At 43.1% G+C, this 112,257-nt stretch carries 129 protein-coding genes and 2 pseudogenes (2 of these 131 only partly in view); 57 read left to right on the top strand and 74 right to left on the bottom strand.

Going from position 1 to position 112,257, the window contains the following annotated elements; all coding sequences use genetic code 11:
* Positions 1-518, bottom strand: the 5' portion of a protein-coding gene (rsuA, locus tag ACRQQK_RS08500; protein WP_457510947.1) for a 16S rRNA pseudouridine(516) synthase RsuA. It extends 178 nt beyond the left edge of the window; 518 of the gene's 696 nt are visible here — the first part of the coding sequence; the start codon lies at positions 516-518; its stop codon lies off the left edge, out of view.
* An 86-nt stretch (positions 519-604) separates the two neighbouring features.
* Here rsuA and ACRQQK_RS08495 point away from each other — a divergent pair, with 86 nt between their 5' ends.
* The 5 genes from ACRQQK_RS08495 to rplY all read left to right on the top strand — a co-directional run bounded on the left by ACRQQK_RS08495 (position 605) and on the right by rplY (position 5,338).
* Positions 605-2,341, top strand: a complete 1,737-nt coding sequence (locus tag ACRQQK_RS08495) for a DEAD/DEAH box helicase (RefSeq protein WP_457510946.1) — start codon at positions 605-607, stop codon at positions 2,339-2,341.
* 88 nt (positions 2,342-2,429) lie between these two features.
* Positions 2,430-2,846, top strand: a complete 417-nt coding sequence (locus tag ACRQQK_RS08490) for a PepSY domain-containing protein (RefSeq protein ID WP_102986005.1) — start codon at positions 2,430-2,432, stop codon at positions 2,844-2,846.
* Positions 2,843-3,502, top strand: coding sequence for a response regulator transcription factor (locus ACRQQK_RS08485; protein WP_457510944.1), 660 nt, complete (start codon positions 2,843-2,845; stop codon positions 3,500-3,502). The genes ACRQQK_RS08490 and ACRQQK_RS08485 overlap by 4 nt, the downstream gene beginning before the upstream one ends.
* On the top strand, positions 3,492-4,865 hold the full coding sequence (locus tag ACRQQK_RS08480; RefSeq protein WP_457510942.1) for an ATP-binding protein: 1,374 nt from the start codon (positions 3,492-3,494) through the stop codon (positions 4,863-4,865). The genes ACRQQK_RS08485 and ACRQQK_RS08480 overlap by 11 nt, the downstream gene beginning before the upstream one ends.
* Before the next feature lie 194 nt (positions 4,866-5,059).
* Positions 5,060-5,338 (top strand): 50S ribosomal protein L25, encoded by a 279-nt coding sequence (gene rplY, locus ACRQQK_RS08475; RefSeq protein WP_457510941.1) that lies wholly within the window; start codon positions 5,060-5,062, stop codon positions 5,336-5,338.
* 263 nt (positions 5,339-5,601) lie between these two features.
* Here rplY and ACRQQK_RS08470 read toward each other — a convergent pair whose 3' ends face one another.
* The 40 genes from ACRQQK_RS08470 to ACRQQK_RS08275 form a co-directional block, all read right to left on the bottom strand.
* The gene (locus ACRQQK_RS08470) at positions 5,602-6,114 is read right to left on the bottom strand and encodes a hypothetical protein (RefSeq protein WP_457510939.1); all 513 of its coding nucleotides are present in this window, start codon (positions 6,112-6,114) and stop codon (positions 5,602-5,604) included.
* Positions 6,115-6,153: 39 nt separating this feature from the next.
* Entirely contained in the window at positions 6,154-7,161 is a 1,008-nt protein-coding gene (locus ACRQQK_RS08465) for a contractile injection system protein, VgrG/Pvc8 family (protein ID WP_457510938.1), read from the bottom strand.
* The gene (locus ACRQQK_RS08460) at positions 7,152-7,358 is read right to left on the bottom strand and encodes a tail protein X (RefSeq protein ID WP_102969329.1); all 207 of its coding nucleotides are present in this window, start codon (positions 7,356-7,358) and stop codon (positions 7,152-7,154) included. The genes ACRQQK_RS08465 and ACRQQK_RS08460 overlap by 10 nt, the downstream gene beginning before the upstream one ends.
* Positions 7,333-7,740, bottom strand: coding sequence for a phage tail protein (locus ACRQQK_RS08455; RefSeq protein WP_457510936.1), 408 nt, complete (start codon positions 7,738-7,740; stop codon positions 7,333-7,335). Before ACRQQK_RS08455 ends, ACRQQK_RS08460 begins: the two co-directional genes overlap by 26 nt.
* Position 7,741: 1 nt before the next feature.
* Positions 7,742-9,418: a phage tail protein gene (locus ACRQQK_RS08450; RefSeq protein WP_457510934.1), complete on the bottom strand. Its 1,677-nt coding sequence runs from the start codon at positions 9,416-9,418 to the stop codon at positions 7,742-7,744.
* A gap of 107 nt (positions 9,419-9,525) precedes the next feature.
* Positions 9,526-9,834 carry a phage tail assembly protein gene (locus tag ACRQQK_RS08445; RefSeq protein WP_457510932.1) on the bottom strand — a complete coding sequence of 103 codons (309 nt, stop codon included), beginning with the start codon at positions 9,832-9,834 and terminating at the stop codon, positions 9,526-9,528.
* Between the two features lie 58 nt (positions 9,835-9,892).
* Entirely contained in the window at positions 9,893-10,399 is a 507-nt protein-coding gene (locus ACRQQK_RS08440) for a phage major tail tube protein (RefSeq protein WP_457510931.1), read from the bottom strand.
* On the bottom strand, positions 10,392-11,870 hold the full coding sequence (locus ACRQQK_RS08435) for a phage tail sheath C-terminal domain-containing protein (RefSeq protein WP_457510929.1): 1,479 nt from the start codon (positions 11,868-11,870) through the stop codon (positions 10,392-10,394). The genes ACRQQK_RS08440 and ACRQQK_RS08435 overlap by 8 nt, the downstream gene beginning before the upstream one ends.
* 77 nt (positions 11,871-11,947) lie before the next feature.
* Positions 11,948-12,511: a hypothetical protein gene (locus tag ACRQQK_RS08430; protein WP_457510927.1), complete on the bottom strand. Its 564-nt coding sequence runs from the start codon at positions 12,509-12,511 to the stop codon at positions 11,948-11,950.
* A complete protein-coding gene (locus ACRQQK_RS08425; protein ID WP_457510925.1) occupies positions 12,508-13,389 on the bottom strand; it encodes a hypothetical protein in 882 nt (293 codons plus the stop codon). The genes ACRQQK_RS08430 and ACRQQK_RS08425 overlap by 4 nt, the downstream gene beginning before the upstream one ends.
* Positions 13,390-13,941, bottom strand: a complete 552-nt coding sequence (locus ACRQQK_RS08420) for a phage tail protein I (RefSeq protein ID WP_457510923.1) — start codon at positions 13,939-13,941, stop codon at positions 13,390-13,392.
* On the bottom strand, positions 13,941-14,819 hold the full coding sequence (locus tag ACRQQK_RS08415; RefSeq protein WP_457510921.1) for a baseplate assembly protein: 879 nt from the start codon (positions 14,817-14,819) through the stop codon (positions 13,941-13,943). Before ACRQQK_RS08415 ends, ACRQQK_RS08420 begins: the two co-directional genes overlap by 1 nt.
* The gene (locus ACRQQK_RS08410) at positions 14,816-15,154 is read right to left on the bottom strand and encodes a GPW/gp25 family protein (protein ID WP_457510919.1); all 339 of its coding nucleotides are present in this window, start codon (positions 15,152-15,154) and stop codon (positions 14,816-14,818) included. The genes ACRQQK_RS08415 and ACRQQK_RS08410 overlap by 4 nt, the downstream gene beginning before the upstream one ends.
* Before the next feature lie 11 nt (positions 15,155-15,165).
* Complete coding sequence (locus ACRQQK_RS08405) at positions 15,166-15,816, bottom strand: phage baseplate assembly protein V (RefSeq protein ID WP_457510918.1); 651 nt, start codon at positions 15,814-15,816, stop codon at positions 15,166-15,168.
* Positions 15,816-16,361 (bottom strand): hypothetical protein, encoded by a 546-nt coding sequence (locus ACRQQK_RS08400; protein WP_457510916.1) that lies wholly within the window; start codon positions 16,359-16,361, stop codon positions 15,816-15,818. Before ACRQQK_RS08400 ends, ACRQQK_RS08405 begins: the two co-directional genes overlap by 1 nt.
* A gap of 8 nt (positions 16,362-16,369) precedes the next feature.
* A complete protein-coding gene (locus ACRQQK_RS08395) occupies positions 16,370-16,960 on the bottom strand; it encodes a phage tail protein (protein WP_457510914.1) in 591 nt (196 codons plus the stop codon).
* Entirely contained in the window at positions 16,917-17,273 is a 357-nt protein-coding gene (locus tag ACRQQK_RS08390) for a head-tail joining protein (RefSeq protein ID WP_457510912.1), read from the bottom strand. Before ACRQQK_RS08390 ends, ACRQQK_RS08395 begins: the two co-directional genes overlap by 44 nt.
* 7 nt (positions 17,274-17,280) lie before the next feature.
* A complete protein-coding gene (locus ACRQQK_RS08385; RefSeq protein ID WP_180980005.1) occupies positions 17,281-17,454 on the bottom strand; it encodes a hypothetical protein in 174 nt (57 codons plus the stop codon).
* Positions 17,455-17,522: 68 nt separating this feature from the next.
* Positions 17,523-19,343 carry a phage major capsid protein gene (locus ACRQQK_RS08380; protein WP_457510910.1) on the bottom strand — a complete coding sequence of 607 codons (1,821 nt, stop codon included), beginning with the start codon at positions 19,341-19,343 and terminating at the stop codon, positions 17,523-17,525.
* Positions 19,327-20,769, bottom strand: coding sequence for a phage portal protein (locus tag ACRQQK_RS08375; protein WP_457510909.1), 1,443 nt, complete (start codon positions 20,767-20,769; stop codon positions 19,327-19,329). Before ACRQQK_RS08375 ends, ACRQQK_RS08380 begins: the two co-directional genes overlap by 17 nt.
* 7 nt (positions 20,770-20,776) lie before the next feature.
* Positions 20,777-21,022 (bottom strand): hypothetical protein, encoded by a 246-nt coding sequence (locus ACRQQK_RS08370; protein ID WP_457510907.1) that lies wholly within the window; start codon positions 21,020-21,022, stop codon positions 20,777-20,779.
* On the bottom strand, positions 21,023-22,918 hold the full coding sequence (locus ACRQQK_RS08365; RefSeq protein ID WP_457510906.1) for a phage terminase large subunit family protein: 1,896 nt from the start codon (positions 22,916-22,918) through the stop codon (positions 21,023-21,025). It abuts the gene before it with no gap.
* Positions 22,890-23,402 carry a terminase small subunit gene (locus ACRQQK_RS08360; protein ID WP_457510904.1) on the bottom strand — a complete coding sequence of 171 codons (513 nt, stop codon included), beginning with the start codon at positions 23,400-23,402 and terminating at the stop codon, positions 22,890-22,892. Before ACRQQK_RS08360 ends, ACRQQK_RS08365 begins: the two co-directional genes overlap by 29 nt.
* A gap of 107 nt (positions 23,403-23,509) precedes the next feature.
* Positions 23,510-23,980 (bottom strand): 3TM-type holin, encoded by a 471-nt coding sequence (locus ACRQQK_RS08355; RefSeq protein ID WP_457510903.1) that lies wholly within the window; start codon positions 23,978-23,980, stop codon positions 23,510-23,512.
* Between the two features lie 2 nt (positions 23,981-23,982).
* The gene (locus ACRQQK_RS08350) at positions 23,983-24,324 is read right to left on the bottom strand and encodes a M15 family metallopeptidase (protein ID WP_457510901.1); all 342 of its coding nucleotides are present in this window, start codon (positions 24,322-24,324) and stop codon (positions 23,983-23,985) included.
* Positions 24,324-24,632, bottom strand: a complete 309-nt coding sequence (locus ACRQQK_RS08345; RefSeq protein ID WP_457510899.1) for a phage holin family protein — start codon at positions 24,630-24,632, stop codon at positions 24,324-24,326. Before ACRQQK_RS08345 ends, ACRQQK_RS08350 begins: the two co-directional genes overlap by 1 nt.
* A gap of 122 nt (positions 24,633-24,754) precedes the next feature.
* The gene (locus ACRQQK_RS08340; RefSeq protein WP_457510897.1) at positions 24,755-25,420 is read right to left on the bottom strand and encodes a hypothetical protein; all 666 of its coding nucleotides are present in this window, start codon (positions 25,418-25,420) and stop codon (positions 24,755-24,757) included.
* 521 nt (positions 25,421-25,941) lie between these two features.
* Positions 25,942-27,681, bottom strand: coding sequence for a P-loop NTPase fold protein (locus ACRQQK_RS08335; RefSeq protein ID WP_457510895.1), 1,740 nt, complete (start codon positions 27,679-27,681; stop codon positions 25,942-25,944).
* A gap of 2 nt (positions 27,682-27,683) precedes the next feature.
* Entirely contained in the window at positions 27,684-28,769 is a 1,086-nt protein-coding gene (locus ACRQQK_RS08330) for a DUF6161 domain-containing protein (protein ID WP_457510894.1), read from the bottom strand.
* A gap of 391 nt (positions 28,770-29,160) precedes the next feature.
* Entirely contained in the window at positions 29,161-29,466 is a 306-nt protein-coding gene (locus ACRQQK_RS08325) for a hypothetical protein (RefSeq protein WP_457510892.1), read from the bottom strand.
* A 441-nt stretch (positions 29,467-29,907) separates the two neighbouring features.
* Positions 29,908-30,906, bottom strand: coding sequence for a DUF968 domain-containing protein (locus tag ACRQQK_RS08320; RefSeq protein ID WP_457510890.1), 999 nt, complete (start codon positions 30,904-30,906; stop codon positions 29,908-29,910).
* Positions 30,906-31,340 (bottom strand): hypothetical protein, encoded by a 435-nt coding sequence (locus ACRQQK_RS08315; RefSeq protein WP_457510889.1) that lies wholly within the window; start codon positions 31,338-31,340, stop codon positions 30,906-30,908. The genes ACRQQK_RS08320 and ACRQQK_RS08315 overlap by 1 nt, the downstream gene beginning before the upstream one ends.
* A gap of 327 nt (positions 31,341-31,667) precedes the next feature.
* A complete protein-coding gene (locus ACRQQK_RS08310) occupies positions 31,668-32,366 on the bottom strand; it encodes a phage antirepressor KilAC domain-containing protein (RefSeq protein ID WP_457510887.1) in 699 nt (232 codons plus the stop codon).
* Between the two features lie 2 nt (positions 32,367-32,368).
* Positions 32,369-32,572, bottom strand: coding sequence for a hypothetical protein (locus ACRQQK_RS08305; RefSeq protein ID WP_457510885.1), 204 nt, complete (start codon positions 32,570-32,572; stop codon positions 32,369-32,371).
* Complete coding sequence (locus ACRQQK_RS08300; RefSeq protein ID WP_457510883.1) at positions 32,562-33,560, bottom strand: ATPase; 999 nt, start codon at positions 33,558-33,560, stop codon at positions 32,562-32,564. The genes ACRQQK_RS08305 and ACRQQK_RS08300 overlap by 11 nt, the downstream gene beginning before the upstream one ends.
* On the bottom strand, positions 33,553-34,080 hold the full coding sequence (locus ACRQQK_RS08295) for a DNA methyltransferase (RefSeq protein WP_457510882.1): 528 nt from the start codon (positions 34,078-34,080) through the stop codon (positions 33,553-33,555). Before ACRQQK_RS08295 ends, ACRQQK_RS08300 begins: the two co-directional genes overlap by 8 nt.
* On the bottom strand, positions 34,073-34,237 hold the full coding sequence (locus ACRQQK_RS08290) for a hypothetical protein (RefSeq protein ID WP_457510880.1): 165 nt from the start codon (positions 34,235-34,237) through the stop codon (positions 34,073-34,075). Before ACRQQK_RS08290 ends, ACRQQK_RS08295 begins: the two co-directional genes overlap by 8 nt.
* Positions 34,234-34,485: a hypothetical protein gene (locus ACRQQK_RS08285; protein ID WP_457510879.1), complete on the bottom strand. Its 252-nt coding sequence runs from the start codon at positions 34,483-34,485 to the stop codon at positions 34,234-34,236. Before ACRQQK_RS08285 ends, ACRQQK_RS08290 begins: the two co-directional genes overlap by 4 nt.
* Positions 34,482-34,961 carry a YmfL family putative regulatory protein gene (locus ACRQQK_RS08280; RefSeq protein WP_457510877.1) on the bottom strand — a complete coding sequence of 160 codons (480 nt, stop codon included), beginning with the start codon at positions 34,959-34,961 and terminating at the stop codon, positions 34,482-34,484. Before ACRQQK_RS08280 ends, ACRQQK_RS08285 begins: the two co-directional genes overlap by 4 nt.
* A gap of 55 nt (positions 34,962-35,016) precedes the next feature.
* Entirely contained in the window at positions 35,017-35,220 is a 204-nt protein-coding gene (locus ACRQQK_RS08275; RefSeq protein WP_222793286.1) for a helix-turn-helix domain-containing protein, read from the bottom strand.
* A 35-nt stretch (positions 35,221-35,255) separates the two neighbouring features.
* Between ACRQQK_RS08275 and ACRQQK_RS08270 the strand changes: the two genes are divergently transcribed.
* The 9 genes from ACRQQK_RS08270 to ACRQQK_RS08230 all read left to right on the top strand — a co-directional run bounded on the left by ACRQQK_RS08270 (position 35,256) and on the right by ACRQQK_RS08230 (position 40,334).
* Positions 35,256-36,038 carry a LexA family transcriptional regulator gene (locus tag ACRQQK_RS08270; protein ID WP_457510875.1) on the top strand — a complete coding sequence of 261 codons (783 nt, stop codon included), beginning with the start codon at positions 35,256-35,258 and terminating at the stop codon, positions 36,036-36,038.
* Positions 36,035-36,763: a HipA family kinase gene (locus ACRQQK_RS08265; RefSeq protein ID WP_457510873.1), complete on the top strand. Its 729-nt coding sequence runs from the start codon at positions 36,035-36,037 to the stop codon at positions 36,761-36,763. The genes ACRQQK_RS08270 and ACRQQK_RS08265 overlap by 4 nt, the downstream gene beginning before the upstream one ends.
* The gene (locus tag ACRQQK_RS08260) at positions 36,760-37,605 is read left to right on the top strand and encodes a DUF3037 domain-containing protein (protein ID WP_457510871.1); all 846 of its coding nucleotides are present in this window, start codon (positions 36,760-36,762) and stop codon (positions 37,603-37,605) included. The genes ACRQQK_RS08265 and ACRQQK_RS08260 overlap by 4 nt, the downstream gene beginning before the upstream one ends.
* A gap of 186 nt (positions 37,606-37,791) precedes the next feature.
* On the top strand, positions 37,792-38,040 hold the full coding sequence (locus ACRQQK_RS08255) for a PapB/FocB family fimbrial expression transcriptional regulator (RefSeq protein ID WP_457510869.1): 249 nt from the start codon (positions 37,792-37,794) through the stop codon (positions 38,038-38,040).
* Between the two features lie 17 nt (positions 38,041-38,057).
* Entirely contained in the window at positions 38,058-38,342 is a 285-nt protein-coding gene (locus ACRQQK_RS08250; RefSeq protein ID WP_457510868.1) for a hypothetical protein, read from the top strand.
* 17 nt (positions 38,343-38,359) lie between these two features.
* Entirely contained in the window at positions 38,360-38,572 is a 213-nt protein-coding gene (locus tag ACRQQK_RS08245; protein ID WP_457510866.1) for a hypothetical protein, read from the top strand.
* Positions 38,573-38,583: 11 nt separating this feature from the next.
* Entirely contained in the window at positions 38,584-38,820 is a 237-nt protein-coding gene (locus ACRQQK_RS08240; protein WP_457510864.1) for a hypothetical protein, read from the top strand.
* A gap of 77 nt (positions 38,821-38,897) precedes the next feature.
* Entirely contained in the window at positions 38,898-39,098 is a 201-nt protein-coding gene (locus ACRQQK_RS08235; RefSeq protein ID WP_457510862.1) for a hypothetical protein, read from the top strand.
* A 3-nt stretch (positions 39,099-39,101) separates the two neighbouring features.
* Complete coding sequence (locus tag ACRQQK_RS08230) at positions 39,102-40,334, top strand: integrase (RefSeq protein WP_457510861.1); 1,233 nt, start codon at positions 39,102-39,104, stop codon at positions 40,332-40,334.
* Between the two features lie 24 nt (positions 40,335-40,358).
* Here ACRQQK_RS08230 and ACRQQK_RS08225 read toward each other — a convergent pair whose 3' ends face one another.
* Positions 40,359-40,625: a hypothetical protein gene (locus ACRQQK_RS08225; RefSeq protein ID WP_457510859.1), complete on the bottom strand. Its 267-nt coding sequence runs from the start codon at positions 40,623-40,625 to the stop codon at positions 40,359-40,361.
* 161 nt (positions 40,626-40,786) lie between these two features.
* Here ACRQQK_RS08225 and ACRQQK_RS08220 point away from each other — a divergent pair, with 161 nt between their 5' ends.
* Genes ACRQQK_RS08220 through ACRQQK_RS08210 form a run of 3 tightly spaced genes read left to right on the top strand, consistent with a single transcriptional unit; the run spans position 40,787 to position 42,371 of the window.
* Positions 40,787-41,008 carry a hypothetical protein gene (locus ACRQQK_RS08220; RefSeq protein ID WP_457510857.1) on the top strand — a complete coding sequence of 74 codons (222 nt, stop codon included), beginning with the start codon at positions 40,787-40,789 and terminating at the stop codon, positions 41,006-41,008.
* A gap of 40 nt (positions 41,009-41,048) precedes the next feature.
* Positions 41,049-41,681 carry a hypothetical protein gene (locus ACRQQK_RS08215; protein ID WP_457510856.1) on the top strand — a complete coding sequence of 211 codons (633 nt, stop codon included), beginning with the start codon at positions 41,049-41,051 and terminating at the stop codon, positions 41,679-41,681.
* A 54-nt stretch (positions 41,682-41,735) separates the two neighbouring features.
* Positions 41,736-42,371, top strand: coding sequence for a hypothetical protein (locus tag ACRQQK_RS08210; protein WP_457510854.1), 636 nt, complete (start codon positions 41,736-41,738; stop codon positions 42,369-42,371).
* A gap of 203 nt (positions 42,372-42,574) precedes the next feature.
* Here ACRQQK_RS08210 and ACRQQK_RS08205 read toward each other — a convergent pair whose 3' ends face one another.
* Positions 42,575-42,760, bottom strand: coding sequence for a hypothetical protein (locus ACRQQK_RS08205; RefSeq protein ID WP_457510853.1), 186 nt, complete (start codon positions 42,758-42,760; stop codon positions 42,575-42,577).
* A 353-nt stretch (positions 42,761-43,113) separates the two neighbouring features.
* On the opposite strand from ACRQQK_RS08205, the gene ACRQQK_RS08200 reads away from it, so the two are divergent.
* From ACRQQK_RS08200 to ACRQQK_RS08180, 5 genes are all read left to right on the top strand, one after another.
* A complete protein-coding gene (locus tag ACRQQK_RS08200) occupies positions 43,114-43,446 on the top strand; it encodes a hypothetical protein (protein WP_102963348.1) in 333 nt (110 codons plus the stop codon).
* Entirely contained in the window at positions 43,434-43,784 is a 351-nt protein-coding gene (locus ACRQQK_RS08195) for a hypothetical protein (protein ID WP_457510851.1), read from the top strand. Before ACRQQK_RS08200 ends, ACRQQK_RS08195 begins: the two co-directional genes overlap by 13 nt.
* 58 nt (positions 43,785-43,842) lie before the next feature.
* Positions 43,843-44,073, top strand: a complete 231-nt coding sequence (locus ACRQQK_RS08190) for a cysteine-rich CWC family protein (protein WP_081878664.1) — start codon at positions 43,843-43,845, stop codon at positions 44,071-44,073.
* 653 nt (positions 44,074-44,726) lie between these two features.
* A complete protein-coding gene (locus ACRQQK_RS08185) occupies positions 44,727-46,355 on the top strand; it encodes a methyl-accepting chemotaxis protein (RefSeq protein WP_457510849.1) in 1,629 nt (542 codons plus the stop codon).
* A gap of 152 nt (positions 46,356-46,507) precedes the next feature.
* Positions 46,508-47,185: a hypothetical protein gene (locus tag ACRQQK_RS08180; RefSeq protein WP_457510847.1), complete on the top strand. Its 678-nt coding sequence runs from the start codon at positions 46,508-46,510 to the stop codon at positions 47,183-47,185.
* Positions 47,186-47,218: 33 nt separating this feature from the next.
* On the opposite strand, the gene ACRQQK_RS08175 is transcribed toward ACRQQK_RS08180, so the two are convergent.
* A complete protein-coding gene (locus ACRQQK_RS08175; protein ID WP_457510845.1) occupies positions 47,219-47,383 on the bottom strand; it encodes a hypothetical protein in 165 nt (54 codons plus the stop codon).
* Between the two features lie 194 nt (positions 47,384-47,577).
* Complete coding sequence (locus tag ACRQQK_RS08170; RefSeq protein WP_457510843.1) at positions 47,578-50,463, bottom strand: polysaccharide lyase family 8 super-sandwich domain-containing protein; 2,886 nt, start codon at positions 50,461-50,463, stop codon at positions 47,578-47,580.
* A 319-nt stretch (positions 50,464-50,782) separates the two neighbouring features.
* Between ACRQQK_RS08170 and ACRQQK_RS08165 the strand changes: the two genes are divergently transcribed.
* The 4 genes from ACRQQK_RS08165 (at position 50,783) to ACRQQK_RS08150 (ending at position 54,161) form a co-directional block, all read left to right on the top strand.
* The gene (locus ACRQQK_RS08165) at positions 50,783-51,727 is read left to right on the top strand and encodes an HlyD family secretion protein (protein ID WP_457510841.1); all 945 of its coding nucleotides are present in this window, start codon (positions 50,783-50,785) and stop codon (positions 51,725-51,727) included.
* 8 nt (positions 51,728-51,735) lie between these two features.
* The gene (locus ACRQQK_RS08160; protein ID WP_457510839.1) at positions 51,736-52,662 is read left to right on the top strand and encodes an ATP-binding cassette domain-containing protein; all 927 of its coding nucleotides are present in this window, start codon (positions 51,736-51,738) and stop codon (positions 52,660-52,662) included.
* A complete protein-coding gene (locus tag ACRQQK_RS08155) occupies positions 52,659-53,756 on the top strand; it encodes an ABC transporter permease (protein WP_457510837.1) in 1,098 nt (365 codons plus the stop codon). Before ACRQQK_RS08160 ends, ACRQQK_RS08155 begins: the two co-directional genes overlap by 4 nt.
* 177 nt (positions 53,757-53,933) lie before the next feature.
* Complete coding sequence (locus ACRQQK_RS08150) at positions 53,934-54,161, top strand: hypothetical protein (protein WP_457510835.1); 228 nt, start codon at positions 53,934-53,936, stop codon at positions 54,159-54,161.
* 22 nt (positions 54,162-54,183) lie between these two features.
* Here ACRQQK_RS08150 and ACRQQK_RS08145 read toward each other — a convergent pair whose 3' ends face one another.
* A complete protein-coding gene (locus ACRQQK_RS08145) occupies positions 54,184-54,432 on the bottom strand; it encodes a DUF1289 domain-containing protein (RefSeq protein WP_457510833.1) in 249 nt (82 codons plus the stop codon).
* A 391-nt stretch (positions 54,433-54,823) separates the two neighbouring features.
* On the opposite strand from ACRQQK_RS08145, the gene rbsD reads away from it, so the two are divergent.
* From rbsD to ACRQQK_RS08110, 7 genes are all read left to right on the top strand, one after another.
* Complete coding sequence (rbsD, locus tag ACRQQK_RS08140; protein WP_457510831.1) at positions 54,824-55,243, top strand: D-ribose pyranase; 420 nt, start codon at positions 54,824-54,826, stop codon at positions 55,241-55,243.
* A 33-nt stretch (positions 55,244-55,276) separates the two neighbouring features.
* Positions 55,277-56,782 (top strand): ribose ABC transporter ATP-binding protein RbsA, encoded by a 1,506-nt coding sequence (gene rbsA, locus ACRQQK_RS08135; RefSeq protein WP_457510829.1) that lies wholly within the window; start codon positions 55,277-55,279, stop codon positions 56,780-56,782.
* Positions 56,779-57,762 (top strand): ribose ABC transporter permease, encoded by a 984-nt coding sequence (rbsC, locus tag ACRQQK_RS08130; RefSeq protein ID WP_042482126.1) that lies wholly within the window; start codon positions 56,779-56,781, stop codon positions 57,760-57,762. Before rbsA ends, rbsC begins: the two co-directional genes overlap by 4 nt.
* 57 nt (positions 57,763-57,819) lie before the next feature.
* Positions 57,820-58,698 carry a ribose ABC transporter substrate-binding protein RbsB gene (gene rbsB, locus ACRQQK_RS08125; RefSeq protein WP_102941729.1) on the top strand — a complete coding sequence of 293 codons (879 nt, stop codon included), beginning with the start codon at positions 57,820-57,822 and terminating at the stop codon, positions 58,696-58,698.
* A 150-nt stretch (positions 58,699-58,848) separates the two neighbouring features.
* A complete protein-coding gene (gene rbsK, locus ACRQQK_RS08120) occupies positions 58,849-59,769 on the top strand; it encodes a ribokinase (RefSeq protein WP_457510827.1) in 921 nt (306 codons plus the stop codon).
* 14 nt (positions 59,770-59,783) lie between these two features.
* On the top strand, positions 59,784-60,785 hold the full coding sequence (locus ACRQQK_RS08115; protein ID WP_457510825.1) for a substrate-binding domain-containing protein: 1,002 nt from the start codon (positions 59,784-59,786) through the stop codon (positions 60,783-60,785).
* Between the two features lie 164 nt (positions 60,786-60,949).
* Positions 60,950-61,393, top strand: a complete 444-nt coding sequence (locus tag ACRQQK_RS08110) for an META domain-containing protein (protein ID WP_042482118.1) — start codon at positions 60,950-60,952, stop codon at positions 61,391-61,393.
* A gap of 102 nt (positions 61,394-61,495) precedes the next feature.
* Here the strand turns inward: ACRQQK_RS08110 and ACRQQK_RS08105 are convergent, their stop codons facing one another.
* From ACRQQK_RS08105 to ACRQQK_RS08095, 3 genes are all read right to left on the bottom strand, one after another.
* Complete coding sequence (locus tag ACRQQK_RS08105) at positions 61,496-62,428, bottom strand: class I SAM-dependent methyltransferase (protein WP_457510823.1); 933 nt, start codon at positions 62,426-62,428, stop codon at positions 61,496-61,498.
* Between the two features lie 4 nt (positions 62,429-62,432).
* On the bottom strand, positions 62,433-63,128 hold the full coding sequence (locus ACRQQK_RS08100) for a TIGR01621 family pseudouridine synthase (RefSeq protein ID WP_457510821.1): 696 nt from the start codon (positions 63,126-63,128) through the stop codon (positions 62,433-62,435).
* 161 nt (positions 63,129-63,289) lie between these two features.
* Positions 63,290-64,624 (bottom strand): sodium-dependent transporter, encoded by a 1,335-nt coding sequence (locus ACRQQK_RS08095; RefSeq protein WP_337163589.1) that lies wholly within the window; start codon positions 64,622-64,624, stop codon positions 63,290-63,292.
* Positions 64,625-64,972: 348 nt separating this feature from the next.
* On the opposite strand from ACRQQK_RS08095, the gene cls reads away from it, so the two are divergent.
* A complete protein-coding gene (gene cls / locus ACRQQK_RS08090) occupies positions 64,973-66,427 on the top strand; it encodes a cardiolipin synthase (RefSeq protein ID WP_457510819.1) in 1,455 nt (484 codons plus the stop codon).
* 81 nt (positions 66,428-66,508) lie between these two features.
* Positions 66,509-67,714, top strand: coding sequence for a cystathionine beta-lyase (locus ACRQQK_RS08085; protein ID WP_457510817.1), 1,206 nt, complete (start codon positions 66,509-66,511; stop codon positions 67,712-67,714).
* 101 nt (positions 67,715-67,815) lie between these two features.
* Here ACRQQK_RS08085 and ACRQQK_RS08080 read toward each other — a convergent pair whose 3' ends face one another.
* From ACRQQK_RS08080 to pspA, 4 genes are read right to left on the bottom strand one after another with little or no spacing between them, the layout of a single operon-like run.
* The gene (locus ACRQQK_RS08080) at positions 67,816-68,379 is read right to left on the bottom strand and encodes a DNA-3-methyladenine glycosylase I (protein ID WP_457510815.1); all 564 of its coding nucleotides are present in this window, start codon (positions 68,377-68,379) and stop codon (positions 67,816-67,818) included.
* A 35-nt stretch (positions 68,380-68,414) separates the two neighbouring features.
* A complete protein-coding gene (pspC, locus tag ACRQQK_RS08075) occupies positions 68,415-68,804 on the bottom strand; it encodes an envelope stress response membrane protein PspC (protein ID WP_457510814.1) in 390 nt (129 codons plus the stop codon).
* Positions 68,797-69,030, bottom strand: a complete 234-nt coding sequence (gene pspB / locus ACRQQK_RS08070) for an envelope stress response membrane protein PspB (RefSeq protein WP_102941718.1) — start codon at positions 69,028-69,030, stop codon at positions 68,797-68,799. The genes pspC and pspB overlap by 8 nt, the downstream gene beginning before the upstream one ends.
* Before the next feature lie 30 nt (positions 69,031-69,060).
* Positions 69,061-69,732, bottom strand: a complete 672-nt coding sequence (gene pspA, locus ACRQQK_RS08065) for a phage shock protein PspA (protein ID WP_102953034.1) — start codon at positions 69,730-69,732, stop codon at positions 69,061-69,063.
* A gap of 248 nt (positions 69,733-69,980) precedes the next feature.
* Between pspA and pspF the strand changes: the two genes are divergently transcribed.
* From pspF to ACRQQK_RS08030, 7 genes are all read left to right on the top strand, one after another.
* Complete coding sequence (gene pspF / locus ACRQQK_RS08060) at positions 69,981-70,982, top strand: phage shock protein operon transcriptional activator (RefSeq protein WP_457510812.1); 1,002 nt, start codon at positions 69,981-69,983, stop codon at positions 70,980-70,982.
* Positions 70,983-71,389: 407 nt separating this feature from the next.
* Positions 71,390-73,012: an ABC transporter substrate-binding protein SapA gene (gene sapA, locus ACRQQK_RS08055; RefSeq protein WP_457510810.1), complete on the top strand. Its 1,623-nt coding sequence runs from the start codon at positions 71,390-71,392 to the stop codon at positions 73,010-73,012.
* Complete coding sequence (locus ACRQQK_RS08050) at positions 73,012-73,974, top strand: ABC transporter permease (protein WP_457510809.1); 963 nt, start codon at positions 73,012-73,014, stop codon at positions 73,972-73,974. The genes sapA and ACRQQK_RS08050 overlap by 1 nt, the downstream gene beginning before the upstream one ends.
* On the top strand, positions 73,961-74,848 hold the full coding sequence (locus ACRQQK_RS08045; protein ID WP_457510808.1) for an ABC transporter permease subunit: 888 nt from the start codon (positions 73,961-73,963) through the stop codon (positions 74,846-74,848). Before ACRQQK_RS08050 ends, ACRQQK_RS08045 begins: the two co-directional genes overlap by 14 nt.
* Positions 74,848-75,843 (top strand): peptide ABC transporter ATP-binding protein, encoded by a 996-nt coding sequence (locus ACRQQK_RS08040; protein ID WP_457510806.1) that lies wholly within the window; start codon positions 74,848-74,850, stop codon positions 75,841-75,843. The genes ACRQQK_RS08045 and ACRQQK_RS08040 overlap by 1 nt, the downstream gene beginning before the upstream one ends.
* Positions 75,840-76,628 (top strand): peptide ABC transporter ATP-binding protein, encoded by a 789-nt coding sequence (locus ACRQQK_RS08035; protein ID WP_457510804.1) that lies wholly within the window; start codon positions 75,840-75,842, stop codon positions 76,626-76,628. The genes ACRQQK_RS08040 and ACRQQK_RS08035 overlap by 4 nt, the downstream gene beginning before the upstream one ends.
* Complete coding sequence (locus tag ACRQQK_RS08030) at positions 76,616-77,404, top strand: DUF2927 domain-containing protein (protein ID WP_457510802.1); 789 nt, start codon at positions 76,616-76,618, stop codon at positions 77,402-77,404. Before ACRQQK_RS08035 ends, ACRQQK_RS08030 begins: the two co-directional genes overlap by 13 nt.
* Here the strand turns inward: ACRQQK_RS08030 and ACRQQK_RS08025 are convergent, their stop codons facing one another.
* The gene (locus tag ACRQQK_RS08025) at positions 77,405-77,794 is read right to left on the bottom strand and encodes a DUF2750 domain-containing protein (RefSeq protein ID WP_042482078.1); all 390 of its coding nucleotides are present in this window, start codon (positions 77,792-77,794) and stop codon (positions 77,405-77,407) included.
* Positions 77,795-77,884: 90 nt separating this feature from the next.
* Positions 77,885-78,790: a manganese-dependent inorganic pyrophosphatase gene (locus tag ACRQQK_RS08020; RefSeq protein WP_457510800.1), complete on the bottom strand. Its 906-nt coding sequence runs from the start codon at positions 78,788-78,790 to the stop codon at positions 77,885-77,887.
* A 197-nt stretch (positions 78,791-78,987) separates the two neighbouring features.
* Here ACRQQK_RS08020 and ACRQQK_RS08015 point away from each other — a divergent pair, with 197 nt between their 5' ends.
* On the top strand, positions 78,988-79,776 hold the full coding sequence (locus ACRQQK_RS08015) for an ABC transporter permease (RefSeq protein ID WP_457510799.1): 789 nt from the start codon (positions 78,988-78,990) through the stop codon (positions 79,774-79,776).
* Between the two features lie 261 nt (positions 79,777-80,037).
* On the opposite strand, the gene focA is transcribed toward ACRQQK_RS08015, so the two are convergent.
* Positions 80,038-80,880, bottom strand: a complete 843-nt coding sequence (focA, locus tag ACRQQK_RS08010; protein WP_457510797.1) for a formate transporter FocA — start codon at positions 80,878-80,880, stop codon at positions 80,038-80,040.
* Positions 80,881-81,215: 335 nt separating this feature from the next.
* Here focA and ACRQQK_RS08005 point away from each other — a divergent pair, with 335 nt between their 5' ends.
* Entirely contained in the window at positions 81,216-81,449 is a 234-nt protein-coding gene (locus tag ACRQQK_RS08005; protein ID WP_457510795.1) for a TIGR02647 family protein, read from the top strand.
* A 65-nt stretch (positions 81,450-81,514) separates the two neighbouring features.
* Here the strand turns inward: ACRQQK_RS08005 and ACRQQK_RS08000 are convergent, their stop codons facing one another.
* Positions 81,515-82,834, bottom strand: a complete 1,320-nt coding sequence (locus ACRQQK_RS08000) for a DNA repair protein (protein WP_457510793.1) — start codon at positions 82,832-82,834, stop codon at positions 81,515-81,517.
* A gap of 329 nt (positions 82,835-83,163) precedes the next feature.
* Between ACRQQK_RS08000 and ACRQQK_RS07995 the strand changes: the two genes are divergently transcribed.
* Positions 83,164-83,496, top strand: a complete 333-nt coding sequence (locus tag ACRQQK_RS07995; RefSeq protein WP_457510791.1) for a hypothetical protein — start codon at positions 83,164-83,166, stop codon at positions 83,494-83,496.
* 46 nt (positions 83,497-83,542) lie between these two features.
* Positions 83,543-83,821 carry a hypothetical protein gene (locus ACRQQK_RS07990; RefSeq protein ID WP_457510789.1) on the top strand — a complete coding sequence of 93 codons (279 nt, stop codon included), beginning with the start codon at positions 83,543-83,545 and terminating at the stop codon, positions 83,819-83,821.
* Between the two features lie 78 nt (positions 83,822-83,899).
* On the opposite strand, the gene citG is transcribed toward ACRQQK_RS07990, so the two are convergent.
* The 10 genes from citG to ACRQQK_RS07940 all read right to left on the bottom strand — a co-directional run bounded on the left by citG (position 83,900) and on the right by ACRQQK_RS07940 (position 94,146).
* The gene (citG, locus tag ACRQQK_RS07985; protein ID WP_457510787.1) at positions 83,900-84,832 is read right to left on the bottom strand and encodes a triphosphoribosyl-dephospho-CoA synthase CitG; all 933 of its coding nucleotides are present in this window, start codon (positions 84,830-84,832) and stop codon (positions 83,900-83,902) included.
* Positions 84,819-85,340, bottom strand: coding sequence for a citrate lyase holo-[acyl-carrier protein] synthase (gene citX / locus ACRQQK_RS07980; RefSeq protein ID WP_457510785.1), 522 nt, complete (start codon positions 85,338-85,340; stop codon positions 84,819-84,821). Before citX (ACRQQK_RS07980) ends, citG begins: the two co-directional genes overlap by 14 nt.
* A 3-nt stretch (positions 85,341-85,343) precedes the next feature.
* Positions 85,344-86,813, bottom strand: a complete 1,470-nt coding sequence (citF, locus tag ACRQQK_RS07975; RefSeq protein WP_457511107.1) for a citrate lyase subunit alpha — start codon at positions 86,811-86,813, stop codon at positions 85,344-85,346.
* Positions 86,814-86,885: 72 nt separating this feature from the next.
* Entirely contained in the window at positions 86,886-87,761 is an 876-nt protein-coding gene (gene citE / locus ACRQQK_RS07970) for a citrate (pro-3S)-lyase subunit beta (protein WP_457510783.1), read from the bottom strand.
* Positions 87,758-88,054 (bottom strand): citrate lyase acyl carrier protein, encoded by a 297-nt coding sequence (gene citD / locus ACRQQK_RS07965; RefSeq protein WP_457510781.1) that lies wholly within the window; start codon positions 88,052-88,054, stop codon positions 87,758-87,760. Before citD ends, citE begins: the two co-directional genes overlap by 4 nt.
* A gap of 240 nt (positions 88,055-88,294) precedes the next feature.
* Positions 88,295-88,987, bottom strand: a complete 693-nt coding sequence (locus ACRQQK_RS07960) for a response regulator (RefSeq protein WP_457510779.1) — start codon at positions 88,985-88,987, stop codon at positions 88,295-88,297.
* A complete protein-coding gene (locus ACRQQK_RS07955) occupies positions 88,984-90,603 on the bottom strand; it encodes an ATP-binding protein (RefSeq protein WP_457510777.1) in 1,620 nt (539 codons plus the stop codon). The genes ACRQQK_RS07960 and ACRQQK_RS07955 overlap by 4 nt, the downstream gene beginning before the upstream one ends.
* Before the next feature lie 166 nt (positions 90,604-90,769).
* A complete protein-coding gene (locus tag ACRQQK_RS07950) occupies positions 90,770-92,071 on the bottom strand; it encodes a sodium ion-translocating decarboxylase subunit beta (RefSeq protein WP_102963321.1) in 1,302 nt (433 codons plus the stop codon).
* A gap of 9 nt (positions 92,072-92,080) precedes the next feature.
* Entirely contained in the window at positions 92,081-93,868 is a 1,788-nt protein-coding gene (oadA, locus tag ACRQQK_RS07945) for a sodium-extruding oxaloacetate decarboxylase subunit alpha (RefSeq protein ID WP_457510775.1), read from the bottom strand.
* A gap of 17 nt (positions 93,869-93,885) precedes the next feature.
* Positions 93,886-94,146 (bottom strand): OadG family protein, encoded by a 261-nt coding sequence (locus tag ACRQQK_RS07940; RefSeq protein WP_457510774.1) that lies wholly within the window; start codon positions 94,144-94,146, stop codon positions 93,886-93,888.
* Between the two features lie 302 nt (positions 94,147-94,448).
* Between ACRQQK_RS07940 and citX (ACRQQK_RS07935) the strand changes: the two genes are divergently transcribed.
* Entirely contained in the window at positions 94,449-94,949 is a 501-nt protein-coding gene (gene citX, locus ACRQQK_RS07935; protein WP_457510772.1) for a citrate lyase holo-[acyl-carrier protein] synthase, read from the top strand.
* A 129-nt stretch (positions 94,950-95,078) separates the two neighbouring features.
* On the opposite strand, the gene citC is transcribed toward citX (ACRQQK_RS07935), so the two are convergent.
* From citC to ACRQQK_RS07915, 4 genes are all read right to left on the bottom strand, one after another.
* Positions 95,079-96,173: a [citrate (pro-3S)-lyase] ligase gene (gene citC, locus ACRQQK_RS07930; RefSeq protein WP_457510770.1), complete on the bottom strand. Its 1,095-nt coding sequence runs from the start codon at positions 96,171-96,173 to the stop codon at positions 95,079-95,081.
* A gap of 225 nt (positions 96,174-96,398) precedes the next feature.
* Entirely contained in the window at positions 96,399-97,904 is a 1,506-nt protein-coding gene (locus ACRQQK_RS07925) for a tripartite tricarboxylate transporter permease (RefSeq protein ID WP_081878659.1), read from the bottom strand.
* Positions 97,905-97,915: 11 nt separating this feature from the next.
* The gene (locus ACRQQK_RS07920) at positions 97,916-98,410 is read right to left on the bottom strand and encodes a tripartite tricarboxylate transporter TctB family protein (RefSeq protein ID WP_457510768.1); all 495 of its coding nucleotides are present in this window, start codon (positions 98,408-98,410) and stop codon (positions 97,916-97,918) included.
* Between the two features lie 87 nt (positions 98,411-98,497).
* Positions 98,498-99,490, bottom strand: a complete 993-nt coding sequence (locus tag ACRQQK_RS07915; RefSeq protein ID WP_457510766.1) for a Bug family tripartite tricarboxylate transporter substrate binding protein — start codon at positions 99,488-99,490, stop codon at positions 98,498-98,500.
* Positions 99,491-99,740: 250 nt separating this feature from the next.
* Between ACRQQK_RS07915 and ACRQQK_RS07910 the strand changes: the two genes are divergently transcribed.
* Complete coding sequence (locus tag ACRQQK_RS07910) at positions 99,741-100,559, top strand: NAD(P)H-binding protein (protein WP_457510764.1); 819 nt, start codon at positions 99,741-99,743, stop codon at positions 100,557-100,559.
* 4 nt (positions 100,560-100,563) lie between these two features.
* Positions 100,564-101,196 (top strand): YdcF family protein, encoded by a 633-nt coding sequence (locus tag ACRQQK_RS07905; RefSeq protein WP_457510763.1) that lies wholly within the window; start codon positions 100,564-100,566, stop codon positions 101,194-101,196.
* A gap of 65 nt (positions 101,197-101,261) precedes the next feature.
* Here ACRQQK_RS07905 and ACRQQK_RS07900 read toward each other — a convergent pair whose 3' ends face one another.
* Together ACRQQK_RS07900 and aspS are read right to left on the bottom strand one after the other, a co-directional pair.
* The gene (locus ACRQQK_RS07900) at positions 101,262-101,840 is read right to left on the bottom strand and encodes a thymidine kinase (protein WP_167412674.1); all 579 of its coding nucleotides are present in this window, start codon (positions 101,838-101,840) and stop codon (positions 101,262-101,264) included.
* 154 nt (positions 101,841-101,994) lie between these two features.
* Positions 101,995-103,770 (bottom strand): aspartate--tRNA ligase, encoded by a 1,776-nt coding sequence (aspS, locus tag ACRQQK_RS07895; protein ID WP_457510761.1) that lies wholly within the window; start codon positions 103,768-103,770, stop codon positions 101,995-101,997.
* Positions 103,771-104,110: 340 nt separating this feature from the next.
* Between aspS and ACRQQK_RS07890 the strand changes: the two genes are divergently transcribed.
* The 7 genes and pseudogenes from ACRQQK_RS07890 (at position 104,111) to ACRQQK_RS07860 (ending at position 110,360) form a co-directional block, all read left to right on the top strand.
* A complete protein-coding gene (locus ACRQQK_RS07890; RefSeq protein ID WP_457511106.1) occupies positions 104,111-104,974 on the top strand; it encodes a DUF72 domain-containing protein in 864 nt (287 codons plus the stop codon).
* Between the two features lie 138 nt (positions 104,975-105,112).
* Positions 105,113-105,841, top strand: a complete 729-nt coding sequence (gene cmoA / locus ACRQQK_RS07885; RefSeq protein ID WP_457510759.1) for a carboxy-S-adenosyl-L-methionine synthase CmoA — start codon at positions 105,113-105,115, stop codon at positions 105,839-105,841.
* 84 nt (positions 105,842-105,925) lie between these two features.
* Positions 105,926-106,897 (top strand): tRNA 5-methoxyuridine(34)/uridine 5-oxyacetic acid(34) synthase CmoB, encoded by a 972-nt coding sequence (gene cmoB / locus ACRQQK_RS07880; RefSeq protein ID WP_457510757.1) that lies wholly within the window; start codon positions 105,926-105,928, stop codon positions 106,895-106,897.
* A gap of 216 nt (positions 106,898-107,113) precedes the next feature.
* Positions 107,114-107,303, top strand: a pseudogene (locus tag ACRQQK_RS07875) (ATP-dependent Zn protease); the annotation flags it as partial.
* 125 nt (positions 107,304-107,428) lie between these two features.
* Positions 107,429-107,854: pseudogene (locus ACRQQK_RS07870) on the top strand (ATP-dependent zinc protease family protein); the annotation flags it as partial.
* A 21-nt stretch (positions 107,855-107,875) separates the two neighbouring features.
* Positions 107,876-109,384 carry an inactive transglutaminase family protein gene (locus ACRQQK_RS07865; protein ID WP_457510755.1) on the top strand — a complete coding sequence of 503 codons (1,509 nt, stop codon included), beginning with the start codon at positions 107,876-107,878 and terminating at the stop codon, positions 109,382-109,384.
* 1 nt (position 109,385) lies between these two features.
* A complete protein-coding gene (locus ACRQQK_RS07860; protein WP_457510753.1) occupies positions 109,386-110,360 on the top strand; it encodes an alpha-L-glutamate ligase-like protein in 975 nt (324 codons plus the stop codon).
* A gap of 98 nt (positions 110,361-110,458) precedes the next feature.
* Here the strand turns inward: ACRQQK_RS07860 and ACRQQK_RS07855 are convergent, their stop codons facing one another.
* Entirely contained in the window at positions 110,459-111,163 is a 705-nt protein-coding gene (locus ACRQQK_RS07855; RefSeq protein ID WP_457510751.1) for a hypothetical protein, read from the bottom strand.
* Between the two features lie 193 nt (positions 111,164-111,356).
* On the opposite strand from ACRQQK_RS07855, the gene ACRQQK_RS07850 reads away from it, so the two are divergent.
* Positions 111,357-112,257 carry the 5' portion of a GGDEF domain-containing protein gene (locus ACRQQK_RS07850; RefSeq protein ID WP_457510749.1) on the top strand. Its footprint extends 383 nt past the window's final position, so the window shows 901 of its 1,284 coding nt (coding positions 1-901); its start codon is at positions 111,357-111,359; its stop codon lies beyond the right edge, outside the window.

Here is a 112,257-nt window from a genome sequence, read left to right as displayed (position 1 = left end):
ACCTGCTTCTCATCAATCACTTCCATTTGTGCAGGAAGTGTCAACTCGCGTTCATTACGTAGCTCAATGCCTGTTGCGAACTTCTCTTGATAGTCAGGCTGAATAGGATCATCAAGCCAGACACGGTATAATTTGTCACATTTGTGTTTTGGTGAAGTAATACGGTGCGACCATTGACCATCGTCAGTGATAAGCACTAATCCCGTCGTATCGACATCCAATCGCCCTGCAAAATGCAAGTCACGCATATTCACTTCATCAAGCAGAACAAAAGCTGTGTGGTTGAAACCGTCTTCGTGCGAGCAAACATAACCTTGTGGCTTGTAAAGCATGATGTAACGCGGACCACTGATTCTGATTTCGCGCCCTTGCCACTCGACGTCCGATTGTTCAGTAACCTTAAATGAACCAACCTTCTGAACTTCACCATCAACGGTGACTTCGCCACTTTTAAGAATTTGAGTCGACTCTTTACGCGTTGTTCCTAGCGCGTCACACAAAAATTTATCTAAACGCATGAATACCTCATCTGCTTGAAGTCGGGTATTATACGCAAGTCACTCAAATTAGTTGAGCTATTTCACAGAATTATTCGCCCAATTGCATGTATACACTTCGCCCATACCAAGCAGACTCAGTTAAAGCTGTTATTCACTACTTTCGCAAGCATTCCACGCCAGCAGTCATAGTGCTGCCAACGGGTGCGGGCAAAAGCTTGGTGATTGCAGAACTGGCAAGATTAGCGAAAGGTCGTGTTCTGGTACTCGCCCACGTAAAAGAACTGGTTGAGCAAAACCATGCCAAGTATGAAGGCTATGGTTTAACCGGTTCGATTTTCTCGGCGGGCTTGGGGCGAAAAGAAACCGACCAACAAGTTGTGTTTGCGTCCGTGCAATCTGTGGTGCGTAATTTGGATTCGTTTAAAAACCAATTTTCCCTACTGGTTATCGATGAGTGTCACCGCGTTCCTGATGATAAGAACAGTAGCTATCAGAAAGTGATTACTCATCTTCTAGAGCTAAATCAGGGAATGAAAGTTCTTGGGTTAACGGCGACACCTTATCGCTTAAGTATGGGCTGGATTTATCAGTACCATACTCGCGGACTCGTGCGTAGCGAAGAGCCACGTTTCTTCCGCGACTGCATCTTCGAGTTGCCTATTCAGTATTTACTGGATGAGGGATTTTTAACTCACGCCCGCTTAATTGACGCGCCCGTTCTTAGCTATGACTTTTCACAGCTCAAACCCGCTAATACTGGACGATATAAAGAATCTGAACTGGATTTGGTCATCGAACAGTCCAAGCGGGCAACACCGCAGATTGTGGCCCAAATTATCGAGCTTTCCAAAGACAAACAAGGTGTGATGGTTTTTGCTGCTACTGTGCGTCACGCTCAAGAGATCATGGGATTATTGCCTGAAGAACATTCAGCGTTGGTAATTGGTGACACCCCTTCTCCAGAACGTGACCGTATTATTCAGGCATTTAAACAGCGTGAAATTAAGTATCTGGTTAATGTTTCAGTACTGACAACAGGGTTTGACGCACCACACGTAGACTTGATTGCCATTCTGAGACCGACAGAATCCGTCAGTTTGTATCAACAAATTGTTGGGCGTGGGCTTCGTTTATCTGAAGGAAAAAATGAGTGTCTCGTGCTCGACTATGCAGGTAACACCTACGATCTTTATCAGCCCGAAGTTGGTGACCCTAAACCTGATTCCAGCAGCGAAATTATCACTATTCCCTGCCCTGCTTGCGGATTCAACAACAACTTCTGGGGCAAGCTTGACGCAAACGGCTTTCTCATTGAGCACTATGGACGAAAATGCCAAGGCTACTTCACCGATGAAGAAACCAACGAGCGCGAACATTGTGGATACCGTTTCAGAGCCAAGTACTGCGGTGAGTGCGGTGCAGACAACGATATCGCTGCGCGCATCTGCCACGAGTGTGATGCCACATTAGTCGACCCAGACAAGAAGCTTAAAGAAGCGTTGAACCTTAAAGATGCCTTGGTTTTCGAATGTTTAAACATGGACTTAAGCGTTCATAAAGATGATAAAGGCAAGTCGCAGTTAAGAGTAACTTATATTGGTGACAACAATGCTCAAGTTCATGAGTTCTGGGCATTGACTACACCCAAACAAAAAGCCGTATTTAAAGAACGCTTTGTCCGCCCTCATTTAGCAGACAGACACCGACCTTTCGAGGAAGCTTCGCCATCAAAAGTGGTCGATAATCAACATCGCTTCCGTCCACCACAATTTGTGATCGCCCGAAAATCTGGCTGCTTCTGGAAAATGCGCGACAAAATATTCGCAGATGAGCTAGTGTAACTTCCAGCTCTTTAAGGACGATTAATTCACATCCTATTCATATTGCGATTTTTATACTGCACCAATCATGACGTAACGGACGCTTCACATGCTTAACTCAAAACTCCATACCGCTACTTTGATTGCTCTTCTAACGGGCTTTTGTTCTGCAGGTGTAACCTCACTGGCCTTTGCCGAGCAGCCTGTGCTTAATGATCCCATTCAAGATACCTATAAAGAAGGGACTCAAGTCAAAATCGACGAAGATCAGGATGAAGTGTACGCTGCGGTACAGAAAGGACTGATCAAACCCTTTTCAGAACTGTACGCAGCTATAGACAATGAACTTTATGGTCGCCTTATTAAAGTCGAGCTTGAAGAAGATGACGATGAATGGATCTACGATTTAAAATTAGTTCATGAAGATAAAGTGATACGTGTTGAATACAACGCGACAACTCTTGAGCTAATGTCTATCAAAGGCAGAGACGTGCTTAGCATAATAAAAAACCGAGACGCGCAATGAAGATTCTTGTAGTTGAAGACGACCAAAAACTCAGTGAACAAATTACAACTGCCCTAGAGGACGCTGGCTGGGTGCCAGAAGCTTCTTATGACGGCGAAGACGCACTATACAGAGCAACGACCGAAGAATGGGACTGTATCGTTCTTGACTTAGGTCTGCCTAAGCTAGACGGTATCTCGGTACTAAATAACCTGCGCGACCAGCAAATCAATACGCCTGTGATCATTCTTAGCGCCCGCGACACACTCACTCAACGCGTCGAAGGCTTAAACGCAGGTGCGGACGATTACCTAACCAAACCCTTTGAATTGGTTGAACTGATTGCGCGAATTCGTTCCCAACTACGCCGAGCTTCCGGAAACGCATCACCGATTTTACAAGTTGGGAACTTAAGTCTCGACACCAGAAGTTCTGTTGTGATGTGGAAAGACCAACCGTTAAACCTCACTGCATTGGAATACAAAGTGATCGCTTATTTTATGCATAATCCGGATAAAGTCATCTCACGTACTGAATTGGTTGAACACATCTACAAACAAGATTTCGACCGAGACTCCAACACAATAGAAGTGTTCATTGGCCGAATTCGCAAAAAAGTGGCACCTGATGTCATCAAAACAGTGAGAGGTTTGGGGTATCAATTGCATGCCCAATAAACACTTTTCCTTAAGACACTCTCCGTTAAAACACCTTAGTATTAAAAACCGCTTACTGCTGGCTGCGATCCTTTGGCTGAGCGCCATGATACTAGCAGCCGGTTATCTTATCCCTAGCATGGTAAAAGACTACTTGGTTGAAGATGCCCAAAGTCAGCTGCGTCTTTCAATGGATGAACTCACCGCTAATTTGGAAGTAGATAGTAACGGCAGACTTAGTCTTAGCCGCCGTCTTTCCGATCCCAGATTCAACCAACCCTACAGCGGTGTTTATTGGTCTATGACGATTGGTGAGAACAGTGGCGAAAACTCCATCCGCTCTCGCTCACTTTGGGACAAAACACTGATTAAAGAGCAACACGGTCACAAAACCCTTTATAAGGGAGCAAAAGCCGAAAACTTAGTTGTTCTCACTCAAAGCATCTATTTGCCTGAGTATTCTCGCCCAATACAAATCATCGTTGGTATGGATGAGTCACCTATTCAAGAGACTCTCAAACAAGTCATTGGTCAACTTTGGATCATTCTCGCCCTACTCTTTTCAGGTGTGTTGATACTGATTAGCGCACAGATTTCCTGGTCATTGTGGCCGCTTGGGAAAATGCAAAAAGAACTCGCGTTGCTACGCAAAGGTGAACAGTCCAGTCTCAGTGAAAATTATCCAAAAGAAGTTTACCCACTGGTAAAGGACCTCAATGCGCTGCTGTTCCACTATCAAGAACTACTAGAGCGCGCACGCAACCATGCGGGAAATTTATCTCATGCCTTAAAAACTCCGCTTTCCGTGCTTAAAAACGAAGTAGCAAAACTGAGTAATGAACAGAAACAGGCACTGCAAGGACCTATCGAACAAATTCAGCAACACATCGATTATCATCTGGGCCGTGCGCGCATGGCAGGCGCAGCAAACATACTTGCAGTGAAAACCTTACCCAGCGAGCGAGTGGATGCCATCTCAATGGCGTTTGATAAAGTTTATGCAGCGCGAGAAATCACCTTAGTCAACGAGTTGGACTCCAATCTTTGTGTGGCGGTAGAACCGACAGACTTCGATGAAATGATCGGCAACTTGCTTGAGAACAGTTACAAGTGGGCAAATTCACTCATACGGGTTTACAGCGTTTCTGAAGGTAAAGAGCGGATCAATATCTGTATTGAAGATGATGGCGCGGGTATCAGTGAAGAAGATATAGAGCATGCAATAAAACGCGGAATTCGCTTAGATGAAACCGTACCGGGAACAGGTTTAGGACTCAATATCGTTAGCGAAATGGCACATAGCTACAGAGGGAAATTGGCGCTATCTAAAGGACAATTAGGCGGATTAAAAGCAACCTTAACGCTGCCTGTACCAACCACGTGATGAATCCTTGCACAATAAGGGATCCATCTGGATAAGATTCACCTCAATCGCGAGTTTTTTATTGCTACATTCCTGATTGAATGATAGTATCCGCGCTCGTTTTGATAGACATACTTGATTTATCAAACGTTATTACAACACAAGGTCGCATTGTGTTGTGCATCCAATTTTTACTAATTTTGAGAGTAAATACTATGAAATTTGAAGCAATAGTACGTACTGAACTAGGTAAAGGTGCGAGCCGCCGCCTACGTCACGCTGGCCTATTCCCTGCTATCGTTTACGGTGGTGAGGCAGCGCCTGTATCAATCACTCTAAACCACGACGAAGTGATTAACCAAATGGACAAACCTGAGTTCTACGAAGGTATCGTTCTAGTGATTGATGGTGCTGAAGTTAAGGTTAAGCCACAAGACGTACAACGTCACGTGTTTAAGCCAAAAGTTGAGCACATGGACTTCATCCGTATCTAATTCCCCACCAAGGAATTAGTTGGATAGAATCCACCTTTTGCATATATAAGATAAATCAGCCTTACCATCTGATAAGTCTAAAAATTCGAAACCCCGATGCTACCAACATCGGGGTTTCACCGTTTCTGGCCCCTAGAAATCATACATTTCTAATTTAGATCAATAAGTTAAAATACCCGACTAATCTATGGGTGTATTAAGGGTGTAGTTAGGGTGTAGTTATACAGTAGTAGGATCTGACCAAACATGCTGGTTAATTATTATTATGATTGCGTAAGCACTGATTTAAAAAAGTGCACATAAATTATTCCCGAACAGGGCTTATCAAATGTTAACTCTAGGCAATTACTTTTCTTAACAAACCCTCTTAAATTGGGTCTTCGTAGGCTATCATCAGTGATTAGGATCTTAAAAATATAATCTCCCAATGGTTCTGCGAAATTAACTGAAAAACTTTCTGACCCACTGTCTGTAATCCCGTCTGCATTAGCAGAATCCAAAATTGTCATTGTGTTAGTGTCTACGTTTACATAACCAGCTACCACTTCTGTGCTATCAGTTTCCGGATCTTCATAAACGATATCGTTACCATTTAAAATTAAGTTATCTCTGTAATAACCAGCGGCTTCCAGCAATTCATGGTGAAATGTATCTTCCGATATTGATTGAATTCCAGCCGATGCTGAAAAGAATGTACCGACAGTTAAACACCCGACACCGATCGTTGAGCCAAAGTAATAAAGTAAATCTCGGCCTTTAACTTTCTTTTCATTCATGTTGAGTCCCCAATAGAATATATAGTACTGAAACTATAGCTATACACTTTCACAATCAATATCAATAGATAAACCTGATCTAGGCGTTAACTGTTTAGTTATCTGCTTGATACACCAATTTCTACCACTAACTTCTGAACGCCAACCTTCAGGTTTGACATGTCCTTCTGCGAAGGCTTTCACCAGTTGATGAGTCGCTTCAGTTGAAAAACTGAATGTATCGGCGCCTTCTGAGAGAGCTTTCGCTTTCGCATCTGCTGCCGCTTGAGCTTCTTCCTGACTCGGGTACTGATAGAGGATCTGAAATGATGGCTCTCCACTGCCAGAACGGACCACTCCGGTTTCACCTGTACTTGGGTTCTGCCACTTAGCCACAGCACTGGCCGCTTCCGTTCGGCTGTTAGAATTGAACTGATAATTGCTGCAGCTCGACTTATAAATGGTATGCACTGGCAAAGTCTTAGTGCCCGATGCATTTTTACCTTCACCCATTTTCAAGAACTGCCAGTTTCCATCTGAAACTTTACTCACCGCACCATACTGACGAGCAAGGCGCGTCATCAGCGCCATGTCTGATTCAGAGGTTTGGTCGATATGTTCAAGTTTGATGGAGGCAAGTTCTGCATTACAGATGGAATTGAGATTGTTTCGTGCTGCTAAGGTTTTAAGCAACTCATCAATAGTGATGTCATCCCAACTTTGTGTCTTCTGAGTCTGAATGCTGGTACCCAACTCTTTACCACCCAAAGGAACGGAAGTGGCCGTGATGGTCACCACGGACGGAAAACCACTTTCACCAATCCCGTTTACGTAAAAAGTGCCCTGGTTGTATAGTCGGTTGTTAAACCCTAACGATACCTTTAACGCCGCTTTTTTGGTTGGCAACTTACCTATTTTGCTTCCATCCAGTTTAATGGTCAGCGTATCCGCTTTCTCACCACTGACATCGGTAATCGTCAACTCAGAAAATGACTGAGCAATAGCAGCGGTGATGTCTTTGCCATTGGCCTCAATCTTAAACTGAGGAAGGTATGTCATTAGCTCCATAACACATCCTCATCTTTTTCTGCCGGTGGACTGTAATCGGGCAAAATGATCTGGATACCCGCTGTAAACTTACTGCCTTTTTCTGCCAGCCCAGGGTTAGCATTTAAAACAGCAGTGATGGCTTTCTCTGTGCCATATTCCGAGTAACAGATTTCGTCCAATACATCACCATCACGAGTTCGATAGAGTTTGGCCATAATAGGTAATATCCAAAGAAAAAGTTTGCTTAATAGGAATGCCAGCGACCGTGTGCTTGTCTTCCGTTTCGACCAGTTGATTCACCACCCAATACCCCATAACATCACCACGACCTGATATCATCAAATGAGGCTTAGCGGCATCACCCAACTTCACTAACTTTTCGATTTGGTGGATCCCTACCTTCTCGAATTCAGGATAAATGACACCGGGTAGACTCACCGTTGGGTTTTCTTTTCCGGTGTATTGCAATGAGCTGGTATTACCAAATCGGTTGGTGGATGCCCAAAGCCAACGATAGGTCTTAGTTAATTGCTGATAAGCGGCAGTATGAATGGAGAACGTAAAGTCCCCCAATTTCATCATGACTGTTTCGGCCATATTAATCCCCAGAGCTTATATCGAACATTGCATTTTGATGGCCACCAAGTTCCCTGTTCACAGCCTTACCAATATCTTCTGGTGATTGACCAGGTGCGGCAATGACTTCGATCTTTTCAACCGTCTGATTCACAGTCCTAGCACCGGATGAGGCATAGGTTTGGTCGTTCGCAGCTTGAGCTCGGCTGGCATAGTTATAAGGGTTGTAATCAGACTTAGGTGCTTGTGTTCCATAGTAACCGCGATTCTTTGCGGCCATGGTCGCAGAGGATTCAGAGGTCTTAACCACCGAGTGAGTTGGACTAGAAGACGGGTTATCCTCCCCTAATCCAAGCCAATCCATAAACTCTGAGAACGCGCCTTTGATGTCATCTATCCAGGACATGATTGTGTCCCAGTTAGCCACCACAGCGGCGGTCAATACACCAACGGCCAAAGCCACCGCACCTATTGGGTTAGCAGCCATGACCGCATTCACGCCAAGCATTACAGACTTAACGGTACCAAGCGCGGTGATCATGGTTCTTACATTGCTAATTACACCCGCTATGCCAAGCACCATCTTGCCTGCCATGATACCAGCGACCGCACCAGCAACCGTTTCCCAGCCACCAAACGTTTGCACCACGTCATTGACTGCACCGGCTATTTGGAAAACACCACTGGCAAATGCGATTGAACCTTCAACCGCACTCTTCAGGAAGCTGGTGATCTCTTCTCTGTGCTCTCTGACAAACGCGCTCACCGTGAGAGACAACTCGTCAAATACTGGCGCGACTTCACCACCCACAACCCCAGCAACATCCTGCCAAGCGGAATACATCGCTCGGGTGACTGAGTTCAAAGCCGTGTTGTATTTAAGTGCGCCATCCGCGCCTTCTTGGGTCAGGTTGTTGATGGCCTTTTGAGAATCTAGAAGCTTATCCAGGCTTTGACCGCTGTTTTTAATGTAAGTAACGATCTTGTTACCTTCACCACCAAACAACATGTCAGCCAGTGAAGCGGCTTGCTGAGTATCCCCTACCTTTTCCAATCGGCTCATGACAAACTCGAACTGCTCTGCAGCGTTCAAGCCTTCCATCATGGCTTCATCGATACCAAGCGCACCAAAAACATCAGACACCGAGGATTGTTTGCCTAACGCCTTAAACTCACCAAACTTATTGGTCAACTCTTCAACCAAATCACCCGTATTTTCAGCATTCAACCCTGCCTGCAGAGCGATACCGCCCCAGGCATTAAACTGCTCGATGCTCATGCCGTAGGCTTTGGCAAAACCCGCCTGCTCTGCAGTCGCAGCATTCGTGACGGAAGTTAACCCGACAACGGTCGCGCTAAGGCCAGCCAAACCGACGGTTGTAGCGCCAACAGCAGTGGCTGTGCTTTTCAGTGACTTCTTTAAATCACTGGCGGCTTCAAAGCCACGGGCACTGGTGGTTGCCTCGTCGATTTCTTTACCCAATGCGTCATAGCGCCTGGTTAAAAGTGAAACATCCGCACCGGCTAACTTGGCCTTCTTGATTTGCTTGGTCAGGCTTTTTTGCTCACGCTCAAGCGTTTTCACTTGTTTCGTGGCACCACCAAGCTGCTTATCGACTTCGCTGGCCATGCTTGTGAACGAAGCATCAACGGCACCGCCCAGCGTAACCACAGATTTTAAATGTTGGGCAGCACTCATTTAGCTCTTCTTCTTAGGCATTTGTTCAACGAAAAAGAAAAAGCGCTCAATTTCTAGCGCTTCTATCTCAGATATCTGCCAGCCAGTATGCGTGGCCAACTTGTAAATTAGTTCGTCTCGGTCGTCTGATTTGAATCGTCTGAGGGCTTCAAACAGTCGAGATAAAACCGACGACACTTTCCCCAGTCAGACATGTCCAATTTTTGAAGGACTTCCGGTGCGTAGTCTTCTTCCGTTAATCGGGCGTACATCATTGAATCACGTTCAACATCATCAATAACTTTGCCATCGCGTTTCATTTTTGCTTCTTGATGATCCAGCCAGATATGGTCACGAACAGTGGGACGACGCATGGTGATTTCACTAATCGTTTTATCATCGTGAGTAATAGGATATGAAAGTTTAATCGTGCTCATGTTTGCTCCAAACAAAAAAGCCTCCCGTCCGGGAGGCTATAAAAGTGAAAAATTAAGATTACTTACCGAGTGAAGCCCGAGCTTCTGCCAGTTGGTCAACACCGTTGATGGTGCGAATCATATTGATAGGGTCAAACTCATGAATGATGGTGCCATCCACTTCGTATTTGTAATAAGACGGCTTAATCGTGGCTGTGGTACCCGTGAAAGTGCCACCACTTTTCGTTCCATGGTCGATTTTTGATACCAGTCCGCGAAGCTCTTCAATGACCGTTTTCTTCGCACCAGTGACATCATTTTCAAGGTGAGAACGAATAAAGAATGGAACTTTTTTTCCGTCCTTCTTAATACCAAACAGAGCCAAAATATCTGCGTCTTCACCGATACTGAAGCTGGCTTCCATGGGAGCCATGCCCATATCCATGGAAATGGCCATATCCATACCACCACCACGAAACTCTTCAGTGAGAACTTCAGGGACGGGTGGTGTGTACTCGAGTAAGCTGGCAATCTTTTCTTTGCCATCAGCGTATAAGCCTTGGTATTTACGCGCCCAGTTAGACATTCGCGATCACCTCTTCTAAATAGCCATTGTTCAAGCGAGAGCGGAAGATTAAGTGCTCTGCTGGGTAGTAAACGCCAAAGTCGAAATCAAAGTAGTAAATACCTTGAGCCATCAGCTCTGGCGTGTTCAGGTCTTTATCCAGCCAACATTTACCACCCGGAATAATCCCCTCATTCTTCAACTGACGAAGGTACGCATTCACACCCCCCAAGACATCTTGCATGTATTGAGTGGTACCCGGTTCATCGACCGCCCATAAGTGATTTAGCTCGATGCTGTCATTAATCATGTCAGCGACACGACGAGTGGTTTCAAACGTCCACTTAGGATCGATTGAACAATTCCGGTTACCCCAGTGGCGAAAGCCTCCCTCACGAATCGTGGTGCTGATTCGGTTTTCATTGAGAATATTGGCCAAACAACTTTTATCACTCAACGCCCAGTCCACCGTCTGGTTGGTACCAACAGTGTTGTAAATTTCTTTGTTCGACTTAGAAACATGGACGCCACGTTGAGCATCAATACGCGCACGTAAACCTGCAGCTGAAACCGACTTAGGCATTGGTGTGTTAACGTTCAAATCACTGTCGAAAACCACATCTTGAGGCCACATAATCTCTACACGGCCACCGTAAGATTTACGACGTTTCATCGTATCGGTATACGTTGCTGCAACATCCATATCAAGGTAAGTGACACCACGCAGTTTCTCAGCGGCGCTTTCCAATGCTTTACCGACACCATCATCATGGCTGTAACCTGGTGCGATCAGAATGCGAGGTTTGTATTGCACCTCAGATTGCGCATCTTTGAACTTTCCAATCGCTTCAATGATATTGCCTTTTTGAGCTGTGCTATCTGCGGAAGTTGCCGTTCTGACCACCACCACTAAAGCGCCATATTGCTCCATTATTTGCTTAACATATTTGTAAGCTTGCGAGTTTACCCCGAGGCCTTCGGCGTAACGTTCGTTACCGAGCACCAGAACCGGCTTATTCAGAGGGAATGGCTCATCGCTTCCACCGGATAAGAACTGTTTGCTGATCGGCTCTGGAATATCCGCATCCGCTTCTTTTGTAGTTGAACTGATATCCGCCAGCGCCTTTGCGTCAGCAACTAAGTCATAAGCCGCGACAATCTCAGTCACTGTTCCGGTCGGTTTCTTATTAGCATCACTCCCAAGAGTGATAGTAATGGCTTTATCTTTGACGGTCACCGCAAGCTGCTGGTCAGCTTCAGTGGCTAGTGCAATGGAAACGTTGATACCGTTACCTGCAGAGCCAGCGGCTGAAGCGGTAAACGTCAAGTCGTCATTAATCGCCGCAGAGCCAAGAGTTAACGTTGCTTTTGTTGCGGAAGCTGCAAAAGCCGACTGCACCGCAATACCGATCACCGACATCTTAACGGTGGTGATACTACGCACCCCGTCATTGACTTCAATGACCTCCGAGCCATGTAAAAATTCAGGCATAGTGTTTTCCTGTTTGTCGGGTAATAAAAAACCCCGCCGAGGCAGGGTTAATGTTTAAACTGAATCAAAGCTGATATTTATGTGGAAGGTACTTCTGGCCATGGATTCTCTTCTCGAATCTGAAGATAAGCTGCATCCGCTTGCGCTTCATATTCGGACGCCTTAGTTTCATCACCTTCAACACGGCGAATCATTCTGGCTTCGTTATTCAGACGATCAACTATCTGTACATAGAGGCTTTCGCGAGTGTTGGTGACTTGCTGAAGTTCGGCTTCGTATTTGGCTTGTGTATCTACTTGCCAGTCGTTTAACGCTTCGCTCCATGTGACGTATTGGTGTGGTGGTTGAGTGAATGTCCAATCGTCTTCAATCTCACCAAAGTCTTTCACTTGTTTTGATTCGAGTGCTTTGGCTGTGTTGTAGATGGTTTTGCCACGATGGTCTGCAACGTATTCTGTTGCTGTTGGACGACTATTTTCAAAGTCACAAACACGAACCACAAAACCTTCTTTCTCTGGTAGCGGTTTAATCAGCAATGCATCACGAGGGTATTCCGGTAACGCAGAAAAACGAGTAGTCGAAATACCTTTTTGATTCACAATCAGAGTTTCTTTGTTATAGGTGTAATAAAAATCAATCATAGTGCGTATCCTACCCATTCAATATAAGCACGTGGTTGGTTTTCGTCGGCAGTTGGGACAACATTAGAAGCGTTAAACTTGACTCCTCTCGCTAGCTTTATACCAGAGTTAGCATTTATACCCAAACCCACATTAGATTCTGTAAAAGCTGGCTGCCCAAGAACAGATGTTGTTGGCTGTATCGCCCCCTCGAACGATGAATTAGGGTCGGCGGATTGAACCTGAATCAAAGAACCATTGCCATACCCTTTAAGGGCACCTTCTATTTCTCGAATCGCATCTTCATGCATTTCACCCGCCAACCAATCTGTACCATCAGCAGCACGAACAAAGCGCCCTTGTCGGTCTGGAATGTTGATTAATGTATTGTCGACTGCATCAACCCATTCTGGTTTAGCCGCAGCTAACGTGTGATACACCGCTGCAGGTAATTGCTGTCCAATACCAACCACCATACTTTCAGGTATCGTATCGGTGTCCCAGAGCATGGTTTCTCCAGCTATTTTTGGGGTATACGGCAACCAATAAAACGGTTTGGTATTATCAGTCCAACCAATTCGACGGTTCGTATCAGACAGTGGGCTCTTACCTGCAAGTTGCTCAACGTGTGAATACCACTTCCAATAACTGACAGCACCTGTTTCTAGGTCTCTGGTAAAACAAATATCCCCGAATTTATAAATACGAGTAGGATTAAATTCAGCAAGTTGACCTGTCGCTGAAGCAGAATCCAGTTGCTGTTTTAAGTACAACGTGCGATTGGCTAATTGCTTTGCCTGTCGGTTATCAATCCCATCGGGACCACCTTCCACTGGGTCCGTGGTCTCAAGCTGATAAATTTCATCTTCCCATTGGGAAACTTCTACTAAACCTGCCATCTATGCAGCTCCTCGGTTATAGGTACCATCACGGAAAATCTCTCCGTTATGCAAAAATAAAGCTTCGGTGTAATGCAACCCGGCAAGAATGCAATGCAGTGGCGCTGTAGCATTCAGTAATCGGGTCACTTGCTTGGCTTGTTGATTGGTAATAGCGCGTTGAAGATAAATTCGGTACATTGCCCAGGCTTTATCCCAACCGTGATAAAAGTGACCATTTCGGGTTCGGCTGCCATCTCTGGTCGCAATCGTTAGCCCTTCAACAACATCCACAGCATCGTATCCGGCATTGCGAAGTATCCTGCGGATACTTTCTGGCGTGCCTTTAGTGCAATGAACAAGAAACGCTTCCACTAACGTGTTTCGTTTAGCCGATTCAGACCATTTTTCATCCCATTCATCCACCTGAAAGGTAATTGCCAGAACCCAAAGCAGCTCTAACGGACATTTCAATGGATTCCACAAATTGCGAATGGGAGAACTCATGTCCGAGGTCATCACTTTTTCAAGTGCTAACTCAAATTCGGTCGCGTTCGCTGGCAATAAACTCATTATTCCCTCGCTTTCGCCGTAATGGTGATACTCGTGCAGTAAGGAGCCGCACTTTCATCGGTCACGACATTGGCAAAACCACCTAAGTCCACATCCTTCACACCTTCAATATGCATAGCCGCATCCAACGCAGATTTACTGACAGTGGATTTCAGTACATGCACTTTATTAACGTAGGTTTGTGTATTTTTGAGCGCCGTGGCCAAGACCGTTTGTTCAACAGCGGTATCACTGATGTCTAGCACTGCAGTAATGCTGTAATTGGTGATGGTGGCCGCTTCAACCGTATTAGTGGAGCACAGCTGACGAATGTCTTCTTCATTCAAACGTGCGGATACGGCATCCAAAATCTCTTGCTCAGGGATACCATTACCATCGGTAGAAAGAACGAAGGTTTTTGTTTCGCCTCCTTTAATTCTGACCGCTAGGGCATCTTTGACCTTTGGGTGAGCATTACGGGCATGTGCAGTATACGATGAGGGCGTTCCTGCATTGGTTAACGTACTCCACGCCAGTAAGATTCGTTGCTTTAGAGAATCGTCACCTTCTTTGATTTGCTCCAAAGGTGGGGAAACCGTATCGTCGGCTCCCTGGATAATGTTGCGAGTTAAATTGAAGTTTGCCGCTAAATTATCAACATCATCACCCGAGGCCCAGGGCAACATCACGGCTAAGGCCGCATCATTCACTCGCTGACGTTCATTAATGGAGTTGTAGGCATTCACCTCAAGCAGTTTAACCGCTGAGTCAGATTCCACATCCGCGTCCCACTCTGGGTACGCTTCTTGAAACTGGTCTTTGTTGCTTTGTAGCTCGGTTTCAAAGTCCAGTTCCTCTTTCACTGCAGGAGGTGGTAAAGACGATAAATCAATGCTCATGTAATTACGATCCCTTCCAGCTTAATTGCGGTACCATCGGGCAGGTAATCCCCTGCCACATCAATTTCGACTCTTGCCTTACCGTTGGTATAGGTGTGATTAATGCTTACCGAGGTGACTTTAAAACGGGTTTCCCAACGACCAAGCGCATCAGCCGTGGCCGCTATCATGTCCAAACGAACAGCTTCATTAAACGGCTCGTCAATCAGATTAGGAAGGTTGCTCCCATAGATTCGACGCATGACCCTTGAGCCAATTCGTGTCGTCAAAATATCTTCAACACTTTGCCATAGGTGATCGAGTCCGCTGAGCTTTCGCCCAGTTCTTCTGTCCATACCTTGCATAATTAACTCATCTGTTGATCAGGGGTTGGGTCGGTAGCTTCGTGACGGTGGCCGTTGTACGTAGTTCGAATGGATGCCATCGAACCAACGGAGTCATACATCATTGCACCGGTAACATTACCAATAGCCGTAACATGGCCCGAGGTCGTAAAGTTACCCACCTGCTCATATTCGCCTGTTTGGAGAACGTCACCATTGAAAACTAAGTCAGCGTTAAAGGTGAAAAGCGTTCCGGTGAAGGTGGTATTGCCGCTGCCAAGATTGATATCCCAGGCACTGATTGAGCGATCGTAAATAAAGGCACTACCATCTGAAAATTGAATTTTGTGAATATCAGGGTCGGTGCTAATGGGTGGATTGCCATCGGTATTTAAACCCAGCAGCACCTTCCCCAAACGCAAATCACCAGCAGCCGATAGAATAACGCACTGCTCACCCACCTTAGGTGGATTCCATGTCTGAACAAAACCCTGACGTTCTTCGAGATAACACAGCCACCCCGTAGTAACCGGGTTGCCTGCCGAGTCTTTGTCGTACTCAACTTTGACTCTTGGTGGTGAATTCTGAACTTCTGCAACCCGACCGACACGAATGAGATTGCTGACTCGTTGCTCTAACCGGCTAACGATTCTGTAAAGTTCAGTATCAGACATCATTCACCCGTTTTATCGTAAACCGCATCGTATTTTGGTTCGTTACCCTCACCAATGTCAGGTGAATAGCCGACCATGATTTTTCCGCTTGGAATATAGGTTTCAGCAATTAGCCCCTTATTTACACTGCCAATGAAGATTTGATGAATCCAACGAATTGACCAAACTTCGCATTCATCTAATTCCGGATTAAACGCATCCGGTTCTACGCTGATCAATTGCAGAGCTTTTGCCTCTAGCCCAAATCGTTGATTTTCCAATTCTAGGCATAAACTCATCACGGCTTCACGAATAACCAGTTGTACATCAGGAGTACCTTGAGGGAAGACCACCAGCAACTGACAACTGAGATCCATTGCAACTTCACCGGTGCAATTTTGCTGTTCTGATTTTTCCCAGTTAGTTACACCGAAATAGGCTGAATTTTTTGTAGGCGGGCTATCAAGTTCAGGGTAACTAACGGCATGTACCAACCAATCTAGATACTCATTGTTTTGCAACCATAAGATCACCGCTTCATGGTATTGAGTAAGTGTTATAGCCATAAATGTTCCTATTGTTTACGCATAGCAACCCGACCTTTTAAGTCAGTAGAAAAATGGTTTAAGAAGATCTTTGTAATCTGTGAATAAACTTCTTGTTCTATTTTGGTTTTCATTGAATCCGCTATAGGTACCCGCATAACTCGATACTTTCCTTTTTGTTGACCAAAGCGGGTAAACATAATTCTCTGATTGCCGATCTTGCCGCCAGTTAAAACAAATCCCCGACCTGACTGCTGTCGCGCTAACTGGCTAGATTTGGGAGTAAAAATAGCGCCAATTTTATTCTGACGTAATGAACCTTTAAGGGTATGAACTGACATATCATCAAGACCAAACCAAAAACGGAGACTTTTAAGGTCTTCGTTATTTTCATTGACTAAATAATCTTTAATACGCTTACGAATATATTTAAGCTGCTTTGCTTGGATAGTTTCCTTTGCCAGTTTGCTAGAAATAGATTTAATCGTGACTGCAGTTCGTCTAAGGGCTCGGTTATAAGCCTTGAGCATTTCCTGCTTAGTAGCTGACAGTTCATTTTGAATAGCTTCAAGCTCTTCAAGATCGATATCGAATATCTGGTTTCTCGATTTCCAATCCATCTGAATGCCCCAAAATCAATTTCGTCATACCTGTACCATCAGGCTCTGGCGGCTTTACAATTTGCCACTTAACCGTTCCAACAGTGACAAACTGATACCGCTTAATAGATACAGCATCTGCATCATTCAAATAAAGTTCTGGTTCTGTATCCAGAACATCACCACCGTTCGGCAGTTGGCTAAGTGTGCATGGGTTATCAAAGATTCCTGAAACCTCCGAATCACCGGCTTCTAAATGCAGTGTCACTGAAACAGAAAACTCCGCCATTAAAGCGGAGTCCATATCAGTAACAGCGTCTTCCCAAATAGACATAAGCTACCTATTTTTTCGCAGGCTTACCTACCTTCGCATCCTTATCTGCAACAACTGCCGCACCGGCTTGTCGAAGATTCATAGCCGTTTGTTCATCGACTTCAATGACTTCATCTTTTACACCGTGAACACCTTTTTTAATTACTGTTCCACGGGTTAGCTTTAACTTTACGTCAGCCATGATTTACGCTCCTGAAAAATAAAAATGCCCCAGATAGCTGAGGCATAGAGTAAATAATTTATGCTGAATTAAACTGCAGCAACACCTTTTACGAATGATTGAGGATTACGGATAGCAACATCAGCCATTTGGTGACAACCGATATCCAAACCACCCGTTTTACTGTTACGAGTTGGAATAAGTTCAACCATTCCCCAAGTACCAATCATTACATCCGAGAAGTTGCCAAACAGAGAACCACCTGTTGGCATTTGGGTAGAACTATGCGCTTTGTAGCCATTACACTCGCCACCTTCCACAACAAAACGACCAGAGCCAGCGTCTTTCTTCGTGGTTTTGAGAGCAGAGAACACGGTTGGACGGAACGCGTAAGCTAAAGATCCCATCAGCGCGTTTACATCATCAAGCGCTCCTTCCATCTTCACAACTTCTTCCCAAGTAGGGATTAGGTTGGCAGTATCTGCGATATCCACGGTTTGAACACCAGCAGTATTCAGAATACCCAATGGTTGGTTGTTTAACCCGGTACCATTAAAGCCAGCTAAGTCGATAGAAAGAGCCATACCTGCCAACATGTCTTCACGAACAATCTGTTCAATCGCAGGTGAGGACTGACGCATCAGTTCAAACGTTAGCGGCACGATACCACCAACGTGTTTACCACTTAACGTAACGTTACCTACTGGTACATCTGATTCTGTGGCATCTTCTTTTTCAGCTAACCAGCCAAATGTCGCTGATGCGGTTTTCTTCGGCATCGACACATTGCCATTTAGACCAGGCAAGAAACGTGCACCCAAACGGCCGAGTAATGTGTTAGCGCGAAGCACATCAATAAACTGGTTTGCCATGTGTTGGGTACCAACTAGACCAGCTCCGGTTGTCATGTCAGCACGCTGACCAGTAAATATACTGACAGGAACAATTAAGCCACCGCCAACTACCGAGCCACCATCGCTACGCAGTTGTTGTGACATTTCACGTTCAAAACCAGCATCCGTCCAATCACCTGACATCTGAGCATTCAGAGCGCGAACCAATGAATACTCACGATTTTCACGTTGCATCATTTCTTCACTCATACGAGCTGCAGCCGGTGCTGGTTGAGCTGCGGCATGTTCAAATGCAGCTGAACGGAATTGTTCTATTGTCATACCACGCTCAATCGCATCATCACGAAGGTTACTTAAATCCCACGGAGCCGCTTCTGCAGCACGAGAGATTTCAGCAATGCGGCGACGTTCGTCTGAACGCACTTGATCATTGCTAATTGCAGGCGCAGCCGGTGCAGGTTGAGGAATGTTATTCTCATTACTGCGTTGCTGTTCCACTTGGTTAGTTACTGGAGCTGGCATTCCTGCCTCCTTGTTTGTTGATAATTCGTCACTGCGACCAACCCCAACACTGGAATCGGCAGGAACAGCAACTATGGAAATTTCTGTAGGCTCCCAGTCAGTTACCCGAATCGTATCAGGCTGACCGTTTTCACCCTCTCGCCGTTCATAGGCATAAATCTTGTAGTTAACGCTGATTTTCTGGCGGATTTTATCCACCACATCGTTGAAAATTTCGGTAGCACGCTCACCACGCCCAAAGCGGAGCGTTGCACGACCTATCCGGTCACTATCTATGGATGCGACTTCTACAACACCAACCTGATCACTTCGGTTGTGATCCATCAGAACGGCACCACCATCATTAATCCGTTCTAGTCGAGCAGATCCGGGAGAGTGGTCCAGAACTTCGATACCGAACCAACGCTGCACCTCTATTTCTGAAGAGAAAGAAACTTCAACGGTTCGTTCTTCTTCATTGATGCTGCGGCTCGCGTCGATAATCATCGAGCGTTCAAACGAATCACCGATGTTGATTTCACTTGGTTGTGGCATTTGCTTTAACCTCTTCGTCGTCATCTTCTTCCGGTGCTATCGCGGAAAATACTTGTGTGGGAGTAATGCCAAGCTTCGCCATCATGGCATTCTCTTCGGCTATCTCATTGAATACATCTTCGGGGTCATCTCCTCTTTCCCGAATAATCTGAGAAAGGGAAATCGCTTTAATTTCGTAGAGGATCTTTTTACTGTTAGCTTCTTTTTGTGGGTCTACCCAATCCCAGCGACGACCAACAAACTGAGCTTGCTTATATGTCGCAGTGGTATACGGCATTACACCAAAAGAGCCATGGAAATAATTGAGCTCGATAAAGGCATGGAATAACGGCTTAACAAACGTCTGCACCATCCATGTCTGCAGGCTTTTGTAATACTCTCGGGTATCCAGAGAGCCCACTCGCGCACTGGAATAATTCACTCCGGATAAATCATTACCTACGGTGTGATAATCAACGCCCCAACCAGAAGAAATACCCTTTAAGATTCGTTCAACAAACGGAGCGTAATCACCGGATGGATACGTTGGATCAAACGTTTCAAAGGTCAGATTACCGATGTTTTCAAAAGTACCGGCTTCTGCGTTCAGCATCATCTCGCCTGACTCTTCATCACCGGTATATTCGTCATTAGCCTCCGAACGGAAGAAACCCATTTTTGCAGCGCCGATACGAAAAGCGGTAAGTGCTGCCTTTTCTGCTTCACCCAACTGGAACAATCGGCCAAGAGAAGGAGCTACCCAAGGTATTCCGCGTTTCTGACCAACAAACAACTTTCGAAATACATGCAGCATACTAGCCGCTGGAATACGGGTTCGTTTCCCTGAGTAATTAGTCAGGCTACCGACACCTGGATGAGGTTTCTCATAAGTGTCATTTACATGGTAAGCAACAGGCCTAAAGTGAGCATCGTACTCAATACCCATGATGATAATGTTCCCACCATCACTTTCATCGTTGTAATTAACATCGATACGACAAGGGTCAACGAGCTCTGGCCAGAGCATTCCGGAAGAATCTACTCGTAAGTGAATAAACGCTTCGCCGTCGGTTACCTGAGCAGCCACAATCTGTTTCTCTAAATCAATCAAGTCAACAGTGTCTTCAAACTCAGCCCATAACTCTTCCACCAATTGGCGAACTTTAAAAGCAGGCTTTCCTTGTTTAGTCTTCGCCCTTGAACGTAGTTTAAAACCGTTAGCACCGACTAAGTTATCCTGTAGAACCTGAATAAGACGAATAACATAATCGTTATTTCGAGCTTGTTGCCGTGCCCGGGAACGGAGCATTTCTAATTGGTGGTAAATTACCTGATCGACAGTGTATGGATTTGAATCCCAAGACAACGTCATTCTGTCCGGATTGCCTGCGTCATACATACGGCGCATTTCATTCACCACCATGCGTTGAATCGGAGATTTCTTCATGGTGGGGTTATCCTATACATCTGATCGTTCGAGTTCTTAAACCTGCTTCTTTACGTTCTAGCTTGCCAAGTTCTGATGCGAAGCTAACACGCATCGCTTCCATTTCAGTTGGCGACAAGTTGGTGACACTCCGACCGTTGAAACTCAGCGAAGATTTACCGGACGTAATAATGCCAAGTTGCGCTTTTTGAATAGCTTCAATTGCACTGACAAGCCACTCTTTACGAGCAGCTTCACTTTGCGTTAATGCCATTTAGAAACCTTTCATTTTGAATCGACGTTTAGGCTTCGCCTTTGGTTTATCTTCAGCGACTTCCACAACTTCGAGATGTGATGCGAGCGCATCGTAATTTGGATTGAGAATTTCACGCGCTGCGAGGTTATAGACTTCAAGGTCAAAAGCTTCGTTACGTTTACGAACTTTCACCCATTCAAGAATTGCATGACCTTTGTGGTAACGAGTTCGCCGTTCTTCTGCAGTCAGCTGCTTGAAGAACTCTTCATCAAACTTGCTATCAATCGGGTAATGGTAATAACCAAAGCCATGCTCAAGGATTTGAAGCCTAGCCATAACCAGCTCTTTACAAGTATCGGTACCAACTGCGAACAATTTGATTTTCGCTTTATTGGCGGTAGAAGGACGAGACACTATTGGACGACCAACACCACCCACACCTTTGATCGCAAAGATTCTGCGACTTTCTCGGCTCTTAACGAACTTATAAACTTCCTGAGTAAAGTGGCCACCAGAGTCAATACAGGTACAAGCTATAGGTAACTTATTACCCGATTGATGCTGGTAAGTTTGCAACAAGAAGTTATCTAGCTCTTCCCAAATGCCAGGCTTAGCCAAATCGCCATACAAGATCTTAAAATCTGCCGCCCAAGATTCGTCACCTCTACCCCACGCTTTAACCAAGCATTCGAGTCGATCATCTTGAACATCAACCGAACAGGTAAGAACGACACCACCAGCAGGTATATCAGAAATGTAATTCTCTCTGCGTCGGTAAAGTTCGTCTGAATCAAGCTTCTCTCCTTGCTCTTCCCATGTTTCACCAAGAATGGTGTTAACAAAGGTTTTTAGCTTACCTACATCATCAGCCGCTTTTAGCCAGTCTTGGACCAAACGACGCCAATCAGTAAACGGAGAATATGCCGACCAAATATGAAAGCTGACAAACTCGGGCGTATCCGCATACTTATCATCGATAGTGGTCCAACGCATGCCATCTTGTGTGGCCAAGTCTGCAATCCTATCTCGCCAGATACCTTTGTATTGCTGAGGCATCCATTCGGCATACGTACCCAAAACACCGCAATGAGGACACAAATAAGCGACACTAGAAGGATCGAATTTTTCAAACTTCATTCCGAAATCAGCATCTGGACCACCCCATTGTAAATACTGATATTCACCACAATGAGGGCACGGAATTTCAAAACGCAGCATCACGCCGCTTTCTTTGCAGGCTCTCTCTATTTGGCATTCGTGTTTATTCTTTGGAGTGGAACCGCGAATAGACTTACCAAACACCGAACCTTCTAGACGGCGATCTCCTAGAAATGTAGGCGCCCCCTCTTTTTCGACGTCAGCAGGAAAAGCTGCGAGCTCGTCGTAGATAACCGTATCAACTGACTTTTCACGATAGTTCTTCGCTGCAGTGCCACCTAAACACCACAACTGTCGTTTGTTCGCAAACTTCTTTGTATCAAGAGTATTGTCACGATGCTTCTTTCCATACCAAGGAGCTAATGCTTTGACGACAGGAACATCACGAATCATTGATTCGATATGTGCTTTCATAAAGCCCGACGCTGCAGCATCGGTAGGTTGAAAGAGTAATTGATTTCGTTTTTTGTGCTCCAGCATATAAGCCAGAGCAGCTTTCAACATTTGAGAATAACCAACACGAGCCGACTTCATCAGGTTCACCACTCTGATTTCATCATTACCCATGCAGTTCAAAATCGCGACTTGGAAGTGAAGAGTTTCCCAACGACCTTCCAAGTAAGATGATTCTGCAGATAAAAAGAAATGTTCATCAGCCCATTCCACAGCAGTCATAGGCATTGGGCGCCAAAAAGTAGCTAGTCCCCTTTTCACTGCAGCTTGAAAGTTACTCAGTTGTTTCTCGGATATAGTCATCTAATATCTCCGGCAATGATCTTTCTAACCGGCTTAATGCATTTAGAGCCTTGGCTAACTCACGTTTAATGTTTTCAGTTTGAATCGTGGTTAGTTCCGGGTGCTTTCGGATGATATTTAGAGGCAAACTATCGATAACACCAGATGCTTCTGCCGCAACTTTGGCTAATGCATATGTAGCGAAATCTGCAGGTACCACTTCCTGTGTCGCTATTTGATTTTTTAGCTCCTGGCTATCAGCCTGAGCTTTGGTTAATCGGTAGCGTTCATATTCCAAACTACCCTCTTCAAAATCGTCTTGTTCAACAGTAACTTTACCGCTGCTTGCAAGGTGCCGAAGGTAATGAATATAAGCCTTTCGGCATGATTCAAGATGCAATCCTCCGGGACCTTTTGCCGCAGGTAGTACCCCATCCTTGATAAGGTTGCGCACTTGGCGATCAGAGATATCTAGGTGCTCACCAACTTCTTTTTGTGTGCTCATAAATACCTATCAAAAAGCGGAAACGGAAACGGGTTCTGGAAAGGCTGGTAAATAGAGAATTCTCGCGAGTCTGATACCCACAGGGTAAAAGGTTCAGGAAGGACCCATTATTTGGTATTGGTGTTCTTCACCTTATCGAAGCTACGCATAGCAGCAACTCCAAGCATAGACATAAGCAGACCAATAACATCACCGACACCTAAGTCAGGGAATGCAGGTACTACCAATTCAGTCACACCATTCCAATCATCGAGGATGGTGATTGCTTGATAGGTCCATATGTATGTTTGAACGATGGCTTTGGGGATATACATAAGCGCTAAACTAATAGCACCCACCCAGCCTATTGCTGGTCGCCAAGATGCTTGAAACCAGTTGTTTGATTTAGCATCCTGCAGGTTGATATCAGCCTGCTTTAACATCAATTGAACATGAGCGTTTAGCTTTTCTAAGTCGCCATTCTGGTAGATTTCAGCCAACTTACGCTGTTCTTCTGCTTGCTTCACTGGGTCTGGCCATATCTTATTGATAACAGAATTACCAAGCTCAAAGGCTGCACTGAGAGGATCAAAAGCCATCACTATTTCCTTCCATTGTGTTCAAGTGAGAAATGGTTAGCATCATCAAACCGCCCACCCCACGAACCACCAAGTGACTCCCAGTACTCACCCAATGCCAAATAAGCAGGATGATCACCATTAGTGATGTATTCACCATTCACAAACAAATTAAGGTAAACAGCTAGGCGCTGTTTATGATTGCTGTTAGCGGAACTGTAGGATTTTTTTTCACCAATTTGACCGTGAACTCTAGGGTCACGATAAGCATCACCAAACGTCAGTTCGTAGCCTTGCTCGTAGGCGAAAACAATTAAATCAGCTGTCATACGAGTGAAGGCGCGTTGTTTATTACCAAGAGTCATCAACCAATCACCTTCTCGTATTTCTTCTCTAAGATGGACAGAGCTCTGCTACCCATAAATCCAGAGATACCAGCCATGAAACCTGCAAGAGGTGTAGGCGCTTCGATATACCAGCACAACAAACTGGTCAGCATCCCTGCAAAACCAGAAATAGACACCTGCATAATCAACTCTCGCCAAATGAAAGGTTTGTTCTCCTTCCGAATGTGCTGCAGGTGCGCAACGACACCGCCCCAAATAGCGGCAAAGCTAATTAGCAGGTAACCAATAAGGGTGTAGTTTTGTGGATCTTTTTCAGGCATGCGCATACCCACCCCCTTAGGAGTGTCCCGGTTAAATGTTGAATAGGAAGAAATTTAGGCACAAAAAAACCGCCATGAAGGCGGTTCTTTAAAATACTGTGTACTTATCCATACTGATAATGCATACACTAATCTGCACCGTTTTTATTTTCAAGCTCTTTTTTGAATAACTTTCGAGCAGCTTGGTCATAACTCACTAGGAGAGTTCGAATAGCTTCTACATGTTGATTCCAATCAGACCAATGGTTTTGGTAGTAACGAGCTCGCTTCTTTTTAAACTCATCACTGAATTCATTTTTAGCCAAACTGTCAGCTTCAATCAGAATATGAATTAGATAGGCCCTGGTGAAAGTTGGGGTATATTTTACTTCACCTTCTGAAAGTGTCGTTTGCGCTCCACCAGCTTGCTCAAGGGCCAATCCACCAGCAATAACAGGAATTAGCGCTTTTACTTTGTCATGAGTTCGCTGCTGAATCATCGTGCCCTGCTCAGACGCACACACAACCCAGTCGTTCATAACACTTTCAAACAATCTGGTTTTATTCTCGTTCGAGTTCCAAAGAGGCGAGGCATAGGCAAACATGCTCCAATCGGCTAGGTGTGGAGCGGATTTAGACATACGCTCCACTGCAGCCAACACTTTAGCACCGTCGAGTTTAGACCCTATCTCGTAATCGGCAGCACCGAAGACTCCGCCACCAGCACCCACATTATATTTGGCGCGAATACCTTCTGTTGCCATGCCAATAGCGGCTGGCATTTCCCAGCGTTCAACGCTTGTTACTAATCCCATAACCGACCCTCTGGACTAACCGTCAAAACCCAATATACTGTATATATATACAGATTGTCGTTATTTTAAGGTTATGTTCAAAACAATACAAGTTCTTAAAGATTCGTATTTAGTGAGGCTTAGCCCCAATGGCCATATAGGAACGGGGCAGCCTAAAGGACGCACTGCGCTTACCGTTATGAGAAAGCGTGGCCATACAGTACAGCTGCCATTTGGCGGCTTTATCTATACAACAAATACGGAAGGTCTAAAGCTTTTAAAAGCTGTCGACATAACTGCACTTTGTACAGACGACGAAGCTACCTACGTTGCTTACGAGATACCGAGGGGTCACTATGTGGTTGGTGTTTATGTAGATGGAAGAGTGTTTATACTAGTCCGTGGTGATGAAATTATTCATGATATGTGGCGGTTGAACGAGCCTAGAAATAATGTAGCTTACATAAAAAATCATTTTAGATAGTTTAATATCTAAAAAATAAAGTAATTAAACTTATGTAATTACAGAGAATATAACTATATTACAAAACAACACCATTCTCTATATCAATAACCTCATCCAAGGTGGAAACTAGTAAGTTCAACCCACCTAGCCTTACACTAGGATTAATACCCTCCATCTCGTTTATTAATTTTTCTCTCAATTCAATAGCAATACTCTTCTGAGTATCATCAATATTTCCACCTCTGACAAATTCATCATCTAAATAGCCACAAAATGTTCTTATTTCTATAGGGCTCCATTTAAAAAATGCAATCATAAACTCGTCTATAGACAATAAATTTAACAATCCAATACGGACAAACTTATTGTAAAACTCATCTCTAACAGAGTTTAGTGAATTAATAAGTTCGAATTTAAACTTCTCATCACTATCAAAATCAACCTTTTTAATCAAATTACTACGAGCAACTCTATACAATTCCTTTAATTCATCATTTTCTAACGAAACCATATCGTGACGCCTGTACATAGTCATATCATTTGGAACTATAAACCTATCCATATCTAAATCATGACCAAGCTTAATCAAGCTTTCACGTTCCGATGCTGTCGCTAAAATAAATTTATTATCGATAAAATAGATACACCTATCTAAAGCACTAAACCATTTGTCAAGATAAACATCCTTACCACCTTTCACGAATTCAATTAAATTTCTATAAGCCGATTCAAACTCTTCATCTGTCATTTGATAAACTGTTGGATATGATAAAGCTTTATCTATCTCACTTACAACTTTAGGCAAATCTAAACAATCAAATACATATTTGTCATCTGTTATTTTACTTGCGCAATACATAACAAGAATTTCAGATGCAGGCCTATTAAGTGTATTTACAATATCATCCTCTAGCCTATCTTCTTCACTAAACTCTTTTTTTTCTAATAAAAGCTGCTTTCTAACAGCAATAGATATCTGATTTTTCTCACAATGCCTACAGATATCTTCTACACTATAACCTTTTTCAAACAACAGGTATGACAGTCTCATAATTTGAGACAACAATATTACTTTCGCTTCTATTTCATAATCTTCATCTATAAATCCATTTAAATTACCAAATTTATTCAAAGCACGCTTTATAACTCTTAAATTCTTTGACTTAAGATGATTCATATCTATTTTTATTTGCTCACAAAAATTAAAATCACTTATTATTTCCGGGTGATATTCATTAAGTATAGAAATCATTTCATCTGTGCAAAGTGAGTGATAACACTTATCTACAAAAATCTTTTCAATATCAGATTGACAACTTAGCTTCTTTTCATTCGCAATAACAATCACTTTGCATTTCTTATTCTCTGCAAATTCAAGGCATTCCCCTAGAATTTGTTTTATCAGATTCTTGTCCGTCACACGTTCTAAATCATCAAGTATAAATATACGATTATTAATTTCTTTATATATTTGATGTTTATAAAGACCGACTAATCCACCTACGATTGCACCCACACCGTTTTGTCCAGATAATTGACTAGCACCTTCAATCAGTTTAAGAAAACGGTCTTGGCCTTTTTCAGATACAGAACCATAAGCTTCTGATATTAATCTATCTCTAAAATCATCAATGCTATCTATACCGTATAGAGAAAAGAAAACCACTTCCATTTCAAATTTATATTTTAATGCATCTAGTAATTCGTTTCTTATGAAGTGTGACTTTCCACTTCCCCAATCTCCGTCAAAAAGAAGGGCAGGAGGAAATGAATTATCAGATAGAATATTAATAATATGAGTCACCTGAGTAGCCATATTTAACTACCTCCTATTTTAATATTCTTAAGAACATCCATTGCCGGCATAGTTGGTGATGAGTCACCAGCCAGTAATCCTGTGTCTGTTCGGCAAAACAAAGACTGAATGACTATGTTTCGAGAATTTTCATCAATAGCACCATCTTTAATAAGAGCGAGGTAAAAATAGGTCAACTGAGCTCGCTCTTCTGAATCTCGTTGCAAGTGGACGGCACTCATCAATAACCTTGAAACAACTCGGATCAAAAAACCGTATACAGTAATACCCGTCAGAAAAAGGACGATACCCTTTACAGTATCCAATTCAACACCTAGGCTTTGCCCTACAAGGAATTGACTATACAAGTAAGCAAACCACATCACTCCGACTAACACCAGAACAGATAAAATCGCCCCCCACAACATGCTTGTATTGTTATACTTCTTAGCAGAAAGAGACCAATACTGTGCTGGTTGTTCTAGCCTTAGGTGCTCTCGAAATGAGTCTTGAAAAGATGTAATCGTATTATTACTTGTAGATATTAACGTTTCAATTGCTTGTTCAGCTTCAGCTTCTCGATGACGCATTCTCTCTTGAATAGCTTCAATTCGTTCTGCTTTTTGATCCAAAGTATTTTTGTACTGTTGTTCATCTATCAGATAACTCAAACCAAGATGTTCCCCTATCTCTGTACCAAGAGCATTAGAATTCGTTACAACAACTTCAAAAAACTTCTTGCTTGCATACAACCCATGGTTTTGGCTGCACTCTATCAATTTATCTACTAAGGGATTTTCACTATAGATCCATTTAGTTACATTATTCTCACCTTCAACTCTCTGTAACCCTTTAAACAAATTTCTCAGATCTGTAATATCTTGATTTGAATGTGACGCTTTACTTTTATACTCCATACAAGCAGCTATTAACTTCCTAAGGTAGCTGGCTACATCTTGGCAAACTCCAGATTTAGCTTTGTCAGAATGCTTTTCCCAGGCTAATTTCTCTTTCTCTAGAAATCTCAAAAAAGAGTCTTCGTTGTCGAAAATCTGACTAAAATCAAAATTGTTTATCTCTTTAGGAAGAATATCCTGTAAGCTCGCCATAACTTCTACCAATTCAAACTGTTAACAATGTAATACCTCGACAATAGCCTAAAGTAGGGGAAAAATGAACTGGGATAATCAAGCTAACCTTACACAACATATTTATATCGCTAAAAACAAGATCAGGATGCCCCTGACTTCCACATAATAATCAGTAATACTGTGTACAGTTGATAGGGTATTAGAAGACCCCATTGAAGCCTAAAGTTGAACTGACATGGTTTGCAGGCGCATTTGAGAGAGCATCGTTCGCGCAAACTTAAGAATATGGTCACATCGCTATTATATATAACTTCATATAAATAATTATTGTGATATAAATATGAGTGCGAGCACATGGAAAAAAAGCGAGGATATACCTCGCTTTGGTTTTTTGAATAAAGATTGCCGTCTACATCAAAAATGCTTCGTTTCTATGTGCTCGTCTCTCTTCTCCAAATGCTTTATAAACCTTATAGAAAAGATGTTTTTTACCATGGAAACATAACTCAGAAGCAATAGCTCTCACCCCAGACTCAGATACTTGATAGTGGTATGCTCCACATTTTTCAGGCATAAGTTTAAACCAATGCGCTCTATCACAAACTGAACCTGGAACAGACTCAATTACCTGCTTAATTATGCTTTCTGACACACCAAGAACTTGTGCAAGTTCATTGTGAATAATCCAAGAGTCCGAATGCACTTTTATATCCATATAAAACCTCTATTTATCAAAAGACAAAATCAAATATCTGATAAATAGTTGAGAAATGGTAGGTCAACATCTTTAGAATGTGACGAGAGTTTATTTTATTTTTGAATGCAGAAAACCTGCATGCTTATTAAAAGCATACAAGAGAGGTGATGTAGAGATAGCTCGTTTTTTATTTTTCTATCTCATGTGTGCGTCTTTATTCCTAATGACGCTAGGTGTAACCAAGTTAAACCAAGGCTCTTACATGTTCAACGGTTAGCGTACCATGACTAATATTTTTTGTGATATATAATACAAAAACAACTATATTGAGTCTTAAACATCATTCCAACTATCTAAGCTAACCAAGCCCTGCCAACTTCATATTCGCATATCATTGCTAATAATTCTTATGATATATCGCTTTTAAAAAGGGTTATTAGGAATACAAGAGCAACATTTTTAACTCAAAGCCCCTAGCTCCAACGCTCTCTTAATCGTCTGCTTCACATAGAACAATTGTGAACCATGCTTGGCTTCCCAACCTTTAGGATCATCGTGAAACTTGCGGTGTTCTTCTGCAGTTAATGGGAAGGTGAAAAGGTCGTGGGTTTTGGCGCCCATCTTTCCTTCTCCGTGACAGATTAAATGGTGGGCCACTACCCCCTCTGTTTTTCCAGTCACTACGCAGGGTAGAGAACGGACGAACTTTAAGTACTTTTCACTTTGCCAGGTAATCTCTTTCGGTCTGGCCATAAACATGGCTGGTGGCTCGTTATCGACAATCAACTTCACCGCGCCAGCGCGTTCTTGAAGAATCGCTTTAGAATTCAGTTCGAAGCGCTCATCACTTTCTCTGCGAACGGCTAAACCATTTGTCTCAGGCTTTTTCTTTAGCCCAAATACTTCATCGACGATGGATTGAGGTAAATACTCGTAAACACAATTCACTACACTCCACCAGCAAAGCTCAGGTAATGAAATATGCCTATCAACTTTCAGTTGCGACTGAATGCGGTCCAATCCCCAAAGCATTACATTACGCTGAGCGATAGATTCAGTTTCAACGCTTGGATTATTTCGCTCTTGGTTGTCGTGATGCCAACACACACGAACGGCGCCATCGAGAACGGTTAAGTTCTTATCGCAATACTCGCCGTCTGAAAGCTGGCAATGTGGAATGCGCTCTAACCAATGCTTAAAACTACCAAGTCGCTTTTGGACTTCAGCATGGTTAAAGAACTCAAGTAAGCGTTTATCGTCCACCAGCGATTTTGAACTATCCGGAATCATCGGACGGTTTACCTTACCGCTTGGTACATTCACCAACTCTTCAGGCAGAGGCATTACAATGAGCCGGTTTCCTTGGCTCATCTTAACCAGCTCGCTCAACAGAGTTTTACCAGGCTTAAACATCATTAAGCCAAGGTCAGCTTGAAGAAAGGGTTGAAGAACTAGCACTAACGAGCACCCATCAGCATTCCAGCACCAATTTTTATGGCTTCATTGGATAACTGAATTGCCAAATCCATAGAACCTTTACGCATTGCACCGGCTAACGATTCACCCAATGACGTTTTCACTTTGATGCTGTCAGGTGTGGACTTCAAAACCTCCAGACCTTTCGCGGAAAGAACACTACGGTAGAAACAATAATTATCGCTTCGCTCTGTTCTCAAATAACCAGATTCTTGAAGCCACTGAACGGTACCAAAACAAATTTCAAAAGGCTTGGATGGCTCGCCATCATCTCCCAACACTCGGCCAAATTCGTCCAGTTCAGTATCACCGCACAATTCAGTACATTTCAAAACAATCGGAACGGGAAACGAACGATACAGTTGATCAAAAACCTTAGCCGCATACTCATCAAACATTTCAATATTGTTCTTCATAGGTACTCACCTTCCTTCTGTACATTCTCAGTTTCCATGGTACATTAATTACTCAATTTAATTTCAACAGCCCCAGATTAGAGGGATCGAGCAACCTTTCGCAGGAACTCGTGAACAGCGTCTAGGCGACCGTTCGGACTCTGGCAAGAGTGCGAACATCGACCGTAGGTACATGTTCATGAAAGCGCTTATATTCCTCATCACTCTTGTCATTATTCTGTTCACATTTGCTGCTGTCGTTTCTCTGTATAAAAAAGACAAACATCGCACAGCTCTTTGCTATCTTTCGGCGTGTACGTTCTTACTTAGCGAAATAATGAAATATATCTAAGCCGCCACCGCCTTTAAATGACCCGTTTCAATCAGCTTCTTGCGTAGCCATATCTCACCTTTCCCTGTGATCATCGCGGTATGGCTGATTCTGGTTTCTGAATTGGTTTCGTAGGTACCTTGCTTTACCGTAAATAAACCACGTTCAACGAACTCTTGATACGGAAGGTTGTAAGAACTGCCACGGCTCATAAATACTCTCAATTCACGCAGAATACGGAATATGGTCACAGGTCCTAAACCAACCGTCTTTGCGAACTGACCAAGAAGAACACCTTTATCCGCCCCTGCCACTGCATCCGCGAACTCAGCTTTTGGAGCTGCTATTGCCAGTTGCTGATTCTTCGCTTCAAGTTCTCTAGCCTGATTAGCTGCAAGTTGTAGAGCTTCTGCAAAAGTAGCCGGTACCGACACCTGACTTTTTTTCTCCAATTCCTGCCAGCGATCGACAACAGCTGCAGTGAATTCTGGAGAAAGACGAGCAACCACGACTAAAGAATCACGCTTGCCTAATTCGTAGTAGTCAAACAGCTGTCCACGGTACTCAAATTTTAGTGGCTCAATTTGAGCGACTAAAACTTGACCATCAATCAAGGAGCGAATAACACGTAGAACATTCTTGTGGTCTTTCTTAGTTAGCTCTGCAATCTCACGACTGCTCATCGTCATTTCAGTTTGTGTACTAAGTTCAAACATGCTCATCCCTCCACCAGCCAATACTTACTCGTATAGTCAGTATGTTCACCGTTCTCTAGCTTTAACGCGGTACCTGCATTTCTCGCCTTTTCAACCAATCGGACTAACTGACACACCGTAATGCCTAACTGCTTGCAGAGTTCACTAGGCTTCCAAAGGCGTTTACGCGAACTCATCAAAGCAACAAGATCCTTTTCACTCGCCATTCATCCCCCCTAGCTCCACCAGTAGCTGTTCACGTTGTGCAATCATGTCATTCAACTTGCGTTGACAAGATTTAACCGCCTCTTGCGACACAGGTGATTTACGCTGTTGAAAAGAAATCAGTGCCGCGTTCTCGTTATTGATATCCATCTCCAATTCACGAACCTTGCGTTTCAAGACTTCACGGTCATTAGGCTGAGCATGCTGTTGGAGTTGTGCAGGCCTGCCATAGCCTTTGTCTTGCTCTCTCTGTAGCCACTTGGTGATAAACGATCGAACACCAGATATGGTTTTTCGCTTCTGAGGATTGGAGGTGCACCAACCAATCATGTTGCGAATGTGTTGGTCGACATCGACCGCCGGATACAAATCACGTAGCTCGAACAGGTATGTTTGAGTCACTTCGAAGTAGGTATCTTTGGCGTTCAACGGGATTTTGAACAAAACAGGATCAACCGGTTTTTCTGGTTCGAGCTTGCTCGGAGCAAGAGAGATCTGTTTGTTTGTATCTGGTTTGGATCTGTTATTGGAATCGGTAAAATTACCACTTCCTTGGTTCTGGTAATTCTCCCAGTTCGTTTCGGTAATATTCCCATTTCCATCTGGTAAAATTACCGAATCCATTTGGGAAACTTGTTCTGTATTAGGGAATAGCAGCTCAACTAAACGATCACCATTTAAACGATAGTGTGTTGTTGGCACACCATTAGCCTTCTTCACCTTACTTTGAATGACATCACCTAGGCGGCTCTTTAGCTTACGCACGGCATAACGAACTTGATCCACCGACAAGCAAACTTCACTCGCCAGTTCTTCATTAGCTTTGTAGAACCATTCCCCTTCTGTTTTAAAGCCAGACCAAAACACCAACTGATTCAGAACCGCTGCTTGAGTATGGTTACCTTCGCAAAACTTAATATAAGGTCGAGGAATACTGATCGAAGCATTATGGCCAGATAGCTCTCGAACCACATCGAAAAGCCTAGCCATTTTCAACCTCGTCTTTCTTCAACGTCCAGAACGCTGGGCGTTTAATACGGTTTCCCCTATCCCAACAAATCCACGCATATTCAGCGTTGTCAGTCGCGCCATATACGAACGATGGTCTAGGAGTAAGAATGAGTAAGTTTGTCCAGGGGAAAGATCGCCAGAAGTCAGCGCGTTGCTTACTGCCAAGCATCGATAAACGAAGAAGAAAACACATTGTTCCGTCTTGCGCTAAATCTCGTGTCATTGCTGTAGCAATAAACTCCAAAGCCAAACTAAAAGGCGGGTTTGTGATGATCACATCTGCCGACATATCTTTACTCGGGTTTAAGTAGTCAATACCTTCGGCCAGTTCTGCGTGCTGGATGATGTGCCCAGTTGGCAGTTCATTGGTAATACGGCCGTCACCACGACAAGGTTCTGAAATCACATCCCCTTCGCGAAACTCAATACAATCGAGTAAAGCTTTAACGCACCAAGAAGGCGTGGGATAAAAGTCCCGCTCTATACGTTCCTTAGCCATGAATGCCTCCATAAACAGCAGTAAAGTAAACCTGCTTTGCGTGATACAAATCTTCCATCTCTTCGTGAGTGATTTCCTTTCGTTCACCATCAACCACCATAAAGTAATGAAACTGGTGGTTCTCTAACTGAGCCTGTAGTGCTATTCTTCCCATCACTGCTTCTCCGAAGTGGTGTGTGAAATTTCCTCGCGGTTATATTCACTCGGCTTTAGACCGTTGCCGCGGTTTAAAGCCACTTCCTCATCTAGTACCAACAATTGGCGCTCGCACTTTTTAAGCAAGCAACGAATTTGGTCACGTTCGAAATGGTGTGCGTCCTGCCCTGCTTTTGTAGCAACGCGACAAGAACTGGTTGTGATATCACCAAGTTGCTTAACTGTTTCCCAGAAAGATTCCGTTTTCATTTGTCCTCCGCATGTGAATACAACGCATCAAGTTTGAACATGAAGGCCTCGAAAGTAGCCTGATATTCGCCTTTTAACTGAGCTATCGCCTTACGCTCTTTCTCGTCGAACACACCATCAGCTTTTGCTTCTTCAATGGTTTTGTCTAACAGCCCTTTCACGGCATTCAAATGCAAGTGGCAGTCGAACATGTCCACGGTATCCAGTTCACCCAATTCAGGTTTTTCCACCACCATAAAACCAGCTCTATCCGCAAAGAACGCGGCGATACATGGCGACTGAGTAAAATCAACAATGTCCACCAGCTCTTCTAAAGAGAAAAACTTAGATCCTTTGTTCATCTTCAAACGGTTGTTGTACTGGTCATACGAATACCCCAGCTTGGCAGCGACTGTTCCCCGCGTTCCCTGAACAAAACGTTCTGAGTCTTTAACCGCAGTTCTAAGCCCTATATGGATTTCAGCTTGTGCTTCCACTAATTGCTCCTTGGTTTGGTGGTTAAACATTTTCCAAAAGTCTGAAAGAATTAACTCATCGAGGTAAGTTCAATAACTGGTCTTTTTTGTACTGACCATTAGATAATTCTTCTATTTGCTCTGCATAGTTTGTTTCACCAGTGTACTCAGTCCTTGGCAGAACTCCCCTAGCGCTCCATTTGTAAACGGCACGGACACTGACCTGACATCTCTCAGCAATTTTTTGAGAACCAATTGAGCTAATTGCTTCTTTTAACATACTTCAACCCTTAAAATGAACATTTGGTACATATTATGACGGAACTGATAGTACATGCAAGAGATCTTATTATTGAACCTATGGTTCATAGTGAAAATGTGCGATCAGACTTCGCCCAAAGGCTTGCACAGGCCTGCAATAAATCTGGGATTGAAGAACACGGACGCGGAGTAATTCTTGCCAGAAGGCTAGGTGTAACGCCTAAAGCTGTAAGCAAGTGGTTAAACGCAGAGTCTATGCCACGTCAAAATAAAATGGCTGAACTAGCTGATTATTTAGGCGTGAGCTTGTATTGGTTGCAATATGGCAAAGAAGAACAATCACAGCAAGGAAATGCCGAGATCCTAGGCAATATGCAAGTTTGGGATAATAGTACACCGCTTGGTGATGATGAAGTTGCTATTCCATTTTTGTCAGACGTAAAGCTTTCTGCTGGCAATGGATTTGTTACTGACGCTGAACACGATAAAGGCTATCGCCTTCGTTTCGCTAAATCGACCTTACGTAGATATAACGTATCACCAGAAAATGCTAAGTGTGTAGCCGTACACGGCGACAGTATGGAGCCTGTTCTGCCAGATGGTTCTACTGTTGGTATTGATTGTGGAAATAAGAAACTGACAGATGGGAAGATCTTTGCAATCAACCACAACGGTGAATTGTTTATAAAGAAACTGTATAGCTTGCCCGGTGGTGGGTTAAGAATTTACAGTTTTAATGAGATGGAATACCCACCTAGAGAATATACAGAACAACAGATACAAGAGCAGAAGATTACTATTGTTGGTCGTGTGTTTTGGTATTCGGTATTGCTATGACAAAAGATAAATTGCCTGAAGAAATCTATATAGAACAAATAATCAGGGAGACCAAACAAGGTCAAACGTCACCTTATATCTGTAAAGATGATAGAGGCGAAACCTATATTGTTAAAGGCTCAAGAACCACTGGGTTAGGATTAGCCAAAGAATGGGTTTGCGCGCGTTTAGGTGAAGTTTTTGGACTACCAATTCCTCCTTTTACAATAGCTTGGGTAGACTCCCCATTTATCGAATCCGGATATGAAATGTATGAATACAATTTTGCTTCCAAGTTTGTTAAAGGTATTCAAGACATTACTCTCATCACTCTTAATCAAGTTCCACAAAATATTGTTAATGACCTCTACATCTTTGATTACTGGATACAGAATGCAGACAGGAACTTAACAGAGAGCGGCGGAAACCCTAATCTTTTTGTAGATCAACGTAATGGCGAAGTTTATGTATTAGATCACAACCTCGCATTTGATGAAACATTCAGTTTAGAACAACATAAGTCTTTACACGTTTGTCATTGTCGACAAGAATGGACAACCCTTGTTGAAGTAGATAAGCAAGCTTACACAGTAAGATTTGATAATGCCTTGTCTCAGCTGGACACCATTATGGAAGAAATTCCTGATGACTGGCTTATGCTGACAACAAGAGAAGAATTGAAGGATAGTATGCTAGCTATACTTCAAAGATATAAGCAAGATAACTTCTGGGAGGACATGATATGAAAACGTTGTTGAAATATGCAATCGTTCGCTTTATGCCATTCGCAGAAACAGAAGAATTTGCCAACATTGGTATAGTAGCTTGGACACCGAATTCAAATTGGTATGGCTACAAACTCGTTCCTGATGTCTTTCCGCGCATCAATCATTTCTTTGATGACTTAGATGGAGCATTGTTTAAACATGCTCATCGATATATCAATGAAGAACTTACTAGAGTTGCAGAATTCGCCAGCACGAATCCAAGCCAACTTGATAGCATTGTTACTGAAGTTACTCGTCCAAGAGAAGGCGTAATGATTTTTGGTGCTCACGGAGCTATTCTTACCGAGCAGCCGAACAATACTTTAAATCAGCTTTATCAAACTTTCATTGGAAGAGTTACAGCTCCTAACAAAGAACAGCGCGAACGTGCAATGGTTCATGAGCTCAAAATGAGACTAGACACGTTACCGTTCAACCTTAAGTATAAAGAGAAATCTCTCGATACTAATTTTGGTGCAGTTAAGCTTCCGCTGGTAGCAGCTGTAGGACCTATGGTTAAGGGGATTAAGCCAATTGCATTTAACCAAAGCACGCCACTGCAGCTTGTAGATCATGGAGAAAAATGGGTAGCGAGAGTTCGTTATATTATTGAAGCAAATTCATTGTTGCCCGACAATTTCATGTTTGCTGTGGAAGCTCCAACAAGCAAAAAATCAGCATACCGCAAAGCTTATGATGGCGTTGAAAGTGCAATGAGAAAACTGGGTGTTCAAGTTCACCAATTCAGTGATAACAACCAACTGATTGACTTTGCAAAATTTGATACTGAGTTATTACGAGAACAGTTTCGATTAAATTAAGCTTTCCAAATCCTACCTTTCAAAGAAACCGCCGAATTAGGCGGTTTTTTTGTTCCCTAAGTTCACACATTTACAAAATGAACTTTCGGTACTTTACAATTAATGTACTTATGGTACATTAATCTCGTTCATTTAGTTCACGAACTAACAACGAGGAGATCACATGTCTAAACAAGAAGTATCCATATGATTTCTGGAATGGAAACAGAGCAGCGGGTAACCCTACTCCTAACACTAACTAGCATACGCAGTGAGCCTCAAAAAGAAGCACTACAGAAGTACTTTGTCGATGGAATTAATTTCTCTGCCTGTGCAGCACTGGCAGAGATTACTGAATCGAATTTTCAGAGGGCTATCGACAGAGTTCAAGCTGTAGATTCGATAGTTGAGCGAATCAAAGAACTCGATTGGGCACGGTTTAAATCAGAAAACTGATAAGTGGGTTTAATCATATGAACGCTGAAACATTCATTGAAAGAAACATCTACAACTACTTAGTTGAAGGAGGTTGCAACGAACATGTGGCTAAACGCGCAACGGCTGAAGGTGTGAAGTTCTTCAATCAGGGAAATCATAAAGACCCTTTCTTTGATTCGTTATGTCATGCAGGTATGCGATTCGCAGAAGTTCTCGACCCTAACTACAAGTTCAAGAAACCAAAAGCAGTGACTTCAAAGCCATTTGTTAACTCAAAACCCAAATCAAGAAGGCACAAATCTCAGCAATCCCTTATTTAATTAGCGAGGAAATATCTATGGCGGCAACCATCGATACACAATTCGGAGAAGTCAGTACTTCGGCACCTTACTTTAGCCACCAGCTAGGGTGTCGTGTCGTGAACATGACTTTGGTTAAACCAGAAAACAAAACCAATGGCTGGGGAATCAGTCGAGAATGCCCTGCTGACATATCTCTCACGCCCGAGTTCCTGAACATGTTTGCTCGTGAAGCTGCAAACGTCATGTAAGGAGCAAACGAATGACAGAAGAAGAGATAGCTAAGGCAGTTCAAGGGGTCATGGAATTACGCCCTACTGCTCCCCGTTCGAACCATGAGCCTACAAAAAGCTTATCGGTAATGAAGCGCATGAGCGATGTTCAGTTCCAGCAGGAGTTACAAGCAATTATGAAGGATGAACCGGCTATTGGATCTGCGTTCTATTTCACTAATCTTGACCCTAACAAAGCTCGGAAGAATATGAAGTTCAACGGCTAGAACAAGTGCAACCACCTTTTTGAAATGATATTGGTGGTTGCACTTGGTAGTTTAAATATCAAAAGTCGAGGTGATTAATGAGAATCATCAAACCCAAACAATATCTTGATGAGTTCTGGCCCGGTTCAGATATCAAACCCGCAACTGTTGTGAATTGGATTAAGACGGGCAAAATTCAAGGAACCACTACCCCAACAGGTGTGTATATGGTTATCGTTACAGACGATATCAGCCTTTCTGATAAAACGAATGAATTACTAAGCTTTTTGGAGTCTTGATAAATGGCCGCGCGACGGAGAAGCAAAGGAACTGCTCATTACCCTGAGTTCTTACAAAAGGTAAACCACAAAGGGAAAAGCCGTTTTCGCTTTAAAACTATTGATGGTGTGATGAAAATGTTCCCTGTGGGCACAGCGGAGTATCAGGCAATTCAAGCTGCTCTCGCGTACAACAACAAGCATCGTTCGACTTCATCTGATTTCAGCTTGGAAGGTACATCCAAATACAGTTCTGCATTACAACGTAACGACCGTTTCAACAAGCCTCTTAAAGAGTGGCTTCCATTAGTGATCAAACGTGTTAAGTCTGAAGAAAACCTTTCTGATGGCGTGTTCAAGAAGTTCGTCAACGAGTGTTCGAAACTTGAAGATGTTCTGGGTGATGCTTACACCAAGTCGCTTACTCTGGCGCATTTGAACCAGTTTTTAAATGATGAGTATGGCGAGTTAGCGAAGCGTTCTTTCAATGGGAAGGTGTCGAACTTGAAGAAAGTGTTCTCCTACCTAGCTGATGAAAGTGCCATTGAGTTTAACTTTATGCTGCAGAAGAAAATGAAGAAAGTCACCAAAGACGACTTCAAGAAAACTCGCAGAGACTTAACGGTTTCTGATTACGAGCAGATCTACGCAGCTGCCCCACTCTTCTTAAAAGTTGCAATGTCTTTGTCTTTACAAACGACTCATGCAGTGCGCGAAATTTATCGAATTAAGTACAAGATTAAGGAGCCGAAGGAAGGTTTGTGCGGGATTGTATGGCATGACGAAATGAAGGAAGTAGACGGCGTTCCTGTTTATGGAACTTTGTATATTCATCGTGAGAAGGTGAAAAAATCGGATTCGTCATATGTCGCTATTCCAGTTACAGACGCTATCAAAGAGATCGTTGAGCTGTCTAAAACCGACCGACTCCACTGCCCTTACGTTGTCCACCGTAAACCAACGCAAAGTCAACGTGGCGTAGCTAAAGATTGTACTCACCCATATCAGGTACACCACCACAACATCAGTAAAGAGTTCAGCAAGGTTCGCGACAAATTGGGATTGTATGCTGATTTGGATATAGCCGAGCGCCCCACCTACCACGAAATACGCAGGCTATCAGCCAAACTGATTGAAGCCCTGGGCGAAAGCGCCACCGTTCGTATGGCCCACGCAAATGAAAAAACCACCAAGATCTACACAGGTAGCAACCAGGTGGTTTGGAATGAGGTATCGGCGATTACGGTGAAGTTGTGAAGACAAGTTGTTATTAGCCCACGTTTAATAATAAGAGCTATCAGAACCTGAATCCCAACTACTTGAATCATTAGTTCCTGAATCACTAGACCCAGAATCACTAGACCCAGAATCACTAGACCCAGAATCACTCGGACCTAAATCACTCGAGTCCGAACTATCCGAGCCAGAATCACTCGAATCAGATTTATTCAAATCATCTAAAATTTTATCGTGTACAGACTCACCATTATTAGAATTTTCATTCCAAGCTTCTACTATGGCTTCCCATGCAGATGACCAAAATCCCATATAAACACTCCTACTATTTCGAAACCAATAATCAACTTAGCACATATTGAAATGTCAGGTAGGAACGACCTGTAAATTATTAAAACTTGAATTTGGCGCTATCAATAAGGCGATGATTTTGCTAGTGTTATTTCAAATAAATTGAAATGAAGGAATATATAATGCCGAGTTTTATTGTAATAACATCAAAGAAACACAGTACCTTTGATGAAGAAGCCAAAACCGTACTTGAGAGCCATAAGTTTTCTGAAGTTAATTCAGGAACATATCAAGGTTCAAATGGAGCTCATTCTGTGGCGTTGAAGCTCAAAAATTTGGATTCTTATAAGAAAAACCATTCAACTGCCAGCATTAAAATTTTTCATGGGACCCTTTCCAGTTAAGTTAAGTTAACTGTCGCATATCTAAAGTTAAGGGAATAACGTGAAACTAGAATTTTTCAGTCTTTCTGATACGGCATTTAAATTCCGAAGAAACCTACTATTTACATGTTCAATATGTTTTGTGCATTTTAGCGTAACTCCACTTAGTTCAATGAAAGTGTTCAACGTAGACATTCCTGAACAGTTATTGGTTACGGGAATTCCTGCATGTCTGCTTTGGTTTACATTCAACTATTTCTACTGCTTATATGCGGAATATACTGAGTGGAAAGCTAGTCATATTGATGAAAGAAAAATATTAAATGACCCAACTGACTATTCAAAAGGGACCATCATCCCTGAAATTTCTGTCTACACTCCTGAAAAAGCCGAGCTTAAATTGAAGTTTGAACTTTCCTCGGGTTACCTGCCTAACACTGTATTGAATGACGCTAGATTAAATGACGGCGTAAAAAATCTTGTTGAGCATGCGATAAAGAATTTTCACGAAGCTACTGCGTCCGATATGAAGCGTATAGAATTATTTAGAAATGCTTTGGCTAGATATCAGATAGCAAATAGAGTGCGACTGTATTTATTGGATTGCTTTATACCACTCGCTTTTTCGTTCTATTGCATATATCTGACTCTAAGAGACGTAAATGTTTTAGAAATATTAACTAGTTTCCTGTAAGTACCGTCTTAACTAGTAGTAACAAGGCGATTTTGAATGTGGTTGGAATATTAAATGGCTGATTTTGTTATAAACAACATTTTATCTATTCTGGGTGGAGGTGCTGTCATCATCACTGGACTAGCAAGCTGGTTAGGCACTGTTTGGTCTTCACGTATTGCTATTCGAGAAAAAGCTGAACAGCAAAAATACTTGGATGAACTAAAAAGAAAGCATGAAAAAGAGATCGGTTTACTAAAACACGAACACGAGACATATTTGGAGCAGTTGAGAAATCAATTGTTAATCGATTCTGAACGACTAAAAGTGAAGTTAAAAAAATCCGAATTTCTATTTGAAAAAGAGTTCGAAGCAACATCTGAGTTTTTTTCTTTAAATCTCAATATACAACCAAAGCCATCAAGCTACTTCGACGACTCGGATGATGTTATTAACGACCAAATAAACTTCAGAGAGCGTGTCGAATCCATCTTATCTACGATCTCCCCCTTCATAAATAAGTACGGAGTAGTGCTTGATGAAGATACTAGAACAAGCTTAAAAGAATGCATCGTACGTTGCAATGAACTAATTGAACTCGAATTTATGGGTGATAACTGGGCTGGGCATGATCTTCGGAAGGTCTTTAATACACTAGAAGAAATTGACTGTTACCTTATAGACAAACTCAAAAAGCAAATTGTATCTTAATCAAAAAAATTAGGGTGTAGTTATACAGTAGTTAGTTAGATCCTAACTATATGATTTATAAAGATCTGCCTGATGTAGATTTTGTTAAGTTTCAAGCCACCAGTAAAGACAAATATAGCCATATAACCTATTGATTATATGGCTACTTCACTTAAATTTAGCTTAGTTCTACCAACATCGGGGTTTCACCGTTTCTGCGCAAGCTAATACCTTCCCATACCGTGAAACATCCCTCCGAATACAGCCATTAGAACTGAAAAAATTAAACTCAAAATAATGAAGGCTGGAATTGAGGCAATGGCAAACTTCACCATAAATACAACCATCGACATAAATGGCATTTTGATATCGGCAACCGTCACTTCCTGTTTACCGTTTTCTTGGGACATAGCACTTTCCTTGTAATTAAAAATCAGTGATTACGTTAACGTAATCTGTTTAGTAGTTCTTTGATATAACTACGATTTTCATTTCAGTCAAAACTCAAAAAATAAATGTGATGATGTGTTGCTTAACAATGCTACAAAGCTGAATACACAGGGAAAGGTACATACAAATACTTACTGAGCGTTTTGTTGATCTATATACCTTCTTCACGCGATAGCCGTCTCAAAGCTTACATTCTACGTTCAGGTTTTATTGGCGACCAAAGCTCTCCGTGTTCATTTATGTATACTGGCTCAACCGTTCTTATATCTCGTTCAATGACTACAACGCACAGAAAACTAATAGAGAAAAGCGAATGTTCAGAATACTACTCAAAATCGGAGTACTTTTTATCGTCGTCAGTGCGGCTGCCTACTTAGCAAAAATGAACTTCAGCTACTTAACCGAAATAGCACTTATCGATTACATCACCTACAGCGGTATCGTCTCTTTGGCTATCGCCTTGCTTGCTTTTGATGGCAATCATCCTTCAAATCAACATCTTCTATCCATGATAGTGCACAGAGAGTTAGTGTCTAAAGTGAATGACCAACAAGATTACGTAAACCAAGTTAGTTTCTCTCTGTCTTTAGGGATAGTCGGTGTGATATTCATTTTCATCAGTGGTGTTATGGCATGGTTAAACTGATTAAACATGTATTTCTGATTAACGCTCTGGCGATGCTGACAGTCTTTGTTCTATCCCATTATGTTGAGCAGTTTAAGGCTACTCGGTTCGAAGATTTTCTATTCTATGTTGTGGTCGTAATATGGATTTTTGCAAAGCTGCTTTGGACTGGCGGTATGCACAGTAAAAATACTCGAATCGACGATGAAAAAACCGATAGCGTGTATCGTATGGTCAAAGAGCACAATTTCGAACAGGAAGAGAAACAGCATTACAGACAAAATTATCAAGCAGGTTTCGTGCTGTTTATTGCAGGATTACCAGCTTTGATTATCGCTTTAGCAATGCATTTTCTTTAGGCTCAGTGTATAACTCTCTATACATGTAAGAGGTAAGTATTACTGAGAGACCTAAGTCGTGAAAATAACCGAATTAAAACCCGATCCCCTTGTTTGCCCGTTGTGTGGTAAGCCCAACGCCTGTATCAACTTAGGCGCACTAGATATCAAGAAATCCTGTTGGTGTAACGATCCCGCAATTTCCTTTCCCGAGGAATTGCTTTCGCGAATTCCACCAGAGCTAAGAAGAAAAGCATGCGTCTGTAGAACTTGTGTATTGAACTATCATATAGAGCAAAAACTAGGCTAATTCCCTACTCGTTTATAATTTGATAAAACGCAAACGCTATTAAAAAACTGTTTTTCAGGTTGTATAACAACATTATTTCTAGCACCTATAGAATGGATCACGTTGTTTTAATTAAATATAAATTCAATTACAAAACCTCATATCCGCACGATTAAAAATAAGAAATAACCTCGTTAAAAACAGGAGTAAAATAGAGTAATAATTCTAAACCACCCTTTGTAGAATGTTTTAATAAAAACACAATTTTTTAGTGTTTAATTTTAGAGAAAAATATCAATGAGAATAGCTAAAAACGATTACAACCAAAAGAAACAAAGTAATACACACACAACAAAACCATTTCATCCAATTGATTTGTATAAAGTTATTAGTTAAGCAACCTTAAATCAACCAAGTATTTGCTCTAAAATAATTTCTTTTTTACAAACACAAGCACTAATAAAACACTTGAAGAACAATATGCTACACACATTCATATTTCAAACGTAGATATCTCTATTTCATCAGGATTAACATTTTATCGACATGCGCTTGTGTATTGATGCATATAGGGCAAAACGTTGCACTTATTTTATTTATCACTTAAATTTAAACAAATAATAAAAAATAAATCGTCAGTGTTGTACTTGCATTTTTGTCACATGAGGTGATTTATGTTCGGGATAGTAACAAAGAGCATTAGAGCGAAACTTTCTATATCAATGGGGATTGCAGTTTTATCGCTCATTATCTTATTTCTAACCTACGGCACGCTAACCAAAAAACTAAACAAAGGTGTAGATGATTTTGGTCATCAGTTCCTTCCTTCTGTTTCTTTTGTTCTCAATGCAGACCGAGATTTATATCAAGCTTATGTTGCTCAACTCCATTATTTGCTCAGTCCGGGGCAAGACGATTTAAAAGACTTCAAAGACAATGCTAAGCAAGCTTATGACCGCATGATGAAGTTTAAAAATCTGATGGATGACCACCCTGCAATTACGAGCAAAGTGAATGACTTTGAAAACCGTTTTAGAAAATGGGAGCAGTCGTCGAATGAGTTTTTCAAGCTGGTAGATAACGGTAATACCAAAGAAGCCGAAGCGTTACTTGGTTCAACAGTTTCTGATGATTTCCAGAGTTTACGAGATCTCTATGATATTGCCAGTCAAGAGCTAGATTCACAGGCCAATGTCGAAGTAAATGAATTCTCAGAAGAGACTTCAAAGATGCAGCTCTACATGTTGATATTCGTTGCCTTCATCATCATTCTTACTGGTGCACTTAGCTATGTCGTTCCTAAAGTGCTGGTCAGCAGTGTCAATGATCTCACTCGACGTATCAAAGAAATCAGCGAAGGTGATGGTGACTTAACACAGCGCATCAACTCTAAACGCACCGACGAACTGGGTAAGCTGGCTTCGGCATTCGATGATTTTGTGGCTAAACTGCAAACCCTCATTTCTGAAATATCATCAAGCAGCACGTCGCTAGAAAACAATGCGGTTCAACTTACAAATACTCACGAGAATGCTCAACGCGTAAGTAATGAACAAACGAGGAGCATTGAGCAAATTGCTGCGGCAGTGAATGAATTCAGTGTATCCATTCGCGAAGTGGCAGAACGGACTCTAAGCACAGCGAACGAAACGGATCACACCGCAGAGCTTACCACTCAGGGTATGACGATTATTGATAACTCGGTGGATGAGATTAACCAACTCGCGAACTCCATCAAAAAAGCCAACCAAGTGATTGAGCAGTTGGCGAGTGAATCAAACAATATCGCTACCGTACTTGAAGTGATTCGTAACATCGCAGAACAAACTAACCTACTCGCTCTTAATGCTGCAATTGAAGCAGCACGAGCTGGTGAACAAGGTAGAGGATTCGCTGTCGTTGCTGACGAAGTTCGCTCTCTGGCAAGCAAAACGCAAAAATCCACTGAAGAAATTCAGAACATGATCGACAAGTTACAAAGTGGTGTGAAAGATGCCGTGAGTTCAATCTTAGATGGTTCAAACCGTGTTGAGAAGAACGTTGAGTTGTCGTTAAACATTCAGCAAATGTTTGAATCCATTCAGTCTTCCGCAACAATCGTTAGTGACATGGCAACTCAAATAGCCACGGCAACAGAGCAACAAAGCAGCGTGTCCGAAGAGTTGAGCACCAACCTAGAACACTTAAACGAGCAAAACCGAGTGAGTCAAGGTTTGTCCAATGAGATTAACGAAGTGGCGAAACTAGTAGGTAATTCAGTTAATAAGCTGTCTAAAGATGTCGGTCAGTTTAAAATCGGTTAACCCTCACACCCGAACATAAATAAAGGAGCACTTATCTGTGCTCCTTTTCAGTTTCTCACCATTAATACTGACAAAAAATAAAGAATGCGGAACTATATGTACTTAGTTTCATGGTTATAATGACGTTATCTTCCATTTACTAAGGCAATATGATGAAAGCGAACATTCTCTCCCGCAGGTTATCCACTTTAGGGCTACTATTCTCAATGTTTGTTGGCGCCTCCGTTTTTGCTACCGAAGCACCGTCAGTAGAAGCAACTAAACCCGCTAAATCACCGGTTCTAGATGTCAATGTAAACTCAGTCAATGTTGAGTTGACCACCGTCGGTGAAGCCACTAAACAGTTAGCGGAAGCCATGCAAGCCTTGTCTGGCTCACTGGACACCTTAGCGAAAAGTGATGTGGAACTGTCGCCAGAGAACCAACAAAAGCTATCAGAAATGATTGGTAGTGCTACTCAGTTGACCAACTCTGTGAATACCATGCTGGAAACTATTCCTAACACGGCTCGCGAACTGCCTCAGGTTAACGACTCCTTAGCAGGAATTGCACTTAGCCTAGAATCCATCAACAACGACGTTATCGAAATGCTGGCTCAGTATCCTGATTTTGTCAGCAACACAGAAAAGCTGTTTGATGTATCCAAAGACCATATTCCAAGCATTTCATTGAATGTGTTGGATAACGTAATGTGGAAACTAATAATCACGCTGATTATCGTGGTGTCTATCATTCTGCTTTTGGCCGTTGGCCTGCCTGTTGCTTTCATATACGGCGTAGTCGCTAAACCAAAGAAAGCTCTTCTGGACAAACTGGAAGCCAAGCAATAGAGGCATTTAACAAGTAGGAATATTGAACTAACGCTAAGGCTGCTTCGTTATCGGTTCCACATTGCGAAGTGGCTTTTTCGGCATGAAGTACTCACAAGCCGCTCTCGTTGCAGAGGTAGGTTGCTCCCATGCACCACACAAATCTTTTTGATTGTCAGGCGTGCGGGAAAATTGTCGGCACTGTCCACATTTGTTCATGTAAGTTGTCTCCTTCAACTTAGCGAAAACTGTGTTTACCTTAGCGACAACCCACCCACTCTGCTTTGATCCACAACAGACGAAACAAGCTTTGTGTTATTGGAAGAACGGCAACAAAGTAATAGAGATAAAAAACGGTGGTCATTGACCACCGTTTGTACTTCAACAACTTCTATTTGTTGTTCATCACTCTGCTATTTCGTATCTACCACTCGTTCGATTGCCAACATCGGAATTTGCTCGGTTTCATCGGATCCAAAAGCAACAAAACCTTCGCTTGCATTCTCAAGCATCAAGCTTAAAACACCTTGCTTACGAGCCATTTCAACAAGTTCTGTCACGTCTAACTCAACCCACTGTTTCTTGTCTTTGTCACTAATGCTTAATGCCTGATTGATTGGCAATGCCGTGCCATCAACATCATTCCATGTAACGTAACTTTCATGCCAGTCGGTATTTTCCAGTTTAAATAAGTTGATGACTTGCTCTGTCGCGCCGCTAAAGTCACGGACATGAAGTTTCAACGTCGCTTTCTTAACTGGCGTATTCGTTAATCGTTCTAGGTTGAACTTAAGCAGTGATTTTGAAGTCTTGGTAGCGTTAGCATGTTGCGATTCTTTGTCGGTTATTTGACCAACATACAAATCCCAGCGAGAAACGATATCGAAGTTTTCATCTGCATAACGACCGCCCTGAACTTCCGTATCCGCTTCAGCCAGAAGGTCAAATTCACTTTGACTCGCTAACACTTTCTGTTGCTGTACTAACATTGAATGACGAGGAGTGTTATCAATCTTCTCATCCCAAGCAAACGCCAGTGTTTTTCCAGTTTCCGCCTCACCACCCGGTGTCAAAACTGAATGTGTTACATTGCCATACTTAGCAGATACCAGCGTCAGCTCAAGCGGTGCAAAACTTTGACCTGGAGTGGACACGCTCAATATCGGCTTTTCACCGCTTTCATCAAGGATAAGCACACTTGGAAGGTTAACTTTAACTACTGTTCCCTCACCCAGTTCCACCTCTCCGGATTGGTGGAAAACAATCCCCGTGACATTAAGGCCTTTATGTGCAACCGCTTGAAGTTTCTCATTGTTTGCGAGAACCGATACCGGAATGTCCGAAGCATAAACCGCGACTTGTTCAGCTTTTGCTCCCGGAACAATAATGTATTGATAGTTTTGATTTTCAGGCTTGGAACCATGACTGATCGACAAAGCAAACACTTCTTTACTTACGGATTCCGGCTTATTTGCAGTGCGAATCGAGTTCCAATCACCAGTTTGTGTCTGATTGGAAAGCTTACCATGCCAGTTTTCAGGGAACACATAACCTACGTTGTCGTGGTGAACCCATTTAGTGTCAGTAAGCGCACGTTGCCCATGTTCAATCGTCTTGCCATCAACCGTGACCTGCCCGTTAAGCAGAACTTGGTTAACGGATGTATTGACGTTTTCATTGTTGATTGAATAGATACCTGCGCCAAGTGCAACCACTTCATCCGAGAAGCTAAACCAAGCTTTCTTGGCTTTTGTTCTTCCTTTCCCTTCACCATACTTGTAGAAATTTGGTTGAGTTGAATGCGCCGTTTCTGCATGGCGTATGTTGATATCCATATCCATTACGGTAACGCCAAACTTGCCGTTAGACACGCCACCAACAAATGACACATCCGGCTGCATGATGCGTCCCCAATCTGCGGCTTGTCCGACGTATTCAGGTGCAGTAACACCCGGTACAAGTGTCCAGTCCCAAACAGGGAAAATGTTGTGATACTCGTTACCACGTTGCAACAGGAAGGTACTGCCGAATCCTAGCCAGAATCCTTTCAAGTTTTCGCCATTCCCCGCTTCGGCAGGTTCAACACGTTGCGAGTTCATACCGATACTGAACATATGCCCGTCGGCAGATTTCACTGAATAGTCACTGCGCCAGAAGTGCTTAAAACCATTCAAGCCTGAACCTGCATCTCCGAACTCATGGTGTTTAAAATGTTGCGCATCTTGAGCGCGTTCTGGAGCCCATTTAGCAACTAAATCCATGGGTGTATTTTCAGGAAATCCTCTTGTAGCTTCACCCATATATTCCGTTGCTTTTACACGACTAATACCTCGACTCATCGTATTGTAGTCCCACTGACCATGACGTTTCGACCAACGCTGCCCATCCATCATATACGACACGAGAATCTCTGTTTTGTCTGCCGCAAACTGCCATGGTAAGCCATCTACGAAACTTGCCCATTTTGCTGCCGCATCAAACCACACAGGGCCGTAACCAGACGTATAAAGCTGTGGTCCGTGCTGATGGAAGGAGTAGTCGTGTTGAATCCCCTCTGCCGTGCTCACCGCAATAGTGTCTTCAATATCTGAAATAGCTTTGCCGACCATTTCGGCATCTCCGGTGAGTAAACCTCTGTTTAACACCGCCAAAGCAATATCTGTTCGGTTCGCCGCTTTCGGAATCGGGCTGTTAGGGTTATTTGGTGAGTAATTTGGAGTGTCAGGCAAATAGCGAGCAATGCGTTCTAATAGAGCGCTATCAAAAGCATCTTTAGCCATCACCGCACTGTAACCTATGCGTTTTGGAATACCGATATCGTGCCACCACCAGTTCCAGCTTTTCGGATCTGCATCTAACCAATATGTAAGTGCATTACTCACCGCTTTACCCAATTCCGGTGTCGGATTCTTATTGTATTGTGCAGCCAATATTACTAATCGATCCAAATGCAAGCTCGGCTTCCAGCTCGGCTTTTCAACTTGTTGATAATTAATATCTGCCCATGAGCCCTGCTCGGAAATCGAAGCCAGATATTCATCACTCAATTCAGCCAGAGTCTTGCCCTGCTTCTTTGCTGAAGCTTCTGAGCTTGCCACGAAATCAGGAATGACCCTTTTCTTCAAAACTTCAAAGTCTTGAACGTTGGCTTTTCTTTCCTTGTGCTCGGATACATCGTTTTGAGTCACGTGGGTAGCACCATTAGAATTGTTTTGAGCCTCTAAGGTAGGAGTACTCTCTTTACAACCAATCACCGCCATTAATGAAATGGCTAAAAGTGAATATTTGAAAGTTTTCACGTTTTATCCTTATTTATTAACCAGTTGACAAACTGGAATGCAGCATAAAAAGAAAGCTAAACCGTACGTTATTGACTCTTTGATTTTCTGAGACTGATGATAAAAATCATCTAAATGTTCATTGAATAACTGCGAAGCATATTCAATCGAAATGAATTGCTGCAAAGTTAATCATGTTGGAGTGACTTGATTGTGAGAAATGAGGTTTCTTAGCTCACACCCTTTGTGAATAATGAGTGCAAGAAAGCCCTTAATGAACATAAACTTATATAGCTTATTTTCTAATCGACCAATTATTTGGATTTCCACGGAGCCTGTTATGAAATCACTCGGCGCTTTGTTGCTCCTTCTACCGCTGCTCGTTGCCTGTACCGCTGACGAAAGTCCTCAAGCTCTCGGGACATTAGAACGAGACAGAGTTACTTTTTCGGCGACCAGCAACGAGATCATCAGGGAGCTTCCTGTAAAGGAAGGCAGTCAAGTTACAACTGGCGACGTATTGGTTAGATTGGATACCACCAGCCAACAAGCAATGCTTGCACAAGCGATTGCACAACAAGCAAAAGCAAAGGCTTATCTGACCAAGTTGACTAATGGTGAACGCCCAGAAGATATCGCCGTAGCGCAAGCTAAAGTCACCTTAGCAACAGCAAAATTGACCGAAGCAAACAAAAACTATCGCCGCAAAGCAGAATTGGTGTCGAAAAATCTCATCAGTGAATCTGAAAAAGACACCGCTCTGTCTGCCAGAGATTCAACCAGAGCCGAACTAGACTCAGCGAAAGAAGAGTTTGCAAAACTCACCGCAGGTACTCGCTTAGAAGACATTGAGCAGGCAAAAGCTGAACTTGATGCAGCGGTTGCTAACACGGCAGTGCAACAACAGAAGCTCGATGAGCTGACCATTATATCGACCCGTGATGGTGTACTTGATAATCTGCCTTACAACTTAGGAGAACGTGTTTCTGTCGGCAGTATTGTTGCTGTCGTACAAGCCAATAATTCCCCCTATGCTCGCGTATACGTACCAGAACCTTATCGAGTTAAGCTGACTCAAGGCACACAGTTACAAGTGCATGTGGATGGTGTAGAACAAACTTACCAAGGCACTGTGCGCTGGATAGCGAATGAACCTTCATTTACACCTTACTACGCGCTGACAGAAAATGAACGAGCGCGTTTAATGTATCTAGCAGAAATTGATTTATCCGATGATGCGCAAAACTTGCCATCAGGCATTCCCGCTCAAGTAGATTTACCCTAGGAGCGATGATGACTGAATACGCAATTCACGCTGAGCAAGTCGTTAAAAAATTTGGTGATTTTACGGCAATAGAAGGCATCAATCTAAGCGTTCCTAAAGGCAGTATATATGGCTTTTTGGGCCCCAATGGTTGCGGAAAATCCACCACCATCCGAGTGCTCACCGGCTTGCTTAGCCCGACTTCTGGTTCTGTTAATGTTTTGGGCTTAGAGATCCCAAGACAATCAGAACAATTGCGTTTGAAAATTGGTTATATGACGCAAAAATTTTCTCTCTACGACGAACTCACCGTTGAGGAAAATTTGCAGTTTATGGGGCAGATTTTTGGTATGAACCGAAAAGCGCTCACACAGCGAACCAACGAACAACTGAAAACTTACGGCTTAGATGAGCGCAGAAAACAGCGTGTATCAAGTATGAGTGGCGGACAAAAACAGCGTCTCGCTCTCGCAGCAGCCACTATGCACAATCCTGAGCTGCTGTTTCTTGATGAACCGACCTCTGCAGTTGATCCTGAAAACCGCCGCGAGTTCTGGGAACAGCTATTTGATCTCTCCTCTCAAGGAACAACCATTCTTGTCACTACCCATTACATGGATGAAGCGGAACGTTGTCATAGGCTTGCGATTATGGAGTCGGGTGAAATTCGCGCTGATGACGAGCCGGAAAAGCTCATGCAGCAAATGGGCGTAAATATTGTTGAAGTAAAAGCACCAAATCTGCGCAAACTCAAAGAATCGTTAACATCATATCCGCAAGTTCGCTCTGCGGCGCAACTTGGTGTTCGATTGCGTGTACTTATTCATCGCGAAGTCACCAACCCAATCGAGTGGCTAAAAACAATCGAACCGAATTTAGCCACCGCTGAGCTGACGATTGCACGCCCTAGCTTAGAAGATGTGTTTGTCTCAGTGACAGGGAAAGGCCGCCAATGAATAGTCTGTTTCGAATGAAAGCAGTAATGATCAAGGAACTGCGCCAGTTATCCCGTGACCGTATCACGTTTGGCATGGTGGTCATGATTCCTCTGATTCAGTTGCTGTTATTTGGGTTTGCCATTAATACAGATGTTCGCAACATCCCCGTAGCTGTCGTCGACCAAAGTCAGAGCGCATTTGGACGCTTGCTTACGGAATCAATCAAAGCGACACAAGTGGTCACTGTAACTAAGCAGTACACAACCGCCAAACATGCAGAGCAAGCCATTGAACAAGGAGAAGTTCGTGCGGCTTTGATCTTGCCAAAAGACTTACTTCAACGTCTGCAGCAAGGCCGAGAATTGGGACAGTGGCTGGTTGATGGTTCGGACACCATTATCGCAGGATCTATCTTGGGTCTTAGAGCCATGCCTCTCACTGATTTTGATTTCAAAATCAAACCCGCAAACACGCCCACATTTGAGGTTACTTTGCTTTATAACCCGAGTCGCCGCTCGGCTGTCAATATTGTACCCGGGCTTTTAGGCATCATATTGACCATGACAATGATCCTCTTTACCAGCGCTGCAATCGTTCGAGAAAGAGAACGAGGGAATTTGGAGCTACTGATCACAACGCCGATACACCCTATCGAACTGATGGTTGCGAAAATTGTTCCGTATATCTTTGTTGGGCTGATTCAGGTATTCATCATTCTCGGCTTAGGGCACTACATTTTTGCAGTGCCAATTAACGGTGATATCAGCCAAATTTTATTTGGTACCTTGTTGTTTATTTCCGCAAGCTTAACTCTCGGTTTGATGATTTCAACGCTAGCAAATACTCAACTTCAAGCCATGCAGATGACGGTGTTTATCCTCCTGCCTTCCATTTTGCTTTCGGGTTTTATGTTTCCATATGAGGGGATGCCCATCGCGGCGCAATGGATATCCGAAGTATTACCCGCGACGCACTTTATGCGTCTGATTCGCGGTATTGTGCTAAGAGGAGCTGATTTGGCCGATCTTTGGAAAGATACGTTATGGTTAGCGGGATTTACTGTGCTGGGTTTGATTGTCGCATCTTTGCGATTCAAAAAATCCTTAGATTAGCGCCAATAATTATGTTGTGAGAATCTGTCGCAACTCATAATTGAATGACGCTTGCATAGTGTCTCAAACAACTTTGTGAACGATTACGCATTAGAAAAAATATGGGAGGATCTGCGTTGACTAAAAAATAAGCAGATCCTAACTTTTTTAATGGTCACATCGTTTACGGAGGTCAAAATGAAACGCGCGAGTAACAGCTACCGATTGCAACTCATCAAAGAAGTGGCAATCAGAACACAAGCATCCAACGCCGATCCTACTGACCCAATGGCTTGCCATATACGAGCAATCATGTCCGAACAATGTAATTCTGAACCTTTTAAAGATGTGAACAGCAAATTTAGCGGAGCACACTTTGACACTCACGCTGGTGGCTGGGTCAGTGATCTTTGGTCTCTAAAATAGACCAAATCATTATTACATCGTCCTAAAACAAGGATTGTTGCGGGCTCTCAGATTCGGGAGCCCCTTCGTTTAAGACTTTGTTTTGCGCCATTTTTCTGCGATAACGTTGTCTGCACAGTTTGATGACGTGAACTTGCTGCGCTGGAGTCATTTCCAGCCAACCAAACCTTTCTTCACGCTTACGCATGCAGCCTCGGCAATACCCTTTCTCGTCCATTGAGCAAACACCAATACAAGGACTGGGCACAGTAAAAAATTCAAGCTGCTCCATGAGTATTCCTTCTGTCCGGTGATTGATTCATCAAGCCTTATCTTAAGTCTCAACGAGGTTACTTCTAGCTTGTGTTTACAGTTATAAGTATAGAAAAGGGAACTTTCAATCAACAAATTCTAGCCAATCTGAGTGATTCAGCGATTCCTGCGCAAGTTTGCCCGATTCAGGTGCATTAAAGTGGTGAACAAAGTGATTTTGATCACCTAATCTTCATCCTATCAATAAAATTCGTCGATCATTATCACACAAGATATTTCTCTCACTGTTCAACTTCAATTTAATGGCCTAAATTTCATCGAAACGTTTCGATGAACTGTTTTTTTACCGTTACAGCGATAAAAACACTTTGTTCCAAAGACAAAACATTTGCGAATACAAAGGTAAAACAATGAAAAAAAGCGCCCTACTGAACTCTGAACTTTCTTATTTGACTGCAACTCTTGGTCACACCGATGAAATCACTATTTGTGATGCGGGCTTGCCTATTCCAGAAGAAACGCTTCGTATCGACTTAGCACTAACGCATGGTATTCCAAGCTTCCTAGACACGGTTCGAGTAATCCTGTCTGAGTCTCAAATTGAAGGTGTCGTAATGGCCAGTGAGTTTTCTCAGGTTAGCCCAGAGCTTCACGCTGCTTTGCTTCAAGAACTCAAAGACGAAGAGTCACGCTGTGGCAAAACCATCCATATTGCTTACGTGTCGCACGAAGAGTTCAAAGTACGCACTCAAGATAGCCGTGCGGTTATCAGAACGGGCGAATGTACCCCGTACGCAAACGTCATTTTCCAAGCTGGTGTGGTTTTTTAATTCCATCTCCCACTCAACAATTGAGGAAAGAGCATGACTCAACCAATTTTAGCGCTAAGCAACATTGATAAAGCCTTCCCGGGGGTTAAAGCGCTCGACCAAGCAGGTCTGAATGTCTATCCCGGCCGTGTCATGGCGCTTATGGGCGAGAATGGCGCTGGCAAATCAACCTTGATGAAAGTGTTAACAGGCATCTACACCAAAGATGCCGGCGACATTCAATATCAAGGACAACCTGCGTCGTTTAAAGGACCACGAGATTCTCAACAAGCTGGTATCAGTATTATCCACCAAGAACTTAACCTGATCCCAGAACTGACGATTGCAGAAAACATCTTTCTCGGTCGCGAAAAAACCAGCCCTATGGGCCGCATCCTGTGGAATGAAATGTATCAACAAGCGGACAAGTTACTCGCTCGCCTGAACGTAAAATACAGTTCAAAAACTCAGTTAGGCGCACTGAGTCTTGGCGAACAGCAGATGGTAGAAATCGCCAAAGCGTTATCGTTCGAATCAAAAGTCATCATCATGGATGAACCTACTGATGCGCTTACAGATACTGAAACAGAGTCGTTATTCAAAGTAATCAACGAACTGCGTGAGCAAGGTTGCGGCATTGTCTATATCTCTCACCGTTTGAAAGAGATCTTTGAAATATGTGATGACGTAACGGTACTGCGCGACGGTAAGTTTATCGGCGAGTGCCCTGTTGCTGACATCAACGAAGATGGTCTGATTGAAATGATGGTTGGCCGTAAACTTGAAGAGCAATATCCACGTATCGACGTTAAACACGGCGACACTTGCTTAGAAGTGATTGGTTTAACAGGCTCAGGTGTTCACGACGTAAGCTTTACACTCAAAAAAGGCGAAATCCTTGGTGTTTCTGGCTTAATGGGTGCGGGTCGAACTGAACTAATGAAAGTCATTTATGGCGCGCTACCTTCAGAACGTGGCGTAATTAATTTGGATGGACGCACTATAAACCCAGTCACTCCTCAAGACGGTTTGGCTAACGGTATCGCATACATTTCTGAAGACCGCAAAGGTGACGGTTTGGTATTAGGGCTTTCAGTGAAGGAAAACATGTCTCTTTGCGCTTTGAATAAGCTTTCTAAAGGCATTCAGCTTCAACACAACGATGAAGCCATTGCAGTGGAAGACTTTATCCAGCTCTTCAATATCAAAACACCATCGAGAAATCAGATCATTGGTAATTTGTCTGGTGGTAACCAACAAAAAGTGGCTATCGCTAAAGGTTTAATGACCCGTCCAAAGGTATTGATTCTTGACGAGCCAACTCGCGGTGTCGATGTAGGCGCAAAGAAAGAAATCTATCAGTTAATCAATAAGTTCAAAGCAGAAGGCATGAGTATCATTTTGGTGTCTTCAGAAATGCCAGAAGTCTTGGGTATGAGTGACCGCATCATTGTAATGCACGAAGGTCGAATCAGCGGCGAGTTTTCAGCTAAAGACGCCAACCAAGAAAATCTATTAGCGTGTGCCGTAGGCAAAACGGTGAACGAGGAAGCAGCATGAGTACTAACACTATGAATAAAACAAATTCTGTCAGCGAAAAGAAGTTGCTGAGTAAAGAATGGCTGATCGAACAGAAATCACTTATCGCTTTGCTGTTTCTGATCGTGGTTGTCTCTTTTTTAAACCCAAACTTTTTTACCATGGATAACCTGATGAATATTCTTCGTCAGACATCGGTAAATGCAATCATCGCCGTAGGTATGACGTTAGTTATTCTGACTGGCGGTATCGACCTGAGTGTCGGTTCGGTACTTGCTCTTTGTGGTGCTTTTGCCGCAAGCCTTATTGCCATTGAAGTTCCGGTATTAATTGCGGTACCAACAGCACTTATCGCAGGTGCTGCACTAGGGGCCATCAGTGGTTTCGTGATTGCCAAAGGTAAGGTTCAGGCGTTTATCGCAACCCTAGTTACCATGACTTTGCTACGTGGTGTGACCATGGTTTACACCGACGGTCGACCAATCTCTACTGGCTTTACCGATACTGCGGATGCATTTGCATGGTTTGGTACAGGCTACATGCTAGGTATTCCAGTTCCAGTATGGTTGATGGCAATCGTATTTGCCGCAGCTTGGTACCTTCTAAATCACACTCGTTTTGGCCGCTACGTCTATGCGTCAGGCGGTAACGAATCAGCGACACGTCTTTCAGGAATCAACGTAGACAAAGTCAAAATCGGCGTTTACGCAATCTGTGGTCTTCTTGCAGCTCTTGCGGGCATCATCGTGACATCGCGTCTATCGTCTGCGCAACCTACAGCAGGCATGGGCTATGAGCTTGATGCGATTGCAGCGGTTGTACTAGGTGGCACAAGCCTACTGGGCGGTCGCGGTAAGATCATGGGCACACTGATTGGTGCTTTGATTATCGGCTTCCTGAACAACGCACTAAACCTGCTAGATGTGTCTTCTTACTACCAAATGATTGCAAAAGCAGTGGTTATCCTGCTTGCAGTACTTGTAGACAACAAAAACAAATAACCCGTGAAACAACAGACCTAACTTCGGTTAGGTCTCCCCCAGCATAAGGAAATTAAAATGAAAAAATTGGCAACTCTGATTTCAGCTGCACTGTTATCAACCTCTGTTTCTGTCTCTGCATACGCACAAGATACGATGGCAATTGTCGTCTCTACGCTTAACAACCCATTCTTCGTTACGATGAAAGATGGCGCAGAAGCAAAAGCAAAAGAGCTCGGCTATAACATTATCGTTTTAGATTCACAAAACGACCCAAGTAAAGAGCTTTCAAACGTGGAAGATCTTACTGTTCGTGGCGTGAAAGCAATCCTGATCAACCCAACGGATTCAGATGCGGTATCGAACGCAATTCGCATTGCAAACAACGCTAAGATTCCAGTATTGACTCTGGACCGTGGCGCAAGCCGTGGTGACGTAGTGAGCCACATTGCATCTGACAACATTGTTGGCGGCGAAATGGCCGGTCACTTCATCATGGAAAAAGTGGGTGAGAAAGCCAAAGTTATTCAACTAGAAGGTATTGCTGGTACATCTGCTGCTCGTGAGCGTGGTGAAGGCTTTATGAACGCGGTTAAAGGCAGCCAAATGCAACTACTTGCTAGCCAACCAGCGGACTTCGACCGTACTAAAGGTCTGAACGTAATGGAAAACCTACTAGCAGCGAACCCAGATGTTGAAGCGGTATTTGCACAGAACGACGAAATGGCTCTAGGCGCACTTCGCGCAGTTCAGGCTTCTGGTAAAAACGTAATGATTGTTGGTTTTGACGGCACAGACGACGGTATTGCTGCGGTAGAACGTGGCAAACTGGCAGCAACGGTTGCTCAACAACCAGATATGATCGGTGCGTTAGGTGTAGAAACAGCTGACAAAGTACTGAAAGGCGAAAAAGTGGAAGAGTACATCCCAGTTCCACTAAAAGTTATCACCAAGTAATTGCGTATCAATACTTAATTGCTAATCACACCCTCTCCTAACGGGGAGGGTGAAAAAAAGACAGCTTTAATGTTTTAAACTTTAACGTGTTAAGTAAATATAGACTTTAAACCTCTCTTTTTTATTCCTAAAACACTGAGGACTTCTTCTATGAATAAGTTGGTGGTATTCGGTAGTGTCAATGCAGACCACGTTCTTCAAGTACCGACTTTTCCTCGCCCAGGCGAAACACTTCACGGCCGCAATTACCAAGTTATCCCAGGTGGCAAAGGCGCAAACCAAGCTGTAGCGGCAGCTCGTTTGAAAGCCGATGTCGGTTTTATTGCTTGTGTGGGTGATGACTCGTTTGGCATTAATATTCGCGAAAGCTTTAAAGTCGATGGCATCAACGTATCAGGGGTCAAGCTACAACCAAACTGCCCTACTGGTATCGCGATGATTCAGGTCTCTGACAGCGGCGAAAACAGCATCTGTATTTCTGCCGAAGCGAATGCAAAGCTCACCGCAGAAGCCATTGAGCCGCATCTTGACCAAATACGTAATGCACAATACTTCCTTGCTCAACTTGAAACACCGCTGGACGGTATTATCCAAGCCGTTCAAGTGGCAAAAAATGCTCAAACTCAGGTGATATTAAACCCTGCCCCTGCGCGTGAATTGCCAGATGAACTGCTTTGCTGCGTCGACATCATTACCCCAAACGAAACTGAAGCTGAAGTGCTGACAGGCATTACCGTCTCTGACGATGAATCAGCACAAAAAGCGGCGGATGTCCTTCACAATAAAGGGATAGAAACAGTCATGATTACTCTCGGTGCCAAAGGCGTTTGGTTGAGTCAGAACGGTAAAGGCGTCATTATTCCGGGATTCAGAGTAAAGGCGACCGACACAACCGCAGCTGGCGATACCTTTAACGGCGCTTTTGTTACTGGCTTGTTAGAAGAAATGCCTTTAGAATCAGCGATTAAATTTGCACATGCCGCCGCAGCGATTTCTGTTACTCGTTTTGGCGCGCAAACCTCTATTCCACAACGCTCTGAGGTTGATGCATTCTTAGCTGAACAAAAGTAAAGGATACTAATGACATGGCAACAATGAAGGATTTAGCAAAACTCGCCGGTGTTTCAACATCGACTGTTAGCCATGTAATCAACAAAACCCGTTTCGTAAGCGATGAGATTGCGGAACGGGTTAACAAAGCCGCTCAAGAACTCAACTACGCTCCTTCCGCTCTAGCTCGCAGCCTTAAAATGAACCGCACCAAAACCATAGGTATGTTGATGACAACATCAACCAACCCATTCTTTGGTGAAGTTGTCAAAGGTGTCGAACGTAACTGTTACCAACAAGGTTATAACTTGATTCTGTGTAATACAGAAGGCGATCACGAGCGCATGAAAGCCTCAATTAATACCCTGCTGCAAAAACGCGTCGATGGCATTATTTTGATGTGTTCTACATTGGTTGGGGAACGTATTGATGAGTTCGAACGCTACCCAGATATCCCTGTTGTGGTAATGGACTGGGGCCCGATGTTATTTTCCAGCGATAAGATTCAGGATAACTCTCTGCTTGGTGGCTATATGGCTACTAAACATCTGATTGAAAGTGGTCATAAAGAGATCGGCTGTATTACTGGGCCTTTGAATCATCATCAGGCACAGATGCGTTATGAAGGCTACAAGCGAGCACTGCGTGAAGCGCATTTGGAAATACACCCTGAATGGGTCATGGAGTCGAACTTTGAATGCCAAGGGGGCTACGACACGTTTATCAAGCTGATAAAGTCAAACTCGTTGCCAAGTGCTCTCTTTGTGAGTAACGACATGATGGCAATGGGTGTGATTAACGCAGCAAATGAAAACAACCTCTCAATTCCGGACGACATCTCCATCATAGGCTACGATGATATCCACATTGCCAAATTCATGTCTCCGTCGCTAACCACCATTCACCAGCCTAAATACCGCTTAGGTAAAGCGGCTGTTGATACACTGCTTAAAAAAATTAATAAGCTGAGCAATGAGCCTGAGATTATTCAACTTGAACCAACACTTATCGTTCGTAAAAGTGTTAAGCAACTTTAGGAATTGTCTTACACGCGGCAATTAACAACCCAACAATATTTATACATTTCAATAAGTAACAAGCAGATTGATGTGATTTCAGACTCAATCTATGACCTCATGCTGACAAAAACAGTGTTTTATTGACTATACTGAGCGGAATTTCCACATTCGGAGTGAATCATATGAAGCTGATTTCTAAATCGCTACTTGCAGCGGTAACGCTACCTGTAATTTTAACGGCTTGTCAAAGTACTGGTGATGAAGTGCAAATTACGGCTCAAGACCTACAACACCACAACTGGGAACTTACTCAAGTTGATGGTAAAGACGTAGTGAAGAATGAACGCTTAAGAACTCCTAACCTAGAAATTGGCGAAAAGATGATTGCCAATGGTAACGCTGGCTGCAACAACTTTTTCGGCCAAGCGGAAGTGAAAGATAACAAGTTCCGTATTGAGAAAATGGGCAAAACCATGAAAATGTGTATCGGTGACATCATGGATACCGAACAAGCGGTTTCTCAAACGCTACAAGATTGGAGCGATATGACGCTAACTAAAGATTCATTGGTACTGAAAAACGATGTCCACACACTGACATTCAAACTTAGCGACCATATGAACTAAGCGTTTATAAACACATAAGCGAATCATAAAAAATAGCAGCCAATGGCTGCTATTTTTGTTTCCGGCTTAAACGCACATCTAAACGTCCGTTAGCTAAACACTTTAACTAAAAACCAAGGCTTTCAGTGCTGATTCAGAATTGATATCTGCGAACTCCGGCGGGTTATCGAGACGATACTGGAAGCTCAAATCTGGAGCTTCAGCTTTCATTCCGTCAATCAGAAAATCACTGCTTACCATTGGCGAGTTAACGCAAGCCAACACTTCCCCACCTTCAGTCAATAGTTCAGGAAGACGACGAAGAATTCTTTGGTAATCTTTAGTCAACGCAAAGCTGCCTTTCTGGAAAGAAGGCGGGTCAATAACGATTAGATCATAAGGTCCAGCTTTTTTGATTTTCCCCCACGATTTAAAGATATCGTGTCCTAGGAAACTCACTTTACTTAGGTTGTGATCATTAATCAGATGGTTTTCACGTCCTTTCGACAAAGAACCTTTTGCCATATCGACATTGACGACTTTATCGGCACCACCAGCTATCGCTGCAACGGAAAATCCACAGGTGTAAGCAAACAAGTTAAGTACGTTCTTATGTTTGGCGTGTTCTCTCACCCAGTCTCGGCCTAAACGCATATCGAGGAACAAGCCAAAGTTTTGGTTTCTGCCAATATCAAGCTGATACTTCAAACCACTTTCAACCACAACAGGTCTTGAATTCAACTCTCCCCAAATTACTTGGGAAGGTGCTCCATCTGCGTAACGGTGTTGAAGCAAAATGCAGCTGCCGTTTCGCTGTTGCCATAAGGATGATTGCGATAACGCTTGCAAACCTTGTTCGAGTGCTTGAAGAAACTCTTCTTCCACTTCTTTGAACAAGTTTACAACCAGTTGTCCCTGTAGCCAGTCACAAGTAATTTGCTCCAAACCCTCCCAACGTTGACCTCGACCATGAAACAGTCGACGAACTTCATCAGGGGCTTGTGTGAGCTGAGCATTAAGCTCTTCAAAAAAAACGGGTAAAGCTGAAAGTTGCATAATATTACTTTTTCACTGTTGGCCAGTTAAGTGACCAAGGTTGTAACCATAATTCGATGTTTTGACTAACCACTTCGCTGTTCCATTTCTGCCCAAGGTACTCTTTTCCTCTAGGGTCACATAGAAACTGAAAGGTTTCGCCAGCATAAATAAACTTAAGAGCAAAGGCGTGTAAATACCCACGGTCAGCTTCATTGGAAGCGTTATAAATGGGGTCGCCTACGATTGCTGAACCAATCGATTTAAGCGCCACACGAATCTGATGCGTTTTCCCTGTATGAGGCTTACACAAAAACAATCTCTCGCTTGGCTCTGCTGAGGCTGAGAAAAATTGGGTCACCGCCGGATTCTGCTGAGTCGTAAGCAGTTTCCAAGAAGCGCGACGAGAACGCTCCATATCACCACTGATCAGGCCTTGCTTTTTCTTTGGCTTCTTACTGCCAAGAGCTAAATAGAATTTTTCAACATCACGATGAGCAAAGGCTTGAGAAAGTTCACTTGCTGCTTGAGCATTACGCGCAAGCAATAATATGCCTGACGTCATCTTATCGAGTCGATGAACTAAATAAAGCTGAGAATCACCGCTGACTTTGCCAACTTCTTGCAACAGCATGGTATCGCCATCATCTTTGTGTACCGAAACATTCGGATGCTTATTGATGACGATAAAATCAGAGTGAGTAAATAGAATATCGAACATGATGCCCCTCAATAATGGACGGCCATTATACTCAACTGAGACTAAAGGTCAGTAAAACATTATGTTGCCGCCTTCAGATAGACATAAAAGGATAGAGATAAAACAAAGGCCGCTTAAAGCGGCCTTATCAAATTAATCATCTGCATGATGCGTACAGCTAATTAAGCGAAGAACACTAGCAGCATCAGTACCGGACATACGAAACGTACGTAAGTCGGCCAAATTTTCCAGAACCAACTACTCTCAATTTCTGGGTAGCCTTGCTTCAGTTCATTCAATACTTGGTTGCGGTTCCAAATCCAACCTGCAAGAAGCGTAATCAGCAGTGCAATGATTGGCTGTGAGTACACTGTCGTGAATTGAATCACCAAACCGAACAGGCTTGAGAAGTTCATAACAATCACACCAGAGGCAATCGTTACCAAACCACCAATCCAAAGTACTGCAGTATTACGGTTCTGTTTTAGCTCTTCCGTTGCACAAGAAACCGGAACTTCTAGCATTGAAATCGATGACGTCAGCGCTGCAATGATCATCAGTAAGAAGAACACCAAACCAACGATTGCACCAACAGAGCCCATGGTATCGAACATGGCTGGAAGTACAGTGAACACAAGTGTATCCGAGTTCAAAAGATCGCCAGATTCAGAGAAGATTTCAACACCGTGATTTTTAGCAACAAACATAGCAGGCAGAATCACTAGACCTGCGATAAATGCAACGCCAGTATCGATCAAAGCCACTTGAGCCGCAGTCTTTGGAATGTTGGTATCTTTCTTCAGGTATGAACCGTAAGTGGTCATTACACACACACCTAAAGATAGTGAGAAGAACGCTTGCCCCATCGCACCCACAATTAAAGAAGGCGTGAAATGAGAAAAATCAGGGATAAGGTACATCTTCAGGCCTTCCATCGAGCCTTCTTGAGTAAAGATGTAAACCGTTAGCAGAGCGAACAGAGCAAACAATACTGGCATCAAACGGGTTGACCATTTTTCGATACCATCTGCTACCCCGCTACGCACAACATACATGGTGATCGCCATGAATGACACCATCAGTACTAGGTTGCGTTCAGTACCAAAACTGGTGAGCCAATGTGCCGCGCTGTCCATCCCAAGCAGAGTTAAGCCGCTGCCAAAGAACGAGCCAATCAACCAGCCTGCAACGATCGCGTAGAAAGCCAGAATCAAAGACACCACGGTTAAGCCAACAACACCAAGCAAAATAGCGCCAGCTTTACCCTTAGGCCAAACAGATTTAAACGAACTGATTGAGTTCGACTGACCATAACGGCCAATGGTGAGCTCTGCTACTAACATTGGAAATGCAAGTAGGAAAACCATAAGCAGATAAACAAAAAGAAATACCGCGCCACCATTACTTGCAGCCTGAGTGGGGAAACCCCAAACGTTTCCTAATCCTACAGCAGAACCTGCCGCTGCCATGATGAAGCCAAATCGAGAGGTAAACTGCCCTCTAGAACTACTTGCCATAATTTTTATACCGATGTGTGTGTTTGCATTATAAGTTTGTCGATAGCTATATTTGCGTGTAAATTTAATTTTACACAAACAAAAACATCAATAGATATCGAAGTGGTGGCAAGTAAAACAGTTTGAGACTAAAATTGGAAGCCCGAACAGACTAATTTATGGCATTCACATCTATTTAATAGATTAAATGATGCTTTTTTAGTCTTTTTGTAAGAATTTATTCCTACATTATCTGCACAACAAAAAGCATCCATCTGCATATCTTTTACATTCATTTACGCTAAATTCTTTCTTCACATATGCTTTCGACTTAATATCACCATTAGGTATTTTAGATATAAGTGACTCATGGATAAGGTTTATCATTTCTTAACACTTGCAGGCATCGCGCTCTACTGGTTCCTTGTGGCGGGTGTCACCATACGTGTGGTACTTAAACGCAATGCCGTTAGTGTCTCTCTGGCCTGGCTGATGGTCATTTATATCCTGCCGATACTGGGTGTGATTTGCTATTTCCTTTTCGGTGAACTGAATCTAGGACGAAAGCGCGCAGACAGAGCGAAAGAGATGTTCACTCCCTTTGGTGAATGGTTTAAGTCCTTAAATGCGTGTCAGGCACACATGCCTGAAGCCATGGGTGCACACATTTCTAAGATTGATGAACTTTGTAATTACCGAATGGGCATCCCTGCTTTATCGGGAAACACCTTGTCACTGTTGAATTCACCCAACGAGATCCTTCATTCCATCATTGAGGATATCGAACAAGCAAAGTCCACAATACGAATCGTTTTCTACATTTGGCATCCGGGTGGATTAGCCGACTCCGTTGCATCCGCACTCATTCAGGCAGCGAAACGCGGTGTTGATGTCAAAGTACTTTTAGATTCCGCTGGTAGTCCTCGTTTTTTCCGCAGTCATTGGGAAAAGATGATGCGTGATGCGGGCATTGAACTGATTCAAGCTCTGGAAGTGAGCCCGTGGCGTATATTCCTGCGTCGTCTCGATCTTCGCCAACATCGAAAAATCATCGTTATTGATAACAATGTAGCTTATACCGGTTCGATGAATATGGTTGACCCAGCCTATTTCAAACAAGATTCTGGTGTCGGTCAGTGGATTGATATTATGGTTCGGGTAACAGGTCCGACGGTAAACGTGCTTTCTGCCATTCATTGCTGGGATTGGGAGGTTGAAACCGGAATACGTGAACTTCCGCCACAACCAGAATGCCAAATTAACCCGCTTCTACCTCAACATCCTGTGCAGGTTGTTCCTTCCGGCCCAGGGATGCCTGAGAATTTGATATCTCAGGTGTTAACCTTAGCCATCAATCAGGCAAACGAGTCTGTGTGCATTACGACACCTTATTTCGTGCCAAGTGCCGACCTGCTATCAACCCTGAAAATGACGGCACAACGTGGAATTAAGGTCGACTTAATCATTCCGATGAAGAATGACTCCTTGATGGTTCAATGGGCATCTCGATCTTTTTACGGTGAACTATTGGAAGCCGGTGTCACCATCCATAAGTTTTATGGCGGTCTATTGCACACAAAATCCGTCGTGATTGACAGGAAATTCTGTTTAGTCGGAACCGTTAATCTGGATATGCGCAGCTTATGGCTCAACTTCGAGGTAACACTGGCAGTAGATGACCAAGAGTTCACAGAAGAAATGTACTGGCTGCAACAAGGCTACATGGAACAATCTCAACAAGTGGAGTACGAAAACTGGGAAAAGCGTCCCCTTGGACATCGGTTCCTTGAACGAGTGTTCTACCTGTTTAACCCACTTCTTTGATCTTTTTGCCTTTGCAGGGTTGCATTTAAACATGTCTCCATGTTTTAAATAGTCAAACGATGCATTTAACAAGGACAAACCATGGCAGAAGGAAAAAAAACTACGCTTGTAACCGCTGGTCGCAATAAGAAATGGACCAATGGCGTAGTTAACCCGCCCGTTCAACGAGCTTCAACAATTGTGTTTAATAGCGTTGCGGAAAAAAATCACGCAACAGTAAACCGCGCTAACAAAACTCTGTTTTACGGACGCCGTGGCACAACAACACATTTCGCTTTTCAGGAAGCAATGAACGAGGTTGAAGGCGGTGCCGGCTGTGCCCTCTACCCTTGTGGTACAGCCGCGATAAGCAATACTATTTTGTCATTTGTTGAAACAGGCGACCATATTCTTATGGTGGATACCTGTTACGAACCTACACGCGATTTCTGCGAAAAAATCCTTGCCAAGCTAGGCGTAGAAACGACCTATTTCGATCCAATGATTGGCGAAGATATTCGTACGCTCATCCAACCAAACACTAAAATGCTGTTCTTAGAATCTCCAGGGTCTATCACCATGGAAGTTCAGGATGTTCCATTGTTATCAAGTATCGCTCACGAACAAGACATTATTGTCGTATTGGATAACACATGGGGCGCAGGTGTGAACTTCTCACCATTCGATCATGGTGTCGATATCTCTGTTCAAGCAGCGACTAAATACATCGTTGGTCACTCAGATGTGATGTTAGGTACAGCGGTTTGCGTTGAAAAATATTGGCCTCAGCTGCGCGAGCAAAGTTATCTGATGGGACAATGCGTATCGCCAGACGATGCATATCTAGGTTTGAGGGGGCTACGCACTCTTGATGTTCGTCTGCGCCAACATGCTGAAAGCAGCATTAAAGTCGCTCAGTGGCTTGCAGAACGACCAGAAGTGGATCATGTTCGCCATCCGGGTTTACCTTCTTGTCCCGGTCATGAAATTTTTAAACGTGATTTCACTGGCGGCAATGGACTATTTTCATTCGTGCTGAAAACAAGTTGCCCTAAAGCGACCACCGCTCTACTCGATGGAATGAAACACTTTAGTATGGGTTATTCATGGGGTGGTTTTGAAAGCCTGATTTTAGCTAATGAGCCAAACAGCTTTAACAGCCTGCGCACGGTAGCACATCCTCAATTCGAAGGTACTTTGATTCGTATCCATATTGGTCTGGAAGATGTGAACGATTTGATTGCAGATTTAGAAGCGGGGTTAGCTCGCTACAACTCTGTTATTTTGGAACAAGCAGTTACCGCCTAGCACTAACCATTACCCAAAAAGCAAGAAAGAAAAATGCAAAAGAGCACTTGAGTGCTCTTTTTTATTGCTACTGACTATTACTGTAACACTCTGTCTACAGCTTATTTTCTAGGGCAATGCTCAAGGTGATCATTCACCATGCCAACGGCTTGCATGAGAGAGTAACAGATGGTTTCGCCGACAAATTTAAAGCCTCGCTTTTTAAGAAACTTACTCATGGCTTTTGACTCTTCTGTCAAAACGGGTACTTGGCTCATATCCTGCCAATGGTTGACTTTAGGTTGACCATCGACGAACTGCCATAGCGCTTTATCTAACGAGCCAAACTCATTCTGAAGTTCAATCGCGGCACGGGCGTTAGAAAACACAGACGCTATTTTCCCTTTGTGCTTAACCACATCATAATGCTCGATAATCTTTTGAACGTGCGATTCATCGTACTTCGCTAACTGGTTAATATCGTAATTCTCAAACGCTTGGCGATAGCCTTCTCGCTTTTTCAGAATCGTTATCCAACTTAAGCCAGCCTGTGCACCTTCTAGAGTGATAAATTCGAACAACTTAACGTCATCATGCACAGGAACACCCCATTCTGCGTCATGATACTCTCGCTCTAGAGGATTCTTCATCGCCCAAGCACACGTGTTATCTGCCTTATCTGACATGCAATTGTCCCTTGTTATTCCGCTCAATGGGTGGATTATAACTTATTGAATTCTCGATTCACTTTAAATGCGTCAGAAGTGACATACGCCTCCATATTGCGTACACGTTTTTCAACTCTAGTTAGATCTTCATTCAACGTGTTGAGCAGTGCTCCTAGTGTTTGACCTTGCTCCCACGGCTTACTTTTCAACGTGTGTTCGCGTTGTGATTTGACGCTTTGCTCGTATTGATAAGGCTGCTTCTCTAGCATCAACATTAATGCTAGGTAAGCTAATACAATCAAAAAGCCGCCACCCAATAGCCCTGCAGAGATAACCAGTATGCGAACAATCCACACCTCTAAGCCAAAATAGTTCGCCAGACCGGCGCACACGCCACCTATCTTGCCATTTACGGGGTCACGATATAATTCTCGGCTAGTCATAGTTACGTCTCCAATTTGGAGATTCCGCGTCCAGAATCCGCTCAAGTGTTTCTACTCGTGACTGCAAGCCACTCGCTTTTTCCGAAAGCTGCTGCAGCGTTTCATAGTCTTCTGAAGAAAGTCCGCTGCCCACTTTTCGTTTGCTGCGATAGTGTAGAAGCAGCCACAGTGGAGCAACGAAAATCAAAAAGACAATGAGTGGTCCAGCAAAAAATACAGAGGTCATAGCCTACTCCTAATTATTTATTTTATTGTTCTATTGCTGATCTTGTTTCATTTGCTGTTTTAATTTTGCCAGTTCTTGCTCAATTTCATCTTGTGCCTGAAGTTCTGCAAACTCTTGGTCGAGAGACTTACCTTGCGCAGACTGAGCGTAAAGATCCGCTTCTGCTTCTAACTCATCCACTTTACGTGAATACTGCTCAAACTTCGACATCGCTTCTTCTGTGCGGCTGGTATGTAAGTGACGTTGCACATTACGACGATTCACCGCCGATTGAGAACGGATAGCCAACGCCTGTTGCTTCGCACGCGTCTCAGTGATTTTGCTCTCTAACTTAGTGATTTCGCCAGTGAGCTTATCAATGGTTTCTTCTACTAATGTTTGTTCTGTGTGTAAGCTTTTCAGAACCGATTGCAACTTCTGCTTTTCAATCAAAGCGGCACGAGCTAAATCGTCACGCTGCTTGTTCAGTGCCAGCGTAGCTTTGTTTTGCCAGTCTTCGATTTGATCATCGATACTTGCAACTTTACGTGCGAGTTCTTTTTTGTCTGCTATCGCTTTAGCGGAATTGGTACGAACTTCCACCAGCGTATCTTCCATCTCTTGAATAATGAGACGAATCATTTTTTCAGGATCTTCCGCTTTATCCAGTAATGCGCTGATATTGGAATTTACGATGTCTGCAAAACGAGAAAAAATGCCCATATTTGACTCCTTAGTTATCAATTCGCTGTTCAAACCTGTCACAGCCTAGTTACCTCTTGTGTGTTCCAAGTTCCATGCCAATTTTCATGGCTTTATTTTTCAGTAGCTTACATTGAATTACCCAAAAGACAGGACTATGCTATAAACGATTTAGCTAACAGTTGGTAAATTTCACCAACTATTTCATCCGTTACTTAGCGAACAGATGCGGTGACCGATAACGTCTTGTTATGGATAGAGAGATAACTGTGCAACAAAATTTAATTGGGGAATCCCCAGCGTTTCACGCCGTTCTGGATAAAGTCTCTCGCTTGGCACCGATTGAGCGTCCGGTTCTTATCGTTGGCGAGCGCGGTACAGGTAAAGAGCTTATCGCCCAGCGTTTGCATTATCTTTCAAAGCGTTGGGACCAACCGTTAATCTCACTGAACTGTTCAACACTTAGCGAAGGATTAATCGATTCCGAGCTTTTCGGCCATGAGTCAGGCTCTTTCACCGGTTCAAAAGGCAGACACCAAGGCCGCTTTGAACGCGCTGAAGGCGGTACGTTGTTTCTTGACGAACTTGCCACCGCGCCATTGTCAGTACAGGAAAAGTTGCTGCGGGTTATCGAATACGGACAATATGAACGTGTCGGCGGTAACCAAGCCCTCAATGCAAATGTACGCTTAGTATGTGCGACCAATGCAGACTTACCAAGACTTGCTCAAGAAGGCGACTTTAGAGCTGACCTACTCGATCGACTAGCGTTTGATGTTATTCACCTTCCGCCACTTCGCGAACGCAAAGAAGATATTGCCCTGCTGGCGGAGTATTTCGCTATCCGTATGTGCCGAGAACTCGAACTGCCTTTCTTTGCTGGCTTTACACCACTGGCAATACAGAGTCTTATGCAACATCCTTGGCCGGGAAATATTCGAGAACTGAAAAACGTGGTTGAACGGGCGGTATATCAACACGGTACTGCTGACTTTCCTATTGATTCATTAGTCTTTGACCCATTCCAAAAGCATTGGCAAGAGGAAGCTCAAGAACCTTCAGCTTTAGTTAATAAACAAGAAGAAAGCCAAGCTGAGCTTGCATTCCCGATGGATTTTAAACAATGGCAGGAACAACAAGACAAATACGTTATTAATGAATCGTTGAAATTTGCCAAGTTTAATCAAAGACAAGCCGCTAAGTCGCTCGGATTAAGCTATCATCAATTTCGAGGACTGATGAGAAAATATCAACTTTCAAAAAATGAATAACCCTATATACCCAAGTAACCTCAAGATGCAAGATTCAGAGCTTCATCAACGAGTTTAGATCAAGCTTAATAACGGAAGGAATTGAGCGCAGAAATGAGCTCGTTGATGAGCTCCCAAAGGGCGAGTTTAATTCGCTCCTATGCCGCGTTACTGATTTTCTACGTAGAATAACTATGTATTCAAATCAGTGCCTTGCCTAAGAGCGAATAAATTCTCGCTGAACAAGCATCGTGAGGTTACTTGGGTATACGCAGTAACCTTTTTCTTGGTTTAACACAGGAAAGAATGGTAAATTAGCAGGATTTTGAGGCAAACGTGATTGTTACTTTTAGCGCTTATCGACAACATATCGCTTTCTACTTTAATGGAATAGTTACCTTGCTTCGTTTCCCACACTGTTTTTCTATATGAACACTTTATTACGAATCACGCTCGGATTATGCGGACTAAGCCTTCTTGCTGGCTGTGGAGAAGAAATTGATCATACAAAAATCCGCCAAAGCGGCTTTGTTTACTGTGGTCAAGGCAGCCCTAGTACCTTTAATCCCCAATTAGTTGATAGCGGTATTACTTCTGAAGCATTGAGCCCGCAGTTGTACGATACGCTGTTGAAGCTTGATCCGGACACACACACACCCATTCCAAACATTGCGACTCAATGGCAAGTCAGCGAAGACGGCACCGAATATACATTCAGCTTACGCAGCGGCGTTAATTTCCACACCACGTCTTGGTTTACTCCGACACGCACAATGAATGCAAAAGACGTAGTCTTCAGCTTCAAGCGCATCATCGACCCAACGCATCCATACCACTACGTTAGCAATGGCAACTACCCTTGGTTTGCAGGTATTAACTTTCGTAGCCTTTTGAAAAATGTAACTGCCGTTGATAACCAGACAGTGAAGTTCACACTTAGCCGTCCCGACAATAGCTTTTTATCCAACATTTCAACTACCCATGCGGTGATTTTGTCAGAAGAATATGGACAGCAGCTGCAAATTAAAGACGAGAAACACAACATCGACGATTTCCCAGTCGGAACAGGTCCTTTCTTTCTTGATGAGTTCAAAGTTAATGATTTAGTACGCTTGCGTCGCCATGAAGGATATTGGAATAACCCTGCCATTATGAAGCAGGTGGTGTTCGATATTTCACAACGTGGTACAGGAACATTAGCCAAACTGTTACGTAACGAATGTGACGTGTTGAGCTTCCCAATTTCCAGCCAGATACCTGTTATTCAGAAGCAGGACAATATCGATCTTTCGATTAAGCCAGCGATGAACGTGGCATTTATTGCTGTCAACACCTCGCATCCAGCACTCTATGATGTACGTGTGCGTAAGGCTTTGAACTTTGCTATCAATCGTCAAAACATTCTTGATTCTGTGTATTACGGCACGGGCAGTATTGCTTACAACATTTTGCCGCCAAGCTCATGGGCTTATCAAAAAGATGATGTCCAAATCCGTTATGACCGTAACTACGCGCTTGGTTTGTTAAGAGATGCTGGTTATGCCAACGGCCTTGAATTGTCGATGTCGGTGCCTATTGAACCTCGTTCTTATAACCCGAGCCCGCGTAAAATGGCAGAAATGATTCAGTCGAACCTTGCGGACGTTGGCGTCACTCTGCACCTGATTACTGAAAGTAATGTCAACCGTTCTCAGTTAGCAGAGAAGAGTCACATTGACCTGTTCCTAAGAGGATGGACGGGGGATACTGGTGATCCGGATAACTTCTTACGCCCATTGCTTTCATGCGGAGCAAATCGTGCAGGCCTTAATGCGTCTATGTGGTGTAACAGTGATTTCGATTTCTTACTCGATTTGGCATTAGAAGTTGAGCGACCTCGATATCGCCTCAATCTTTATAAACAGGCACAAACCATTTTGAACCAAGAGTTTCCTGTCATTCCAATTGCACACGGAATGCAATTTAAAGCGTACAACAAAACCTTAACTGGTTTTCGTTTAAGTCCGTTCAGTGTCGAACCGTTTAACAATGTGAAGAGGATTACCGAATAATGCTTATCTATACGGTACGCCGCTTCAATCTGTTTATTATCACTCTACTTATCCTGACCCTAGTAGGTTATAGCCTGCTGCGCCTTGAGCCTCAGTCACCTTGGGCGATTCAGGATTTCTGGCACGGTTGGTGGATGTATTTAGGCGAACTTTCTCAGTTCAATTTCGGGACAACAAAAAGCGGTGTTGATATTGCTTCTGAATTAGTTAAAGTTTTTCCAGCAACACTTGAGCTATGTCTGATTGCCTTTTTACTGTCACTTTTCATTGGCTTACCTATTGGCACCATTGCAGGCATGAAGCAAGGTAAATGGATTGATACTATTATCTCCTTTACTTCAATGATGGGATACTCGGCTCCGCTGTATTGGATAGCTCTGATGCTGATCATGATCTTCTCACTGCACTATGGCATGTTCCCAGTATCGGGACGCTATGACTTATTGTATGAAGTAGAACCGGTCACGGGTTTCATTCTTATTGATGCCTTCTTCGCCAAAGGCGTGAATAGTGCCAACATACTGCATAGCGTGTTTCAACATATGATTTTGCCTTGTTTTGTACTGGCGTTAGCCCCGACCACGCAAGTTATTCGTTTGATGCGTTCTTCTGTTGCGGATGTCATGTCTCAGAACTACGTCCGAGCAGCACGAATTAAAGGTTTGTCCTATTACAAAATCATTACTCAACACGTATTGCGTAATGCGATTCCACCTATCATTCCAAAATTCGGTGTCCAGCTATCGAGCATGCTGACTTTAGCTATCATTACTGAATCGATTTTCAACTGGCCGGGCATTGGCCGTTGGTTGCTTGATGCGCTGTCAAATAAAGACTACATGTCTATTCAGGCGGGAGTGATTGCCGTCGGTTCTTTAGTATTAACCGCAAATATCCTATCAGATTTGATTGGCGCGATGATCAACCCTCTGGTGAGAAAGGAATGGTATGCTAACAAATAATATTTATCAGGAAGAGCACATTCCCACTCAGTTTGAACGTTTTTGGCGTAGCTACAGAGCCAACAGCCTCGCTATGTTTGGACTCTGGAGCTTGGGTTTAATCATCCTCATCACGCTCATCTCTCCTTGGTTAATGCCTCATGACCCGCATAGTCAAAGTGGGCACCTTTTAATGCCTCCTTCTTGGGACCCATCAGGCTCAGTAGAATACTTCCTAGGCACAGATGACCTTGGGCGAGATATTCTGTCACGTCTTATTGACGGCTCTCAGCTAACATTTGGCGCATCGGTAATTATTACCTTTATCGCGGCAGTTATCGGCTGTGTTATCGGTATTCTTGCAGGTATGACGAAAGGTCTTTTATCCAGTACATTGAACCACCTGCTAGATACAGTCATGTCGATACCATCATTGTTACTGGCGGTTATTTTCGTTGCTTTCCTTGGTTTTGGTGAATTCAACGTATTGCTAGCGATCTGCCTCGCTCTAATTCCAAGGTTTGTACGATCCGTTTATATCGCCGTGCACAGTGAAGTAGAGAAAGATTACATCATGGCGGCCCGTCTTGATGGAGCGAGCGACGTGTACCTGCTATGGCATTCGATTTTACCCAATACACTGCCAATGCTTGCTCAAGAAGTTACTATGGCACTGTCTATTGCTATTCTTGATATAACAGCATTAGGTTTCTTAGGTCTTGGTGCACAAGCGCCGAGTACTGAATGGGGTGCTATTCTGGGTGACTCTGTAGAACTTATCTACCTTGCACCTTGGACAGTGACCCTACCCGGCCTCGCGATCATGTACACCGTTGTAATGATCAACCTTGTCGGTGAAGGCGCACGCCAAGCATTAAATGCAGGAGTCGAATAATGCCATTATTAGATATTCGTCATCTGACTATTGAAATTGATACCCCACAAGGCCTTGTAAAAGCGGTCGATCGCATGAGCCTCACCCTTAATGAAGGTGAAATTCGTGGCCTAGTGGGTGAGTCCGGCTCTGGTAAGAGCTTGGTCGCGAAAGCGATTGTCGGAGTTTGTAAAGACAACTGGCGAATTACCGCAGACCGTATGCGTCTGGGAAATATCGATTTACTACAACTGACACCACGAGAAAGACGTCGTGTCATTGCCCGCGATATCGCGATGATTTTCCAAGAACCATCAACCTGTCTAGACCCTTCAGAAGAGGTCGGCAAACAGTTGATAGAATCTATCCCGACACGCACATTTGAAGGCAAGTGGTGGCAACGCTTTACTTGGCGTCACAAACAAGCTGTAGCGTTGCTGCACAAAGTAGGCATCAAAGATCATAAGCGTCTGATGGGAAGCTACCCGTATGAATTGACCGATGGTGAGTGTCAAAAAGTTATGATTGCGATGGCGATTGCCGCCAAGCCTAAGCTGCTCATTGCGGATGAGCCAACCAACGACTTAGACCCAATCACGCAGTCGCAAATATTGCGTTTACTGAGTCGTATGAATCAGGTTAACAATACCTCGATTCTGTTAGTCGGCCATGACTTAACGACCATTACTCAATGGGCGAATCGTATTACCGTGATGTATTGTGGTCAATCAGTAGAGTCTGCTGATACCAACAAAATTCTCACTGAGCCAAAACATCCTTATACATCAGCATTGCTCAAAGCGATGCCGGACTTCAGTGACTGGATTCCGCATAAGCAGAAGCTACATTCTCTGCCCGGTTCCATTCCTCCGTTGCAGCATTTACCCATTGGATGTCGTTTAGGTCCTCGCTGCCCATACGCGAAAAAACAATGTGTTGAAGTTCCGCGAAGTCAGATCATTAAGAACCATAAGTTTGCTTGCCACTTCCCTCTTAACGTAGAGCCAAAATCATGAGCGTTTCACTATTAGAAGTCAGTGACCTTAAAAAGAACTTTGTAACGCGCTCTGGTCTTTTTCGTAAGAAAGTACAAGAAGCGGTTAAACCTGTAAGCTTCACTCTTGAAGCAGGTCAAACCATCGGTTTTATCGGGCAGAACGGTTCCGGTAAATCCACCCTTGCCCGTATGTTGGCGGGCATGATTGAACCTACAGGTGGAGAAATTCGCGTTAATGGCGAATTGCTAGAACACAAAGATTATTCAACACGCTGTAAGCTGATACGAATGATCTTCCAAGACCCAAACACGTCGCTCAACCCTCGTATCCAAATAGGTCGCATTTTGGAAGGTCCGCTAAAACGGAACACCAGTATGCCACCGGAAGCGCGAGAAAAACGCGTTAAAGAGACATTACTCCGAGTAGGTTTACTGCCTGAGCATGCCTACTTTTATCCGCAAATGTTAGCAACGGGTCAGAAGCAGCGTGTGTGTCTTGCGCGTGCTTTGATTTTGCAGCCTTCTATCATTATCGCGGATGAAGCTTTGAATGGTTTGGATATGGCTATGCGCTCCCAGATCATCAACTTGTTCTTGGAACTGCAAGAAGAGATGGGCGTATCGTTTATTTACGTATCACAACATATCGGTGTGATTAAACACATCACTGACAAAGTGATGGTCATGCACGAAGGCGAAGTGGTTGAATTCGGAAATACGTTGGAGGTGTTGTCTGAACCGCAGCACCCTATTACTCAACGTATGATTGAGAGCCATTTCAATAAGGCCCCATGCTTCAAATAGGCAGAGCTTTTATCTCCCTATCGTCTCTTTTGGTGCTGCTCGTCAGCACCAACGTTATTGCTCAGAATAACTGGCAAGACACCTCATTCGTAGAACGGGCCTTTATCCATGTGGCTCTGAGAAATGAGTATTCAGCGGGTAAGAAACCATTAGTAAAGTGGCAACAACCCATCAAAATCTGGATTCAGCATAAAGTCGGTGATCAAGACTTGCATGACGAACTGGCCGATGCGCATATCAAACATCTTAATCAAATCATTGGCCACCCTATCTACCGAGTACAAACGCGCCAAGAAGCCAATGTGGTTTGGATTTTCACCCAACAGAAAAACTGGGGTGAAGATGTTGAGCGTGAGATGGGTAAAAAGTCGGCCAAACATATGTTTGGCGCCGTATGCCAAGCTGGCTACAAAACAAACTCGAAGACCCATGAGATTATCTCAGCTAGCGTGGTCATCCCTGTAGACCAAGCTCGCAGCCACGGAAAACTCGTGGCTTGTATCGTCGAAGAAATTACGCAAACACTCGGTTTGCCTAATGACTCTGAATTCGCCTACCCTTCAATTTTTAACGATAAAACACCCGAAGATTTACTCTCACCTCTGGATGTAGTTTTGCTGAAGTTACTCTATGAGCCAGAGTTAAAGACCGGTATGACCGAATCACAGGCTCGCCCTGTGCTCAGAAAATTAATAAAACAGTATCAACAAAAAGGCCTGCTAAAGCAGGCCCTTAAAGAATCTCAGTCATCACCACTCTATCAGTGGTTTCGCTAATTAGCGACGAGCGTTCTGCTTGTCGAGTTCAAAATCAAACTCGTCAGGAAACAGCACAACACCTTCTTCGTTTTCGTTTGGAAAAACAACCACTGACAAGTCATCTTGTTCTAGGCCGCTTGTCCAACGACTGCGCCATTTGTTGTATGAAATCGCTTCTGCTTCACACTCGCTCCATTCACCGGTCGCCCAAGCTTCGGCAAACTCGCGATTTGGCCATACTGGCACGCAATCGTCATCTTCAGTATTGAGCATCACACAACCGTGTTCGTCTTTTAGAATCCACACTTGCTGATTAGCTACAATTTCCTTAATACAGTATTTAAAGCGCTGCTCTTGATCGTACTGATTAATTGTCGCGATTTGTTCCGCGGTTAACGCATTGGACATATTAGCCTCCAAACAAAACGCCCACAGCAGTTTCTAAGCTATGGGCGTTAAAACCTTTATTAGGCTGGGCATCATACCCGAAATCAGCGATTAAGCTAGCTCAGCCTGTAGCCAAGGCCAGCCTTGCTTCTTACGGCTTAGAGTATTTTCCATCATCAATACTCCGTCTGACAGATGCTTCGCCAGTTTCTCTGACCACTCACCTTTAAACAACAAACGAGTTTGTGCAGTAGTGATATCAGTCAGCATTAGAGCTGCAAACGCAAGGTTTTCTTGTTCGCAACGACGCTCCAAATCCGCTTCTAGCTCATCAATCATAGTGGCAACTTGATCTAATGTCGCTAGTTCGATTTGACCAACGACAACATCACGGCCATTAAATGGGTAAGCTTTAAGGTCTTTCTCAACCAGTTGAGCTGCAGATAAACCTTCAATGTCCGTTTTAGCAATCAGAAGTGCTTGGATAAATGCATCTAAGTCTTCGATTTCAGCCAGAACAGCCAGTTCAGCAACTGCGTCTTTGTCTTTTTGAGTACAAGTAGGAGAAGCAAAACCAACGGTATCTGAAAGAATGGCAGAGATCATAAGCGTTGCTGTTTGCTTAGTGATTGGAGCATTTTCCATTTTGAATAGGTTAAACAAAATAGTACTCGTACAACCTACAGGCCAAATCCACGCTTCCAAAGGGTTTACTGTCATCACATCACCTAAACGGTGGTGGTCAACAATACCTAGGATTTCTGCATCATTTAAGTCATCAGGCGCTTGCGCTAAGTCGGTGTAGTCAACTAGCCATACTTTTTCACCAGCTACACTGGTACGCAATTCAGGTTGATCAGCGCCTGCGGTATTCAAAATATGCTGAGTTTCACGGTTGATTTCACCTTGGCGTACCGCTTTCGCTTCTAAACCACGCGCTTTCAACAGCTCTGCAGCCACCAATGCGCTACAAATACTATCACTGTCTGGATTCTTATGACCGACTACTAAAATCATCACTGTTCCTATTATTCTGACCCTTGAGGGTAAACAACACATAAAGATGAGTACTGTACTTATTTTGCGGAACTCTTCATGGAGCTAAATCAATAAAGAATGACTAACTCTTCAATTTTTTGCTTGTTGGAATCAGGGGTTGAGTAATAATTGGCAAACAGACTTTAAAGAATAACTACGTTTAGACGGGAGAAAAGGTGAACAGCACGATTGATATCGCATGGTGGCAATTAGCTATTTTTAGCTCAGTGCTCATCATTCCCGTAATGGTGAGTAGAATTTATCAACTGGGTATTAGTAAAGAGATCTTCATTTCCGTAGGTCGAATGACCTTACAACTGATACTCGTCGGTATGTATCTGGAATATCTGTTTAAGCTCAACAGTATTTGGGTCAATCTTGTTTGGCTCTCATTGATGATACTAATCGGTGCCAGTTCTATCGTTTCAAAAACTCGCCTTCCTAAGAATAAACTACTTATGCCAATTGTTTTGGGTTTGGCAGCAGGACTGTTCCCTATCGTGATCATTCTCTGTTTCGGCATTGTTCAACCATCACCTTGGTATAGTGCACAGTATTTGATCCCATTAGCAGGAATGCTGTTAGGAAATAGCCTCAGTGGCAACATCGTAGCTTTGCAGAACTTATTCACAGCTTTCGAAGAACGAAAGAGTGAATACGAAGCGGCAATCTCATTAGGTGCCTCACCTCAATATGCTTCGCGGGATTTTGTGAGAAACGCGCTACGGAAAGCCAACGCTCCTATTCTTGCCTCTATGGCAACGACGGGCTTAGTGACACTACCGGGTATGATGACGGGACAAATACTGGGCGGGGCTTCTCCCCTTATCGCAATCAAATATCAGTTGATGATCATGATTGCCATCTTTGTGATGATGACGATTTCTCTCACTTTATCCATTCATTTGACATTAAAGGCTACTTTTACCAAAGAAGGTCGAGTAAATGTGACATTTCGTGACTAGAAATTGAAAAGCAGTACAAATAATCACCTTTATTTAACACCCTAAAATAGTGCGTTTGTCGCACGTAATTTGTGCACAATTACCGAAAAAATCATTTAGTTGCGTTTACACACGGTATTTAAAACAGGTTATCCACAGAAATTGTGGATAAGGTGAATAACGAGTTTTGTTGCGCAACAAAAGCTTGAGATGAAAATCATAAAAAAAGCGGCATTTTTGCCGCTTTTCTTTTGTAGTCAGGTATTAAAGTCCTTCAGACAATTAATCTTTCAGGTAAATCAACCAATACCACATACCAACAAAAACACCACCACCAACAACGTTACCCAGAGTTACCGGAATTAAGTTATTCACGATAAATTCCATCATGTTAAGGTCAGCGTAGTCTGCAATATTTGCCCCTGTCATCTGCCAGAATGCTTCCGGAGCAAAATGCTTAATACCGATCGCCATAGGCACTTGAAACATATTGGCAATACAGTGTTCAAAACCCGAGGAGACAAACATCGCAACAGGTAACACCAATACCATAACCTTGTCTGTCAGTGAACGAGCGCTGAACGTCATCCATACCGCTAAACAAACAAGAATGTTACACATTAATCCCAAAGAAAATGCCTGAAGAAAAGTATGGTGAAGTTTATGTTGTGAGATTGCCATGGCATTTAGGCCAAGCTGACCACCATCTTCCATGTACTGGCGTGTGGACAACATAATAGCAACTAATAAAACAGAACCAGCAAGATTACCCAGATAAACAACTGTCCAGTTTTTCATTAGCTGAAGCCATGAAATTTTCCCACTCGCTTTAGCTACCAGTGTGAGCACGGTACTGGTAAACAGCTCTCCGCCTGTAATGACCACAAGAATAAGACCTAAGCTAAATGCTATGCCGCCTAATAGTTTCGTAACGCCATAAGGTAAATCATGCGCGCCAGTTGTCACTACGGTATAAAACACAAATGCAATACCAATATGAATACCCGCAGAAATGGCTAGAAGAAAAGATTTGTAAGCGGCTTTGGTTGCTTTACCAACACCAGTCTCAGCGGCACGTTCAGCCATCTGAGGAGGAAGTAACGAATCGAATTGACTATGTTCCATAAGTAAAAGTTACATTTTGATACAAAGATAGCTCGCGATGATCGCTCCAAAACCACGAATATTCAAGGGCTATTTTTACGTTAACTAAAAATGTTTATTTCGAGAGTGCATCCATAAACTGAATCAATGAATTAAATAGTGTTTGACAATAAAAAGCCTGCTTTTAATAGCGTAAAGTAATTTATCAAGCCTTATACGACAAAGGTTGTGAAGATTTTGTTATGTGTAAAAAACGCCCATATCGGTTCTAGATAACACTTCTGTTTTGAGGTCATTGCGTCTTTTTAAGGCTGAGCCTATTGTGAGATTAACTTAACGAGTAAGAAGGGTGTGCAATGAAATTTTCCCAACAACACTTAGATGAATTAAATCTTCTTGTCCAATTTGACATCAGCAGTGCTGCAACGGGTATTAAGGTACATAGCGATGCGGGTGAAGCCGTGCAAGCTGCCGCAAAGCGACTCCATGATAAAGGTTTGTGTACTCTACCTGATGGTGGATACCTGACTGATGAAGGTATCGAAATGGCTGAAAACGCTGATCGTATTTTAAGAGTACTAACAGCGTAAATGTCCATAAGACAATAAGAAGAGCGCCAATGGCGCTCTTCTTATTTCTGCTGTTCTAAATCGCGTTAGCTTGCATCACTTTGTGCCGCACTCTCAACGGGTACAGTGGTGGTTTCACTTAACGGAGCACTTTCTGCAGGTGTTGCTGTGCTTACCGGAGCTTCTACTTCTCCTGCAGTTTTACTTACTGGCGCAACCTGAAGCTGTTTCAAAGAAGCCACTAACTCGTCCATACGGCGAATATACTGTTCATCACGAGTTTTCTGTTGCTGAAGTTGCTGTTCTCTTGCAGATGCTTGTGCAAGAGCCTCAACTTGCTTCTTGTTTTCCGCTTCTAACGACTCAACCTTGAGCGTTAACGCAGTTAACTGCTCTTTTAATGCATTGGTTTTGTCAGCTGCAACGAGACCTTCTACGCTGGTCAGAATACGTTCTGCCTGTTCACGCAGCATAGTGTCACGATAGTCTGAACCGTCGATTTTCTGAGAGATAGCAAACAAGTTGTTTTCCATTTCCAGCACTATAGGCTCGAACTTGTTGTCTTCAATAGCTGCCAACAATTTCACCTGATGCGCGACTTGAGCAACGTGTTTTAATTCGAACTCCACGCGCTTAACGGCATTTTGAACACTTTGCGTATCTCTTGGGTTAGTAGAAACGACATTCGTCGCTAGAGTAATCTCTCCTCCTACTCGGTCAAAAGTTAACGGAGCAACGCGAGACAGTCCTTCTTTCTTAAGTACTGCTGCTTGCTTCTCTAAAGGTTCGATATAGATTTTGTGGTTAACCTTAACCTCTAATAGCTTCGCCTTAGCCAGGAATTTCACCTGTTTTTCCTGCGCCGCTTCCAGCTTGTCATCGCGTACATCGATAAACAAATTGCGGTAGTCCGAATCTACTTTTTTATAGTCAGAAGGGAAATAGCTAACGGTTGCAATGCTATCTAAATAAGCCATTTGCGCGATAGAGTCGGCTAACGCGTTATCCGCTTTCAGCTTAAATTCTTGAAGCTCACGATAAGAGGCATCGACCTTAGCAATGTTCTCTTCAAAGACTTGTTTGTAGCTCTTGCTCGAAAACAGCGAGTAGTCTTTTTGAATCAGTGCAGGTTCAGACTCGATTTGTTTATAAACCTCTGTCGAACCTAGCCATGCATCCGCTAGCTGGCGGAAATGGGTTGGTGAATACAAGGCTAAGTTGTCGCTGTCTTTTAGTATTTCCAGCCAACTTTGGTATACCTGATCGACCTCAGCAAACTGAGTTTCTACAGATTGTTCAACATGATTTGTTTCTTGGGTGAGAGAAACGGGTTCCGATGTACTTTGACATCCTGCAAGCGCAAAGACGACTACTGAAGCCAGCAGCGTCATTCTAATGTTTGTCATTGATTAGACCTTATTATTTTTACAACTGAATAGTGCCAACCTGCATCACTATCTTTACCTTAACGAAAGCAAGATGTCTTAAAGAAAAGACAGTGTGCTATGGCACTTTAATCCATAGATAAAAATAATAAAACACAAACTTTTCATAAATATAGATTACAGAATGAACACCTAAATTGGTGCCTGATTAAAAACAAATATCATTTATGCTGATGCCTCAGTTTCTACTAGCCAAACATCCTCGATAAAGCCCTCTTTTTGATTACCGCCATAAAATTTAAATATTCTTTAAAAACCACAAAAACATATGAATTTAATTGGAAACTGAAATGGCAATTAAGGTTGTAATAGCGGCATACAGATTATTAATCCAAGAGGATAAAATCATGTTAGTTTCACGGTTATCAGAAGAATTCATAACTCAAAAAGCAAAAGAAAATTGGCTCTCATATTGGAAATACTTTAGTAAAAGTAGCCACGAAAAATGCTCAGTACCTAACTGCGCAAAAAATCACAACCAAGCCATCTTTGTTGCTGACCCTAATGATCAGGAAGAGTCGATCTATGTGGTCCCGCTCTGCGCAGAGCACGGTAACAACGAAAGCAACCAATTAGAAATCCTTGACAATGTTGAACTTGTCCCTATCGGATTTACTTTATAGCGATTACCCACCGAATAATAAACAAAGTACTCCAAAGGATTACGATATGCTCGTAAACAATATATTAGATAGTGAATCAAATCTGACAAATGAATATTCCGATTCAAAAAACAAACTGAAAAATACTTTTTGCGCGGAAGCGAATTGTACAAACAAATATACGCGTCAAGTTCTGGTTAAGAGCAAGAGCCAAATTAATTCAAGTAACCAAGCTGACGATGTATTCCAGATACCCCTTTGCCAGCATCACTACGAAAACTTCCATAACCCAATTGAGCTGGAAAATGATATCGAAGTAGTTCCAATAGGTTTTGATCAACACTGATTTGATTGTAGGGAATTGTTGGTGGGCAATGGGAGATTTTTTCCATTGCCTTTTTTTATTGAATGACTGATGCGTAGGTTAGCGGTTAAGTAAATTTAGCTGCGCGATCAACCAGGTTGCCGCCAGCAAATCGGCGCTTCCACCTGGGCTTAGATTTTTTTCTACCAGTAGTTTGTCGTAATCCTGCATCTGTTGTTCAAAATCATCATCATAAACTTCACAGCTTGTTAGCAGTGACTTCGAATGCGCTTGCACATATTCAAGCCCTTCAAGACCGCCTCGGTGAACCAGGTTTGAATCTTCATTACACGACATGATCGTCAACAAGGTCTTAAACATCGCTTGCTCTTCTGACAAACCTTTATCGATTGCGAGTTCATAGGTTGGTAAAGCGCAGTCAAAAATCATTGGGTAGCCCCTTGCAGCCTCCCCTCTTATTCCGGCTAATCCATAACGGCGATATATGTGCTCTCCGGCTGTGACGGGGATTTTGTTTGAATACTCAAGTTCATCAGTGACCAACTGAGCACAGCACTCTTTGAGTACTGATTGAATTCGGTTGGATGTAAAAATGGATTCTTTTTTGTAAAGCCAGCCTACTGCGCCACAAATCAATCCAAGCGTAAAAATCATCCCTTTATGGGTATTCACTCCTGCAGTCGCGGTAAACATTGCTCTTTCAGCTTCTATGCCAATTTTTCTAAGGTTAGGAAGAAGATTCGCGGGCGAAGTAAGATAGTTATCGTAGCCAGATTTAACAAACTTCAGCATGTAAGGGCGCAAACTGTTTGCACTTGTTACAAAGGTATCGATGTTCATATCACTATGAGCGCCTGTGGATACACAGTCAACCAAGCCAGGTTTTGGCGTCAGATGAACTTCTAACATCATCGCGTGATAAGCCAAATTCCCGACCAGTTCGCAAATATTGAGTTCAAAGGTCCCTAAATCTGTTTTCTGATATAAGCAACAGTCGCTCAAAAGCCAACGTAAAGAATTAGTGGTATTCATGAATAATCTCACTTAATTTGTCAATCAGGGCTGGAAGTGGATGAACTCGGTTTCGAGCACACAGTTTTGCGTCTCTGCCACAAATGAAACATCGCCGTCTTGCAAGCCCAAGCTGGTCGCGAGAAAGCACCACGCCCTGAGAATCAAAAACATCAATATCGAATAAACGACCTAACGGATGCGTATCTTCCACCTCAATCATCAAGCGCTTCAACTGCTGAGGAGAAATGCCGCCAACCACACTCATCGCTTCACAGCCACAATCACTAATGAACGACTGACTGATAAAACTTGAGCATCCAGAACGCATACAAGCCTTTCTGATTTCCTCCTGACCAGCTTTAAATCCGACTTGAGATATTTGGTTTAGTTTGACACTGCCGGGCATGTTAATCGTAAAGCTCACGATGGGCAGAGAATGGGCCGTAACCCATTCTCTTTGCCGTTGTGCTCGAAGCTCTCGATTATCTAAGACCTGCTCTAGGGTAATTGCTGGTCCTCGATACACGATTTACTCCTTAACCTGGCGAATCACGTCAATCACAGAACCGTCTCGGTAACGAACATAACCAACGACATTATCTAAGTACTCAATTGGCTTTGGTATACCCGTCAATGACTCAGCGCGTTGCTGCAGTTCATGGATATCCATGGTCTGAATTCCCGCATTGTTCAACCGAACCTTAACTTCTTCTCGGTTCGGATTGACCGCTATACCGTGATCGGTGACTAGTACGTCAATTTGCGTCCCCGGAGTCACGACATTCAATACAGAATTAACAACGGTTGGGATTCGACCACGAATTAACGGAGCAACAACGATAGTGAGATTTGCAGCAGCAGCGGTATCACTGTGACCACCAGACGCACCTCGTATTACACCGTCTGAACCCGTGATGACGTTGACGTTAAATTCGGTATCTATTTCTAAAGCACTAAGAATAACGACATCCAATCGATCGACCATCGCCCCTTTAGAAGAAGGGTTTGCGTACTGGTTGGCAGAAATTTCAATATGATTGGGATTTCGAGCTAATGAGTCGGCAGCAACAGAATCAAATGACTGCACATCAAGTAGCGTTTTAATTAACCCTTTTTCGTGCAGTGCAACCATCGTGGCCGTAATGCCTCCGAGACCAAAATTCGCCGTAATATTTCGTCTGACCATCTTATCTTCTAAAAAGCGAGTCACCGCCAAAGATGCGCCGCCAGAACCGGTTTGTAAGTTAAAGCCGACTTTGAAATAACCTGAATGCTCAATAACATCTGCCGCTTTACGAGCAATTAACAACTCACGTGGATTGGTCGTCATACGCGTTGCATCACCGCCAATCTTAGAAGCGTCACCCACCTCTGCCACTTTCACAATCGCATCGACTTGGTCCTGCGCAATTGACGCAGGCGTATTTGGGAAGTCAACAAGAGACTCCGTGAGCACAACCGTTTTACGCGCATACTGAGCATCAATTTGTGCATACCCTAGGGAACCACAGCGAGACTGCCCTTTTACCGCATTGGCATTACCAAACTCATCACTGCTTGATACGCCGATAAACGCAACATCGATATTCAGTTCACCACTTTGAACCAAATGAACACGGCCGCCATGAGAATGAATATGAACCGGCTCAGCCAGTAAGCCTCGGGAGATTTCGTCAGCCAGTTGCCCGCGCATTCCGGATGTGTATATTTTCTTCACCACACCTTTTTTAATGTGCTCAACAAGCGGTGAATGAATATCAGAGAGTGAGCTTGAAGCTAAAGTGAGATCTTTAAAGCCCATCGAAGCGATAACCTTCATCACCATGTTGATGATTTTGTCTCCACCTCGGAATGAGTGATGAAACGAGATCGTCATACCATCTGCAAGGCCTACGCTTTTGATTGCCTCTTCTACGCTTTCAAACAGCTTGCGGCTTCTCTTGGTACTTCTGTTTAGCAGATGAGAAGTCAGCTCATGCGCACCAGAATATGGCAACAATGTTGGGCAGCTCTCAACATCAATATCTATTTTACGATCAATTGCATTAGTTATAGTTGTCATCATATTGCCCTACTGTCTGATTCCTGATTGCGCACGTTGTAGTGTCCACCGAGCACGCTCTATGATTGGCGCGTCAACCATCTTGCCGTTGAGTGATACAACGCCTGAGCCTTGGGCTTCTGCCTCTGCCGCCACTTCAATAACGGCGTTTGCGTGATCAACTTCTTTTTGGGTTGGAGCAAAGATGTTATGAATAATTTCAATTTGGCGGGGATTAATCAGAGACTTGCCGTCAAAGCCAAGGGACTTAATGTGCTCAGCTTCGTGGATGAAGCCTTCTTCATTGTTCGCATCGGAATAAACAGTATCAAATGCCATAATACCAGCAGCTCTTGCCGCTTGAAGAATAGAACATCGAGCAAACAAGAGTTCAACGCCTTCTGCTGTACGTTGAGTTCTAAGGTCGCGAACATAATCTTCTGCACCTAAAGCAATACCAATCAATCGACTTGATGCTCTTGCAATTTCGACTGCATTATTGATACCCATAGCAGATTCAATCGCTGCAAGCATTTTAGTACTGCCAATTTCACGACCAAACTCCATCTCAGCTTCCGTGATGAGCTCTTCCATATTATGAACATCTTGAGCACTGTCCGTTTTAGCAAGGCGCACAGCATTCACGCCTGCTTTTACTACGGCTTTTACATCAAGGGGACCAAAAACAGTATCTAAACCGTTAACACGAACGATGGTTTCAATGTTTTTATACATAGGATGTTGAAGAGCATTGAAAACGAGCATTCTTGCCGTGTCTTTCTCACGAATTGATACCGAATCTTCCAAATCAAACATGATGGCATCTGGATTATAGATAAAAGAGTTGCTCAACATTGCGGCATTAGATCCAGGGACAAACAACATACTTCTGCGTAATTTGCTCATTTTAATGTCCCCCAGACAATATCGCTGCCGGCGGTTGCTCGAATCACAGCGGCTTGAACTCTTGCTTTAATGACACAATCCAAAGCACCTTTATCGTTGATCTTGACCAACGCAGACTTAACATCCATTTCCGACAAAGTACTGATGACTGTATTTTTGATTAACTCTCCAAATTGCTTTTCAACGGAACTGGTAATTTCTATATCCAAGCTATTTGTGGCTGACGGGACTATTTCGACTAGTAAGTCGCTAGACTCCAATGTTCCAGCGTATGATCGCTGACTGATTATCATGTATGCACCTCATGAATCCCATTTCGGATGGCAGGAAATTGAATAAAGGCAATGAAAGTCACTGCCGAATAACTAACGTCTATTCTCTTTGCTATCCGCGATGTTTTTGGCGATGCTAATCATGTTTAGTCGGAAGCTAAAAACCATTAATGATTTAAATGGTTTAAATTATTCCATTTGATAGGAAACAAAAAAACGGCTAAAGATATATCATTAGCCGTTTTTCAAATTAAGACGTGTTTAATTGGACTTTACGTAGACTCGTTCAGGGCGACCTACTCGGCCATGTTCATTTTCAGCATCTAAAAAACCATTTGCTGAACAATACTCTAAATAACGTCTAGCCGTTGTTTTACTGATGCCGACCTGCTCTCCTAGTCTTTCCGCTGTATATTTGATTCCCGTATTTTCGATAAAGGTCTGCTTTATTTTATCTAAGGTCAGTTCACCAATACCTTTCGGCAAAGTATTCGCTGATTTTTCTCTAGCCTGAATATTGAAAAGGTCGTCGACATGGCGTTGGCTAATATTATCATAAGCATTTATTGCACTATTATATTGAACATAACGATTTAATGTATCTTTCAAGCGAACATACGATACTGGTTTTAGTAAATAGTCGAAGCAGCCACAGTGCATTGCCTCTTTAACCGTTTCCATTTCACTAGAAGCTGTGATCAATATAACATCTGGTTTTGAATCTGATTTATCCGCAACGATACTTCTTAACAAATCAATACCTAAACCGTCAGGAAGAAAGTTATCTAATATAATTAATTTCGGTTTATTAACCTTGAGCATTGTTTTAGCCATGCTAATAGTATTAGCGATACCTACTGGTCTAAAACGCATCATCTGCCTTAAAAACTGTGCATGTAATTCAGCAATTCCAACTTCATCTTCAACGATTAAAACATCTATAGAGTCCATCATCGGTTACCGTTTTTGGGAATAAAAATAGAGAAAATAGTGCCCTTAGGCTCTGCGTTGTCGACCAAGATGACGCCACCAGCATTAGTCACATAACGGTTAATCAGATACAGACCAATACCATGGCCTTTATCATCATTTTTACTTGTAACGCCTCGGTTAAAAATCGTCCCTGCTATTTCAGGATCAATACCGCAACCATTATCGCCAATTTCAATAACTAATTCTTTTCCTGCATCTGTAATAAGTAATGTTATTACTTTATCGCTTTCGGGGTTTTTAAGCGTCGCTTCAAATGCATTGTCGATCAAATTACCTATAATTGCTGACAATTCATCATCATCAATATTGTCCGGCAAATTATATAACTGACAGGTAGGATCAAACTGTAACTGAAGTCCCAGTTCTTGAGATCGAGCATATTTCCCAAGTAAAATTCCGGCGACTTGTTTGCATTTTATTCTTGAACGTATGAAATCAATAAGTTGTTGTTTCTTAGTGTTTTCATTATTGATTAATGAGAGCGCAGATTCATATTCACCAATTTCAATCAAACCTGATATTGTTGATAATTTGTTCGCATGCTCATGCCTCATCACTCTCAAATTATCTGTATATTGTTTGATTTGAGTCAATTCTGCCGTTAATGAATTTATATCATTCTTATGTCTAAAACTGATTACCCAACCAATTAACATATCTCTATCAAAAATAGCCACTCTATTAGCTATTAAAGTTTGCCCATTAATAGATACAATTTCATCTTTTATATTTTCTTCGTAGGGTGTCTGAAAAAAGAATTGAGTGTGATTGAGATATTCTAATATGCTTCTATTCTTTATTTCACTCACTTGTTTATCGGTACCTAACAAATCTATCGCACTTTTATTTACCACTAGAATCTTGCCAGTTTTATCGATAGCGATAATCCCTTCATACACAGATTGAAGAATAGAGCGCTGCAAGTACAGTGCTAACGCAATTTCCGAAGGCTCCATTCCATTCATTTTCTTTTTGATATGACTGGAGAAAAGCCATGCGCCTATCAGCGTTAACAGCAGAATCGCACCCAGCTCAAAAGAAACCGGTTTTGCATAGAATACGAGCCACTGGTCAAATCGGTTAAAAAGGTACCCAACAGAGACAACACCAATAATTTCACCGTCGAAGTCTACAATGGCACTTTTACCGCGGACGCCATATCCCAAGGAGCCTTTGCGAATAGAAATGTATGACTCACCTCGCTCCAACGCAGCAGCGTTATCCCCACCTTGCATCGGTAAGCCAATATTTTCTTTTATTGGGTGAGATAATCGAGTGCCATCATCATCACCAATCACAATAAAACTCGCGTCCGAGATTTTCGTTAAACGATTAATAATGCGTTCTATTGCGGGGATATTTTTGATCCTAACTTCCTGAATTAAATTCGGGTCGCTGGCAATTTCCTTAGCCTGAATTAATGCTCGCGTCCCAACTTGATGCTCAAGTGTATCAAGTAAAGACTGATGAAAGTTCACACCCATGAAAATCATCTGAAGGCTCATAAGAGCAAAAATAAGAAGAAAAACTTTGACGCGAAAAGAAGCTCCAGTCTTCATCTTTTCCATCATATTCATACATTTATTTCCTTATTATTAAGTAGTGCGAACTTATAAAGTGCTCAATTCAGATACGAATGTTAGCCCGTTTCGCCAGCCAAGTTAGTAATGTGTATCAAAAGACAATAAAAACGCAGAGAGGGAGAACGCTGTCTCCCTCCTTTGTTACTCATTTCCGTAAATATTAACCAAGCACATATTTAATCATCACACCGGCTGCAACCGCTGATCCAATAACGCCTGCAACATTGGGACCCATTGCATGCATAAGTAGGAAATTTTGCGAGTTCGCTTCTAAGCCAAGTTTGTTTGAGACTCGTGCTGCCATTGGTACCGCTGAAACACCTGCGGATCCTATGAGTGGATTAACTTTTTCAACACAAAGCCTGTTCATAAGTTTCGCCATCAATAGACCCGCTGCGGTTCCCACACAGAAAGCAACAATCCCCAGAGCCAATATTCCCAGTGTTTGTGGTTGCAAAAACTTATCTGCCATAAGTTTTGAACCGACAGACAGCCCAAGGAAGATGGTCACAATGTTGATTAGAGCATTTTGTGCCGTGTCAGAAAGGCGCTCAACCACACCACATTCACGCATCAAGTTACCAAAACAGAACATCCCCATCAGCGGCGTCGCTGAAGGTAGCAGCATTGCAATAAGAACCAGCAACATTAGCGGGAAGCACACTTTCTCTATTTTTCCGATTTTGCGCAGTTGCTTCATTTCGATTTTGCGTTCTGCTTCTGTTGTCAGAGCGCGCATGATCGGCGGCTGAATCATAGGAACCAGTGCCATATACGAATATGCCGCTACCGCTATTGCACCCAAGAGTTCAGGAGCAAGCAGGCTTGATACATAAATAGCGGTAGGCCCGTCTGCACCACCAATGATGCCGATAGCTGCAGCTTGCGCTACGCTGAAGTCCATTATCCCTAATTGAGTCAGGCCAAGCGCACCCAATACAGTTGCAAAAATACCGAATTGCGCAGCAGCACCCAGTAATAGGGTTTTAGGATTAGCCAACAACGGACCGAAGTCTGTCATAGCGCCAACGCCCATAAATATCACTAAAGGCCCAACACCAGACGCAATGGCAACATGGTAAAAGGTATATAGCATGCCGTCAGAATATTGATATTGCTCTGCAAGCAAACCCAAATGCATCTTTTGCTCAGGTGTAGCCATTTGCATTGCATGTTTAATCGCATCCGGCGTTGACTCAACTGCGTTGAGTATCTGCGCGAATGCTTGCATTACATCTGCTTTACCCGCGTGAATGGCGGCATCTACCGCATTAATGGCAAGGTTCGCATCAGGCAAGTTTGAAAGAATGCCACCCAAACCGATAGGCACGAGCAACAATGGTTCGAAACCTTTCACGATTGCCAGATAGAGCAAAATCATACCAATTACAATCATCAGAAATTGGCCCCATTGCAGGTGGAGAATGCCAAAATCACTGATTAAGCCGATTACACTGTCCATTTCAGATCCTTATGCCAATGCAAATAGTTCATCACCGACCTGAACCGCATCGCCTTCTGATACAGCCATTGACTCGACTTTACCGTCACGAAACGCCTTTATTTCGGTTTCCATCTTCATAGCTTCAAGAATTAACAGTGTTTCGCCTTCTTTGACCATATCGCCGATTTTCTTATGGATTTTCCAGATGTTACCTGCCAACGGAGCGGAGACCTGTTCAGCAGAACCCGAAGAAACAACCGGCTGAGCCGCGGCAACAGGAGCACTTGTTGAAGCAGCCAGAACTTCAGGATCAGCGCCTTCGTTGATTTGAACTACGTAAGCCTGATTGTTGACGTTGACTGTATATACAGCTTTGTCTGATGGTTTTGCTGCTTTTGTAGGGGCTACCACCTCAGCAACAGTTGGAGCTGGTTCAAAAGCTTCTGGATTATTACGATTAGCCAAAAACTTCCACGCGACTTGGTCAAACAGAGCGACAGTAAGTACATCATCAATGGTATTTTCAGCAAGCTCGATACCTTTTTCTTGTGCTTGATTAACTACTGACTCCAATAGCTGGTCGATTTCTGGCTCAATTAGATCTGCAGGTCGGCAAGTGATCACTTCAGCGCCATCAAGTACACGTTTCTGCAACTCTGAATCGACTGGTGCTGGTGTTTTACCGTACTCACCTTTTAATACCCCGGCCGTTTCTTTGGTGATGCTTTTATAACGTTCACCCATCATGACGTTAATGACAGCTTGAGTACCCACTATTTGAGAAGTTGGTGTTACTAACGGGATATAACCAAGGTCTTTCCTGACTTTCGGAATTTCTATCAGTACCTCATCGATTTTATCCAGCGCATTTTGTTGCTTTAACTGCCCTTCCATGTTGGTAAGCATTCCGCCTGGAACTTGAGCTACAAGAATACGTGAATCAGAGCCTTTTAATTGACCTTCAAAAGCATGATATTTCTTACGAACATCTCTAAAGTAGGCCGCAATACTTTCCAACTTCTCAATATCTAGCCCAGTATCACGCTCAGTTCCTTTCAATGCCGCAACGATCGATTCAGTCGATGGATGACCATAAGTACCGCTCATCGAAGAAATTGCAGTATCAACACGGTCAACACCAGCTTCAATCGCTTTAAGCAACGTCATATCCGCCATACCCGCAGTGGAATGGCAGTGAAGATGAAGCTCAACATCCACGAGTTTTTTCAGATTGGTGACTAACTCGTACGCTTCGTACGGAGACATAACCCCAGACATATCTTTAATCGCAATCGAACTTACGCCACATTCCAAAAGCTGTTCTGCTACATCAACCCAAGATTGCATGGTGTGAACAGGACTGGTTGTATAACAGATAGTACCTTGTGCATGTGCGCCTTGGTTGTTTACCGCTTGGATAGCACGTTTCATGTTACGAGTGTCATTTAATGCATCAAAGATACGGAAAACATCCATACCATTTACAACGGCACGCTCAACAAACTTATCGACGACATCATCGGCATAATGGCGATAGCCGAGGATATTTTGACCGCGCAGTAACATTTGTTGCTTGGTGTTTGGCATCGCCTTTTTTAACTCTCTTAGACGCGCCCATGGATCTTCACCTAAAAATCGGATGCAAGAGTCGAAAGTCGCACCACCCCAAGATTCCAGTGACCAATAGCCAATTTCATCGAGCTTAGATGCTATAGGTAACATGTCATCTAATCTCATTCGCGTAGCGAGTAGCGATTGATGTGCGTCACGCAATGCAACGTCAGTAATACCGAGTGGTTTAGCTATTTTAGACATATTAAATTCCTCTAACCTCAAGCCTGAACTTGCTTATTAATTTTTTGATTGTGGTGGTGTAGTACTGCGGAAATCGCAGCTACCAAATTGTCGTCCTGCGCGCCTTCAGAAACCGTTTTATTGGTGGAAATTACCGCTTTTTCAGGGGGTGAAAACTTAATCGATAAAGTGGACAGCAGACGGGTTGCAGCGACTAGGAGCGCTAGAAAGCAAAAAACAAATCCCATGCCTAGAAGCATAAGATTGACGCCTTCAAGAATAATTGGACCTTCGTTCATCTTTCGAACCTTTGGATATTGAAAGTCCAAACAGTCTAACGAAATAAGAGGAATGGACTTCGTGAAGCACATCATTCAATTGGAACCATTAAACGTATTAAATGGCGTAAATAAATTTAATTAGTTTCAGCTGAATTTCTTTCTGAAATTGAAGTAACCATGCGAAGAAATAAATTCATTTAATCCATTAACAACACAAGATTTACCGGAATTTGTATTTCACTCCTCAGTTACGAGGTACACCTGTCTTTAGCATTAGAGGGATATTGGTCTGAAGAGGAAAACTCATCATGGGGAGTGCTATGTCTTTGTTCGATGTTCATCAAATTTCTTTAAATAATCTAAAGCGACAATCTCAGTTAACAAAGAAATATGAACTGCCTTTAATTATCGTCAAAACTAATATTTCCAATGAGCTTAATGAAAATGAACAAGCTCATTTTGTTTATAAGCTGGCGTTAGAAGAAGTGAACAAGAAATTAACGCTTTTGAATGCGATGGTGCTAGAGCACGAAGATGCCACCAATAATTCAAATCTAGAATCGGTGTTTGTGGTGAAAGGTATCACTACGACAAATTTAAAGCGTGCTATGGTGAAAATTGAAAACAGTCACCCACTAGGTGACTTGTTCAACATTGATATTATTGACCCGCAAGGCTATGCGGTTTCAAGAAAAGGTGCTCAGATGGAGCCTAGACGCTGCATTCTGTGCCAATATCCCGCCAGTTACTGTTCCATGAATCATCGTCATTCTGTTGATGAAATAAAACACAAAATCAAATCAATCATCGCACAGTATTAATTCTATTTAACTCTGTAAGAGTAACCGTAAAAATTACATTTCTATTATTGAGAACTGACCGACCCGCTATTTAAGCCGCTCAGTTCTCTTCTTTTATCTTGCTGTTCGACCATCAGCTTAGTTTCACTGTCAACTCATGCTCAATTGCTTTGCTTGGGCAGTTCTTAGCGCAGCTTGCTTTCTCTTCGCGTGATAGGCGGAAGTATCTTCCTTAAACAGTTGATGTAAATAAGCGAACGTCGTTTCTGGAACAATTTTTTCAATCGCTTGCCAGTTGTTTTCAAATAATAACTGCCTAACTAAAGAAGCCGATATCGGTGAGTCAGCTTCTTCACAGCGAGGAATTTCTACGTAAGTGACTGTAGGGCTGTCAATGGTTGGTGTAGATAACCACTGGTGCATTTGCTGATTGTAAAAACGGGTTACCTTACAAATCGGTTCCGTTCCTACATAGCGGTGGGTTATACCCAAGGCTGGTGCGATATATTGTCGGAAAATTTGCAAATCCACAGCGGTGTGGCAGTAATTAATTACTCCCTCATCCTTTAGAAAATAGCTTGGGAAAGTCGCTCTGGATATGATGTAGTCAGAACCGGCATGAACCGTGACGTTGTTAAACTCTTTCACACCCGCTTTGATCATATTTAGGCGGTCTGAATAGGAAAAGAAAGAACGGTCTTCCTTCACAACAAACAGATGCACCCAATCACAGTTTTCTGACGCATGCTTTACTAAATAGCGATGTCCGTTGGTAAACGGATTGGCATTCATAACAATACTGCCAATTCTTTCACCCGGTTGAGCAAAGCTGCTTAAATTTTCGCAACGTTCCTGAAGTCTTGTTTTGCTGTTTTCCAATAAGACAACTCTGTCTTTTACTGCGGTAAGTTGATGGAATCCTGCTTCGTGGAACATGCGGTAGTTATCTGGCTTGGTGTAAATAAACAGGTTGTAACGTCCCATATCATAAGCGTTCGTGACAACTTCAGTGAGTAATCGCGTTGACAGCCCGGTTCCCTGTAAGTCCGGAGAAACGGCTACCGACTTGAGTGTGTGTCCAGCCAGCCCCGCGCATCCAACAATTGCGGTAGAATTCAAAGCAATGACAAAAAACTCGACATCGGCATCTATCCCTAACCCCATACTAAGCAAGAACTGCCGCACCTTTTCCATTTGGCTGCTATTTTGAGTATTAATTTTCTGGAATTGGTATGTATCAAACACAGCGATCTCTCAACAACAAAACGGATAACGAATTATCTTAAGTCCAATAAATAATTTAGTGACTCTCGAGCAATCTATAAAGAAGCATTAAAACTGTTTATGGCGTTTATGAATTTATTCTCTCAGGGTGAGCATCACGCTCGAAATTGAAAACCCATTCATAAACAAAAAGAGCCAGCCCAGATAAATCCAAGCTGACTTCTTAGTTCACTGTTGAGATACCATTTAAGCTACTTGAGCTTGTTGTTTGCGATTACGTAGCATACCAATCAGAGGCAACGCGATTGACAAAACAGTAATAGCAATGAGCACTTGAGCAACGGTTGAGTGAGTAAAGATCGACAACTCTTGGTTTGAAATTCTAAATGCTTGACGGAATGACTGCTCCATCGTACCACCTACGATACAAGCCAGAATCATCGGCGCTGTAGGAACATGAGCACGCTTCATCACTACCCCTGCCACACCTAAGATAGCTAGGATGTAGAAATCAATAACAGAGTTACTAATTGCATAACAACCAATGAACGCAAGACCTAACACAATTGGGTAAAGCATTTTTGGTGGAATCGCTAATACTCGGACCAATGCTCCAGCAAGTGGAATATTCACCACTGCTAAGATGATGTTGGCAACAAACATACTCGCGATAAGACCCCATGCTGTTTCAGGATATTGCGTGAATAGAAGTGGCCCAGGTTGAATACCCAACATCAATAACGCACCCATCATTACAGCCGTTGTACCAGACCCAGGAACACCCAGTGACAACATTGGGATCATTGCACCGATAGACGCTGCGTTATTTGCAGATTCTGGTGCTGCTAGCCCCTCAATGGCACCTTTACCAAACTCTTCGCTATTTTTTGATAATTGCTTCTCATTGTTGTAGCACATAAGCGATGCCATCGTACCGCCAGCACCAGGTAGAGAGCCGATAATAAACCCGACTGGAGCACTACGTAGAATCGGCCATTTTGAACGAGACCAATCGTCACCACTAATCCAAATACGTTTGAATTTGGTCTGTGCTTTTTTCGTGCCTTCGCTCAATGAACGGAAGCTCTTAAATACTTCACCGAGTGCATAGATGCCAATGATGACCACAAGGAAATCGACACCTGTTTGAAGTTCGAGATTACCAAAAGTAAAACGTTCAACACCGGATTGCGCATCGATACCAATAGTAGCTATTGCTAAGCCTATCACCATAGAGAAGAAGCCTTTGAGCATGTTCCCTTTCGACATAGAAGCCGTCATGGAAAGCGCAGCAACCATTAACAAGAAGTACTCAGCAGGACCAAACTTTAAGGCGAAGCTCGCCACAGGCTCAGCCAATAATGTCATAAGGATAGCGGCGATAGTACCGCCAACTAATGATGCTATTGCAGAAATCGCCAGTGCAGATTCAGCACGACCTTGCATTGCCATTGGATAGCCGTCAAACGTTGCGGCCAAAGCTGCACCGTCTCCCGGAGTGTTAATCAAAATAGAACTGCGTGAACCACCAAACATCGCACCGATATAAACACCTGTCATGGTGATCAATGCAGCCGTAGGTCCCATCGCAAAAGTCATTGGCAATAGCACCGCAACACCTGTCGCAGGGCCTAAGCCAGGCAACATACCGACGATGGTACCCAGTACACCGCCCACAGTCACAAGTAGTAGATGGTAAGGCTGTAAAGCAACGCCAAATCCATTCATTAAGTTAGATAAAATATCCATCATAATCGTTCACCCTATTCCCCGAATGGTAGTGGTGGAAGGCTAATACTCAATAGCGTGTTAAATATGAAATAAACGCCCACGGAAAATAACAGCGAGATAACAACACTTTTTTTCCACATATCTTTCCCGCTAGTAATAGTCATCATTACAACCATAAATAGAAATGTACTGATGACGTATCCTAGATGTTCAAATATAAGAGCGTAACCAACTGAAAGAATACAGGTATATAAAATACGACGACGGTCATTCTTCTTGCTAGCATCTTCATTGATTAGATTTTTATATGCTTGCACTGACGCGTTAAAATTACTTTTAACGAATAAAAGCACACCAATTAAAAATGAAATAGCGGATACACCAAGAGGGAAATAAATTGGATCCATAGGATTACCAAAAGCGGCTCTTGGCATCGAATACGACATATAACCGTAAATAATACCAAAGCCTATTGCAAATAATCCTGTGAATGAGTCCCAATTAGGACTGACATTATTTTTCTTCATAGGAACAAGACCTTATTGCTAGATTTAATTATTTTTAAATCAAGAATAAGAGGGAATATTCCCCTCTTATGTCATAGAAACAGAACATTATTTTTTAGCGAAAATTTCGTCTAAAATTTCTTTATATTGGTCGTTTGTTTTGGCTAAGAACTTAGTAAAATCTTCACCATTTTGATATGCACCATCCCACCCGTTACGTTTACGAGCTTCAGCCCATTCAGGCGTCTCAACCATGTTTTTAAGTGTTGTGCCCCAGTAAGCAACCGCGTAATCAGGCATATCTTTCGGTCCGAACAAACCACGCCAGTTTTCAAACGTTGTATCAATACCTTGTTCTTTCACTGTCGGGATATCCGCAATTACACCTTCGCCGACGCGCTTGTCTGCAGTTTGTGCTAATGCACGTAAGTTACCGCTTTTCACCAGCTGAACTACGTCTCCAAGCCCTGTAGAGATAAGGTCTACGTGCCCACCCAATACTTGAGCAACCGCACCGCCGTCTTGGAAAGAGATGTAGTCAATCTGATTTAACTTAGGTACACCAGCAGCCTTAGCAACCATTAGAAACTGAATGTGGTCCATACTACCCGCAGAAGAAGTACCACCAATTTTCACGGATTTTGGATCCTTTTTTAGAGCATCCATCACTTCTTTAATAGAGGTATATTTAGAGTCTTTAGAAACAACAAACGCGCCATAGTCTGTAATTAATCGAGCGAGAGGAGTGGTATCTTGGTAGCTATATTTACTTGATCCAGTTAAATGTGTAAGCAAAATTGGTGGAGAGTAAACAGAAATTAAATTGTCTTTCCCTGTTTGAGTCTGCATATAAGCTAGATTGACTGCACCGCCACCACCAGGTCTGTTGGTAATCGGCATATTAGATCCGACAAGTTTGGTATCTTTTAGCGTTTTAGCGACAGTGCGGATGGTTAAATCCCAGCCACCACCAGCACCAGCAGGAGCAATAAACGACATAGTTTTAGGCGGGTAGTCCTTTGCTACTGCACTACTCAACGGCATAAAAGCTACAGAAGCTAGGGCGGTACCAATCATTACACTTTTGATATTCATGTTCATGGAAATTCCTATTATTGTTATTGGAAACTATCCAACGCTTCGCTAATTTATTTCCATCAGCTTGGCGTCGATGAGTTAATTATCCATGAGAGCTGTAATGTTATTTGTGAGTTAAAACTCTTAAGATTAGTTCTTTAATGCTGAAAATGGCGTTAATGATTTTTAATAATCCTCCATATTTAGAGAACAATTAGTATTTAGGCGTTACAAGCGATAGTATTTGGACAAAGCCATTGATAAAGGTAACACGATGAAACGTATCGCTATTATTGGAGCAGGCTGGTTAGGTTTACCATTAGCCAAACAGCTAGATAAGCAAGGCCATTCGGTGATCGCAAGCAGGACGTCTGACTCAGGTTTGTTAGAACTACAAGAAAATGGAATCACTGGTTTTGTTTGTGACCTTAATAACCCTCAAGACCTTACTGATACACTTTCCGAATATAACATTGATACCGTAGTCGGTAGCTTTCCTCCGGGCTTTCGTCGTGGACAAGGCGATGAATACATTACCCAATGGCAAGCTTTAACTGAGCAAGCGATCTCTGCGGGAGTCAGTAAATTGGTCATGATAAGTTCAACCACTGTGTATCCCGACCGCGCTCAAGACATGTATGAACAAGATGCTTCTCTTGAAATAGCTGCAAATAACGATGAATTCTCAGCCAATGCGAAGAAGATGTTGCAGGCGGAACAAACTGTTATAGACTCTGGCTTGGATTACGTCATTGTTCGATGTAGTGGTCTTATTGGCCCCAATCGTCACCCTTCCCGCTTTGCGACGAAGTTAAAACAAGTCAGTCGATTGGCTCCAGCAAACATGCTGCACCTTTATGATGCTATCGGAGCGACGGTTTTTGCTATTGAGCACCTCAGCCATATGATAGTGAACGCCACAACTCCTGCGACAGTAAGCAAAGCCGAGTTCTATCAAGCCGCTCTTAAAGCCGCAAATTTGGAAGAAGAACTCCCCCCGATTGTTGATGTTGCAGACAAACGAATTGTCAGTGACAAACTCATCAAAGCGGGATACAAGTTTCACTATTCTCACACTCTGGAGGCCTTGTAGGGCGATGAGTAAACGAATTTATCAGCATTTAGAAACGCTTTGGCAATATATGCAAATGGGACACCAACTACAAAAAGCCGATGTCATCATTGTTCTTGGAAGCAACGATACCCGTGTCGCCGAAGTTGCAGCGTCCCTTTATCATCAAGGCTTGGCTCCTTTGGTCGTATTCTCTGGCGGTCATGGTCGCTTCACCGAAGGGTTGTTTGAGCGTAGCGAAGCAGTCACTTTTGCTGAAGTGGCAAAAGATTGCGGTTTACCAAGTGACGCAATACTGCTAGAACCTCGTTCTTCTAACAGTGGCGAAAACGTACTTTTCACCTACGAACTTTTAAAGAAAAAAGGCATCAAAGCCCAAAAAATCATCTTGGTTCAAAAGCCGTATATGGAAAGACGAGCGTACGCGACTTTCATGCAGCAATGGCCAGAAGAACTGGAATCACTGCAAGTCACGTCTCAAGCGAATAGTTTCTTTGATTATTTGACTGAAGACCTGACATTAGACTTCGTCGTTGAAGCGCTGATTGGCGATTTTGAGCGTATTCAAAGTTACCCTGCGAAAGGCTTCCAGATTGAGCAGGAAATCCCAGAGGAAGTGTTACAGGCCTATCAGGCATTAAAACCTTTGGCAGCTTAATACAGCCCCCTCGTTATGAACCAAAAAAGGATGGCAATGCCATCCTTTTACTTATCTGTTTTTCGCTATTTACCCAATGCTTCTTTGTAATGCATTCGGCAGACAGAGACGTATTTATCGTTACCACCAATCGCAACCTGATCACCTTCGGAGATCGCATTTCCATGTTCATCCGTGCGGATAACCATGTTTGCTTTGCGTCCGCAGTGACAGATGGTTTTTAGTTCCACCAGCTTATCTGCCCATGAAAGTAGATACTTACTACCTTCAAACAATTCACCAAGGAAGTCTGTACGCAGGCCATAACACAGCACTGGGATATGCAGCTTATCAACCACTTCTGTTAATTGATAAACCTGTTCTTTAGACAGGAACTGACACTCATCAACCAATACACAATGGCGTTTTTCATCTTCATTGAGGCTTTTGATCGCTTCAAAAAGGTTTGTTTCGGCTTGAAATAGATGTGCCTCTGCTTCCAGACCAATACGCGAACTCACTTTACCAATGCCATAGCGGTCATCAATTGCTGCGGTAAAGATAACAGGCGTCATTCCACGTTCTTGATAGTTAAAAGACGATTGCAGCAGTGTGGTTGATTTACCTGCATTCATTGCAGAGTAGTAAAAATACATCTGAGCCAAGGGACAAATTTCCTATCTTATTCAAAATCATTTTGTCGGGATTATACAAAGCAAAGAGAATACTTACTTTGATCCACTATCAGTTAGACAATAAAACTATCAGTTAGACAATAAAAAGGGTGGCTAGTTAGCCACCCTCAAATCAACGCAGAAATTACTCTGCTTTTTCTTTCGCAACAGTTACAGCAATTGCCAGCTCTTCAAGAGCCGCAGGGTTTGCCAAACTTGGAGCATCTGTCATCAGACACGCAGCAGCGGTTGTTTTAGGGAACGCAATAACATCACGGATGTTATCAGTACCACATAGCAGCATTACTAGACGGTCAAGACCGAATGCAAGGCCCGCGTGTGGAGGCGTACCAAACTTAAGTGCATCCAATAGGAAACCGAACTTAAGTTGTTGTTCGTCAGCTTCAATACCTAGGATATCGAATACCGCTGCCTGCATTTTCGCATCGTGAATACGTACAGAACCGCCACCGACTTCATAGCCGTTTAGTACCATGTCGTATGCGTTAGATAGCGCAGCAGTCGGGTTCGCCTTCAACTCTTCTGGAGTCATGTTCAGAGGAGACGTGAACGGGTGGTGCATTGCTGCAACATTACCTTCTCCGTCGCCTTCAAACATTGGGAAATCGATAACCCATAGTGGAGCCCAAGCAGAAGTATCTGTTAGTTCTAGGTCTTTACCTACTTTCAAACGTAGCGCACCAATTGCTTCAGCAACGATGTTCGCTTTATCAGCACCAAATAGGATGATGTCGCCAGTTTGAGCGCCAGTACGTTCGATAATTGATGCGATGATCTCTTCAGTCAGGAATTTCGCTACTGGAGATTGAATGCCTTCAGCGCCTGCTGCTAGGTCATTCACCTTCATCCATGCCAAACCTTTCGCACCGTAAATCGCTACAAATGAAGTGTACTCGTCGATTTGCTTACGGCTAAGTGCAGCACCGCCAGGTACGCGTAGAGCAGCCACACGGCCGTTCTCATCGTTTGCTGGACCAGAAAATACTTTGAAATCTACGTCTTTAAGCAGATCAGCAACATCAACTAGCTCTAGTGGGTTACGTAGATCTGGTTTGTCGCTACCGAAACGACGCAGCGCTTCTGAATAAGGCATGATTGGGAACTCACCCAAGTCTACACCTTTCAGCTCTAACCACATTTCACGGATCATCTTTTCAGTCACAGCGCGAACTTGTTCTGCGCTCATGAATGAAGTTTCGATATCGATCTGGGTAAATTCAGGCTGACGGTCAGCACGTAAGTCTTCATCACGGAAACACTTAACGATTTGGTAGTAACGGTCAAAACCAGACATCATCAGCAGCTGTTTGAATAGCTGAGGAGACTGAGGAAGCGCGTAGAAGCTACCTTTGTGAACACGGCTTGGTACCAAGTAATCGCGAGCACCTTCAGGTGTTGCTTTAGTCAGTACTGGTGTTTCGATATCTAGGAAATCGTTGCTGTCTAGAAAACGACGAACAAAGCTTGATGCTTTTGCACGCAGCTTAATGCGGTCGCTCATTTCTGGGCGACGTAGGTCCAAATAACGATATTTCAGACGCTGCTCTTCTGAGTTTTTCTGGTTGAAGTCTAGAGGCAGTGCTTCACTACGGTTGATGATAGAAAGACCAGTTGCCAAAATTTCTACTTCACCGGTTGTCATGTCTTTGTTGATTTGGCTTTCTGGACGAGCGCGAACCTCACCCGTCAACTTGATACAGAATTCATTACGAAGTTGGTTTGCAACTTCAAAAACGTCTGCCATATCCGGATCAACAACTACCTGAACGATACCTTCACGATCTCGCATATCAATGAAGATAAGACCGCCTAAATCACGACGACGGTTAACCCAACCGCACAGCTCCACAGTTTGTCCTGCAAGGGACTTGTTCAGGTGACCACAATAATGGCTACGCATAATGAAATTCCCAATCTCTTAATAAGTCATCAAATTCTATGCGACACAGTCAACTCTGTTGAAGCGGTTCTAAAGAACAAATTTTCTTCAAGAAAGGACTCTGCCGCGGAAAAGTTCCATTTATACGCTGAAAGACGTATAAAATCGACCTTCCAGAATACAATTTGTTGTGTTTTATCCATCGTTGCTGACATTTAGTACAATAAACCGCCATTTTAGCGACAATAGCATCTGCAACATGGAAAAATTGGCGCTGATTATAGCGCTAAAGTATCGTATTCTTCAAAACTCTCGTGACGATAAACAACAAAAAGAGCAAACAACACTGGCTATGGATGCAATGGAATACCCTCTCCGACTCGGACTGACGATGTGGTCTCACCCTTTCTGGCAGCAGCATTTCTACGGAAGTGGTACTCAAGCATCACAGCGACTCGAAAAATACGCTCAGGTATTTCATACGGTAGAGGGCAATACTACCTTTTACGCCTCTCCGTCACCCTCGACAGTCAACAATTGGAAAGCAGCAACACCAGAGTCATTCCGCTTTACTTTTAAACTGCCGAAATCCATTACTCACCAGAACATGTTGAATGGTTGTCAGGACGAACTGAAAGCCTTCATGAGCCTGATGGAACCGTTACATGACAAAGTGGGCATGTGGACCATTCAACTGCCTGCTGCTTTTGGTCCAACTAATCTGGAGCAATTAAAAAAGTTTCGACGCTATTTCCCAGCGCAGTTTCCTCTAGGTGTGGAAGTGAGACACCCAAGCTTTTTCGCCAAAGGGGAAGCAGAGCAAGCATTAAATCAATGGCTGAACGAAGAAAACATCGACCGCATCATTATGGATAGCCGCCCTCTTTTCTCAGCAGAAAGAAACTGCGAGGCTATTATTGATGCGCAACAGAAAAAGCCCAGAGTGCCGGTTCATGCCATATCGACCGGAAGTAAACCGATGATTCGTTTTATCGGCCATCCTGACATGGATGCCAACATGCCCTTCTTCGAACCTTGGGTTCAAAAGCTGCCGACTTGGATTGCTGAGAGAAAGCAGCCTTACGTGATGATCCATACGCCTGACAACAACTACGCTCCGGAATTAGCGCTGGCAATTTACCAACGTTTGCAAAGTGTTGTCACTCTGCCGGATTTAGCGGTATTCCCAGCGCAAAGCGATACAAATCAACTAAGTATGTTTTAGAAAAAAGTACATCGGTGTTTTAGAAAGAAATACATAAGCTGCATTTAATGACAGACGCCACATTTTTTCATAAAATACGCGCCTTTTCTTGAACCATCTACTGTTTAAGTAGGCATTTTGCTTCGGCGTGAGGTCACAATGAGTCCAAAAGACACTATCTTTTCTGCCCCAATCGATAAGATTGGCGATTTCACGTTTGATGAGCGTGTGGTTGAAGTGTTCCCGGATATGATTCAGCGCTCGGTTCCTGGCTATAGCAACATCATCTCTGCCATTGGTATGCTGGCTGAACGATTTGTAAAGCCAAACACTCAAGTGTACGACCTAGGTTGCTCGCTTGGTGCTGCAACGCTTTCTATGCGCCGACACATTCAGCAGGAAGGCTGCAATATCATCGCGGTGGATAATTCTCATGCGATGGTTGAACGCTGCAAACTGCATTTGAACGCTTACCGTTCAGATACACCAGTAGAAGTGATTGAAGCGGATATTCGCGATATCGAAATCAGCAATGCATCTATGGTTGTGCTGAACTTCACTCTGCAATTTCTATCACCAGAAGATCGCTACTCTCTGCTGGAAAAAATCTATGCAGGCCTGCGTCCGGGTGGCATTTTGATTGTGTCTGAGAAGTTTGTATTCAATAACGAAAGTGCCCATGAACTGCTTATCGATCTGCATCATGATTTCAAACGTGCAAACGGTTATAGCGAATTAGAAATCAGCCAAAAGCGCAGCGCAATTGAAAACGTTATGCTGCCAGATTCTGTCGAATTACATAAAGAGCGTTTCGCAAAATTAGGTTTCTCAAGCTTCGAAGTTTGGTTCCAGTGCTTTAACTTTGGCTCAATGTTTGCCATCAAATAAGATTTTGGAAGCTGCAGTACTGCCCTTACCTTCAGCTTCTCTTTATTGTTTTTAGGGTCTCAAATTTTTTGATTAGGATTCTCCATGTTGAATTTTGCTAATGTCTATCAATTGCTTGCGCAAGACACACGCCTGCAACCTTGGCTCAATGTCTTGCCTCAACAACTTACTGACTGGCAACAACAACCTCACGGTGACTTGGATCGCTGGTTGCGCGCTTTAAACAAAATTTCGAACTCGCAACCTGATCATATAGACCTGAAAGAGTCGGTAACTGTGAGCAACAGCGAACCACTGTCTGATGGTGAACAGAAAAAACTGGAGAACTTGCTCAAGACTTTCCACCCTTGGCGTAAAGGTCCTTACCACCTGCACGGAATTCATATCGATACCGAATGGCGCTCTGACTGGAAATGGGATCGTCTGCTTCCGCATATTTCACCGTTAAAGAACCGTTCAGTATTGGATGTCGGTTGTGGTAACGGCTACCACATGTGGCGCATGTTGGGTGAAGGTGCACATCAAGTAATTGGTATTGACCCTTCGGAGTTGTTCCTAGTTCAGTTTGAAGCTGTACGTAAGCTAATGGGTGATAACCAAAAGGTGCACCTGTTACCACTTGGTATTGAACAACTTCCAGAACTAAAGGCGTTTGATACGGTATTCAGCATGGGTGTGCTGTATCACCGTCGCTCTCCGATCGACCATTTGATTCAACTGAAAAACCAACTTGTCTCTGGTGGTGAATTAATATTGGAGACGCTTGTCATCGACGGTGACGAAAACGCCGTATTGGTTCCGTTTGACCGTTACGCTCAAATGCGCAATGTGTACTTCTTCCCATCTGCATTAGCGTTAAAAGCATGGTTAGAAAAAGTAGGCTTTGTTGATGTTCGAATCGTCGATGAGAACGTGACATCCCTTGAAGAACAACGTACAACCGAGTGGATGAAGCATAACTCTCTACCGGATTACATTGATCCAAATGACCCGACGAAAACGGTTGAAGGTTATCCAGCACCACGACGTGCAATTCTGGTTGCAAAGAACCCTTAATCACTTTCACATCGTTCTAAATCAACATAAAGTTGCAGCACTGCAACTTTATGTTGATACGTAAGCCCAGAAAGAGCTGAAGGAATAAGTAAATCGGGATTTTTTGACACAGTTTTAACTCTCTCATCTTCTTTCAAAGTTATCCTATTCGCAGGATGAAATCGTCATCTTTGTCTCATCAAATATCACAGTAAAAACAAATAAATAAGGCCGTAAATGTTTAAGCGCATAGCACCAATCGTAGCTCTAGGCTTACTTTCTGGTTGTACCCTAATGAATGGGGATGAATATCATCAAGCCACTCTTACTGCGATTCAGCAGTCAAATGCCCAAGTCACTAATGAAATAACCAATTTGCAACTTCAGCTTAGTAATCAGAATGATTATATCGATAGCCTAGAAAGCAAGGTCATGACCTTAGCGGATGATGTGAAAGAACTAAAAGTCATCGCAGAGAAGCGTGCACCGAAAAGTGTTAAAAAGTCTCCTACTTCAAAACAACAACTTGTGTCTAATCCACAACCGCAGAATAAGTTGGTGCTGGGTGAAATCGAACACGTAGAAATTAAAACACTTGATCAGATCTTCGATGCCCGTGTAGATACTGGTGCGGCAACTTCTTCGCTCAATGCCATTGATATTTCGGAATTTGAACGTAACGGTAAAAAATGGGTTCGTTTCCATTTATCAGACGGAGAAAACAAACCTGATGATTCAAATTGGATAGAATCTCCAATTATACGCTACGTACGAATCCGCCAATCCACCAATGAAGAGACGGAAAGACGCGCTGTTGTTCAGCTATGGGTTAAAATTGGTAGCATCAACGAAAAAACAGAATTTACGCTGGCAGACCGCTCTCAAATGAGCCATCCTATCTTGCTAGGGCGCGAGTTTATTCGTGATATAGCTGTAGTGGATGTGAGTCGTAAATACATTCATACAGAGACAAATTAATAACAAAAATAAAGGTAACTTATGACGTCAAGAGTTCCATTTTATCTATCAGTTTTTTTACTGATTGCAGCTGGGATTGCTTTAAGTGTGCTCCGTCATCAAAATTATGGAGTACCTTGGACCCCAGGTGAAACCCGCCAGATTTGGGATATTGAAGCTAGGATAGAGTTTAACGCACTAGGTAAAGAAGCTAAGGTTTCACTTGCCGCTCCTCATACTCAAAATGGTTACACCCTTATCGGCGAAACCGCCTCTTCTCCTGGTTACGGTGTATCCTATGTCAGTGACCAAGCAGGGCGACGCGCTGAATGGTCTATCCGACAAGCTCAAGGTCCTCAAACGATTTACTACAAGACGCAATTCCTTGTAGACCCTCAAGCAAAAGTCACCACAGTTCCTCCGATGCAAGAAGTGGTCAAACCGACTTTTGATGGCCCTGTTGAAACCGCTGCCATTGCTCTGATTAACGGCGCTACTGAACGCTCTGCTGACGATATCTCTTTCTCGCGCGAATTAATCAAAAATCTGAACGATTCTGAAAGCCAGAACGCGGCACTACTTACTAATAAGATGAGTAAAGTGGAAGCGGCGGAAAAGCTACTTTCTTATGCTCAGATCCCAAACAAAGTTGTGGGTGTTATTCATCTTGAAGATGGGCGTCGTCGCCAGACCATTCAACACATGAACCAAGTGTGGGATGGCAAGAAATGGGTTCTTTTCAACCCAGAAACAGGCACACAACCTTCTCATCCAAATCTACTCGTTTGGGATGAATCGAACGTATCACTACTTGATGTGATTGGTGGTCGTAATAGCCAAGTGCACTTCAGCATGATCGCTCAAGAAGTGTCACCACAGCAGGCAACCGACAACAAAGTTGATGCTGACGGCTTGCTAAACCTTTCTATTCACAGCTTGCCACTTGAAGAACAAGCGATGTTTAAAACCATCATGCTGATCCCGATTGGTGCACTGATTGTAGTGTTCCTACGTGTAATCATTGGTCTTAAGACATCCGGCACATTCATGCCTGTTCTTATTGCAGTTGCCTTCGTTCAGACACAGTTAACAACGGGTATTGTTGGCTTCTTACTTATCGTCGGGACGGGGCTTATCATTCGAAGTTACCTATCCAAACTGAACTTGCTACTGGTAGCGCGAATATCCGCCGTTATCATTGCGGTAATTTTGATTATTTCTATCTTTACCGTTGTCGCCTTCAAGATTGGCTTAACAGAAGGCTTAACCATTACTTTCTTCCCTATGATTATCCTATCTTGGACTATCGAACGTATGTCTATTCTATGGGAAGAAGAAGGTGCGAAAGAAGTCGTGCTGCAAGGCGGCGGCTCACTTCTAACCGCAGTATTGATTTACTTGGCAATGACCAACTCTTATGTACAGCATCTGACCTTTAACTTCATCGGTCTACAACTGATTGTTCTAGGTATCATCTTGCTACTAGGTACATACACAGGTTACCGCATCACAGAGTTGCGTCGATTTAAGCCTCTTGTAGACGGAGATTAATATGTTTCTTAATCTCTCAGAATACACATCGCCCTTTAAACTAAAGCGCAAAGGGATTATGGGAATGAACAAGCGTAACCACGCTTACATAGGTCGCTACAACGACCGTTCTAAGTACCCATTGGTGGATGACAAGTTAAAAACAAAGCTCATTGCTCAACAAGCTGGTGCCACGGTACCAAAGCTAATTGGTGTGGTGAGCAACCAAGGTGACGTAAAGCATATCCACGAGATGGTCAAAGACTGGCAAGGGTTTGTTATAAAACCCGCTCGTGGTAGCGGTGGTAAAGGTATTCTGGTTATCACGTCACATAAAGATGGCGTTTATACCAAGCCATCGGGGTCAACCATCAACAAAGAAGACGTAGAACGCCATGTGAGTAACGCACTGGCGGGCTTGTTCTCTTTGGGTGGTAAGAACGACGTAGCAGTCGTTGAAAACCTGATTAAGTTTGATGACTGTTTTGACGGCTTCAGTTATGAAGGTGTGCCTGATGTACGTATTATCGTATTTAAAGGCTACCCAGTAATGGCAATGATGCGTCTTTCCACATCCGCTTCTGATGGTAAAGCAAACTTGCACCAAGGTGCTGTTGGCGTGGGTATTGATATTGCGTCGGGTAAAGCGGTACGTGCGGTTCAGTTCAACCGCCCTGTCACACTTCACCCTGATACCGGTAAAGAGCTGAATACGCTTCAGGTACCACACTGGCAACGTTTGTTAACTCTTGCTGCAAGTGCTTGGGAAATGACCGGCCTTGGTTATATGGGTACTGATATGGTGCTCGACAAAGAAGAAGGGCCTATGGTGTTAGAACTTAACGCCCGTCCGGGCCTAGCGATTCAAATCGCCAACGGAGCTGGTCTTCTGCCTCGCCTACAACATATTGAAAGCCTAGGTACGCCGATGATTTACCCATCAGCAGAAGAGCGTGTTGCTTACGCCGCCAAACATTTTGGAGCGAAAGAAGGGTAAACACTCCCCTTCTCCTAAAACACAAAGCCAGAGATTAATTCTCTGGCTTTTTTGTATGGGTGAGTTATCTCTATTACGCGATAGCGGATTACAAGTGATTAGTCGTCTTTCATTTTGCTAGATTGGTGAGCCTCGTTTTTTATTTCTTCCATAACACTGTCAACTACCTCGGTTACATATCTATCTTTTAAATATGGTCGAAACGTTTGCTCAAGCTTTTGAATGGTAGTTGCAAGCCCTGGGGTTTTAAGAGTGAAACCTGCCGCACTAAACTCTCCACCAAAGATGAACGTCATGGTTGCCAAAATCATCAATGAGCCCCCAAAGCCGATTTTCATAGGGCTATTAAAATTAATTGAATTAACCGTTAACTTCCCCAACGATCCAATATCATATGATGACGACGTATTTAAAATTTCATGTACTAAGGATCTTTCTTTGGGATTACTGATTGGAAATGCTTCGTTAACAACTTGTTCGAGCTTATCTGTGGAAAAGACACCTGTTTGTAGCATTTGTTGTTTTATATTTTCCCGAATCACATTGTCTACTTCAGCCTTTATCCATATAGCAGCTATATTACTAATAGAACTTGCATAATTAATAACATCTCGGTCTTCTCTGTTTCTAAGATGTTTTAAATAGATTGGTAATACAGTGGGTATGAGAGCTGTATACAGGCGAGACACTTCGTTTAAATAAAGTGCGAGCTGCTCTGTTTGGTAGCACTCCACACTTTCTTTCAGCTCCCAAGAACAGACAATCCCTTGTTTTTGTTCCGTCTTATCTATTGTTATTTCCATACACTTTGCCCTATAAAACTTCTCTTACTGAATCTATCATCGTAATGAATAGATTCGATGTATATTTCACTAATCTCAATAGGGATTTATCAATGGTGTGAGATAGGTATGCACCGAGCTACTGTTCTCTCTCAAATGCAGTGATATGATGATTTTACTGTTTTCAGACATTGTAGATGAGTTGACTTAAAGCATGGAAAGCAAAAGTAACTACGACCATTTGGTCCATATCAAAAGCCACGACGAATTAGCTTTGTATGAACTCATTCCTAATGTGGTTTGGTTTTTTGACCTCGATAAACATGGTTGGTGGTGGGGGAATCAGGCCGCCGTCGACTTTTGGGGATTAGAGAATGTTCAACAACTTATTGATAAAGACCTCTCTGGTGATACTCAAGGTGCAAAGGATAGAACGGCGCAGACATTTGAGCTGGCGGCTAAAAATGGTCTGACGATAGATCCATGGACAACCTACCCTAACGGAAAACCCAAAACTGTCTTTATGATGCACAGAGCTGTGTTATTGGGTCCTGAAAAGCATCGTGGAATCATTGCTTTTATTAACGAAAAAGTGGAATTGGGTCAGCAACCCGAGAATTTATTGTTGGTAGAAGCGATGCGTTATACACGAGTCGCTGCTACCACCTTTACTGACGCTGGCGAGATCGTAATTGAAAATCCAGCCGCCACAGAAACTTATGCTCATTTACACAGCAAACCAATACCCGAAGGACAGAGTGTGTTCGTGGCGCGTTTTGCCTCTCCAGAACAGGGGCGAGAATGTCTGGCGAAGGCAATCGAGGAAAAAGGCGGTCGTTGGGATTACATTATGCGCACGGCCGAAGGTGATCGCCAGCATTCGCTTGATATTAGACGCACTCGCCACCCTTTAACCGGAGAGTTTTTGTTGCTGGTGGTTGAGTATGATGTGACCGAACTTTATGAAGCATTGGCGGAACTAGAACAGGCACATGAAAACTTACACCATATCGCCATGACCGATACTTTGACTCAAGTTTCTAGCCTGCATCATATGCAAGAAGCCGCAAAGCAGTTTTTGAACGATGCCACGATACATGGTGAAAGTGTGCGAG

This window comes from Vibrio sp. C8 (assembly GCF_054051265.1).
This window is presented reverse-complemented; position numbering and strand designations above follow the sequence as displayed.

What these genes read in the sequence shown, in the direction of transcription:
- ACRQQK_RS08115 (WP_457510825.1), top strand. Translation starts at nt 59,784, where the DNA reads ATGGCAACAATGAAGGATTTAGCAAAACTCGCCGGTGTTTCAACATCG.
- ACRQQK_RS08080 (WP_457510815.1), bottom strand. Translation starts at nt 68,379, where the DNA reads ATGTCAGATAAGGCAGATAACACGTGTGCTTGGGCGATGAAGAATCCT.
- ACRQQK_RS08415 (WP_457510921.1), bottom strand. Translation starts at nt 14,819, where the DNA reads ATGAGCATTGATTTATCGTCTTTACCACCTCCTGCAGTGAAAGAGGAA.
- ACRQQK_RS08150 (WP_457510835.1), top strand. Translation starts at nt 53,934, where the DNA reads ATGAAACGCGCGAGTAACAGCTACCGATTGCAACTCATCAAAGAAGTG.
- ACRQQK_RS08020 (WP_457510800.1), bottom strand. Translation starts at nt 78,790, where the DNA reads ATGATTTTAGTAGTCGGTCATAAGAATCCAGACAGTGATAGTATTTGT.
- ACRQQK_RS07855 (WP_457510751.1), bottom strand. Translation starts at nt 111,163, where the DNA reads ATGGAAATAACAATAGATAAGACGGAACAAAAACAAGGGATTGTCTGT.
- ACRQQK_RS07990 (WP_457510789.1), top strand. Translation starts at nt 83,543, where the DNA reads ATGCTCGTAAACAATATATTAGATAGTGAATCAAATCTGACAAATGAA.
- ACRQQK_RS08435 (WP_457510929.1), bottom strand. Translation starts at nt 11,870, where the DNA reads ATGCCTGAATTTTTACATGGCTCGGAGGTCATTGAAGTCAATGACGGG.
- ACRQQK_RS08185 (WP_457510849.1), top strand. Translation starts at nt 44,727, where the DNA reads ATGTTCGGGATAGTAACAAAGAGCATTAGAGCGAAACTTTCTATATCA.
- ACRQQK_RS07940 (WP_457510774.1), bottom strand. Translation starts at nt 94,146, where the DNA reads ATGAACGAAGGTCCAATTATTCTTGAAGGCGTCAATCTTATGCTTCTA.
- ACRQQK_RS08450 (WP_457510934.1), bottom strand. Translation starts at nt 9,418, where the DNA reads ATGAGTGCTGCCCAACATTTAAAATCTGTGGTTACGCTGGGCGGTGCC.
- ACRQQK_RS08405 (WP_457510918.1), bottom strand. Translation starts at nt 15,816, where the DNA reads ATGTCTGATACTGAACTTTACAGAATCGTTAGCCGGTTAGAGCAACGA.
- ACRQQK_RS08345 (WP_457510899.1), bottom strand. Translation starts at nt 24,632, where the DNA reads ATGCGCATGCCTGAAAAAGATCCACAAAACTACACCCTTATTGGTTAC.
- sapA (WP_457510810.1), top strand. Translation starts at nt 71,390, where the DNA reads ATGAACACTTTATTACGAATCACGCTCGGATTATGCGGACTAAGCCTT.
- ACRQQK_RS08285 (WP_457510879.1), bottom strand. Translation starts at nt 34,485, where the DNA reads ATGAAAACGGAATCTTTCTGGGAAACAGTTAAGCAACTTGGTGATATC.
- ACRQQK_RS08425 (WP_457510925.1), bottom strand. Translation starts at nt 13,389, where the DNA reads ATGGCAGGTTTAGTAGAAGTTTCCCAATGGGAAGATGAAATTTATCAG.
- citX (WP_457510772.1), top strand. Translation starts at nt 94,449, where the DNA reads ATGTCTTTGTTCGATGTTCATCAAATTTCTTTAAATAATCTAAAGCGA.
- ACRQQK_RS08035 (WP_457510804.1), top strand. Translation starts at nt 75,840, where the DNA reads ATGAGCGTTTCACTATTAGAAGTCAGTGACCTTAAAAAGAACTTTGTA.
- ACRQQK_RS08395 (WP_457510914.1), bottom strand. Translation starts at nt 16,960, where the DNA reads ATGGATTGGAAATCGAGAAACCAGATATTCGATATCGATCTTGAAGAG.
- ACRQQK_RS07920 (WP_457510768.1), bottom strand. Translation starts at nt 98,410, where the DNA reads ATGAAGAAAAATAATGTCAGTCCTAATTGGGACTCATTCACAGGATTA.
- ACRQQK_RS08295 (WP_457510882.1), bottom strand. Translation starts at nt 34,080, where the DNA reads ATGGCTAAGGAACGTATAGAGCGGGACTTTTATCCCACGCCTTCTTGG.
- ACRQQK_RS08100 (WP_457510821.1), bottom strand. Translation starts at nt 63,128, where the DNA reads ATGTTCGATATTCTATTTACTCACTCTGATTTTATCGTCATCAATAAG.
- ACRQQK_RS08040 (WP_457510806.1), top strand. Translation starts at nt 74,848, where the DNA reads ATGCCATTATTAGATATTCGTCATCTGACTATTGAAATTGATACCCCA.
- ACRQQK_RS08495 (WP_457510946.1), top strand. Translation starts at nt 605, where the DNA reads ATGTATACACTTCGCCCATACCAAGCAGACTCAGTTAAAGCTGTTATT.
- aspS (WP_457510761.1), bottom strand. Translation starts at nt 103,770, where the DNA reads ATGCGTAGCCATTATTGTGGTCACCTGAACAAGTCCCTTGCAGGACAA.
- ACRQQK_RS08050 (WP_457510809.1), top strand. Translation starts at nt 73,012, where the DNA reads ATGCTTATCTATACGGTACGCCGCTTCAATCTGTTTATTATCACTCTA.
- ACRQQK_RS08245 (WP_457510866.1), top strand. Translation starts at nt 38,360, where the DNA reads ATGGCGGCAACCATCGATACACAATTCGGAGAAGTCAGTACTTCGGCA.
- ACRQQK_RS07915 (WP_457510766.1), bottom strand. Translation starts at nt 99,490, where the DNA reads ATGAACATGAATATCAAAAGTGTAATGATTGGTACCGCCCTAGCTTCT.
- ACRQQK_RS08465 (WP_457510938.1), bottom strand. Translation starts at nt 7,161, where the DNA reads ATGGAGCTAATGACATACCTTCCTCAGTTTAAGATTGAGGCCAATGGC.
- ACRQQK_RS08175 (WP_457510845.1), bottom strand. Translation starts at nt 47,383, where the DNA reads ATGAACAAATGTGGACAGTGCCGACAATTTTCCCGCACGCCTGACAAT.
- ACRQQK_RS08390 (WP_457510912.1), bottom strand. Translation starts at nt 17,273, where the DNA reads ATGTCTATTTGGGAAGACGCTGTTACTGATATGGACTCCGCTTTAATG.
- ACRQQK_RS08480 (WP_457510942.1), top strand. Translation starts at nt 3,492, where the DNA reads ATGCCCAATAAACACTTTTCCTTAAGACACTCTCCGTTAAAACACCTT.
- ACRQQK_RS08420 (WP_457510923.1), bottom strand. Translation starts at nt 13,941, where the DNA reads ATGAGTTTATTGCCAGCGAACGCGACCGAATTTGAGTTAGCACTTGAA.
- ACRQQK_RS07860 (WP_457510753.1), top strand. Translation starts at nt 109,386, where the DNA reads ATGTTTCTTAATCTCTCAGAATACACATCGCCCTTTAAACTAAAGCGC.
- rbsK (WP_457510827.1), top strand. Translation starts at nt 58,849, where the DNA reads ATGAATAAGTTGGTGGTATTCGGTAGTGTCAATGCAGACCACGTTCTT.
- ACRQQK_RS08310 (WP_457510887.1), bottom strand. Translation starts at nt 32,366, where the DNA reads ATGTTTGAACTTAGTACACAAACTGAAATGACGATGAGCAGTCGTGAG.
- ACRQQK_RS08160 (WP_457510839.1), top strand. Translation starts at nt 51,736, where the DNA reads ATGACTGAATACGCAATTCACGCTGAGCAAGTCGTTAAAAAATTTGGT.
- ACRQQK_RS08030 (WP_457510802.1), top strand. Translation starts at nt 76,616, where the DNA reads ATGCTTCAAATAGGCAGAGCTTTTATCTCCCTATCGTCTCTTTTGGTG.
- pspC (WP_457510814.1), bottom strand. Translation starts at nt 68,804, where the DNA reads ATGACTAGCCGAGAATTATATCGTGACCCCGTAAATGGCAAGATAGGT.
- pspA (WP_102953034.1), bottom strand. Translation starts at nt 69,732, where the DNA reads ATGGGCATTTTTTCTCGTTTTGCAGACATCGTAAATTCCAATATCAGC.
- ACRQQK_RS08325 (WP_457510892.1), bottom strand. Translation starts at nt 29,466, where the DNA reads ATGGATATAAAAGTGCATTCGGACTCTTGGATTATTCACAATGAACTT.
- ACRQQK_RS07910 (WP_457510764.1), top strand. Translation starts at nt 99,741, where the DNA reads ATGAAACGTATCGCTATTATTGGAGCAGGCTGGTTAGGTTTACCATTA.
- ACRQQK_RS08000 (WP_457510793.1), bottom strand. Translation starts at nt 82,834, where the DNA reads ATGACAAACATTAGAATGACGCTGCTGGCTTCAGTAGTCGTCTTTGCG.
- ACRQQK_RS07995 (WP_457510791.1), top strand. Translation starts at nt 83,164, where the DNA reads ATGGCAATTAAGGTTGTAATAGCGGCATACAGATTATTAATCCAAGAG.
- ACRQQK_RS08460 (WP_102969329.1), bottom strand. Translation starts at nt 7,358, where the DNA reads ATGGCCAAACTCTATCGAACTCGTGATGGTGATGTATTGGACGAAATC.
- ACRQQK_RS08430 (WP_457510927.1), bottom strand. Translation starts at nt 12,511, where the DNA reads ATGATTGATTTTTATTACACCTATAACAAAGAAACTCTGATTGTGAAT.
- ACRQQK_RS08155 (WP_457510837.1), top strand. Translation starts at nt 52,659, where the DNA reads ATGAATAGTCTGTTTCGAATGAAAGCAGTAATGATCAAGGAACTGCGC.
- ACRQQK_RS08340 (WP_457510897.1), bottom strand. Translation starts at nt 25,420, where the DNA reads ATGGGATTAGTAACAAGCGTTGAACGCTGGGAAATGCCAGCCGCTATT.
- ACRQQK_RS08260 (WP_457510871.1), top strand. Translation starts at nt 36,760, where the DNA reads ATGAAAACGTTGTTGAAATATGCAATCGTTCGCTTTATGCCATTCGCA.
- ACRQQK_RS08355 (WP_457510903.1), bottom strand. Translation starts at nt 23,980, where the DNA reads ATGGCTTTTGATCCTCTCAGTGCAGCCTTTGAGCTTGGTAATTCTGTT.
- ACRQQK_RS08485 (WP_457510944.1), top strand. Translation starts at nt 2,843, where the DNA reads ATGAAGATTCTTGTAGTTGAAGACGACCAAAAACTCAGTGAACAAATT.
- ACRQQK_RS07955 (WP_457510777.1), bottom strand. Translation starts at nt 90,603, where the DNA reads ATGAATATGATGGAAAAGATGAAGACTGGAGCTTCTTTTCGCGTCAAA.
- citD (WP_457510781.1), bottom strand. Translation starts at nt 88,054, where the DNA reads ATGATAATCAGTCAGCGATCATACGCTGGAACATTGGAGTCTAGCGAC.
- ACRQQK_RS08200 (WP_102963348.1), top strand. Translation starts at nt 43,114, where the DNA reads ATGTTCAGAATACTACTCAAAATCGGAGTACTTTTTATCGTCGTCAGT.
- ACRQQK_RS08370 (WP_457510907.1), bottom strand. Translation starts at nt 21,022, where the DNA reads ATGGCATTAACGCAAAGTGAAGCTGCTCGTAAAGAGTGGCTTGTCAGT.
- ACRQQK_RS08490 (WP_102986005.1), top strand. Translation starts at nt 2,430, where the DNA reads ATGCTTAACTCAAAACTCCATACCGCTACTTTGATTGCTCTTCTAACG.
- ACRQQK_RS08230 (WP_457510861.1), top strand. Translation starts at nt 39,102, where the DNA reads ATGGCCGCGCGACGGAGAAGCAAAGGAACTGCTCATTACCCTGAGTTC.
- ACRQQK_RS08180 (WP_457510847.1), top strand. Translation starts at nt 46,508, where the DNA reads ATGAAAGCGAACATTCTCTCCCGCAGGTTATCCACTTTAGGGCTACTA.
- ACRQQK_RS08255 (WP_457510869.1), top strand. Translation starts at nt 37,792, where the DNA reads ATGATTTCTGGAATGGAAACAGAGCAGCGGGTAACCCTACTCCTAACA.
- ACRQQK_RS08105 (WP_457510823.1), bottom strand. Translation starts at nt 62,428, where the DNA reads ATGCAACTTTCAGCTTTACCCGTTTTTTTTGAAGAGCTTAATGCTCAG.
- rbsC (WP_042482126.1), top strand. Translation starts at nt 56,779, where the DNA reads ATGAGTACTAACACTATGAATAAAACAAATTCTGTCAGCGAAAAGAAG.
- ACRQQK_RS08210 (WP_457510854.1), top strand. Translation starts at nt 41,736, where the DNA reads ATGGCTGATTTTGTTATAAACAACATTTTATCTATTCTGGGTGGAGGT.
- rbsB (WP_102941729.1), top strand. Translation starts at nt 57,820, where the DNA reads ATGAAAAAATTGGCAACTCTGATTTCAGCTGCACTGTTATCAACCTCT.
- pspB (WP_102941718.1), bottom strand. Translation starts at nt 69,030, where the DNA reads ATGACCTCTGTATTTTTTGCTGGACCACTCATTGTCTTTTTGATTTTC.
- ACRQQK_RS08410 (WP_457510919.1), bottom strand. Translation starts at nt 15,154, where the DNA reads ATGGACAGAAGAACTGGGCGAAAGCTCAGCGGACTCGATCACCTATGG.
- citG (WP_457510787.1), bottom strand. Translation starts at nt 84,832, where the DNA reads ATGAATACCACTAATTCTTTACGTTGGCTTTTGAGCGACTGTTGCTTA.
- ACRQQK_RS08360 (WP_457510904.1), bottom strand. Translation starts at nt 23,402, where the DNA reads ATGAGCACACAAAAAGAAGTTGGTGAGCACCTAGATATCTCTGATCGC.
- ACRQQK_RS07905 (WP_457510763.1), top strand. Translation starts at nt 100,564, where the DNA reads ATGAGTAAACGAATTTATCAGCATTTAGAAACGCTTTGGCAATATATG.
- oadA (WP_457510775.1), bottom strand. Translation starts at nt 93,868, where the DNA reads ATGTCTAAAATAGCTAAACCACTCGGTATTACTGACGTTGCATTGCGT.
- ACRQQK_RS08470 (WP_457510939.1), bottom strand. Translation starts at nt 6,114, where the DNA reads ATGAATGAAAAGAAAGTTAAAGGCCGAGATTTACTTTATTACTTTGGC.
- ACRQQK_RS08225 (WP_457510859.1), bottom strand. Translation starts at nt 40,625, where the DNA reads ATGGGATTTTGGTCATCTGCATGGGAAGCCATAGTAGAAGCTTGGAAT.
- ACRQQK_RS08005 (WP_457510795.1), top strand. Translation starts at nt 81,216, where the DNA reads ATGAAATTTTCCCAACAACACTTAGATGAATTAAATCTTCTTGTCCAA.
- ACRQQK_RS08025 (WP_042482078.1), bottom strand. Translation starts at nt 77,794, where the DNA reads ATGTCCAATGCGTTAACCGCGGAACAAATCGCGACAATTAATCAGTAC.
- ACRQQK_RS08335 (WP_457510895.1), bottom strand. Translation starts at nt 27,681, where the DNA reads ATGGCTACTCAGGTGACTCATATTATTAATATTCTATCTGATAATTCA.
- ACRQQK_RS08045 (WP_457510808.1), top strand. Translation starts at nt 73,961, where the DNA reads ATGCTAACAAATAATATTTATCAGGAAGAGCACATTCCCACTCAGTTT.
- ACRQQK_RS08300 (WP_457510883.1), bottom strand. Translation starts at nt 33,560, where the DNA reads ATGGCTAGGCTTTTCGATGTGGTTCGAGAGCTATCTGGCCATAATGCT.
- ACRQQK_RS08315 (WP_457510889.1), bottom strand. Translation starts at nt 31,340, where the DNA reads ATGAAGAACAATATTGAAATGTTTGATGAGTATGCGGCTAAGGTTTTT.
- cmoB (WP_457510757.1), top strand. Translation starts at nt 105,926, where the DNA reads ATGTTGAATTTTGCTAATGTCTATCAATTGCTTGCGCAAGACACACGC.
- ACRQQK_RS08085 (WP_457510817.1), top strand. Translation starts at nt 66,509, where the DNA reads ATGGCAGAAGGAAAAAAAACTACGCTTGTAACCGCTGGTCGCAATAAG.
- rplY (WP_457510941.1), top strand. Translation starts at nt 5,060, where the DNA reads ATGAAATTTGAAGCAATAGTACGTACTGAACTAGGTAAAGGTGCGAGC.
- rbsD (WP_457510831.1), top strand. Translation starts at nt 54,824, where the DNA reads ATGAAAAAAAGCGCCCTACTGAACTCTGAACTTTCTTATTTGACTGCA.
- focA (WP_457510797.1), bottom strand. Translation starts at nt 80,880, where the DNA reads ATGGAACATAGTCAATTCGATTCGTTACTTCCTCCTCAGATGGCTGAA.
- ACRQQK_RS07925 (WP_081878659.1), bottom strand. Translation starts at nt 97,904, where the DNA reads ATGATGGATATTTTATCTAACTTAATGAATGGATTTGGCGTTGCTTTA.
- ACRQQK_RS08445 (WP_457510932.1), bottom strand. Translation starts at nt 9,834, where the DNA reads ATGAGCACGATTAAACTTTCATATCCTATTACTCACGATGATAAAACG.
- ACRQQK_RS08235 (WP_457510862.1), top strand. Translation starts at nt 38,898, where the DNA reads ATGAGAATCATCAAACCCAAACAATATCTTGATGAGTTCTGGCCCGGT.
- cmoA (WP_457510759.1), top strand. Translation starts at nt 105,113, where the DNA reads ATGAGTCCAAAAGACACTATCTTTTCTGCCCCAATCGATAAGATTGGC.
- ACRQQK_RS07960 (WP_457510779.1), bottom strand. Translation starts at nt 88,987, where the DNA reads ATGATGGACTCTATAGATGTTTTAATCGTTGAAGATGAAGTTGGAATT.
- ACRQQK_RS08265 (WP_457510873.1), top strand. Translation starts at nt 36,035, where the DNA reads ATGACAAAAGATAAATTGCCTGAAGAAATCTATATAGAACAAATAATC.
- ACRQQK_RS08275 (WP_222793286.1), bottom strand. Translation starts at nt 35,220, where the DNA reads ATGTTAAAAGAAGCAATTAGCTCAATTGGTTCTCAAAAAATTGCTGAG.
- ACRQQK_RS07950 (WP_102963321.1), bottom strand. Translation starts at nt 92,071, where the DNA reads ATGGACAGTGTAATCGGCTTAATCAGTGATTTTGGCATTCTCCACCTG.
- ACRQQK_RS08270 (WP_457510875.1), top strand. Translation starts at nt 35,256, where the DNA reads ATGACGGAACTGATAGTACATGCAAGAGATCTTATTATTGAACCTATG.
- ACRQQK_RS08385 (WP_180980005.1), bottom strand. Translation starts at nt 17,454, where the DNA reads ATGGCTGACGTAAAGTTAAAGCTAACCCGTGGAACAGTAATTAAAAAA.
- ACRQQK_RS08250 (WP_457510868.1), top strand. Translation starts at nt 38,058, where the DNA reads ATGAACGCTGAAACATTCATTGAAAGAAACATCTACAACTACTTAGTT.
- ACRQQK_RS08145 (WP_457510833.1), bottom strand. Translation starts at nt 54,432, where the DNA reads ATGGAGCAGCTTGAATTTTTTACTGTGCCCAGTCCTTGTATTGGTGTT.
- ACRQQK_RS07890 (WP_457511106.1), top strand. Translation starts at nt 104,111, where the DNA reads ATGGAATACCCTCTCCGACTCGGACTGACGATGTGGTCTCACCCTTTC.
- ACRQQK_RS08305 (WP_457510885.1), bottom strand. Translation starts at nt 32,572, where the DNA reads ATGGCGAGTGAAAAGGATCTTGTTGCTTTGATGAGTTCGCGTAAACGC.
- ACRQQK_RS08455 (WP_457510936.1), bottom strand. Translation starts at nt 7,740, where the DNA reads ATGGCCGAAACAGTCATGATGAAATTGGGGGACTTTACGTTCTCCATT.
- ACRQQK_RS08375 (WP_457510909.1), bottom strand. Translation starts at nt 20,769, where the DNA reads ATGAAGAAATCTCCGATTCAACGCATGGTGGTGAATGAAATGCGCCGT.
- ACRQQK_RS08400 (WP_457510916.1), bottom strand. Translation starts at nt 16,361, where the DNA reads ATGGCTATAACACTTACTCAATACCATGAAGCGGTGATCTTATGGTTG.
- ACRQQK_RS08195 (WP_457510851.1), top strand. Translation starts at nt 43,434, where the DNA reads ATGGTTAAACTGATTAAACATGTATTTCTGATTAACGCTCTGGCGATG.
- ACRQQK_RS08440 (WP_457510931.1), bottom strand. Translation starts at nt 10,399, where the DNA reads ATGTCTAACTGGGCGCGTAAATACCAAGGCTTATACGCTGATGGCAAA.
- ACRQQK_RS08205 (WP_457510853.1), bottom strand. Translation starts at nt 42,760, where the DNA reads ATGTCCCAAGAAAACGGTAAACAGGAAGTGACGGTTGCCGATATCAAA.
- ACRQQK_RS07865 (WP_457510755.1), top strand. Translation starts at nt 107,876, where the DNA reads ATGACGTCAAGAGTTCCATTTTATCTATCAGTTTTTTTACTGATTGCA.
- ACRQQK_RS08220 (WP_457510857.1), top strand. Translation starts at nt 40,787, where the DNA reads ATGCCGAGTTTTATTGTAATAACATCAAAGAAACACAGTACCTTTGAT.
- ACRQQK_RS08095 (WP_337163589.1), bottom strand. Translation starts at nt 64,624, where the DNA reads ATGGCAAGTAGTTCTAGAGGGCAGTTTACCTCTCGATTTGGCTTCATC.
- ACRQQK_RS08165 (WP_457510841.1), top strand. Translation starts at nt 50,783, where the DNA reads ATGAAATCACTCGGCGCTTTGTTGCTCCTTCTACCGCTGCTCGTTGCC.
- citE (WP_457510783.1), bottom strand. Translation starts at nt 87,761, where the DNA reads ATGAGCAAATTACGCAGAAGTATGTTGTTTGTCCCTGGATCTAATGCC.
- ACRQQK_RS08380 (WP_457510910.1), bottom strand. Translation starts at nt 19,343, where the DNA reads ATGCCACAACCAAGTGAAATCAACATCGGTGATTCGTTTGAACGCTCG.
- rbsA (WP_457510829.1), top strand. Translation starts at nt 55,277, where the DNA reads ATGACTCAACCAATTTTAGCGCTAAGCAACATTGATAAAGCCTTCCCG.
- ACRQQK_RS08330 (WP_457510894.1), bottom strand. Translation starts at nt 28,769, where the DNA reads ATGGCGAGCTTACAGGATATTCTTCCTAAAGAGATAAACAATTTTGAT.
- ACRQQK_RS08350 (WP_457510901.1), bottom strand. Translation starts at nt 24,324, where the DNA reads ATGACTCTTGGTAATAAACAACGCGCCTTCACTCGTATGACAGCTGAT.
- cls (WP_457510819.1), top strand. Translation starts at nt 64,973, where the DNA reads ATGGATAAGGTTTATCATTTCTTAACACTTGCAGGCATCGCGCTCTAC.
- ACRQQK_RS08110 (WP_042482118.1), top strand. Translation starts at nt 60,950, where the DNA reads ATGAAGCTGATTTCTAAATCGCTACTTGCAGCGGTAACGCTACCTGTA.
- ACRQQK_RS08240 (WP_457510864.1), top strand. Translation starts at nt 38,584, where the DNA reads ATGACAGAAGAAGAGATAGCTAAGGCAGTTCAAGGGGTCATGGAATTA.
- ACRQQK_RS08365 (WP_457510906.1), bottom strand. Translation starts at nt 22,918, where the DNA reads ATGACTATATCCGAGAAACAACTGAGTAACTTTCAAGCTGCAGTGAAA.